Below are 111711 nucleotides of genomic sequence, written 5' to 3'. Positions count from 1 at the left end.
TTGGCGAGCTGATCGACATTGCGGGCATCGCCGAGCGTGCGGATTGCCTGCTCGCTGCCGCCCACCTGGCCACGGCCGGAGCCGAGGTCCATGTTCATGCGGCGAAGCTGGCTGTTAACATCGGCGGCGGTGATGCCGAGCGAATTCAGCTTGTCCTCGTTGAGTTCGACGCGAACCTCGCGGTCGGCGCCGCCATAGCGGTCGACGCGGCCGATGCCGCTCTTGCCCTGAATTTCGCGCTTGATGACGTCGTCGACGAACCAGGAGAGCTCCTCCAGCGACATGCCGGGGGCGGAGACGGAGAAGGTCTGGATCGCCTGGCCCTCGACGTCGACCTTGGAGACGATCGGCTCCTCGATCGAGGTGGGCAGGTCACCGCGGACACGGTCGATGGCGTCCTTGACGTCCTGGACGGCTTGCGTCGTCGGCACTTCCATGCGGAAGATCACGGCCGTGGTCGAAGTGCCGTCATTGATCGTCGACTGGATATGGTCGACGCCGGTGACGCTGGCGACGGCGTCCTCGATTTCCTTGGTGACCTGGGTTTCGAGCTCGGCCGGCGAGGCGCCGCTCTGCGCCACGCTGATCGAAACGATCGGCACGTCGATATTGGGGAAGCGGGTGATCGGCAGGCTATTGAACGACTGATAGCCGAGCACAAGCAAGACGAAAAAGGCGAGGATCGGAGCGATCGGATTGCGGATGGACCAGGCTGAGAAGTTCATGGTCACGGTTCCTGTCAGTTGGTCGCTGGTTGCGCTGATTTGACGGGGTTGATGTGGTCGCCGTCGCGCACATAGGCGCCGGCCCTGGCCACGACCTGTTCGCCGGCCTTCAACCCTTCGACCACCTCGACGAACTTGCCGTCGGAGATGCCGGTCTTCACCGGGATGATGTTCACCACGCCGTTCTCGACCTTGCGCACGATGGTCTTGCCGTCCTCGTTGGTAACTGCTGTTTGCGGCAGAACGACAGCGGTCTTCTCTTCGGCGGTGATGATGGCGCTGGCATACATGCCCGAGCGTGCTTTCGCGGTATCCTTGAGGCTGATGAAGACGGTGCCGAGGCGCGAAACGGGATCGACCGTCGGCGCGATCAGGCGAATAGCTCCCTCGACCTTGGTGTTCCCGCCGGCAAGCGTAATCGTCGCCGGCTGACCGACGACGAGCTTGATGATGTCGGCTTCGGCGACATCGGCCTTCATCTCGATCGCGCCATCGCGGATCATCGCAAACAGCGGTTCGCCGCTGCCGTTGGCGATCGCGCCGATCTTGGCGTTCTTGGCGGAAATGACGCCGGCGACCGGTGCCTTGACCTCGGTACGGGTCAGGCGAAGATCGATATCGTCGATCTGGGCCTGAGCCACCTTGATATCGGCATTGGAGACGGCAACGGCCTGCTCGGCGGAGCGAACGCGGGCGCGGGTGGCGGCCGCAAGGGCGCGGACACGATCGGCCTCTGCTGTCGAGACGGTGCCGTTCTTGGCGAGCTCCGCGTTGCGATCGCTGACGCGTGTCGCTTCCTCGGAATTTGCCTTGGCTTCGCTGAGCTGGGCGTTGAGTTGCGCAAGCCCGGCTTCAGCCTTGGCGAGCGAAGCCTCGAGCTGGCTCTTTTCAAGCCGCAGCGCGTCATCGTTGAGAACGACCAGCACGCTGCCTTCTTCGACCTTGTCGCCGATGTCGACATTCAGTGAGCGGATCGACAAACCCTCGACCAGCGGCGCGACATAGACCTGCTCCACCGCCTGTATCGTCCCGGTTGCAACGACCCGATCGCTGATCGACTGATCGACGGCTTCAGTCACGACGATTGATGGCAGGCTTTGCGCCGGCTGGGCCTTGGCTGCGTCCTCGGCGAATGCACTTGAAAAAGGGGCAATGATCATCGCAGCGCAAACGCTGAGAGCAGGTATTACTTTGTGAGCCATCGGCTTTACAATCCCGGCAACGGAAACGACATAAAGAGGATCTGTGCCTTTCAAGGCCGGATCCCTGCACAATCAAGCGATTATCAGTTTCGCCGACACCTGTTTTCGCCGACCAGCGAAACAAGGCATAGGCGCACGGCCATTGTATTCATGCGCCGCTCACACGGTATCAGACCGTGAGCGCAGGCAGAACTGGGACCTAATCCCGTAGGCAAGACATTCGGAAAATGAACTCCTCCGTGTTGCTTGCCTCCAACAAACATCCGCGCCTATGTAATCTTGACATCATGTGCTTACAAGTGCGGTGAAGTGATGGTTCCTCAATATTTCTCGCGTTCTGCAGTCTTGGTTGCAATCTCGACACGATCTTGACAATTGAGGCGCATCAACCGCCCGTTGGCCTCGAATTGCCACCCCCACGCCCGGACATTCGAGGCAACCCTGGCGGGCCATGAACGGCTTGCACGGAAACGGAAGAGGGCCGCGCGATTGCTGTCGCGCGACCCTCTTCTGCTGTTCGGTTCGTTTCTGCTTATTTCAGAGCCGCGTCGGTGATCTCGTGCGTCCAGGCGCCTTCCGGCTCCTTGGAGATAACTGGATCGGAGCCGCCCGAAAGCAGAGACTGCACGGTCCGCTTGTAGTCGGCTTCGTCCAGGGCGCCATTCGAGCCGGCGGTCAGCTTGGCCACTTCGCCCATCATGCGCTTCTGGTGTTTTTCCGTCTGGGCGCCGGTTGAGTCGTTTTCGAGAACGATGCCTGCTGCTTCATCCGGGTTCTCCTCGGCGTATTTCCAGCCCTTCATCGAGGCGCGCACGAACTTGACCATCTTCTCCTTGAAGGCCGCGTCCTTGAGCTTGTCTTCGAGCACGTAGAGGCCGTCCTCGAGCGTCGCAACGCCCTGGTCCTCGTACTGGAAGGTGACGAGATCGTCCGGCTTGATGCCGGCATCGATGACCTGCCAATACTCGTTGTAGGTCATGGTCGAGATGCAGGCCGCCTGTTTCTGGATCAGCGGATCGACGTTGAAGCCCTGCTTCAGAACGGTGACGCCTTCCGGCCCGCCATCCGTCGGGATCTTCAGGTGCGACATCCACGACAGGAACGGATATTCGTTGCCGAAGAACCAGACGCCGAGGGTATGGCCCTTGAACTTGTCCGGGCTGGTGACGCCGCTTTCCTTGAGGCAGGTCAGCATCATGCCCGACTTCTTGAACGGCTGAGCGATGTTGACAAGCGGTACGCCCTTTTCGCGAGTGGCAAGGGCCGAAGGCATCCAGTCGACGACGACATCGGCGCCGCCACCGGCAATCACCTGGGCAGGCGCGATGTCCGGACCGCCCGGCTTGATGTCGACGTCGAGGCCTTCCGCTTCGTAGAACCCCTTGTCCTTGGCGACGTAGTAGCCGGCGAACTGGGCCTGCGTGACCCATTTCAGCTGCAGCGTCACCTTGTCGGCGGCTTGGGCATGGAACGCTGTAAGCGAAAAGACGCCTGCGGCGAGAAGCGATGCAAGTCTCTTGTTCATGTCAGTTCCCTCTTGTTTTTGCTTCATTGTCTTTGAAGTGCTGCGTGTTCTCAGGCGCCCCCTCCGCGAATGGAAGGATGCCAGAAGGTGACGGCGCGCTCGATGAGCGCCACCACCCCGTAGAAAGCCGAACCTGCCACCGCCGCGACGGCGATTTCGGCCCAGACCATGTCGACGTTCATGCGGCCCACTTCCGTGGAGATCCGGAACCCCATGCCGACAATGGGTGTCCCGAAGAATTCGGCGACGATGGCGCCGATCAGCGCCAGGGTGGAGTTGATCTTGAGCGCGTTGAAGATGAACGGCCAGGCGGCCGGTAGCCGCAGCTTTATCAGCGTCTGCCACCAGGAGGCGGCATAGGTGCGCATCAGGTCGCGCTCCATGTGGCTGGACGCTGCCAGGCCGGCGATGGTGTTCACCAGCATCGGGAAGAACGTCATGATGACGACGACGGCGACCTTGGACTGCCAGTCGAAGCCGAACCACATGACCATGATCGGGGCGACGCCGATGACCGGCAGCGCCGAGACGAAGTTGCCGAGCGGCAACAACCCCTTTTGCAGGAACGGCGAGCGGTCGATGAGGATGGCAACGACGAAGCCGAGACCGCAGCCGAGTGCATAACCTGTCAGCACCGCTTTCAGGAACGTCTGGCGGAAATCGGCCATGAGCGTCGGCAGCGAGTTGATCAGGCGCTGCCAGATCATCGACGGCGCCGGTAGCAGGACGGAGGGCACGGCAAAGCCGCGAACGATGCCTTCCCAGAGTACGAGGAGCGTGATGCCGAAAAGGACTGGCACGGCGAAGTGCGCCACCCGATTGGCAATTTCGCTTTGAAAGCGCTGGCGCACCAGCCATTCGTTGAAAGCCCAGGCGAAAAGCCAGAAGACGATAGCAGCAACGAGGATCGGCAGGTTCATGGCTTGGCCCCCATGCGCTTCAGGACAGCGGTATGCGCAAAGCCGACAATCATCACGAGGACTGCGGCAAGTGCTGCCGCCATGAACAGGGCCGACCAGATCTGCACCGTCTGGCCATAATAGGAGCCGGCGAGCAGGCGGGCGCCGAGGCCGGCGACGGCACCGGTCGGCAACTCGCCGACGATGGCGCCGACGAGCGAGATCGCCACGGCAACCTTCAGCGAGGTGAAAAGATAGGGCATCGACGACGGCCAGCGCAGCTTCCAGAAGGTCTGTGCCTGTGAGGCGTTGTAGGTGTGCATCAGATCGAGCTGGATCGCTTCGGGGCTGCGCAGGCCCTTCACCATGCCGACGACGACCGGAAAGAACGAGAGGTAGGTCGATATCAGCGCCTTCGGCAGCAGGCCTGAGATGCCGATGGCGTTGAGGACGACGATGATCATCGGCGCGACGGCAAGGATCGGGATCGTCTGGCTGGCGATGACCCAGGGCATCAGCGAGCGGTCCATCGCACGGTTGTGCACGATGCCGATGGCGAGGAGAATGCCAAGCACACCGCCGATGCCGAAACCGAGCAGGGTGGCCGAGAGTGTGATCCAGGCGTGATAAACCAGGCTGCGCTTCGAGGTGATCGGCTTGTTGACGGTCGTGTCCCAGATTTCGGCAATCACCTGGTGTGGTGCCGGCAGCACCGGCCGCTCCTGCGCCATGGTGTTGTGGACGATCTGCGAGAAACTGATCTCGGTGCCGGCGCGGGCAGCGGTGTCGCGCTCGAAAGGCGCGTTCAGGAACACAACCGCGATGTACCAGACGACGATCAGAAGCGCCACGACGGTGCCGACGGGCAGGAGTTTGTCTCGAACGAAGCTTTCCTCGCGCATCGTCACGCCTTTCCGCTTGTCGGCAGCAACATCAGGCCCATGGCGGCGATGCCGAGCATGACGCCGGCCGCCTGGGTGAGGCTCAGCCTTTCGCCGAAGACGGCAAAGGCGATGATGTTGACGAGGACCAGTTGCACGATGGCCGAGAGCGAGATCGCAAGGCCGAGGCCGCCATCGCGCATCAGCTTCACCATGATGATGTTGCCGACCATGTAGAGCCCGAGCGCCAGAACCAGCACGCCGATATGGCTGTTGGAGACATAGGCGCGCGAAGCGGTCGCGCCACCGAGAAAGATGGTCGTGGCCAGCAGCAGCCAGAGGACGTAGGCAAGGTTCATTGCCGGCCCTCCGCTCCACGCCAGTGATAGAGAATGTCGGGCAGACTTTCCTCGTTGTCGCCATCGGTCCGGCGAACCGCAGAAAAGCCTTGTCGCTCATAGAAGCGCTGAGCTTTGTCGTTTTCTACGAAAGTCCAGAGACTCAATTCCTGCTGCGAAAGCGTCTTGGCTGTGTCGAGCAGATCTCTGCCGACGCCCATACCGCGATCAGGTGCGTCTATGTAAAGCGCCGTCACATAGTGATCGCTGGAGAGCGCCATGAAACCGGCAATGCGGTCGTCCCGCTCCGCGACGATCACGGTGCGTTCGGGAAAAACCGTCTCGCGATAATAGCGCTCGACGTCGGCATGGTCGTGGATGCGCGGCATCCAGGCGGTCGCGTCGATCCAGCGGTTGAGAATATCGGCGCAGGCGCTCATGTCGCCTCGTGTTGCGGGCCGGCAGACGGTCAAGGACGCCGCGCTATTCCTCATAGCTGTGTCCCGCTCTGAGGCCCTCGCGCACGCGGTGGGCGACTTCGAGAAACTCCGGCGTTTCGCGAATGCCGAGCGGGCGTTCGCGCGGCAGCGGTGATTCGATGATGTCGGTGACGCGGCCGGGGCGGGGGCTCATCACCACGATCTTGGTGGAGAGATAGACGGCTTCCGGGATGGAGTGCGTCACGAAACAGATGGTCTTGTTCGTCCGTGCCCAGAGCTTCAGAAGCTGCTCGTTCAGGTGGTCGCGAACGATCTCGTCGAGCGCGCCGAAGGGCTCGTCCATCAACAGGAGATCGGCGTCGAAGGCGAGCGCGCGGGCGATCGATGCGCGCTGCTGCATGCCGCCGGAAAGCTGCCAGGGATACTTCTTACCGAAGCCCTTGAGATTGACGAGATCGAGCGTGCGCTCGACGCGCGCCTGCTTTTCCTGCCGCGAATAGCCCATGATCTCCAGCGGCAGGGCGATGTTGTTCTCGATGGTGCGCCAGCGGTAGAGCGCGGCCGCCTGGAAGACATAGCCATATGCGCGCTGGCGCCGGGCTTCTTCGGGCGTCATGCCGTTGACGGTAATGGTGCCGGAGGTCGCCCTTTCCAGATCGGCGATGACGCGCAGGAACGTGGTCTTGCCGCAGCCGGAGGGGCCGATGAAGGAAACGAAATCTCCCTTGGCGACATCAAGATTGACGCCGGTCAGCGCGTTGACCGGGCCATCGGCGGTCTCGAAGGTCAGGCAGAGGTCCCGGGCCGAAACCACGGATGCGGTATTGGACGTCATCGGCGAATACTCATTCTGGCTTGGCTGTGTCAGACTGCTATCCGGACCGGCAACATGCAATCGCGGATTTGCAAGCGGAGCGGTTTGCTGCTGGTTTTTCAGGGAATTCTGGAGAACAGTCATGTCTCGATCATCCAATCCTGGCTGTCGCGTGGTTCGCCCCGGCAGCGGACATGCCGGAAAGCAGGGGCTCAACTATTTCGAGGGCATCGCGGCGGAAACCGTCGGCGCGACCGGCATCTGCATGCATCTCTTGACGATCCCGCCCGGCGCCCGCGCCAAGGCCCATTTGCACGAGGGTCATGAGACGGCGATCTATGTGCTGTCGGGCGAGGCGCACACCTGGTTCGGCGAGCGGTTGGAGGAGCATGTCATCGTTCGTGCCGGCGAAATGTTCTACATTCCGGCCGGCGTGCCGCACCTGCCGGCAAATTTCTCCGACTCGCCCTGTTCGGCCGTCATCGCCCGCACCGATCCCAAGGAGCAGGAGAGCGTCGTCCTGCTGCCGGAACTCGACGCTCTCGTGCCCGGTTGACGCGACCGGCAACCGCGCCGAAGCGTCCCGCGGGTTTGGCGGGACATGTCCGGTGGGACAGAGTGGTGTGAAGACGTGCAGGCCGCGAAACACCAGGATCAAACCCCGGTCGCCGGGATACCGCTGCGCTGTACGGCGCGGGGAGCTGTGACTTCCTTCCAGGTGGTGAGCGCGGTGCTGACGGCCGGGAACGGATCGCGACGCACGAATTCGCCGTGGCCTTCGCGGGTCTTGATGGTGCTTTCCTCGATGGCAACGACGCCGCGCGTCAGCGTGTAGCGCGGCAGGCCCCTTACTTCCTTGCCCTCGAACACGTTGTAATCGATCGCCGACTGCTGGCTCTTGGCCGAGATCGTCTTCGTGCGCTTCGGATCCCAGACGACGAGGTCGGCATCTGCCCCGACGAGGACCGCGCCCTTCGTCGGGTAGACGTTGAGGATCTTGGCGATGTTGGTCGAGGTCACGGCCACGAACTCGTTCATGGTGATGCGGCCGGTGTTGACGCCGTGGGTCCACAGCATCGGCATGCGGTCTTCAAGACCGCCTGTGCCGTTGGGGATCTTGGTGAAATCGCCGACGCCGAAGCGCTTCTGCTCAGATGTAAAGGCGCAGTGATCGGTCGCGACCACCTGCAGCGAACCGGACGCAAGGCCTGCCCAGAGACTGTCCTGATGCAGCTTATTGCGGAACGGTGGCGACATCACGCGGCGGGCGGCGTGGTCCCAATCCTTGTTGAAGTATTCTGTCTCGTCGAGCGTCAGGTGCTGGATCAGCGGCTCGCCGAAGACGCGCATGCCCTTGGCGCGGGCACGACGGATGGCTTCATGCGCCTGTTCGCAGGACGTGTGGACGATGTAGACAGGGCTTCCGGCCATGTCGGCGATCATGATGGCTCGGTTGGTGGCCTCGCCTTCGACCTCGGCCGGCCGCGAATAGGCGTGCGCCTCCGGGCCGTTGTTGCCTTCCGAAAGCAGCTTTGCCTGCAGTTGCGCGACCACGTCGCCGTTTTCCGCGTGCACGAGCGGCAGTGCGCCCAAGGCGGCGCAGCGCTGGAAGGACGAGAACATCTCGTCGTCGTCGACCATCAACGCGCCCTTGTAGGCCATGAAGTGCTTGAAGGTGTTGATGCCCTTGTCCTTGACGATGGTCTCCATCTCGTTGAAGACCTGCTCGCCCCACCAGGTGATCGCCATGTGGAAGGAATAGTCGCAATTGGCGCGGGTCGACTTGTTGTCCCACATGGTCAGCGCTTCGAGCAGCGACTGATTGGGCGAGGGCAGGGCGAAATCCACGACCATGGTCGTGCCGCCGGCAAGCGCTGCCCTGGTGCCGCTTTCGAAGTCATCGGAGGAATAGGTGCCCATGAACGGCATTTCGAGGTGGGTGTGCGGGTCGATGCCGCCCGGCATGACGAAGCAGCCGCTGGCGTCGAGCGTTTCGTCGCCCTGAAGGTTCGGGCCGATCTCGACGATCCTGCCGCCCTCGATCTTCACGTCCGCCTTGTAGGTCAGGTCGGCGGTGACGATGGTTCCACCCTTGATGACAGTGCTCATTGATTTTCATCCTCGCGATTGTGCTTCCGGTGGCCTTTCGGCCGCCACGAAAAAGGGCGGAACTTTCGTCCCGCCCGCAAACTCATTCGACGATTTCGGCCGTTTCGACGACGGCGTGGAAGAGGACGTCGGCGCCTGCGCCCGCCCACTCCCTGGAGATGTCCTCTGCCTCGTTGTGGCTCAAGCCCCCGACGCAGGGGCACATGACCATGGTCGCCGGCGCCACCTTGGCGGCCCAGCAGGCATCGTGCCCGGCACCGGAGATGAGGTTCATGTGGCTGTAGCCGAGCCTTTCGGCGGCATTGCGCACGGCGGTGACGAGCTTCGGGTCGAAGGTCACCGGCTCGAAATGGCCGATGGCCTCGACGGAACAGCCGACACCGAGCGCATCGGCAATCTTCGGCGCTTCGGCCTCGATCTTCGCGCGCATGCGGTCGAGCTTGGCCTTGTCGGGCGAGCGGATATCGACGGTGAAGACCACCTTGCCGGGCAGCACGTTGCGGGAATTGGGCGAGAACACCACCTGGCCGACGCCGCCGACGGCGCCCGGCTGGTTTTCCATGGCCACTGCCTGGACCATCTCGATGATGCGCGACATGGCAAGGCCGGCGTTGACGCGCATGTTCATCGGCGTCGAGCCGGTATGCGCCTCGCGCCCGGTCAGCGTGAACTCCAGCCACCACAGGCCCTGACAGTGGGTGACGACGCCGATGTCCTTGTTTTCAGCCTCGAGAATCGGTCCTTGCTCGATGTGGTATTCGAAATAGGCGTGCATCTTGCGGGCGCCGACCTCTTCGTCGCCAACCCAGCCGATGCGCTTCAGTTCGTCGCCGAAGGTCTTGCCTTCCGGGTCCTTGCGGCCATAGGCAAAGTCCTGGCTGTGCACGCCCGCAAAGACGCCGGAGGCGAGCATGGCGGGCGCGAAACGCGCGCCTTCCTCGTTCGTCCAGTTGGTGACGACGATGGGGTGTTTGGTCTTGATGCCGAGATCGTTCATCGAGCGAACGACCTCAAGGCCCGAGAGCACGCCGAGCACGCCGTCGAATTTTCCGCCGGTCGGCTGCGTGTCGAGATGGGAACCGACATAGACGGGAAGGGCATCCGGATCGGTGCCGGGGCGGGTGAAGAACATGTTGCCCATGGTGTCGACGCCCATAGTGAGGCCCGCCTGGTCGCACCAGGACTGGAAAAGCTTGCGGCCTTCGCCATCCTCGTCCGTAAGCGTCTGGCGGTTGTTGCCGCCGGCGATACCAGGGCCGATCTTGGCCATGTCCATTAACGTATCCCACAGGCGGTCGGCATTGACGCGCATGTTCTCGCCAGGTGCTGCCACGGCGGTCTCCTCATTCTTTCGGGCCGCACCTTGGGTGGCGCATGCCCCTTATGTTCCCTTGGTCAAATCCAGGCTTGGTTTTTTCTGGTGCCCTTCGATCAGTCGTTGCCTTTGCTGGCGAACTGGCTGATAATTTGACCGGTTGGTAAACATTACAACTTCCGTTGCGGCACTCAAGCCGGAAAAACAAAAAAACGAAGTTGTTGCCCAAAAAGATGGCGGCGCCGAAATTTGGGCAGAGACCGCCTGTGCGGATCAGCGCGCAGGCACCGGCAGGGGGCGAAATGGTACTTCCGAGAGCGGCCAGGACCCAGAGGCGTACACGCATCCAGGAGGAGAAGGAAGAGCGCATTCTGGAGGCGGCGCTGGAGGTGTTTTCCGCCCATGGCTTTCGCGGCGCAACGGTCGACCAGATCGCCGATGTCGCCGGCATGTCGAAGCCGAACCTGCTTTATTATTTCCGTACCAAGGACGCGATGCATCGGGCGCTGATCGATCGCGTGCTCGACACCTGGCTCGACCCGTTGCGCGCCTTTGACGCCGAGGGAAACCCGGTCACCGAGATCCGCAGCTACATCCGGCGCAAGCTGGAGATGGCGCGCGATTTCCCGCGCGAAAGCCGGCTCTTCGCCAACGAAGTGCTGCAGGGCGCCCCGCATATCGAGGACGAACTGAAAGGGCCGCTGAAGGAACTGGTCGACGAGAAGGCGGAGGTCATCCGCGCCTGGGCCAAGGCCGGCAAGATCGCCAAGTGCGACCCCTACCACCTGATCTTCGCGATCTGGTCGACGACGCAGCACTATGCCGACTTCGACGTGCAGGTGCGCGCGGTGCTCGGGCAGGGCAATTCCGGCGAAGGCCGGTTCGAGGATGCCGCACGCTTTCTCGAGCGCCTGTTCGTCGACGGGTTACAGGTCAGCGAGCAGCCAATCTCCTGAATTCCCTTGGGATTAATCCGGCAAAAGCGCCATCAACGCCAGCCCGCAGGCGGTCGTCAGGGCCCCGGCGAGGACAGGCAGGCTGACCCAGCCATGGCCGAGAATGCCTTCAAGCAGAATGATGAAGCTCGGCGTCAGATAACCGTAGCCAAGCACCTTCGACGATGGCAGTCGCATCGATGCGAACTGCAGCAACAGGAAGGTAATCGCTGTCGTTACGACCGCGAGATAGACGACGGCGATCCAGACGATGGCTGGGAGACTGGCGAAGTCAGTGGTGGCAAGACCGGCGGCGCCGGGCACCAGGAGCCACGGCACGGTGCAGGCGGCAACCCAGAAACCGAAGGCAAAGGGGTTTTCCTTACGGTCGAACTTGCGGATCAGCGGCACGTAGATCGCGTGGCAGATCACGCCGACGAAGAAGATCAACTCACCCTGGCCGATGTCGAAGGCGAGGATCGCCTGGATGTTGGCGCGAAAGATCACCCAGACGGCGCCGAGTGCGGCGATGATGAGGCCGGCGAGCACGCCGGGGCGGGTGTGCTGGCCGAGCAGCAGGAAGGCAAAGCCCGCACTTAGCAGCGGCATCAGCGTGAACACTGCGCCCGTCGAAACAGGATCGGTAAACTCCAGCGCCTTGAACATCGTCAGCATGTAGACGGCGATCAGCCCACCGAGGATGAGGAAGCGCCATAATTGTTTTGGGATCTGAAACGGCACCCGGGCATAACCGAAGGTGAGCGCGCCAAGCACGACGACGGTCAGGAGGTAGCGCCAGAGCGTCAGCGGACCTGCGCCCATATGCTGAGCCGCCAGGCCGCCGAAAGAGAAGGAGCCGGCAATCAGCGCCGAAAAGGTCAGCATCGCCAGATGCGCCTTGAGTTTTTCGACGCCCTTGGCGTGGCTCTGGTGCGCGGTTTTCGGCGAGACGTCCTGTTTCATGCTGGCTTCCAAACTGCAGGTGGTAGGCGCATATGCGCCCACCACCTAAGCCGGAGCGGGTGACGGTTGCAAGGCCCTGGCGATATCGCCGGCGTCCTCGACGATCCAGGTTTCGAGTGTCGCCTGGCGTCCGCGAAGGCTGATGTCAAGCCGCTTGTGCGCCTCCATCACCACGCCGGCGCGGTTGACGAGTTCGGCCGAGACGGCAAGCTGAGCGTCGTGCTCCTTGGCAAGGCCCTCGAGCCGGCTCGCGGTGTTGATGGTATCGCCGACGGCGGTCAGCGACGTTGCCTGGCCATAGCCGATCTCGCCGATGATGGCGGGGCCGGCATGCATACCGATCGCGATCCTGAGCGGCTCGTCCAGTTCTCCCTCGAAGGTCTGGTTGAGCGCATCGATACCCTTGGAGATGCGTACGGCAGCGGCAAGCGATTGCTGGCACGCCTCGGCGAAGGAATTCTTCAGGCCGAAGATCGCGAGCGCGCCATCGCCGATGAACTTGTCGATGACGCCGCCGGAATCCTCCACCGCCTCGCCGACCATCTCGAAATAGCGGTTCAAGAGGAAGACGGTATCGAAGGGCAGCTTGTGCTCGGCGATGCTGGTAAAGCCGCGCAGGTCGCAGAAGAGCACGGCGATTCGCCGCTCGCGGCCCTCGCCATCCTGGCGCACCAGCTGCTTCTTGATGCCGATGCTGTCGGTATCGAGAATGGGCACGACGGTGACGTTGTGAACGGGGCGGAACTGGCAGGCCAGGCGCACATTGTCGGGCGCGCCGATCCGCATCAGCGTCGCAAGCTCGGCGTCTTCTGGCCCGGGGTTGCCTTCGAGGCCCTGGATCACCCGCACGCGGCAGGTCGAGCAGCGGCCGCGTCCACCACAGACCGAGACATGCGGAATGCCGGCGGCGCGGCTCGCCTCCAGCACGCTGAAGCCGAGATTGACCGTGGCAACGCGGCCGTCGGGATAGCGCACGCGGATGCGCCCGCCTTTGGGCAGGATGCGCAAGATGAAGGTGCCGGCGATCAGTCCGGCAAAGCCGAGATAGAGGCCGAACCGGATATTTTCCAGCAGATCGACGTCGTAGGCTGGCCTGATTTCCGCACGGTCGCCATAGCCGCCATGCTCTTCATAGACGCGCTCCAGCGAGCGGGCGCCACTGAAGAATCCGAGAAGCGCGAAGATCGGCACGAGGATTGCGACCGTATAGAGCAGGATCTCGTAGCGCGGAAACCAGGTCCGCCCGCGCATCCAGAACCAGGCGCCGAGACAGCCGTGGCTCCAGGCGAGCAGCAGGGCGAGCGACTGGCGGGTGGTGTTGGTCCAGTTCGACCAGAGCACACGCAACATGCCAGGATAGTCGGCTTCCACGCCGGTTAAAAGCGGCTCGACCCGCGTCGCGGTGACGTGACCGATCAGCAGGAACGGCAGGCTGAGGCCAAAGATGATCTTCAGCGCCTCGCCCATCGGCATGCGCAGCGTCTGGCGGCGATAGAGGCTATCGAGCGCCATGATGAAATGTGCCAGCAGCGCCCCATAAAGCAGGATCGTGCCTGGCACGCTGTGCCAGACGACGTTGAAAACCTTGCGGCCGGCTTCCATGGCCTCGACGGAGATCAGGCCGAGCGAATGATTCAGGAAATGCGCAAGGATGAACGTACCAAGCACTGCCCCGGAGACGAGGTGTATGCGCTTGCGTCTATTAGCGGAAATGATCGTCAAATAGCGAGCCCGGCTCTGCCGGCGAAACACCGGCTTCGGTTATTTCTCCCTTTATTATCCAGATCGCATACGCCGACAACTTACCTTTTCTACACAATCTGTTTCGTTATCGTGTCTTGCGCGTCATTGCCGGACAGCGCTATTCGGCGGGGTTTGGCTGCCAGAGCTCGATGGGCTAACGAAGGGGTGGCCGCAACAGCAATGCCCGCTGATCTTTGATCCGCGCTTGTGCCTCTGGTGGCCACTCTGACATGCCGGTTCATTCCATCATCGGCGGCAGGCGCGCCGCAAGCGTATCGATGAGCAGGCGCAGCTTTGACGGCATGTATTGGGTTTTCGGCCAGACGACATAGGTGTCGTAGGAGAGAGCGGGCGCATCCGCCAGGATTTGCACGAGCGAGCCGGAGGCGATGCGGTTGCCGACGAGCCAGCATGGCAGCCAGGCGATGCCGAAGCCGTCGGCGGCCGCATCGGCGATCGACGTCAGGTCGTCGAGCCGCAATCGCGCGGGCGGGGTTACGGTTTGGGTCTGGCCGGCTTTTATCGGAAATGACCAGGCGAGGGGTTGTCCGCTGCGTCGGTAGAGAATCGCCTGATGCGCCAACAGATCTTCGATCGCCTTCGGCGCGCCGTTCGCTTGGATGTAGGCGGGGGAGGCGCAGACGATCATGCGCTGATCGGCGACCTTGCGCATCATCAGGTCGGGCTCACCTCGTTGTGGGCCGGTCCGGATGGCGAGGTCGAAACCGTCCTCGACCAGATCGACGTTGCGGTCGCTGAAGTTCAGGTCGAACTCCAGGCGCGGATGCTGCCGTAACAGTTCCGACAGAAGCGGCATAATGCATTGGCGGCCGAAATGCACCGGCATCGACAGACGCAGGCGCCCCTGAATTTCCTGTTTTCCTGATTCCAGCAGCGCCTCACCGGCCCTAATTTCAGTGAGCGCCCTCAGACAATTCTCATAGAACAACTGGCCTTCGTCGGTCAGGCTCTGGGTGCGGGTGGTGCGATGAAACAGGCGAACGCCGAGCCTTCGTTCCAGCTTGGCCACCGTCTTGCCGACGGCCGAACGCGACAGGTTGAGCCTTTCGGCGGCAGCCGAAAAACCGCCGGCGTCTGCCGCTTCCACAAACACCGAAACGCCACTGAGATAGCTCATGTTTGTATCCCTTAGGGAACCAATATGACGAAATCATATCGCAACTGGAGAGATAACTTCAACGCTATGCTTTTTCCATCAGATCAATCCGATGAAAGGAAAGACCATGGCAAGGCTGATGAAACAGTGGACGATCGATGCGCTGGGCGCTCAGAACCTCAAGCTCGCGGAACGTCCGGTTCCGGAGGCGAAACCGGGCGAAGTGCTCGTTCGAACCACGGCCATATCGCTCAATTTTCGCGACAAGCTGGTGCTCGAAAACGGCATGGGCATGCGGCTTGCCTTCCCCTTCGTGCCTGGCTCCGACATGGCCGGCGTCGTCGAGGCGGTTGGCAGCGGCGTGACGCGCTTTCGAGCCGGCGATCGCGTCATTTCCGTCTTCGATCCCACCTGGATCGACGGGCAAAAACCGGGGACTGCGCGTCACCCGACCTCGTTTGCGCTTGGCGGGCTCAATCCGGGCGTTGCTTCGGAATATGTCGCCTTTCCTGAGGACTGGTTCGTGCATGCGCCAAAGAGCGTTGACGAAGGCGAGGCGAGCACCTTGCCCTGCGCCGGTGTGACGGCCTGGTACGCGCTGGTCGAGAAGGGGCGCCCGAAGGCCGGCGACCGCGTCGTCGTGCAGGGAACGGGCGGTGTTTCCCTGTTCGGTTTGCAGATCGCCAAGGCGCATGGCGCCGAAGTCATCGTCACGTCGGCAAGCCGGGACAAGCTCGATCGCGCGCTTGCCCTCGGCGCCGATCACGGCATCGATCGTGTGAATGAAGACTGGGTCGAGCGTGTGCTTGAGATCACCGACGATCACGGTGCCGATCATATCCTGGAGCTTGCGGGCGGCGCAAATCTCGGCAGGTCGCTGCAGGCGGTGGCGGTGCAGGGTCGGATCTCGGTTATCGGTGTATTGGAGGGTGCGGAGATTTCTGCGCCTGCACCTTTGGTGCTGCTGAAGTCACCTGTCATTCAGGGCATCGGTGTCGCCCATCGCCGGGCGCTGGAGGATCTGGTGGCTGCCGTCGATCAGACGGGGCTGAAGCCTGTGGTCGATGCGCGCTACCGCTTCGAAGACTTTCGCGACGCGCTGGCGCATCTCGATCGCGGCGCCTTCGGCAAGGTGGTGGTCGAGGTCTGATCGGTCACGATTTCAAAACGACGCCGCCGGACAAAAAGCCGGCGGCATCGTCGTTGCTTACTCCGCGGCCTGGCGGGCCATCGGGTTGTTCGGGTGCGTTGTCCAGTTGGCATAGTTCGGATCGACGGGTTTGCCGGTGCGCTGATCCATGGTGCCTGCCGGCAGCTCTTCCATGGTGATGCAGTTCTCGACGGGACAGACGTTGACGCAGAGATTGCAGCCGACGCACTCGTCTTCCATCACCTCGAAATGGCGCACGCCGTTGACGAACTGGGTGATCGCCTGGTGCGAGGTGTCCTCGCAGGCGATGTGACAGCGGCCGCACTTGATGCAGGAATCCTGATCGATCTTGGCCTTGGCGATGTAGTTGAGGTTGAGGTACTGCCAGTCGGTGACATTCTGCACGGCGCGGCCGGTGATGTCATCGAGGTTGCGGTGACCCTTGGCGTCCATCCAGTCCGAGAGGCCCGAGATCATTTCCTCGACGATCTTGAAGCCGTAGGTCATCGCCGCGGTGCAGACCTGGACGTTGCCGGCGCCAAGCACAAGGAACTCTGCCGCGTCGCGCCAGGTGGTGATGCCGCCGATGCCCGAGATCGGCAGGCCGTAGGTCTCGGGATCGCGGGCGATCTCGGCGACCATGTTGAGCGCGATCGGCTTGACCGCCGGGCCGCAATAGCCGCCATGGGTGCCCTTGCCGCCGACCGTCGGGTTCGGAGCGAAGTTGTCGAGGTCAACGGAGACGATCGAGTTGATCGTGTTGATCAGCGACACGGCATCGGTGCCGCCGGCCTTGGCGGCGCGCGCCGGCTTGCGCACATCGGTGATATTCGGCGTCAGCTTGGTTATGACGGGCATGCGCGTGTACTGCTTGCACCAGCGTACGACCATTTCGATATATTCCGGCACCTGTCCGACCGCAGCACCCATGCCGCGCTCGGACATGCCGTGCGGACAGCCGAAGTTGAGTTCGATGCCGTCAGCGCCGGTCTCTTCCACCAGCGGAAGGATCGATTTCCACGCCTGTTCCTCGCAGGGCACCATGATCGAGGCGATCAGGGCCCGGTCCGGCCAGTTCATCTTGACCTGCTTCATTTCCCGCAGGTTCACATAGAGGTCGCGGTCGGTGATGAGTTCGATGTTGTTGAGACCCAGCAGCCGGCGGTCGGCGCCCCAGATCGCGCCGTAGCGCGGGCCGTTGACGTTGACGACGGGCGGGCCTTCCTCGCCGAGCGTCTTCCAGACCACGCCACCCCAGCCCGCCTTGAAGGCGCGCTCGACGTTATAGGCCTTGTCCGTTGGCGGCGCGGACGCCAGCCAGAACGGGTTCGGGGATTTGATGCCGACAAAATTGTTGCGAAGATCAGCCATTGTTCCGTTCTCCCGATCCGTTATGCAACGGCGCTCGCCTGCGGCATGGCCGCGGCGAAAGCCCGGTTGATCGCTTCGGCGGCATCGCGCCCATTGGCGACGGCCGACACCGTCAGGTCTTCGCCACCCACGACGCAGTCGCCGCCGGCCCAGACATTGGCAAGCGACGTCTTGCCTTCGTCGTCGACGACGATGCGGCCACCTTCGAACTCAAGCGATCCGAGGCCCGAAGCCTCGAAGGTCTGACCGATCGCCTTGAAGATCTGGTCGGCGGCAATGATACCCGTTTCTCCTGTCGAGGTCAGCTTTCCATCAACGAGCGTGGTGTATTCGAGCTCGATGCCGGCAACCTTGTCGTCCTTGAGCGCAATGCGCTTGGGCTGCAGCCAATGGCGGATGGTCACGCCCTTCGAAGCCGCCAGATCCTGCTCGAATTCGGACGCGTTCATATGCTCCTTGCCGCGGCGGTAACAGATCGTCACCTCCTCGGCGCCAAGCAGCTTGGCCTGTACGGCGGCGTCGATCGCGGTCATGCCGCCGCCGAGAACGACGACCCGTCGACCGACGGCGATGTCGGCCTTTGTCTTCGACTGGCGAAGGGCGGCGATGAAATCGACGGCGTCATCGACGCCTTCGGCATTTTCGCCTTCGATGCGCAGCGCGTTGACACCGGCAAGGCCGAGGCCGAGGAAGACGGCGTCATACTGCTCGCTAAGATCGGCAAGCGAGAAATCGCGGCCGAGCGCCTGGCCGTGGCGGACTTCGATGCCGCCGATCGACAGCACGTAGTCGACCTCGCTCTGGGCAAAATCGTCGACGGACTTGTAGGCGGCGATGCCATATTCGTTGAGGCCGCCCGATTTTTCCCGCGCGTCATAGATGACGACTTCGTGGCCCTTCACCGCGAGGCGATGGGCGCAGGCAAGCCCTGCCGGGCCGGCGCCGACGACGGCAACCCTTTGGCCGGAGGAGGCCGCACGGGTGTAGAACTGCTTGTTCTCCTTCATCGCGATGTCGGTCGCGTACCGTTGCAGGCGGCCGATTTCGACCGGACGCTCCTCGGCGGTGTTGCGCACGCAGGCCTGCTCGCAGAGCGTTTCGGTGGGACAGACGCGAGCGCACATGCCGCCCAGAATGTTCTGGTCGAAAATGGTCTTGGCCGAGCCGATCGGGTTGCCCGTCGATATCTGCCGAATGAACAGCGGGATATCGATGGAGGTGGGACAGGCCGTCATGCATGGCGCATCATGACAGAAGTAACAGCGGTCGGAGGCGACCAAAGCCTCGTGTCTGTCGAGGGCTGGATGGAGGTCGGAGAAATTGGTTTCGTAGTCCGCGAGCGGCAGGCGGCCGCCGAGGATCCCAGATTGTGTCGTTCCCATTTTTGGCTCCCAATGTCTTCTCAGGATGATGGAACGGTAACACGCTTTATTTTTTTATCAAACGGTAAAAGTTTGACGCAGATAAGACCGGAAAGCCTTGCGATCCGGGCTTTTCGGCGAGCCTGCCAAGTCCTTGTTCTTGACGGCTGTTTGACAGGGCGGGGCAAATAGTGGCAGCAAATTAGAGCGGGATGAGGAAAAGTGTGTGGGTAGCGATCGCAATGTTTTTGGGTTGATTCGACCCAAAGACATTGCGGTCGCCGGGGAAACGGAGAATTGGCATGGCGCGCAGGGCCGAGGCGAACAACAGGCTTGACGATGCTGCCCGCGCGGGCTGGCTCTACTATGTCGCCGGTCGCACCCAGGACGAGATCGCCACGGTCATGGGCATCTCGCGCCAATCGGCTCAGCGGTTGGTGTCGCTCGCCATGGCAGAACGTCTGATCAAGGTCCGGCTCGATCATCCGATTGCCGCATGCCTGGAGGCTGCCGAAAGGCTTCGCGAAAGATACGATCTCAGGCATGTGGACGTGGTGCCGAGCGATCCTGGCTCGAGTTCGACGACGGTCGGCATCGCTGAAGCCGGCGCTGCCGAGATCGAGCGCTGGCTCAAATTGCCCGAACCCCAGGTGCTTGCGATCGGCACCGGCCGCACCCTGAAGGCGGCGATCGACCAGCTGCCGGCGATGGAATGTCCCCAGCACCGGATCGTGTCACTGACCGGCAATATCGGTCTCGACGGCTCGGCCGCCTATTACAACGTCATCTTCAGCATGGCCGATGCGGTCAAGGCGCGGCATTTCCCGATGCCGTTGCCGGTGCTTGCCTCATCGCCCGAGGAGCGCGCTGTGCTGCACAGCCAGAGCCTGGTTCAGGTGGCGCTGCAACTCGGGGCGCAGGCCAACGTCGCCTTTGTCGGTGTCGGTGAACTCGGCCCGGAAGCGCCACTATGCCAGGATGGATTTCTGTCGCAGGAAGAAATGGGGCAGCTGACGAAATCGGGCGCGGCCGGGGAGATTTGCGGCTGGATGTTCGACCACGACGGCGCCTTGATGACCGGCAGCTTCAACGATCGCGTCGCTTCCGTGCCGCTCCCATCCCGCGACAATGCGTCGGTGATCGGGCTTGCAAAGGGACGGCGCAAATACGAGGCGCTCAAGGCAGCGCTCAAGGGCCGGATCATCAACGGCATCATCACCGATGAGGCGACCGCCGCCTACCTGCTCAACGCCTGATCGCAGTGACCCCACTTGACTAAGGCCGGCCATGCGCCGGCCTTTTGGCGTTCATATGAACGTTTTCTGATAAAAAATCGGCAATCAAAACAGCTTCGTAACGTCTCCGTTTGCAGCGCAGCAACGAAAGCGGATTGACATTTTTTTGCGTTAAGTGAGTAATTGCCCATGAGCGAGGCAAATGCTCAATTTCTTCTGGGAGGAAGTCGATGAATTTGAGAACTTTCCTGCTGGGCACATGCTCGGCAGTCGCACTGGCAGGTCTGGCCCAAGCAGAAACCCTGACCATTGCGACCGTGAACAACGGCGACATGATCCGGATGCAGAAGCTGACGGATGATTTCACGTCCAAGAATCCGGACATTACGCTCGAGTGGGTGACGCTCGAGGAAAACGTGCTGCGCCAGCGCGTGACGACGGATATCGCCACCAAGGGCGGCCAGTACGACATCATGACCATCGGCACCTATGAAGTGCCGATCTGGGCCAAGCAGGGCTGGCTGTTGCCGCTCGACAATCTTGGCGCCGACTACGACGTCGACGACCTGTTGCCGGCGATCCGCTCGGGCCTGACCATCGACGGCAAGCTCTATGCCGCGCCGTTTTACGGCGAAAGCTCGATGGTGATGTACCGCAAGGACCTGTTCGAGAAGGCCGGGCTGACGATGCCCGACGCGCCGACATGGGACTTCATCGCCGACGCTGCACGCAAGATCACCGACAAAAGCAACGAAGTCTACGGCATCTGCCTGCGCGGCAAGGCGGGCTGGGGCGAGAACATGGCCTTCCTGACGGCAACCGCGAACGCCTTCGGCGCGCGCTGGTTCGACGAGAACTGGAAGCCCCAGTTCGACCAGCCGGAATGGAAGTACGCGCTCGACTTCTACGTCAAGCTGATGAACGACGCCGGACCGCCCGGGGCATCCTCGAACGGCTTCAACGAAAACCTGTCGCTGTTCCAGACCGGCAAGTGCGGCATGTGGATCGATGCGACGGTTGCAGCCTCGTTCGTCACCAACCCGAAGGAATCGACGGTGGCCGACAAGGTGGGCTTTGCGCTCGCGCCGGACACGGGCCTCGGCAAGCGCGGCAACTGGCTGTGGGCCTGGAACCTCGCCATCCCCGCCGGTTCGCAGAAAGTGGCAGCGGCCGAGAAGTTCATCGCCTGGGCAACCGGCAAGGACTATCTGAAGCTGGTTGCCGACAAGGAAGGCTGGGCCAACGTTCCCCCGGGCACACGCACCTCGCTTTACGCAAACCCTGAGTACCAGAAGGCGGCGCCGTTTGCGAAGATGACGCTCGACTCGATCAATGCTGCCGATCCGAAGAACCCGTCGGTCAAGCCGGTGCCTTATGTCGGCGTGCAGTTCGTGGCGATCCCTGAGTTCCAGGGCCTCGGCACGGCGGTCGGCCAGCAATTCTCGGCCGCCCTTGCCGGCCAGATGAGCGTCGACGATGCGCTTGCCAGCGCCCAGAAGCTGACCGAACGCGAAATGACCAAGGCCGGCTACATCAAATAGCGCTCCCAAGGGCCCGGGGTGCCGGCCGCAAATGGCTGGCGCCCCGGTAAATCCCGGAGGCAGCCACAGGGCTCGCGCGCACAAACGCGCCGGCCCGACCCGATCTCGAAACAGCGTTGAATTCCGTCATTTGGGGGGACGCCATGGCGACCTTGCACACCCGCTCCGCCGCGCGTCTGATGATCGCGCCCTCGGTGCTTCTGCTTCTGGCTTGGATGATCGTTCCGCTGGCCATGACGATCTACTTCTCGTTCCTGCGCTACAATCTCCTGATGCCGGGGATGGAGGAGTTCGCGGGCTTTTCCAACTACACGTACTTCCTCACCGATCCCGCCTTCTTCCAGGCGCTCTTCAACACGCTTGCCATCGTGCTCGGGGTGCTCTTCATCACCGTCGTCGGCGGCATTGCGCTGGCGCTTCTGCTGGACCAGCCGATGTTCGGGCAGGGGATCGTGCGCATCCTGGTGATCGCGCCGTTCCTGATCATGCCGACGGTCGCCGCACTCGTCTGGAAGAACATGTTCATGAACCCGGTCAACGGGCTGTTTGCCTGGCTGGCCAAGCTCTTCGGGCTGCAGCCCTTCGACTTTCTCGCCAATGCGCCGCTGATGTCGGTGATCCTCATCGTCGCCTGGCAATGGCTGCCGTTTGCGACGCTGATCCTGTTGACGGCACTGCAATCGCTTGACGAAGAGCAGAAGGAAGCAGCCCAGATGGACGGCGCCAGCGCCTGGAGCCGCTTCATCTATCTCGTGCTGCCGCATCTTTCCCGCGCCATCACCGTAGTCATCCTGATCCAGACGATCTTCCTGCTCTCGGTCTTTGCGGAAATCCTGGTGACGACCAATGGCGGGCCGGGCACGCAGAGCACCAACCTCACCTTCCTCGTCTATGCGCAGGCCCTGCTGCAGTTCGACGTGGGCGGCGCATCCGCCGGCGGCATTATTGCCGTCATCCTCGCCAACATCGTCGCATTCTTCCTGATGCGGATGATCGGCAAGACGCTGGAGGCTTGAGATCCATGGCACGCAATGTCTCCACCCGGAGAAAGATCGTGGTCACCGTCGTCGCCTGGACGATCGGCATCCTGATTTTCTTCCCGATCCTCTGGACGTTCCTGACGAGCTTCAAGACAGAGGCCGAGGCGATCGCCTCGCCGCCGTCCTTGTTCTTCTTCGACTGGACGACGGAGAACTATCACGAGGTGCAGAGCCGATCGAACTACTTCCTGCACTTCATGAACTCGGTCGTCGTCTCCTTCGGCTCGACGCTGATCGGCCTGATCATCGCCATTCCGTCCGCCTGGGCAATGGCGTTCTCGCCGACCAAGCGCACCAAGGACGTGTTGATGTGGATGCTCTCCACCAAGATGATGCCGTCGGTCGGGGTGCTGGTGCCGATGTACCTGTTGTTCCGCAACACCGGACTGCTCGATACCCGCACCGGTCTCGTGATCGTGCTGACGCTCATTAACCTGCCGATCATCATCTGGATGCTCTACACCTACTTCAAGGAGATCCCCGGCGAGATCCTCGAGGCGGCGCGCATGGACGGCGCGTCGCTGTCCAATGAGATCATCTATGTCCTGACGCCGATGGCGATCCCCGGAATCGCCTCGACGCTTCTGCTCAACATCATCCTTGCCTGGAACGAGGCGTTCTGGACGCTGAATCTCAGCGCCGCGAAGGCGGCGCCGCTGACGGCCTTCATCGCCTCCTATTCCAGCCCCGAAGGCCTGTTTTACGCCAAGCTTTCTGCGGCCTCGACCATGGCAATCGCCCCCATCCTCATACTCGGCTGGTTCTCGCAGAAGCAGCTCGTGCGCGGCCTCACCTTCGGCGCGGTCAAATAAGGGATACGACAATGGGAAACATAACGCTCAGAAACGTCTCGAAGGTCTTTGGCGCCCATGCCGTCATCCCGTCGATCGACCTCAACATCAACGATGGCGAGTTCGTCGTCTTCGTCGGCCCGTCGGGCTGCGGGAAGTCCACGCTCTTGCGGCTGATCGCCGGGCTTGAAGATGTGAGCGACGGCGAGATCGTCATCGACGGTAAGAACGCCACCGAGCTGCCGCCCGCACAACGCGGCCTGTCGATGGTGTTCCAGTCTTACGCGCTCTACCCGCATATGAGCGTGCGCTCGAACATCGGTTTTCCGTTGAAGATGGCGAACGAGGACAAGGCGGTCATCGACAAGAAAGTGGCCGATGCAGCGCGCGTGCTCAACCTGACCGACTATCTGGACCGCAAGCCGCGCCAGCTCTCCGGCGGCCAGCGCCAGCGCGTCGCCATCGGCCGCGCAATCGTGCGCCAGCCGAAGGCGTTCCTGTTCGACGAGCCGCTGTCGAACCTCGATGCGGCGCTGCGCGTCAACATGCGGCTGGAAATCAGCCAGCTGCACCAGGATCTGAAGACGACGATGGTCTATGTCACCCATGACCAGGTGGAGGCCATGACCATGGCCGACAAGATCGTGGTGCTCAATCGCGGCCGTATCGAACAGGTCGGCTCGCCGCTCGACCTCTACCACAAGCCGGACAATCTCTTCGTCGCCGGCTTCATCGGTTCGCCACGCATGAACTTCGTGTCCGGTGCCCCGGCCGCCGCCTACCAGGCGCATACCATGGGCATCCGGCCGGAGCATCTGGTGCTGTCGAAGGAAAACGGCACCTGGGCCGGCACGGTCGGTGTCGCAGAACACCTCGGCTCCGACACGTTCCTGCACGTCAATGTCGACAACATCGGAACGATGACGGCGCGTGTCGGCGGCGATTTCCCGGTCACCCATGGTGACCGGGTGTTCCTGACGCCCGACGCCCACCGCGTCCACAGGTTCGACGACAAGGGACTGGCAGTACGATGAAACGTCTTGAAGGAAAAAGCGCGCTGATCACCGGATCGGCGCGCGGTATTGGTCGCGCCTTTGCCGAAGCCTACGTGCGCGAAGGCGCCCGGGTGGCAATTGCCGACATCAATCTGGCGCGGGCGCGTGAGACGGCTGCCGAGATCGGACCCAGCGCCTATGCCGTCGAAATGGACGTGACGCAGCAAGGGTCGATCGATGCGGCGATCGCATCGGTCGTTACCGAGGCCGGCGGTCTCGACATTCTCGTCAACAATGCCGCGCTCTTCGATCTCGCGCCGATCGTCGAAATCACCCGCGAAAGTTATGAGCGGCTGTTTTCGATCAATGTTTCGGGAACGCTGTTCACGATGCAGGCGGCGGCGCGACAGATGATCGCCCAGGGCAGGGGCGGCAAGATCATCAATATGGCAAGTCAGGCCGGTCGGCGCGGCGAGGCGCTGGTCGCCGTTTACTGCGCCACCAAGGCCGCGGTCATCAGCCTGACCCAGTCGGCGGGGCTCGACCTGATCAAGCACCGCATCAACGTCAACGCGATTGCGCCCGGCGTGGTCGACGGCGAACACTGGGACGGCGTCGACGCGCTGTTTGCCAGATACGAGAACCGTCCGCGCGGCGAGAAGAAGCGGCTGGTCGGCGCGGAAGTACCCTATGGGCGCATGGGAACGGCCGAGGACCTCACCGGCATGGCGATTTTCCTCGCCTCGGCCGAGAGCGATTACGTCGTTTCTCAAACCTACAACGTCGATGGCGGCAACTGGATGAGCTGAGGCCCGTCTCTCACAGACGATGCCTTCAAAAGGAACGGGACCATGACGACCAAACTCTCACTTGCCGCGCTCGATGCGGTCAAGGCCAAGGCCGGCGTGCCGAGCTACGATCGTACCGCTCTGAAAGCGGGCATCGTGCATTTCGGTGTCGGCAATTTTCACCGTGCCCATCAGGCCGTCTATCTCGACGATCTCTTCAATGCGGGACACGACCATGACTGGGCGATCGTCGGCGCCGGTGTCTTGCCGTCCGACGAACAGATGCGGGCGAAGCTTGCGGCGCAGGATTTCCTGACGACGGTGGTCGAGCAGGACAACAACCGCACCGGTGCGCATGTGACCGGCGCGATGATCGATTACCTGAAACCCGGGGATGTCGCAGGCATCGTCGCCACCCTTGCCGATCCGGCGATCCGCATCGTCTCGATGACGATCACCGAGGGCGGCTACTTCATCGACCCAGCCTCGGGCGTCTTCAATCCGACCCATCCGGCCATTGTCGAGGACGCGCAGAATCCGACTTCTCCGAAGACGGTCTTCGGCCTTGTTGTCGCCGGCCTGAAGGCCCGCCGGGGCAGGCACATCCCGCCATTCACCGTCATGTCCTGCGACAACATTCCGGGAAATGGAGAAGTAACGCATGCGGCGGTCTCGGGCCTCGCACGGTTGTTCGATCCCGCCTTTGCCGACTGGATCGACGCGAATGTCGCCTTCCCGAACGGCATGGTGGATCGGATCACACCGGCGACCGGCGCACGCGAAATCGGCATCGTGGCGACCGATTACGAGATCGACGACGCCTGGCCGGTGTTTTGCGAAGAGTTCAAGCAATGGGTGCTGGAGGATCATTTCCCGCAGGGGCGTCCGGCGCTCGAAAAGGTCGGGGTGCAATTCGTTCCCGATGTCGCGCCCTACGAGCACATGAAGATCCGCATTCTCAATGGCGGCCACGCGGCCATCGCCTATCCGGCGGCGTTGCTCGACATCCATTTCGTCCACGAGGCGATGGAGGAGCCGCTGATCCGCGCCTTCCTCGCCAAACTCGAGCACGACGAGATCATCCCCGTCATTCCGCCGGTGCCGAACACCGATCTTGGCGATTACTACAAGCTGATCGAGACGCGCTTCTCCAACCCGAAGATCGGCGACACGATCCCGCGGCTGGCGCAGGACGGGTCCAACCGGCAGCCGAAGTTCATCCTGCCGTCGACGGCCGACCGGTTGGCACGCGGTGAAGATGTCGTCGGGCTGGCGCTGGTGTCGGCGCTCTGGTGCCGTTACTTCGCCGGCACCACCGACAGCGGCAAAAGCATCGCCTTCAACGACCAGAACGCCGATCGGCTTCAGGCGGCGGCATTGGCCGCCAAAGAAGATCCCATGGCTTTCCTGGCATTGTCCGACATTTTCGGCGAGGTTGCGCAATCCGATCTTTTCCGCAAGCGCTTCGCCAAGGCATTGAAAACCCTTTGGGAAAAGGGTACCCGCGCTACGCTCCAGCTTTATCTGGAGGGCAAGCTTACTGCATAATTCCTTGGAGGCAGAGCCGACCAAAGGTGAAATCATGCAGCAACTCAAAGCGTTACAGCGACCTTGGCGCGTCGTGGAAGACGCGCGGCGCTGTAAGGAGTAGCGTATTATGGCGGACGGTGCGTCCAGGCTGGTGATCTTCGATTGCGACGGCGTGCTGGTCGACAGCGAACCGATCTCGCTTGAAGTCCTGGTCGATGTCCTTGCTGCCGCCGGTGTGTCGATGACAACGGAGCAGGCGACCGAACGGTTTCTCGGTCGTAGCCTCAAAAGCATGTCGGCCATTCTTCACGACGAGTATGGTCTGGCGACCGACGACGCCTTTCTCGATGAGATTCGCACGCGGCTCTACCAGCGGTTCCGCTCCGAGCTGCAGCCGATCGCCGGCATCCGCCGGGCGGTCGAAGAGCTTGGCGTTGCCTGTTGCGTCGCCTCGTCCAGCCAGCCGGAGCGCATCCGGCTGTCGCTGACCGTCACCGGGCTGATCGATCTTTTCGAGCCGAACATCTTCTCTGCGACGATGGTCAAACATGGCAAGCCGGCGCCGGATCTTTTTCTGCTGGCGAGCCGGCAGATGGGCTATGCGCCAAAGGACTGTATCGTCGTCGAGGACAGTCCGGCCGGCATCGAAGCGGCACATGCCGCCGGCATGCGCGCCTTTGCCTTCGCCGGCGGCGGGCATGCGCGCAGCGATCGTCATCGACAGACACTGTCCGAGCTCGACCCAGACGTGCTGTTTGACGACATGGGCGAATTGTTACAGTTTGTCCGCCAATACCGCATAACGCCTTAAGTCGAACTCGATCTAAGGATAAGAATTATGCAGCAATTTCAGGATTTTACTGCGGACTTGGCGCGCCATGGAGGACGCTCAAAGCTCGCGGTTACGGGGACGGGGACTTCCTTTGATGCGTGAATTCGTCGTTGCGGTCGATGTCGGTACCGGCAGTGCCCGCGCCGGTATCTTCGACCGGAATGGCAGGCTGCTGGCACGTGCCGACCTGCCGATCGCCATGAACCGGCCGGAGGAAAATCATGCCGAACATGATTCGGACGATATCTGGAAAGCCGTCTGCGGCTCGGTGAGGGCGGCCCGAAACAAGGCCGGCGTCGCGGCGCAGGATATCGCTGCAATCGGTTTCGACGCGACGTGCTCGCTCGTCGTTCGCGACCGGGACGGGGCGCCGCTTTCCGTCAACCGGAAAGGCGAGGCCCGGTGGGATACCATCGTCTGGCTCGATCATCGGGCGCTCAAGGAAGCCGATCTCTGCACCGCAACCGGACACCCGGTTCTCGATTTCTCCGGCCGCGTCATCTCGCCGGAGATGGAGATGCCGAAGCTGATGTGGCTCAAGCGAAACCTGCCGGCCCAGTGGGAGAAGGCGGGTTACTTCTTCGATCTTGCCGATTATCTCTCCTGGCGGGCGACCGGCAGTGCGGCACGCTCGCGCTGCACATTGACGGCGAAATGGAACTATCTCGCCCATGAGAAGCGCGGCTGGCAGGCGGACTATCTTGAACGCATCGGCCTTGAGGACCTGCTGACGCGAGGCGGATTGCCGGAAGAAACGCTGCCGGTCGGACGCTCCGTCGGTGGCCTGTCGGCGGAAGCTGCAGCAGACCTTGGCCTTGATACCGGCTGCCAGGTGGCGCCGGGATTGATCGATGCCTATGCCGGCGCGCTCGGCGTTCTCGGCGGTTTTGTCGGAGAGCCGGAAAAACTCGAGCGGCAGTTGGCGCTGATCGCCGGCACATCGAGTTGCATCGTCGCCTTCTCCAAGAACATGAAGCCCGGCTTCGGCATGTGGGGACCCTATTTCGAGGCGGTGTTGCCGGAAGCCTGGCTGATCGAGGCTGGTCAATCGGCAACCGGAGCGCTGCTCGATCACATCGTGCGCATCCACGGCGGCGGGCTGGAGCCGACGACCGAGACCCACGGCCGCATCATTGCGCGCGTCCAGGAATTGCGGACGCTGCACGGGAGCCAATTTGCCGAGCGGCTTCACGTTCTGCCCGACTTTCACGGCAACCGCTCGCCGCTTGCCGACCCGCACGGTCTCGGCGTCATCAGCGGCTTGCCGTTCGATTCGTCATTCGACGCGCTCTGCCGGCTCTACTGGCGCACCTGTGTGGCCATCGCGCTCGGCATCCGCCATATCCTCGAAACGATGCGTGAGGTTGGCTACGACCTCGATACGCTTCACGTCACCGGCGGCCATGTTCGCAACGCCCTCCTGATGGAGCTCTATTGCGACGTCACGGGGTGCCGGGTCGTGGCACCGGACGCACCTGACGCCGTGCTTCTCGGCACGGCGATGGCGGCGGCCGTCGCCGGTCAGGTTCACGCTGATCTCGCGGCATCCGGCGTTGCCATGGCATCGGGCAGGCAGGAGCGACTGCCGAACGCTCAGATGCGCGGCATCTACGACCGCGATTACCGCCGCTTCCTTGCGCTCTACCGCCATCGGGACGAACTCGACGCGCTTCAATAAAAAAATGATCGGCATACGCGAAACGCCGGGAACCTTTGCCTGCGTCAGGCATTTTATTTGCAGGCCGGACGGTGGCGCGCATCGCCCCCAATGTGGCGCCGGAGGTAATCCGCCGGTTTACCAACTCACACTCCCCCGGTGAGTTGAACAATGTCAGCCAGTGCCTTCCCTCGGCACTGGCTGTTTTGTTTTCGGTGCCGGGTTGTGCTGATCAAGACAAGCGTTGAGCAGACAAACGAAAGCCGGCGACCGTAGCCGCCGGCATATGGAATGCTTTTGCGGCGGTTACGCCGCAGCCTTGGTGGACTCGTTGAAGAACAGCGCCTGGCTGATCAGCGCCTTCACCATGTCGGGGTTGAAAGGCTTGGTGACCAGGAAGGTTGGCTCGGGACGCTCGCCGGTCAACAGGCGCTCGGGGAACGCGGTGATGAAGATCACCGGAATGGCGCTGGTCTTGAGGATGTCGTTGACCGCGTCGATGCCCGAGCTGCCGTCGGCAAGCTGGATATCGGCAAGCACCATGCTTGGCCGGGTCTTTTTGTAAAGGGCGATTGCTTCGTCGCGGGTGCGTGCGATGCCGGTTACGCGGTGGCCGAGGCTCTCGACCATGTTTTCGATATCGATGGCGATCAGCGGTTCGTCCTCGATGATCATGATATCGGTTGCGACCTGTCGCGAGATTTCCTGCGAGGCGCGGTCGAGAAGCGCGCCTATCTTGTCGTCGCTGACGTCAAGGATTTCGCTCGCTTCTTCGGGGCGGAAACCCTCGACCGAGACGAGAAGGAACGCCTGGCGGGCAAGCGGCGATACGTTTGCCAGGTTGACCGAGGCGCGTTGCTCCCAGGCAAAGGGAGAAATCGGTTCGGGAACCAGCACCGACGAGGAGCCGAAGAGCGACGTATAGAGACGGAACAGCGAGACCCGGTCGTTGCTAGCCTCCGGAAAAATGGAGGTGTCTGCGATCAAGGCTTCGAGTACGGCGGCCACATAGGCGTCGCCGGATGTCTGCGAGCCGGTCAATGCGCGCGAGTAGCGGCGCAGATAGGGCAGCAGCGGCGCGATCCGTGTGGACAATGTCATGGGGAACTCCCTCGAGATATTATTTGCGGTGACGTCGGAAAACGTTCCACGCAAAAAAAAGTTCCGCGAGGGAACATTTCATTTTTCAGACGCGTTAAGGCGGTAATGAACACCACAAGGCGACAGATTGACAATGAAGTATAAAACAGGGGCGGGGCGCACTTCCGGTACGACCTCATGGACCGAAGACCCAAACGCGCAGATCGCAGCCAAGCTGAAGGCGCTCTATCAGTCCGTTCAGGAAGAAGCGATACCTTCGCGTTTTCTCGATCTTCTGGAGAAACTCGATGCGGCCGAGCAGCAATCGGTTCTGCAGGGTAGGGAGTGAGCGCCGGAATGTCGTCCGAAAAGAATGATTTCAAGCGAGAGATGCTCGCCGCCTTGCCGAGCCTTCGCGCCTTTGCCATGTCCCTCATCGGTCGCCATGACCGGGCGGATGACCTTGTCCAGGACACGATCATGAAAGCCTGGGCCAAGCAGGACCATTTTCAGATGGGCACCAATATGAAGGCCTGGCTGTTCACCATCCTGCGCAACGAACTCTATAGCCAGATGCGCAAGCGCGGACGCGAGGTCCAGGACAGCGACGGCCATTTCACCGAGTCGCTCGCCCACCATCCGGAACAGTATGGTTCGCTGGACCTGCAGGACTTCCGTCGAGCGCTGGAAACCCTTCCGCCGGATCAGCGCGAGGCGATCATTCTGGTCGGAGCGTCGGGCTTCTCCTACGAGGAAGCGGCGACGATCTGCGGTTGCGCGCTCGGCACCATCAAGAGCCGGGTCAATCGCGCCCGCCAGCGCCTTCAGGATATCCTCCAGGTTCAGGGTGAAAACGACTACGGTCCGGACGAAACGTCCGCTCCCATCACCTCTCGGGCATTCGTTTCCTGATTCGAAAGCTTTTTTGGCCGCCAGAGCGTTGCAAATCGAGAGCAGCCCTGCTTTCACTGGCGGCCTGAATGCCTCCGCATAGGAGCGCCGCGCGTCAATGGCAATTGGCGCTGGTGGCCGAGGCGACAGTTTGGAGTTGAGGCCGGATGCGCGAAAAAAGAGAAGAAAACACCGCCTCGCCGGAGATGTCGCTGCTCGATGCGCCCGAGCGCCTGCGTGTCCTGCATGCGACAGTGCCGGATATGGCCGTCCCTGATACGGATTTCGATGGCATTACCGAAATCGCTGCCCGCCTCTTCGATGCGCCGATCGCACTCGTCAGCCTGCTTGACCGCGAGTGGCAATGGTTCAAATCGGCTGTCGGCACATCGGAACCGCGGGCGTCATCGGAAGATTCGTTCTGCGTACACGCGGCAGCCGATGCCGCAGGTGCCGGCCTCGTCGTTCTCGACGCTTCAGCCGATCTGCGGTTCCGCAGTCGACCGCTCGTCGCCGGCGCGCCTTTCCTGCGCTTTTACGCCGGCGCGCCGATCGTCCTCGATGGCCAGCCGGTCGGCACGGTCTGCGTGCTGGACGTTGCCGCGCGCAGCGAGGTTGCACCGCATCTTATGGAACAGTTGCGCCGGCTTGCCGGCCTTGCCGCTGCCCTGTTCAAGCTTAAGGACGAAGCGCGTCGTCGGGCCATCAAGGAGGCCGCACTTTCGCGCGAGGAGCAGCGTCACGCCATGGCGCTGGAGGCTGCCAATATCGGCAGCTGGCTCTGGGACGTCCGCTCCGGCTTGATCGGCGGCAACAGCGCCTTGACGCGCATGTTCGGATTGCCTGCCGATCGTTCTTTCGGCGCCAGAGAAGTGTTCGGGGCCATCCATCCCGACGACCGTGGCGCGACCTTCGCCAAGCTTCGCCAGGCGATGAAGGCGGATGAGGAATATGACGGCATGTTCCGGGTCGGCGACACCGGCCGGTGGCTGCTCGGCCGCGGGCGGGTGCATGACCGGGACGCCAAGGGAAATCCGCTGACCTTCATCGGCGTCACCATCGATGTCACCGACCAGCAGATGTCGGTCCAGCGGACGCGGCTCTTGCTCAAGGAACTCAATCATCGGGTCAAGAATACCCTGGCGATGCTGCAGTCTCTCGCCCGCCAGACGCTGCGCCAGACCAGCGACCCGGCCGAATTCATGACCGCCTTTGCCGGTCGGCTTCAAGCCATCTCCGAAGCGCATGGACTTCTGTCGGATCACGAGTGGGGCACGATCCGCCTTGCGGACCTGATTTCCAAGCAGTTGATGCCGCATGTCACCGTCTACGCCGACCAGATCGAGTTGCACAAAGACGAGGTGCTGCTCGGTCCCGACCAGGCCGTCGGCCTCGGGCTGGTGCTGCACGAACTGGCGACGAACGCGGTGAAGTACGGCTCACTGTCGGTGCCGAACGGCAAGGTGGTGTTGACGGCGCGCAATGTCGTGGAAGAAGGCGAGGCGGTGCTGCATCTGACCTGGACGGAGGTCGGCGGCCCGCCAGTTCGCGAACCGAAACGTCGAGGCTTCGGTTCGATCCTGATCGAACGCAGCCTCGACAAGGTTCTCGGCAGTTCGGTGAAAGTCGAGTACATGGCGGCGGGCGTCACCGCCCTAATCCGCCTGCCGCTTTAGCCGGTTCCCGTTCAAGTATCCCGGTTGGGCCGACGCTTCTTGCCCGTGCCAAGCAAGGCACCAATGGCCAGGGCCGTGCCGACAGCGATGAGTGGCTGCTTGCGCAGAATGCTGGTTGCGGCCAGCATCGTCAGATTGGTTCGCATCATCGATCGGCGGCGGCGCTCCTCGGCAAGCTGCCTGTCCCGCCCTTGCAGGGCGATCATCACGATGATGAGGATGAGGGCCGTCAGGATCAGGGCTGCGGCGATCGACGCGGCGGCGATCACGGGCGAATAGGTGGCGCTGAGATAGAGTGCGATTGCAATCAGCGCGAAAATGTAAGCTGTGACAAGCAGCACGGCTACGACGGCGCAGAGCGCGGCGTTGCGCTTGAAACGGGATGCGGTGGCGCCGATGTCGGCGGCCAGCAAGGCGGACAGGGCAGCCCCAAGTGGACCCATGCGCTTCTACTCCTGAAAGACGTCAAAACGGGTGGGACGCGTGTGGCGTTCCCACCCTGTTCCGTGTTGGCCTGGCGCTCGCCTAGCGCCGCAGCAGGGCGGCGGCGATGAGGCCGATCAGCGCTGCAGTGCCGAGCGTTGCGAAGGGATGCTCGCGGACCGCATTGCGCAGCTGCTTTTCCGTGCCGGCGTATCGGCTACGCAGATCGCCCAGCAATTCCTCGCCAGTTGCAAGCAGATCCTGAAGGCCGGCTTCGGCCTGTTCGCGCGCATCGTGGGCCTTGCTGCGTGCCTGTTTCGACGCATCGGCGCCGCGATCGGCAAGCAGTGCCACCAGCGCTGCCATATCGCCTCGCAGTTCGCTGAGCTGATCTTCGATGGAGATGTCCGAGAGCGCACCGTTGCGCTTGCTCGACCGTGAACTGGAACCTGAGAAGAGGCCTGAAGCCATGATTGGTCTCCTTTTCGCTGCAACGCCGGCCGAGGTCGACCGGCGTGATCTTCTTGAGCGGGCATGGCAAATTCATTGCCACGACCGGCACTTCAGGGAGAACAACGCACGAGTGCGCAAATTGTTTCGATAAATCTTGAAGTTGGCGCGATTTCCGCCATGCGGTCAGAGCGTGGCCGTCTGCGGCAACACGAAGGGCACGCCGGCTGCCGGCATGGCGCTGACCTGCATCCGGCAGCCAAACACTGCCTCCATCGTCTCGTCCGTCAGCACATCGCTTGGCGCGCCGCTCGCCCGGATCATTCCAGCTTTCATCATGATCATCCGGTCGGCGAACATCGCCGTCAGGTTGAGGTCATGCATGACGGCGATGACGCCGCCGCCTTGCTCACAGAACCGGCGCGCCAGCTGCATGATCGTCAGCTGGTGACGGATGTCGAGGCTCGAGACCGGCTCGTCGAGCAGGAGGTAACGTGGCTCACCATCGGCGACCGGGTTGGAAATCTGGCAAAGGACGCGCGCCAGCTGCACGCGCTGTTGTTCGCCGCCCGAGAGCTCCTGATAGAAGCGGCCGGCAAAGCCGCCGAGATCGACAGCTTCGAGCGCATCGGCGGCGATGCGATCATTGGCCTTTGCATCGGCGGTCGCGCCCGCAGTCAGACCCAACCGCACCACTTCGCGCACCGTGAAGGGAAATGAAATCACGGTCGATTGCGGCAGCACTCCGCGCTTCAGCGCAAGTTCCCAGGGTTTCAGGCCCTTGAGATTGCGGCCGTTGATGCTGACCGAACCGCTTTCCGGCGGCAATTCTCCGGAGATCGCCTTCAGCGTCGTCGTCTTGCCGCAGCCGTTCGGCCCGACAATTGCGGTCAGCGCACCCGGCGCTGCCTCAAGCGAAATGCCATGGATGACTTGGCGGCCGCCCAAGCGGACGGAAAGGTTCGATACGGTGATCATGGTTTCGTCTCACAGCCCCATGGTCGTGCGACCGCGCAGCAGGATCCACAGGAAGAACGGTGCACCGATGAAGGCGGTGACGATGCCGATCGGCAGCTCGGCGGGTGACGCGATGGTGCGGGCGATCATGTCGGCCAGGATCAGCAAGGTTCCGCCCAGGAGCGCCGATGCCGGCACGAGATAGCGGTGATCCGGGCCGATGACCAGGCGCAGGAGATGCGGCACGACGATGCCGACGAAGCCGATGCCGCCGCTGACCGCAACCGACGCACCCGTTGCCGCGGCGACGCTGACGATGGCGATGTTCTTCATGCGCTGCACCGGGATGCCCATATGGAAAGCGGCAGCTTCTCCGAGCGTGATGGCGTTGAGGCCGCGCGCCAGGAAGGGCGTGACGGCGAGCGACAGGAGAATGATCGGGGCTGCGGCGGCGATCTTTGTCCAATTGGCGCCGGCAAGCGAGCCGAGACCCCAGAATGTGACATCGCGCAGTTGCTTGTCGTCTGCCATGAAGATCAGGACGCCGGTGAAGGCGCCGGTGAGCGCACCGAGCGCGATGCCGGCGAGAAGCAGCGTCGCAACCGATGTCTGCCCGCCACGCGTGGCAATCCGGTAGAGCAGGAGCGTGGTGACGAGGCCGCCGACGAAGGCAGCGATCGGCAAGGCGTAAAAGCCAAAGAGCGCAAACAGCGGGCCGAACACCGCCGAACCGAGCACGATCAGGAGGACGGCGCCGAGGCTCGCGCCGGAGGAAACGCCGACGAGGCCGGGATCGGCCAGCGGGTTGCGGAACAGCCCCTGCATGACGACGCCGGAGACGGCGAGCGACGCGCCGACGAGCATGCCGAGCACGGCGCGCGGCAGCCGGATGTCGAGAATGATGATGCGATCGCGAACGCTCAGGACCTGGTCGGCATCGTTTGCACCCACGAGCCAGCGCACGACATTGGATAGCGACGCATCGGCAGCGCCGGTCATGATCGAGCTGACAAAGGTTGCGGCTGCAAAGACGACGAGCAGCACAATGACGACGCGCGCCAGTCGCGCGCGATTGCCGGACTGCCATTCGGCCCGGATATCAGCAGCAAGGGCGGTCAGGCGCATGCCGCGGTCCAATGCCTCACTGCGAGGCATTGGCCTTCTTCCCGTAAATTGCGGCATTGAGTTCGCGGATGGCGCCTGCCGTGCGCGGGCCGAAGCCGAGTAGATGCAGGCCGTCCATGCGGATCAGCGCCTTTGTCGTGGCGGCCGGCGTCAGGCTCAGCGACGGCAAGGCGAAGAGTTCGTCCGCCTTGGCGCTGTGCTCGCCGCCGCGATCCATCATCAGGATGACGTCGGGCTTGGCTTCGATGATCGCCTCGTCGGTCAGGGCCTTGTAGCCGGGGAATTTTCCGGCGGCATTGACGGCGCCGGAAAGCTCGATGATGCCGTTGGCAGCCGTGCCGCTGCCCGAAGCCATGATCTTGCCGCCCTGGGTGCTGAGCACGAAGAGAACGCGCTTGCGCTCGCCTTCCGGGCGCTTGGCACCATCGGCAATCGCCGCAGCAAGGTCGGCTTCCACCGACTTTGCGAGCGCTTCGGCCTTGTCGGGCACATTGAGGAAGGTACCGACCGAGCGGATCTTTGCGGAGATGCTGTCCTTGTCGAAAGTTTCCGGCACGCTGGTAAAGGCGATATTGGCTTCCTTCAGGATGGCAAGCGCCTCCGGGGGGCCGCTGCCTTCGACGGCGACGATGGCGGTCGGGTTGACCGCGATGATGCCTTCGGGGGCGAGTTGACGCATGTAGCCGACGTCGGGCAGCTTGTTTGCGGCTTCGGGATAGGTGCTCGTCGAGTCCCGGCCGACAAGGCGACTCTCCTCGCCGAGCGCGTAGATGATCTCGGTGATCGCGCCGCCGACCGAAACGACGCGCGAGACGTCCGGCTTCTCGATGCTTTCTGCCATTGCCGGACGGATGAACGACGGCGCGCCCGGCGCCACGGCGGGCAGCAGGAAAGGAGCGGATACTGCAAAGGCGGCCAAAGCCAGCTCCCAGCGGCGAAGGCGGCGGAAGTCGAGACCCTTGATCATCACGCTTTCCTTAAGCTGCGACGGTGGTGTCGAGGCGCGCCAGGCCCTCGGCGATGTCGCGCCACTCGGGACGCTCGGCAAAACCTTCCTTACGCTTGCCGAAGAACTGGATGATCATCTCGCCCTTGGCGTCGAGCGCCTCGATCGAGGTGACGTGCCCATCGGCGGTCGGTTTGCGCACGGCCCAAAGCTCGGCGATGTGGTCGGTGCGCAGGTGAAGGTGGAAGGTCGGGTCCATGACGTTGAGCCAAGGGCCCATCGGGGCAATCTTGGCGACCGGGCCAGAATGGATCTGGATCATGCCGCGGTTGCCGACGAAGCACATGATCGGCAGTTCGATCACGGCGCTTTCGCGCATCATGGTCTCGACGCTCGAAGGGTCAAGGCGCCAGGCGAAGTCGTCGCCGATATGCTGAAGCGCTTGGCGGCGGCCGATCTTCAGCTTGCGCAGCAGGCCGTGGAACTGGTGCGTGTCGGTCATCTTGGCCCAGCGGTCGCGCAGCTCGGTGACGTCGACGACGTTTTCCGGCTTGTCGTCGCCAGCTGGCGTGCTGGCGTCGGCAACAAAGGTTTGTGCCTGGTCGTCGAGGCGGAAGTCTTCGACGATCTTGTCGTAGGCGGCGACATTCGACGCCGGGCGCAGATGCAGCTTGTGCACGGCATTGCCCCACTTGTCGAAGAACTGCAGGCTCTTGCGCGCTTCGCCGCTGTCGTCGGTCTTGGTCACCGCGAAGGCATGCGCCCAGGCGCTCGGGAAGACGCGCAGGTCGATCTGCTCACCGAGCACGATGCTGGCCATCTCGCCGGTCGTGATCTTTTCGTAGACGCCGATCTTTTCGTGCACGGCGCTCTCGTTGCGGGTGAGGGCCATGACTTCGCCCAGTTCCTCGGCGCGCAGCAGGAAGCGATTGGCGTCCGCATCGATGCGCACGGCGGTCAAACCACATTCGGCGGCCACGAGGGCCGCTTCCGAAACGCCGAGCTGAGCCGCAATGTCGCGCTCGCGCATTTTCGGGTTCTCGGCGCGGTAGGCACGGATTTCGGACGGGGTGGGACGGAGGCTCTCGGTCATTGTCATTCGCCTATTTGTTCAGGATCAGTTTGCCTTGGCGGGTGATCTTCATGCGGTAGATCGCGCCGTCGTGGGAAATGAGGATCTCGTTTTCACCGCGAAACAGGTCGCGGCTTTCGACGACCCGCTGGACACGCTGCGCGGATGCCGCAGGTTGCGAAAGTCGCGCATAATCGGTGTCGTCAGCTGTCACGGTTCGGTCGTCTCTAGATGGCGGGCGGCGGCTTTTTTCCCGCATTTCCTGCCGCGCAATTCGTTTACTATCTTGACTTCATTACTCATATTTCTTTATGGACGCAATACCGGATCGCCACACTCAACTTAAATGCTCCGCGCTTGTGGACAGATGGCGACGACTTCAACGCTCCCTAAGGTTCGGAGCGCCGATCGCGAGTGGTATTAGAATGATGCACCTTTCACGTATGGTTGTTCCCGTTGCTTTTGCCCTGACACTTTCGGCAGGCGCTGCCGTGGCTCAGGACGCTGCGTCCGCCGGCGCGCTCAACATCGAACTCAACGAAGTCGCGCCGTCGCAGAAGGGCTGCAAACTCACCTTAGTTGCCGGCAATGCGTTCGTGCAGAATCTCAGCAAGGTGTCGTTCGAGTTCGTGATCTTCGACCAGAAGGGCCTGGTCGAGCGCATGGTAGTGCTCGACTTCCGCGACCTGCCTGCCGGTAAGACCAAGGTTCGCCAGTTCGATCTGCCGGGTACGAATTGCGAGGCGGTGAAGAGCCTGCTGATCAATGACGCGCCCGCCTGTGTCGGCGATGGTGTTGAGGGCGATGCCTGCATGAAGGCACTCAAGACCGGTTCGAAATCGGCGGTCGAACTCAAGGGCTGAGGTCGGGTTTTCGCATTGAGTACTGCGTTTGCGTCGCGGTTCGCGGCGAAGGTTGGGCTAAGATGAAGCATACCATCAAATGGATCGGCGCAATCGCCTTCTCGCTCGTGGCGCATGCCAGCGGCGCGATGTACCTTGCCTCGTCCGCGCCGGAGCAGCCACTGGACCTGATCGCTGGTGGTGCCGAGTTTGAGGTCGCCATTCTCGGAGACGCCTTCGAGGAGACTTTGCAGTCCGGAGATCCGGCGGAAGTCGTTGAGCCAACTGAAGATGTTCCCGACGAAGTCAAGCCGGAGGAGATCACCCCGGTTGAAGATGTTACGTCGACAACGCCGGAGATTACCGCTGAGCAGCCGCATGATCTGATCGCCACCGAGGCCGACGTCATCCTGCCCGCAGAACAGGTTCCCACCCTGCAGGTCGCCGAAGCTGTTGTCACCGCCAGCGTCGCGCCGGTCGAGACAATCGTCCCGGAGGAGAAGCCTGAGATCCAGGAGCCGAAAAAGGAGAAGGTTGAAAAACCCGAACCCAAGAAGGAGCCGGTCAAGAAGAAGAAGGTCACCAGGAAGAAGACGGGCGACAAAGGGGAGCAGGCCCAGAGTCAGGTCAAGGGTAAGCTGGATGGCGACGTCAACGGCAATTCGGCAGCGGCAACGGGCAAGAACCGTTCGTCCGCCGTCGGAAACGCAGACATGTCGAATTACAACGGTAAAGTGCGCGCGAAGATTAACCGTCGATACAAGCTTCCCTCCGAGGCGCGTCGCCAGGGATTGTCGGGAACGACGACGGTGAGCTTTACTGTGCTCGCGGACGGCGGTGTTTCGCGCGTCAGCATCGCCGGGAGCTCAGGGTCGCCGGTTCTGGACACCGCCGCTCTTGAGGCAGTCCGTCGCGCTGCGCCATTTCCAGCCATTCCCGAGGGGGCCGGGAAAAATGCGATACCGTTCACCCTGCCGATTCAGGCAAGTGTCCGCTAACTAAGGCGGGTCGGCGGCAGCGCTGCCGGTTGGGCGCGAGAGCTATCAAATTTTGCTGCGCAAATATGATTATAAAACTCATGTTTATACTTTACTCCGAATATCAAGTTTTATAAGTTGCCGCCGTGACGCAACCGAACGGTGTGTGTCGATCCCGATGCGATCGGTTGCCATGAGGGTAGCCGACGCAGCAATGAGGCGGAGAAGATTGCATGCGCGGCAAGCGTCACCACAATGCGGCCAAGAACGGCAAGGGTCGTTCCGGCTCCGAACGGACAGAGGTCCGCGAAGAGGCAGAGGTTAGCAAGACGACACTCGAAGGCCGCAGCTTTCTCTATGTCGGCGGGCGCGACTGCCAGGTGGCGCATCTGCGTGAAATCGCCAGCTCCTTCGGCGCCGAACTGCTTCATCACGACGGCGGCTTGCGCGAGGCGGTATCGCGCATCGACCGCGTTCTTCCCTCCGTCGACTGTGTCTTCTGCCCGATCGATTGCATCAGTCACGATGCATGTCTTCGCGTGAAGACCGGCTGCAAGAAGTGGGGCAAGGCCTTCGTGCCCTTACGCAACGGCTCGAAGTCGAGCCTTGAGCGGGCGCTGCAGGACCTCACCAATAGCCGCAACGATTAGAACCACCCAAAAATACGACGCGCGGCGACGGCAAGCGGCCGCCTGCGCGCCTGGAGATTTTTCGACATGATTGAAGACAGTCCGGACAAGTGCATGATGATCGGCCTGCACAAATTGGCAGCGCAAAATGGCGACGGGTTCGTGCCCGAACTCTACGAAGTGCTGACGCGGCGTTCGCGCATGCTCGAAGAAAACCCCAACGTCACCGAGTTCCCGTCCTGGGAAACGCGCCGACCGGGCCGCGATCCTTTCGGGCTTGCAGAGCCGCAGGAGGCCACTATTGTTGCCTTCCCGCGAGCGGCCAACGAGCCTGCTCGCAAGAAAGACAGCGCATAAGAGGCAGGCCATGTTCTACGCAATGAACCGTTTCCGTATCGCTATTGGCCAGGAAGAGGCATTCGAAGCCATCTGGAAGGGCCGCGATTCAAGCCTTGCGGACATGCCGGGCTTCCTCTCGTTTCATCTTCTGAGGGGCGAAAGCGTGCCGGAGGAGGGCTATACGCTCTTCGTGTCGAATTCGACCTGGAAGGACAAGGATGCCTTCTCCGCCTGGACGAAATCGGAGAACTTCCGCGCAGCCCACAAGAATGCCGGCGACAACCGCGCGATGTATCTCGGCCCGCCGAAGTTCGAGGGATTTTCCGTCGTCGAAGGCGCCTGATCGCAGGCGCCGCGAGCGGCCTTTAAGCGTTACGGCGCCTTCTTTGGAAGGAAGGCGCCGAGCGAAATGGCAAGCCAGCCGGCCATGATCGTCGTGCCGCCGAGCGGCGCCGACATCGGAAACAGGCCCTGTCCGCTCATGTGGCGCATGGCGAGGTCGGCTGAAAACAGCGCCGTTCCAAAAGAGATCAGCAAGGCTGCGACTGGTGCCGTGCGAAAGCTCGGCCAGGCCGCATAAAGTGCGACGAGCGCCGGGGCGTGAGCCAGGCACATGGCCGAGATCCCGGCAAGCAGCCTGGGGTCGGGGCCATGGGAAGCGCCGGCGGCGCTGACCACTCCGGCAAGTCCCATCAAGCCGGCGACAAAGAGTGTCGTTGCGCGCAATCCACTGGTCGACATGTCAGGTTATTCCTTGTTCTGCATGTGCAAGGCGAGGCGGGTGATCGGGTCGAGGATGATCTGCCGCAGCTTCGGGTGCTCTACCGTTTCTTCGAGCGCGCGGGTAAAGCAGAGCAGCCATTCGTCGCGCGCCTGCGGTCCGATCTCGGCTACGAAATGCCGGCGCCGCAGCATCGGATGGCCGCGCTTTTCCACATAGATCGGCGGACCGCCGAGCCAGCCGGTCAGGTATTCGTAGAATTTTTCCTCGCTGCCCGAAAGATCCGGCGGATGAACCGCACGGCAGCGCGCTGCTTCCGGCAACGTATCCATCAGCTCGTAAAAGCGATGGGTCAGCGCGCGCACCGTCGGGTCGCCGCCGATCGCTTCGTAGAGGGTCGTCGTTTCCTGTTCTGCCATCGCCGCTTCCTTCGTGCCTTTGTCCTAGCCCGCGGTGGCTTTGCGGACAACGGCTTTCCCCAATCGAATTTGCGGCGTTTCGGCGCGGTGAAGCGCTTCAGTCTTGACAAACCGTCCAGACGGTATCTTTATAGCGACATGACAGAAGCCCATCGCCGCAAGAAGCAACCCGAGCAGGTCCGCCAGCAATTGCTGGAGGTGGCCGCGCGCCTGTCGCATGAGCAGGGGGTGGCAGGCATAACGCTGGATGCTGTGTCGCATGCGGCCGGCGTCAGCAAGGGTGGGCTGCTGCATCATTTCCCCAACAAGTCGGCGCTGCTCGATGGGTTGTTCGACGATCTCGTCGCGCGTTTCGATGCGGCGATCGAGGCGGCGATGGCAGGGGATCCGGTCGCGCAGGGGCGCTTTACCCGCGCCTATGTCGACGTGTGCTCGAAGCTCGATCCTGAGACAGACGTGCCCGGCTGGCGGATGCTGACGATCGCGCTGATTGCGGAGCCGAACCTGAAGATCCGCTGGCGTGCATGGGTCAACCGTCGGACTCAGGAGTTTGCGGAAACGGATGCGTCGCCCAACTGCGTGCTCGCCAGGTTTGCCGCGGACGGTCTTTGGCTCGCCGACCTGATGCAGAGCCATGACCTCGATGCTGCGGCCCGCATCGCGCTGGCCGAAAATCTCAAAGCGCTTTTGGCCACATAGGTCGGATGGAGACGAAAATGAACCCCACCATGCTCTATGCCGTCCTGGTCGTCGCGATCGTCTTCGAGGTGCTCGGCACCTCGGCGATGCAGGCGGCACAGCATTTTACCCGGCTGGTGCCGACAGTGACGATGGTCGTGTGCTATGCCATCGCCTTCTTCTTCCTGTCCTATACGTTGCGCTACATCCCTGTCGGCATCGCCTATGCGGTGTGGAGCGGTCTCGGCATCGTCTTGATTTCTCTCGTCGGATACTTCGCTTTTGGCCAGAAGCTGGACCTTGCGGCCATACTCGGCCTCGGGCTCATCATCGCCGGCGTGGTCGTGCTCAACGTCTTCTCCAAGTCCACATTCCACTGACAATTTCGCCGCCGACATCCGGCCACCGACGTCCGCCAGGCCAAAAAGCACTTGCAAAGGCGTTTGCGCATGACTAGTTCTATAAATTGAAACCGCTTTCAATTTTAACAGCTGCGCATAAACGGGAGTTTGCCGATGCCAATCGGGACAGTCGTGTGGGGCGAGAACATCCATGAGCAGACCAACGAGGTCGTGCGGAACATCTATCCCAATGGGATGCACAACACGATTGCGGCGGCGCTGAACACCGACGTTTCGATCGAGGCGACGACGGCGACGCTGCAGGAGCCCGAACATGGCCTGACCGAGGAGCGTCTGGCCAGGACCGATGTGCTTCTGTGGTGGGGGCACAAGGATCATGGTGCGGTCAGCGACGAGGTGGTCGAGCGCGTCGCCAAGCGCGTCTGGGAAGGCATGGGCCTGATCGTTCTGCATTCCGGTCACTTCTCGAAAATCTTCAAGCGGCTGATGGGCACGCCCTGTGCGCTCAAGTGGCGCGAGGCAGGCGAGCGCGAACGGCTCTGGGCCATCAATCCGCGCCACCCGATTGCCGAGGGGATCGGGGAGAACTTCGTACTCGAAAACGAAGAGATGTACGGCGAGCAGTTCTCCGTGCCGGAGCCACTGGAGACGGTATTCATCTCCTGGTTTGCCGGCGGCGAAGTCTTCCGTTCGGGCCTGACCTGGCGTCGGGGCGCTGGAAACATCTTCTATTTCCGCCCGGGCCACGAGACCTATCCGACCTATCATGACGGCAATGTCCAGAAGGTGCTGCGCAATTCTGTGAAGTGGGCCTACAACGCCGACAACCGCTACACCGCGATCCACGACGCACCGAATGTGCCGGTGGAAAATGCTCTGGAGCCGATCGTCGAGCGCGGCCCCAAGCTGCATGAGGCCGGCGAAGCCGGGTACAGGTGATCGGCATGCGTCTTCTTGTTGTTGGAACAGGCGGCATGGCCAACAGCCATGCCGAAGCCTTCGCGGGGATCGAGGGCGTAGACATGGTTGGGGCGGTCGATGTCGACCCGACACGCGCCAAGGACTTTGCCGAGAGACACGGCATCGCCAATACCTTCACCTCGCTTGACGAGGCGATCGCCTGGGGTGAGTTCGATGCGGCGACGAACGTGACGCCGGACAAGGCGCATCACCCGACGACGCTGGCATTGCTTGCTGCCGGCAAGCATGTGCTGTGCGAAAAGCCGCTCGCGGAAAACTACGCCAAGGCCGCGGAAATGGCCGATGCGGCGGAGCGATCCGGCCTCGTCACCATGGTCAACCTGACCTATCGCAACGTCGCGCCGCTGCAGAAGGCGAGGGCGATGGTGCTTGCCGGTGACGTCGGCCAACTGCGTCACCTCGAAGCGTCCTATCTGCAAAGCTGGCTCGTCTCCAAGGCCTGGGGCGACTGGGCGACGGAATCGCAGTGGCTCTGGCGCTTGTCCACCAAACACGGTTCGAACGGCGTTCTCGGGGACGTCGGCATCCATATCCTCGATTTTGCCGGTTATGGCGCCGGCACCGATGCCGAGCGGATCTTCGCGCGGCTGAAGACCTTCGACAAGGCGCCGGGAAACCGCATCGGAGAATATGACCTCGATGCCAATGACAGCTTCGTCATGACGGCCGAATTCGGCAATGGCGCCATGGGCGTGATCCATGCCAGCCGCTGGGCGACCGGCCATCTCAACGAGCTGCGCCTACGGCTGCACGGCGACAAGGGCGCGCTCGAAGTGGTCCATACGCCCGATGGCTCGACGCTTCGCGCCTGCCTGGGCTCCGATGTCGAGACGGCAACCTGGCGGGATGTCGATGCCGGCACGGTGCCGACCAACTATCAGCGTTTTGCCGCCGCGGTTCAGGACGCCAAGACGGTCGAGCCGGGCTTCCGCCATGCCGCGAACCTGCAGAAGGTGCTGGACCTGGCGCTGGAGACCGAAGCCGAAAGGCGCGAACTCTCGGTCTGACAACGCTTCAATTCGGAGGCGGCGCGGTGGAGCTGCGCATGACCAGTTCCACCTGCCAGACCTGGCGCAGATCGGCCGCTGGCGTGCCCTGAAGAAGATCCAGAGCCATCTCGGCGATCCGCGTTCCCGCAGCGCGGATCGATGATCGCGTGGTGGTGAGCGTCGGGATCAGGTTCTCGGGGCTCAGATACGGAAAGACGTCGTCATGGGCGATCAGGGAGATGTGTTCGCCGACCGTCATTCCGGCGCTGCGGATGGCCCGCATGGCACCGAGCGCCGACATCATCGAGCCGGCCAGCACCGCCGTCGGCCGGTCTTCCTGTGCCAAGAACCCCTGCATCAGGCGAAAGCCCATCTCGTCGGTGAAGTCGCCATTGCCGAGCAGGTTGGGATCGATATCGATGCCGCGCGAACCTAGCGCCGCCGCATAACCATCCTGCCGGTGTTCGGTAAAGGTGTAGCCGCGATGGCCGTTGACGAGCGCGATGCGGCGGTGGCCGAGTGCGGTCAACAGCTCGGTTGCCTGGCGGATCGCGCCGAAATTGTCGATGTCGAGAAAGGCGAAATCGCCTGCAGTCCCGGTTCGCCCATGCAGGACGAAAGGCAGCCGCAGCTCGGCAAGCAGGGCGATGCGCGGATCGTCGACCGCGGGCGAATGCAGGATGACCGCATCGACGCGCTTGCTGGCGGCAAGCCGGCGGTAGGTCGAAAGCTCCGCTTCGCGCGTGTCGACGGTCGAGAGCAGGATATCGACATCAGCCTGTTGCAGCCGGCTGCCGAGTCCGCCCATGAACTCGCTGGTGTGCGGGCCGAAATCGCCGCCGCCGCGAAAGACGATGCCGATGGTGCCGACGCGTCCAGTCGCCAGCCCGAGCGCGCTGGTATTCGGTCGGTAGCCGAGTTCGGCTGCCGCCTTCAGCACCCGTTCGCGCGTGGTCTTCTTGACTTCCGGATAACCGCTGAGCGCGCGGCTGACCGTCGTTTGAGACAGCCCCAGCTGGCCTGCGAACTCCTTGAGATTCATTTCATTTTCCCGTTGCCCCAGGGTCAATCCTGACCCGATAAAGCATAGCCTAGCGGGCCTTGCCGACGCAACAAGGAGTGGTCTCAGGGGGCAACGGTCGAGCCGACGGTGTTTTCCACCGATTGCCCAAGACGGCGGACCTGATTGCCGTAGTTGGCGCGGGTGCGCGGATCGAAGATCATGATCGGCGTGGACACCGCGACGCTTGCGGCGCTGCCGACGGTCTGGGCGGTGCCGAGCGCCACTGCGCCGACGCGCTCACCGAGGCCGACGTCGGAATCGGTCACGGTCTGTCCTGCGATCAATCGGTTGCCAAGCAACTGCACCACCTCGGGGCTTTCGGCGAATTTGCCGTGGTTCAGCTTGTCGCCGCCTTTGAGCGCCGTCAGGTCGAGGACGGTGATGCCGGCTGTTTCCAGCTGGGTGCGATAGGGCTCGACCGTCGGGTCGATCTGCCCGAGGCGGTCGATGTTCCCGGAAATCCGGCGCGAAAGGTTGAGCGCGCGGTCGTCGCGCGAAACGAACAGCGTGAACTTCGGCCGCGCCTTGCCCATCGCCTGGATCTGCTTGCCGAAAACGTCGACATCGAGATCGGGGGATGCGAGGATGACGTCTGTAATCTTCGGCGCGATCCGGCCATCGCGGATTGCCATCTGTCTGAGCGCCTCGACCGTCACCCAGGATCCCATCGAGTGGGCCATGACGGTGATTTCGCCGACCTTCGGATCGCGTGACGCCCGGCGCAGCAGGTCTTCCAGCGCGTCACGGGAGTAGTTGGTGCTTTCCTTGTCGTAATTGTAGTCGAAGACGCTGGCACGGGACGGCCAGGTGAAAATCACCGGCGCGACATCCGTTCCTGAATCGTGGACGATCTGGGCGTAGCGATAGACCGCGTCTTCGTAGCGGTTGTTGAAGCCGTGAACGAAGATCAGCACGCGCCGGCTCTTCGGTAGATTGCCCTTCAGCCAGGACTGGGCATCCTCTTTGCCCTTCAGCGGCGTTACGCTGACGGTAGAGAACTCGCGTTCGGGATTGGCCGGCAGCTTCTTCGGCCATTGCACCTGACCAACCGTGCGGCTCTTTTCGGGTGGAATGGAAACGACGATTTCCGTGAGGGAGAGTTCATCTGCACGTTCACCGCTGAAAAGTACGCCGGGCTCGGTCGAGGGCGCGCGTGTGGTGGCGACCAGCAGATCGACTTCCGAGGCGCCGCCGGCCGTTCCCGATGGAACGAGTACGCCGACGGGGCGGCTGGCGCAGGCTGTAAGAACGGATGCCAGGACCAGCATGGTAGCAACGCGGCCCACTTGGCCCGGTCGGCCTGCCCAAGAAAACAAACGCAGCAACAAAACCCCCAATGCCGCATCATGCGGCGTGCCGATCCATAACCCCGGACCCGGCCAGTCTCATGCCCTACAAATGGCAGAAATTCTGCCCCCGGCATAGCTTTTCAGCCTGTTCACGCCCTCTCTGACGGCACACATGCGGCAAACATGCAACATTTCGCGACAGCGGGCATTGGGTAAAACCCCTCAATATCAATTGAAAAGGGATCTGCGTTTCAATAGCATCCGATCTTTCCTCCTTCGGTGCGGCATTCGATGCTTCATCCGATCTCCCTGAAAACATAAGGAAATCCGGAATGCAGGCGGTTTTCGATGGCCATAATGACGTGCTTCTGCGGCTATGGCAGAATGCGCGCAAGGGAGGCGACCCGGTTGGCGAGTTCGTCGCCGGCACCGACAAGGGGCACATCGATGCGCCGCGGGCGAAAACCGGCGCCCTGATCGGCGGCCTCTGCGCGATTTACGTGCCATCAGGCGATCTCGTGCTGGCGGGGCCGGACGCGAATGGCCACTACGCCACGCCGCTCTCCGCGCCGCTCGAGCATCTGCCGTCGCTGGCCGTCGCCGTCGAGATGGCCGATATCGCCGTCCGTCTCGATCGGGCCGGTGCCTGGAAGCTTTGCCGTTCGACCGCCGAGATCCGCGATGCGGCCGGGCAGGGCACCTTTGCTTCCGTCCTGCACATGGAGGGCTGCGAGGCGATCGGTGCCGATCTGTCGTCACTCGAAACGTTCTACGCCGCCGGCCTGCGTTCGCTCGGACCGGTCTGGAGCCGCCACAACGCATTTGCCCACGGCGTGCCCTTCGCCTTCCCGATGTCGCCCGATACCGCACCGGGCCTGACCGAGGCCGGCTTCGAGCTGGTGAAGGCGTGCAACCGCCTGGGCATCCTCATCGATCTCGCACATATCACCGAAAAAGGGTTCTGGGACGTCGCCAAAGCGAGCGACCAGCCGCTGGTTGTCAGCCACTCGAACGCCCATGCACTGACTGCCGTTGCGCGCAACCTCACCGACAAGCAGCTCGATGCTGTCAGCGAAAGCAAGGGCCTCGTCGGCCTCAACTACGCAACCACGATGCTGCGCGCCGACGCACAGGAAAACGCCGCGACGCCGCTTTCCGACATGGTTCGCCATATCGACTACATGGTCGAGCGCATGGGGATCGACTGCGTCGGCCTCGGCTCTGACTTCGACGGCGCGACGATCCCCGAAGATATCGGCGATGCGGCGGGCAATCAGAAGCTCGTTGCGGCACTTAAGAGCGCCGGATATGGTGACGCCGAACTGGCAAAGATATGCCGGGAGAACTGGCTGAGAGTTCTGGGGCAGGCTTGGCACGAGGCCGCCTGAACCCATGAAGAAGGGCCCCGAAAGGGGCGCAAACGAGGGAACTGCAAAAAATGATGCACAAGCTCAATGGACGTCTTCGTCTTCTGACCGCTTCGGCGGCGCTCGCCATGGTGATGGCCGCGACCGCGCCGGCCTTTGCCGAAACGCCGAAGGACACGCTGGTCGAAGCCTTTGCGATCGACGACGTCATTTCCATGGATCCGGGCGAAGCCTTCGAGCTGACCGCGGCCGAAATCACCGGCAACACCTACAGCATGCTGGTGCGCCTCGACATCAACGACACCACCAAGGTTGTCGGTGACCTCGCCGACAGCTGGACCGTTTCCGACGACGGCCTGACCTATACGTTCAAGCTGAAGTCCGGCCTGAAGTTCGCCTCCGGCAACCCGGTGACGGCTGCTGATGTCGCCTGGTCGTTCGAACGCGCCGTCAAGCTCGACAAGAGCCCCGCCTTCATCCTCACCCAGTTCGGCCTTACCGGCGACAATGTGACGGAAAAGGCCAAGGCCACCGACGACACGACCTTCGTCTTCACCGTCGACCAGCCCTACGCGCCGAGCTTCGTCTTGAACTGCCTGACCGCGACCGTCGGCGCCGTGCTCGACAAGAAGCTGGTGCTTGAAAACGTCAAGCCGGTCACGCCGAGTGACGAGTACAAGTACGACAACGACTTCGGCAATGAATGGCTGAAGACCGGCTACGCCGGCTCCGGCCCGTTCAAGCTGCGCGAATGGCGCGCCAACGAAGTCATCGTTCTCGAGCGCAACGACAACTACTATGGCGAGCAGGCCAAGCTTGCCCGCGTCATCTATCGCCACATGAAGGAAAGCTCGGGCCAGCGCCTGGCGCTGGAAGCCGGCGACATCGACGTCGCGCGCAACCTGGAGCCGGGCGATTTCGACGCCGTCGCAAAGAATGGCGACCTTGCCACGACGAATGCACCGAAGGGCACCGTCTACTACATCAGTCTCAACCAGAAGAACGCCAACCTTGCCAAGCCTGAGGTGCGCGAAGCCTTCAAGTATCTGGTCGACTATGATGCGATCGGCTCGACCCTCATCAAGGGCATCGGCGAGATCCACCAGAGCTTCCTGCCCAAGGGCGTTCTGGGTGCGCTCGACGAGAACCCCTACAAGTTCGACGTTGCCAAGGCGAAGGAACTGCTGGCCAAGGCCGGTCTTGCCGACGGCTTCACCGTCACCATGGACGTGCGCAACGGCCAGCCGGTCACCGGCATTGCCGAATCCTTCCAGCAGACGCTTGGCCAGGCCGGCGTGAAGCTGGAGATCATCCCCGGCGACGGCAAGCAGACGCTGACGAAGTATCGTGCCCGTAACCACGACATGTATATCGGTCAGTGGGGCATGGACTATTTCGACCCGAACTCGAATGCCGAAACCTTCACCGCCAACCCGGACAACTCCGACGAAGGCAAGAACAAGACGCTTGCCTGGCGCAATGCCTGGGACGTTCCGGAACTGACGAAGAAGACCAAGGCTGCCCTGCTTGAGCGTGACAGCGCCAAGCGTGCGGAAACCTACAAGGAACTGCAGAAGACGGTGCTGGGCGAAAGCCCGTTCGTCATCATCTTCCAGCAGACCGAAGTCGCCGGCTACCGCGGCAACGTCAAGGGCCTGAAGCTCGGCCCGAGCTTCGACACCAACTTCGTTGCAGGCATCTCGAAGGAATAACCCGAAAGGATAGTTCCCTTGAGCATGAGCGGAACAGAACGGATGGGCGGGCGCCGACGCGCCCGTCCGGCGAAGATCATGGGCGCCGTGTTGCGGTTCCTCGTGATCGTCGTCACCACCTATCTCGGCCTTCTGGCCGTGACCTTCTTCATCGGCCGGGTGATCCCGATCGACCCGGTGCTCGCCGTCCTCGGCGACCGGGCGCCGACGCATGTCGTCGAAAGGACGCGCGAGGCGATGGGGCTGAACCTGCCCCTCTATCAACAATTCTTCATCTATGTCCGTCAGGCGTTGACCGGCGATTTCGGCATCTCGGTGCTGACGACCAATCCCGTCATGACCGATATCCGCCGCGTCTTCCCGGCGACCATGGAGCTTGCAACGCTCGGCACCCTGATCGGCGCCATCTTCGGCGTGCCGCTCGGCGTTCTCGCCGCCGTCAAGCGCGGCAGCATCGCCGACCAGATCGTGCGCGTCATCGGCCTCGTCGGCTATTCCGTGCCGATCTTCTGGCTGGCGCTTCTGTCGCTCCTGGTGTTCTACGCCCGGCTGAAGTGGGTCGCCTATCCCGGCCGCATCGACATCGTCTTCGAATACACGTTTACGCCGATCACCGGCTTCTACCTGTTCGACGCGCTCTGGCAGCGGCAGTGGGACGTGCTGTGGGATGTCTTCCGCCACATCATCCTGCCGGCGTCGCTGCTCGGTTATTTCTCGCTCGCCTATATCAGCCGCATGACGCGCAGCTTCATGCTGAATGAGTTGCAGCAGGAATATATCGTTGCCGCCCGCGCCAAAGGGCTTTCGGAGACCCGCATCATCTGGGGCCATGCGCTGCGCAATGCCGCCGTGCCACTCGTCACCGTGATTGCGCTTTCCTATGCCGGCCTGCTCGAGGGGTCGGTCCTGACCGAAACCGTCTTCGCCTGGCCGGGCCTCGGCCTCTACATCACCAATTCGCTGCAGAATGCCGACATGAATGCTGTTCTCGGTGGCACCATCGTCATCGGTTCGGTCTTCATCGGCATCAATCTCCTGTCCGATCTTCTCTACCGGACGCTTGACCCGAGGACGCGCCAGCGATGAGCACCGTCACAGAAACTCGCCCGATGACACGCCGCGAATGGCTGTTGTCCGACCGGCCGCAATCGCGCACGCAGGCGCGCCTCGGCCGTGCCTACATGACCTGGCAGCGCTTCTCCGCCAACAAGCTGGCCGTTCTCGGCCTGCTCATCCTGCTGGCGCTGGTGTTCGTCGCCGCCTTTGCCAACGTGCTGGCGCCGCATTCGCCCTATATCGGCGACCTCGCCAATGCCCGCCTGTTGCCGCCGGGCACCGAGGGCTACCTGCTCGGCACCGACGATCTCGGCCGCGATATTCTTTCCCGGCTGATCCACGGCTCGCGGTTGACGCTTGCCGTCGTGCTGCTTGTCGCGATCATCGCGGCACCGGTCGGCCTTATCGTCGGTGCGATCGCGGGCTATGCCGGCGGATGGGTCGATGCGGTGCTGATGCGCATCACCGACATCTTCCTCGCCTTCCCGAAGCTGGTTCTGGCCCTTGCCTTTGTGGCGGCGCTCGGCCCCGGCATTGAGAATGCCGTCATCGCCATCGCCATCACCTCCTGGCCGCCCTATGCGCGCATCGCGCGCGCCGAAACGCTGACGGTGCGCAACTCCGACTATATCGCCGCCGTGCAGCTGATGGGCGCGTCGCCGACGCGTATCGTCTTCCGGCATGTGATGCCGATGTGCATGTCGTCGCTGATCGTTCGCGTCACGCTCGACATGGCCGGCATCATCTTGACGGCTGCGGGCCTTGGCTTCCTTGGCCTTGGCGCACAGCCGCCGCTTCCGGAATGGGGCGCGATGATCGCATCCGGTCGCCGCTTCATCCTCGACCAGTGGTGGGTTGCCACAATGCCCGGCATCGCGATCCTGATTGTCAGCCTCGGCTTCAACCTGCTCGGCGACGGCCTGCGCGATGCGCTCGACCCACGGGAGAGCGGACAATGAACCCGCTTCTGACCGTTGACGACCTCAAGGTCTCGTTTCCGACCCGCACGGGCGTAATCGAAGCCGTGCGCGGGGTCTCCTTCACGCTCGGCCGCGAACGCCTCGGCATTGTTGGCGAGAGCGGTTCCGGCAAGTCGCAGACGGGCCGTGCGATCATGGGACTGACACCGGCGCATGCGCGGGTGACTGCCAAGACGCTTTCCTTCGAAGGCATCGACCTGCTTTCGGCCGCGCCGAAGGTGCGGCGGGATCTCAGAGGCAAGCGCATCGCCATGATCCTGCAGGACCCGAAGTATTCGCTGAACCCGGTGATGAGCATCGGCCGGCAGATCGTCGAGACATTGACGCGACACGAGAAGGTCGGCCGTGCGGAAGCGCGCGAGCGGGCGCTCGACATGCTGGAGGCGGTGCAGATCCGCGATCCCGGCCGCGTCTTCGACCTCTATCCGCACGAGGTCTCGGGCGGCATGGGTCAGCGCGCAATGATCGCGATGATGCTGGTGGCAGGGCCTGAGCTTCTGATCGCCGACGAACCGACGTCGGCGCTCGACGTGACAGTCCAGCTCGAAGTGCTTGGTATCCTCGACAAGCTGGTTTCCGAGCGCGGCATGGGCCTGATCTTCGTATCGCACGACTTGAGGCTGGTGTCGTCGTTCTGCGACCGCGTCATCGTCATGTATGCCGGCAAGATCGTCGAGGAACTTGCCGCGTCGGATCTCGCAAATGCCAAGCATCCCTACACCCAGGGCCTGTTGAACTGCATGCCGGCGATCGGCTCCGATCGCCATCCCCTGCCGGTTCTCGATCGCAAACCGGAGTGGGCCCTATGACGACCGCCACCGTATCCACTGAAAATCTTGTCGTCACCTATGACGAGTTCAAGGCGCTGGACGACGTCAGCATCGATGTCGCGCCCGGCGAATCCTTCGGGCTCGTCGGCGAGTCCGGCTCGGGAAAATCGACCCTGCTTCGTGCGGTCGCCGGCCTTGCGCCGGTGACGTCAGGCAAGATCCGCGTGCATGATCGCGTGCTTGTCGGGAACCGCCGCGACAAGGCGTTCTATCGCGATGTGCAGATGGTGTTCCAGGACCCTTACGGTTCGTTGCATCCACGCCAGACGATCGACCGGCAGCTGCTCGAACCCCTGGCTATCCACGGCGTTGCCGATGGCGAACGCCGCATTCTGAAGGCGCTCGACGAAGTCGGCCTCGGCTCGGGCTTTCGTTTTCGCTACCCGCACCAGCTGTCCGGCGGCCAGCGCCAGCGCATTGCCATTGCCCGGGCACTGATCCTTGAGCCGGCGATCCTGCTGCTCGACGAGCCGACCTCGGCACTTGACGCCTCGGTTCAGGCAGAGGTCTTGAACCTGCTCGAACAGGTCCGGCGGGACCGCAAGCTCACCTTCATCATGGTCAGCCATGACCTTGGCGTTGTTACCCACATGTGCGACCGCCTCGCCGTGATGCAGAACGGCCGGGTGGTCGAGCGATTGTCATCGGCCGACCTGGTCGCCGGACGGATCGGCGAGGACTACACCCGCAACCTGATGGTTGCGAGCAAGGGCTTCCAGCGCAAGGGCGCTGCCGCCTGACATTGAGCCACCCGTCGCGCCGAAACGGAGCGACGGGTGGTCAACGCGTGTTTCGTGAGAGAAACGTGGGCAACGCCCGGCAACGGCGCACTGGCATTTTAAGCCTTCTTATCTGCGTTCGATGATGCCACTTGAAAACGGAATGCTCCCGATTTAGCTGCCGTTTTCCCAGGTCGAGGTGGAGTTGGTGATCACCTTGCGAATGTTGCGCTGATCGCGCCATTCGCGTCCCATGTCGCGAATGACCGGCTTTGCTTCCGGCGAGAAGATGTAGTTGCGGGATCCGGCGACATAGGCCTCCATGGCCGGGTTGACGCCCGAGTAGAACTGCTTTTCCGGATCGCGGGTGAGGTCCATCAGGCCGGCGCAATGGCGCGCAAAGCCGCCGCGCAGGATCGACGGCGAGGTCGTGAACTTCGGAAAGGTCCGAAACAGCGGGATCTTGATGCCGAGCAGCCGCGTATACTCGTTGCGCTGATGGAAGTGGCCTTTGCGGGCAATGTCCCAGTTCTGGTCGGCGGTGTGAAACGACACCTGCATGATCGACGGATCGGCAAAGGGTGCGAGCAGTTCCACGCCCATGTCCCTGAGCGCAATCCAGTCGTCTTCCAGATGGAACACATACTCCGACGTGCTTGCCGACCATATTCTTGCGACGGCGGCGCAAAAGCCCGGTTGTTCCGGCTCGAAAATCACCGCATCTGGAAAGTGGCCGCGCACGATCTCAATGCAGGCGGCGTGGTCATCGGCGGAGCCGAAGGCAGCATCGAGATTGAGGTAGGCCGACCCCATGTCGAGATGACGCAGCACTTTGTCGCAAAAGCTCGCAAGGGTCTGGGCAAGCAGTTCGGGCCGCCGTGTGGCGACGATGCAAAGGTCAATTCGAGACATTGCTCTTCCTGGTTGATGCGGGGGACCGCGGCCACCGTTCCGACGCCGATCCGCGGGTCCTAGATAAAGCGAATTTCCGGGATCGCGACGACGAACCGTCCGCCCCACGCCCGGATCGCCGCATTGTCGGCGACGATCTCGTCGGTCAGATTCCAGGGCAGGATGACCAGATAGTCGGGCTTGGCCGTCTGTAGGTGCAATGGCGCGTGCACGGGGATGTGGGTGCCAGGCAGGAGCTTTCCCTGCTTGAGGTCGTTGCGATCGACCGCAAAGGCAATCTCGCCGGGCTTGACCCCACAGACATTCAGGAAGGTATTGCCTTTCGCGGCGGCGCCGTAAGCGGCCACGCTCTTGCCCTCGGATCTGGCGTTCGCAAGAAAGTCACGGAAGCCCTGGCAGACGGCGGCAATGCGCGTGTCGAACTTCGCGTAGGTGTCCATGGTCATGAGGCCGGCCGCCTCTTCATTTGCTCGTACCGAAACGAGACGCTCTGTCGCCGGCCGCGTGCCGCTCTCAAGCTGGGCGAACACCCGCAGTGACCCACCATGGGTCGGCAGTTCTTCGACGTCGAAGACCTTCAGACCCGACGCCTTGAAGATACGCTCGACGGCGGCCAGCGAGAGATAGGAGTAGTGCTCGTGGTAGATCGTATCGAACTGCAGGCCTTCCATCATCCGCAGCAGGTGGGGGAATTCGAACGTCGCGACGCCTTCGGGCTTCAGGAGAATGGCAAATCCGGCGACGAAATCGGCGATGTCGGGCACATGCGCGAGCACGTTGTTGGCAGCTGTCAGGTCCGCGCGGATGCCGCGGGCGACCAGCTCCGTCGCCGTCTTGCGGCCGAAGAAGGCGACCTCGCTGGGCACGCCACGGTCCATCGCAATCTTCGCAGCATTGGCTGCAGGCTCGATACCGAGGACCGGAACATTCTTGGCGACGAAATACTGCAGCAGGTAGCCGTCATTGGACGCGATCTCGACAACCTGCGTGGCGCTGTCGAGCTTAAACCGTTCGGTCATGGCGTCGGCATAGCGACGCGCGTGATCGAGCCAGCTGCTGGAAAAGGAGGAGAGATAGGCATAACCGTCGGTGAAGATTTCGTCGGCCGGCACGGTTTCCGTCGTCTGTACGAGCAGGCACTCGGAGCAGACCATCGCCTTCAGCGGAAACGCGCGTTCACGCGCGATCGCTTCTTCCGTCGGCTCCAGAAAGGAGTTGGACCAGGGCGTCGATCCCAGATCGGCAACGACGGTCTGAAGAGGGGTCGAACAGAAGCGGCAATTGTAGGACATATGGTCATCAGCCTTTCATGAATGCGTCGATCTGGCCAAGCGTCAAAGCGCGGGCATCGCTGCCCTTGCGCCAGCCGTCATACCAGTTTGCTGTCCAGGCGATCGCTTCGTCCTGCGACAGCCGGGAGCTCCACGCGAGCGTTTTTGCGGCGAGGGCCGGATCGATCCCGAGCGTCTGCATTTCCCGCGGCTGGTCGACGGACGAAGCATCCCGCCATTGCGAAGGGAGGCCCATCGCCGTCTGGATTGCCGATGCCACGTCGCGCACCGGGATCTGGCGCTCAGCAGGCGAGGGGCCGAAGTTCAGCGCGTCGACGGTCGTCTCATCGCCATGGAGCGCTTCGGCATAGACGAAATAGCCGTTGAGGCAGTCAAGCACGTGCTGCCAGGGCCTCGTCGCCAAGGGGCTGCGAATGTCGAGCGCCTGGCCGGACAGCGCAGCGCGCACGATGTCGGGAACCAGCCGGTCGGCCGAAAAGTCGCCACCGCCAAGCACGTTGCCGCCACGCGCGGTCGCGGCCCGAATGCCGCGCTCGCGCAGGAACGCATCGCGCCATGTCGAGACAACAAGTTCGCAAGCCGCCTTGGAGCCGGAATAGGGGTCGTGGCCGCCCAGCGTCGCGTCCTCGGGAAAGTGTCGGCCGCTTTCGTCGTTGCGGTAGACCTTGTCGGTCGTGACCACGACGATCGCCTTCAATGCCTGGGCTCGGCGCGCGGCCTCAAGCAGGCGCACCGTACCCATGACATTGACCTCGAATGTCTCGGCAGGCGTTTTGTAGCTTTCGCGCACCAGCGGCTGCGCCGCCATGTGCAGGATGATCTCCGGATCGTGCGCCTGAACGGCGGTCGCAAGCGCATCCGCATCGCGGATATCGCCGAGATGCCCGTCGGTCGTGGGCGTTCCAAGCAGCGTGTGCAGCGACGGCTCGCCCAGCGGCGGCAGTGCATAGCCGGCGACGTCGGCGCCCATCTGCTGCAGCCATAGCTGCGCCCAGCTTCCCTTGAACCCGGTGTGCCCGGTCAGAAAGACGCGCCTGCCGGCCCAGAATTCCGGGTTTGCAATGCTGCTCATGCCCAGACTTTCCAAGGCGCCGATCCCCGTACCCACAGCTCTTCGAGCTGGTTCTTGTCGCGCAACGTGTCCATCGGCCGCCAGAAGCCGTCATGGGGGAAGGCCATCAACTGGCGGTCGCGTGCAAGCCCTTCCAGCGGCTGGCCCTCGAACGACGTGCTGTCGCCCTCGATGCGGTCGAGAACGCTGCGGTTCAGAACGAAGAACCCGCCATTGATGCGGCCATTGTCGCCGGCCGGCTTCTCCGTGAAGCTGCGCACTTCACCGCCCTCGGTCGCCAGGGCACCGTAGCGCCCGGGCGGCATGACGCTGGTCACTGTCGCCTCCTTGCCATGACGAAGGTGAAAGTCGGTCAGGGCCTTGATGTCGACATCGGCGACGCCGTCGCCATAGGTCAGGCAGAACTTGTCGCCCAGGTGATCGGCCACACGCTTCAACCGGCCACCGGTCATCGATTCCGAGCCGGTGTCGACGAGCGTCACGCGCCACGGTTCGGCCTTGTTCGAATGAAACAGCGTCTCGCCCGTCGCCATGTCGTAGGTTACGTCGGACGAATGGAGGACATAGTTGGAGAAGTATTCCTTGATCATGTAGCCGCGATAGCCGAGGCAGATGACGAAGTCCGAGAAGCCATAATGGCTGTAGATCTTCATGATATGCCAGAGGATCGGCCGCCCGCCGATCTCGATCATCGGCTTCGGCCGCAGATGGCTTTCTTCCGAGATGCGGGTTCCGTAACCACCAGCAAGGATGACGACTTTCATGCGACTGCCTCTAACTGCCCGCGCCTCAACGCGAGGTGTTTCTCCGCACCGATGCCCTTGGCACCGTGTCCGTGGATGGCTTCCAGCACATTGACAACACAGGCGCCTGAACTAGAACGGTGCACCGTTGTTCGTCGGCGCGACGGACTGCGTGGAAGCGTACGGTTCTTCGCACGAATTGGCACTTCAATGCAATTGCCAGGAGAGGCTAGATGGCTCGCGTTAGCATAGGACTGCCAACCTATAACGGCGTGGAATTTATCGCCGAGTGCCTCGATAGCCTGCGCAGCCAGACCTTCGAGGATTTCGAGGTCCTCATTTGCGACAATGGGTCGACCGACGGGACGAGCGATATCTGTGCGGATGTTGCCAGGGCCGACGCACGGTTTCGGCATGTGCGCTACCCCGATACGGTCTCGGCGATGGAGAACTTCTTCCGGGTTGAGGCCATGACCGACGCGCCCTATTTTTGCTGGAGGGCAGACGACGATTTGGCCGACCGCAACCACCTTGCGGGCCTCGTCGGCGCTCTGGACGAGGCGCCGGATGCGGCGCTGGCTGTTGCGCCTGTGCTGCGGATCATCGACAGCACGGAACGGCTGTTTGAACTTCCCGCTCTTTCGACCGACGAGCGGGCGCAGCGGATCCACGATGTTCTTCTTGGATGCCACCCGAGCTGGGTCTATGGCTTGTGGAGGAGAGATGCCGTCGGTCTGGCCCTCAAGCGATTGGCGAATTACGACTTTGCGTGGGCTGCCGATCATCTGATGATGCTGCCGGCGATATTCGACAACGCGGTGGTCATGTCGCCGGACGGACGGTTCATCCAGCGCATCAAGCGGCAAGCCAACTATCATCTGCCGCCAGACAAATTGCTGGCGGCGCGAAAGCAGTACAAGCAGATCGCGCTTGAGATCATCGCCGAACGGGAGTGGTCTGCGCCCGAGCTGACAAAGGTAAAACGGGCACTGGACCTGCACCTCGATCGCCGGGTCGCGCCGTTGTTCAAGACCTACAAGCGGGCTTTCAAACAGAAGCTGCGGTCGGCTCTGCCCTTCGGGTGAGCCGTTTCCTCAGGCCGCCATGCAGTCGCGCAGAACCTGCACGACGCGATCAATCTCATCATTCGTCATTTCGTGGTAGCTCGGCAGGTTCATTGCCCGGCCGGGAAGATCGTAGGCCACCGTGTTGCCCGGCTGGTCGTTGAACGGGGGAAGCGAGCTCAAAGGCCAGAAGAAGACGCGCGCGTCGATGTTTTCGGCCGCAAAGGCGCCTTGCAGCTTCTCGCGCGTCACCCCGGTTTCCGGGGCGAAGACGACCGTCGGCATCCAGAAACCGTTCTTCGTTCCGTCCGGCTCAGGGTTCATGGCAACGGAGTTCATGCCCGAAAGCTGCGCCTTGTAGGCGTAGAAGATCTCCCGCTTGCGATCGACGAGTTCGTTCACACGTTCGATCTGGGCGAGCCCGATTGCCGCCTGCAGGTTAGACATCTTGTATTTGAAGCCGATCTCGTCCGGCCAGAACTGCTTCTTCTGGCCGCGCGCGCGTCCATGGTTGGAGAGCGTCAGGACTCTCTCGTAAAGCTTGTCGTCGCTGGTGACGAACATGCCGCCTTCGCCAGTCGTCACGGTCTTGGTGCCGTGGAAGGAGAAGGCCCCGAAGGCGCCAAGCGAGCCGGCCTTTCGGCCTTTCCATTCAGATCCGAGCGCTTCAGCGGCATCCTCGACAATCGGTATGTTGTGGCGCGCGCCGATGGCCAACAGCGCGTCCATGTCGCAGAGGTTGCCGTAGATATGCACCGCCATGATCGCCTTGGTCCGCGGCGTGATCGCAGCCTCCGCCTTTTCGGGGTCGATGCACCAGCTGTCGGCGAGCACGTCGACGAAGACGGGTTTGGCGCCGAGATGGACGATGGGTGCCGCAGACGCCGTCCAGTTCGTGTCGGCCAGGATCACTTCGTCGCCGGGCCCGACGCCGAGTGCGGCCAGGCCCATATGCAGGGCGCCGGTGCAGCTTGACGTGGAAATGGCATGGGCGACATCCAGATGGCTCGCAAACGCCGTCTCGAAGCGGTTGACGTAGTCATAGCAGCGGTCGCCCCAGCCGTTCGCGGCGGCATCGGTCGCATAGGCGACTTCGCGCTCGGTGATCGAGGGTTTGGTGTAGAGGATACGGGATTTCATAGCCTGGGCTGCCTGTCCTATGATCATCAGTCGCTTGCTGCGTCCGCCGCAACGATCTTGTCGATGCGTCCGCCGATCTGCGCGCCAATATAGAGATTTTCGGAGAATCGGGACGGAAATCCGGCCCGTTGCATATGGCGGGCCGTCCGGTCGATATCGTATTCGATCCGATGCAGTTCGATGCCGTTTGCCGACAGCGTCGCAAAGGCGGCGCGCGGGTCGCCGTCACGCGGCTGTCCGACGGAGCCGGGGTTGCAAAACACCTTGCCATCGATCTCGAGGCGCACTTGCACATGGGTGTGCCCGGCGAAAAGCCGTTCGGCCCCCTGCGGGAAGTGCGCCGGCGATATCTTGTAGAGATATTCGTCGATCGGATCCTGCCAGCTTCCGTGAACGAAATAATTTGAGCCGTCGACGAGATAGGATTTCGACTTGCCGAGCCAGGCGCGTTGTTCGGGGGAGATGATGCCCCTCTGGTACTCGATGATGTCGTTCACCATCCTCGAGCGCGGGCAGCCTTCGCCACTGACGATGTAGTAATCGTGATTTCCCATGATGTTGGGGATGCCGCGTGCTTTCAGCACCTCGATGCAATCTCCCGGCTGGGCGTAATACCCGACGACGTCGCCGAGCGAAATGATCGTGCTGCAAGCCAGCTCGTCGATACGGGCAAGCACGGCCTCCAGGGCGGGGAGATTGCCATGGATATCGGAAATAACAGCGATCATAGCACCACCAGGTCTTCGGCGTATCGCCAGCCTCGGCCGCGCTTGATCTCCGGTGCGGCGGGCTCTCTCCCGTACAGATAAAAATCGAGCGCCATGCCGGCCTCGTTGTATCCGAAGGCGGCGCGCAAAGAGGTGCTGCTGGAGAACCGCGGATTGATCTCGAGCAGATAGGGCGTCGTACCGTCCAGTCGAAACTGATAATTGGTGGGGCCGAGCGGCTTGAAGCGCCGGGCGAGCTGACGCACCGCGTCTTCGACGACAGGTGCATCGACCACTTCGGCATATTGCGTGTTGCCGGCGACCGACAATTTTCGCCGGAAGACGATCGGGGGCAGCATCGTTCCGTCACCGAGGCCAAAGGCACCGACCGTGTATTCCTGCTCATCCGTGCCGACGAGTTTCTGGATGAGGAAGTCGTCCCGGCTCTTGCGTGTCCAGTAATCGAAATCGGCTTCATCCCGAAGAAGGGCGATCCCGCGCGAACCGTTGCCACGACGCGGTTTCAGCAACAGCGGCAAGGCACCCAGTTCGCTAATACATTCTTCAAGGTTGCGGCTGAGCGTGCTTGGTATTACCGCCAGTCCGGCCTCAAGCAAGGCGGCGTTCATGTCCCATTTGTCTTCGGCGAGCGTGATCAAGGACGATGTGTTCAGGGCAACCCGGGTCGGCGTCGCCTCAAACGACGCGCGATGCTCGTTGAAGAAACGGACGTCGAGCTCAAGGCCGGGCAGCACCAGGCTGACAGCCTCGCGCTGAAGCAATGCCAGCCAGAACTCCAGATATTCTTGTGTCGCTTCGTCACATGACGGCTTGGCGACGAACGCGTCGCACCAGTGCCGGCCGATGCCGTTCGCATCGCGATCGACGCCAATGATCCGGATCGGTGCATCCAGTCTTCGCAGAGACGCCACGATGCCCTGGCCGATGATGGCCCCAACGGCAGTCACGACCACTGTGATCGCTTGCTTCGATTGTGTTCCCTCGGCGCCCATCAGTTTACGTCCATTGGTCCGAATGCGGGCGCGCTGCCGGCATCCCTGATCATCTTTATGCCGTCCTGCATGGCAATAAGCGGCTTCATGCCGAGCAGCGACATCGCTGGCGCGCCATCGGGAAAATTCACTTTGCGAAAGGGGGCTTTCTCCGCTGCGATGGCGACGGTGCCGCCGAGCCCAAACACGCGATAGGCGACCTCTGCAATCTCGTCGCTGGTCATCGCCTCCGTGTGGACGGCATTCAAGATGCCTGAAGCTTTGGCGTTGGCAGCGTGGATCATCATGTCCGCGGCGTCCTGGACATGGAGGAAATTACGCGCGCCAAGGGAGGCTGGCATTCGGATGTCGAGTCCTCGGGATGTGTAGGCAATGATGCGCCCGAACCATGGTTGGTGGGAGCAGCATTGGCCATCGACATCGTACAGCTGCGAGAACCGCAGGCTGCAGAACCGGAAGCCGTGCCGTTGCGAATGCCAGCGCAATATCTGCTCGGCCAGGCCCTTGGTAAACCCGTAGGATGTCATCGCTGCACCATCCAAAGTCTCGTCGGATGAAACAGACCCGGCGTAGACAATCGCCCCGGTTTGCAGTTGCTGCGCAAGCTCGGCGACGGCGAGAGCACTCGTGGCATTTGCCGTATAATTCAGGCGCACGCCTTTCGGGCTGTCGTCGGCGAAGCTTGCGGCGCAATGGAACAGAACGTCGGCCGACATGCCACCAGGCATGTCCCGCAGACCGCCCTCAAGATCGAAAAAGACCTCGTCGGTGTCCGATCGGCCGACACTGATCGTCTCCACTCCCATGTGATGCAGGCGAGCAATGAGCTGGCGACCCAGCATCGACCGTGCGCCGATGACGGCCGCCGTCTTCATGTGGGCTCAGCCTCCATCAACAGGCCGACGCAGAGGTCTGGAAACTCGATGCCGACTTGCAGCATGGCGTGCAGATTGGCTTCGAAATCGGGAAGGGTCTGCAGAACGGGCAACGGCAACGGCTTCAAGTAAATCCCCTCTTCGTGCACCACCCGGAAACCATGCGCCTGCAGTTCGGCACGAAACGTGTCCCGGCAGTATTGGCGCTTGTGGCCAAGGGCCAGATCGTTGGCATTGAGGCTGTAAATGTCATCGATCTTGCCAAGTTCTACCCCGAGCCTTCTGTTCAGCGACTTGGCGTTGGGTACGGCAGCGAAAAGACGGCCATTTGGCTTCAGGAAACGTTTGAACCTGTCGAGAACCAGGCCCGGATCGTCAACGTGCTCCAGAACAAAACCCATGACAATCACGTCAAAGCGCTCTTCCGTATCGAAGTCCTCAAAATAGGAAAAGACGATCTCTCCGGAAAAGTCCGGGCTGTTCTGCTTGAAAAGGTCGATAACGAACTGCGAGCCCTCGACGATCACGTGCCTGTCGCAAACCGTGTTGAACAGGTGCGGCGTGTAGCCGTGGCCGATCCCGAGATCGAGCAATGAGGTGCATTTTCCAAAGCGGGAAACGACACGCTGCGGATACCAGTTGAGAATGAGGTTGTTCTCAATCGATGTTGTTGCGTTGGGAAGATACTCCGACGCGACTTTGTCCAGGTTTTCGGATGTCACCGGGTAAACTCCCTCCAATCGACGGTTCCAGAGTGTATTACTTTCGCACCGTCGACACCGCAATTGGCAACGAGGTCCAACGCCGTCACATACGGCGTAAATTCTCCGTGCAGCTGGGGATAAGGGGTGCACTCGTAGGCCATGTACAGAACCGATATGCCGGATTTCTCGAAGAGCCCGTGATCCAGGTAGTTCCGCGCTCCATGGCCGGTGATGTAGGCAGACCCCTCGAGATGCGCGGTAATGTCGTACACCCGCTCGCTGCTCGTTCCGCCGATTGTCAGCACGTCCGACGAGACATATTTCGGCCTGTCGAGATTGAAGTAGGACGCAAGCGCCAGCATCGAATTGCGGGCCACATCCGCAACGGTCGATGCATCTTTCTCGAACACGCTGTCAACGAGCTGCAGCATCTCATTGACGAACGGCGCCTTCATATAGGCCTGGCGCAGAATGTCGCGATGGCGGCTTCGCCAGTCCGTCCGATCATCGAGCCGGACCTCGTCGATCCTTTGTCCCAGATGATAATCCTGGAGTGGCAACGTCAGCCACCGTATGCCGTTCTGCGTCTTGATCTGCACCCGGTTGGTGAAACTGCCGCGCGAGAACTGCACATCGTCGTAGTGTACGAATATGTCCGCCAACCGAATTTGCTCAAGCATTCCCACCCAGGGAAAGTACATGGATTGCGAGATGACAATGTTTCTGGCCAACAGGTACTCGCTCGAGATCAGTGTTTATTGCGGTATCGCTTCGACGGTTTCGGTGCGGGCAACGTGCGCGAACGCTCACCTTGTTGTGCTGCGCGGATAGCCTCCCGGCGCCCCGGAGAACACCACGGATTTGTCGAAAACGTGTCCGTATGGTGGAGAGCTTCTAACAATCGCAGGTGCTGCGCGCAACCAGCGTGTCGAGCCATTCCGTGACCGACACGCAATCTGCGTTCAGAGCGAACGCCAACGCGTTCTTGTGAGCCTCAAACACTTTGCGGTCGTCTCGTGGCGCCATTATTTCCAAGCCGCTTGATGCGTTTCCTGTGAATGCTATCCCGCCGACGATTGCAAATGGGACCAAGGCCGGTTTGTTAAGGAACGTGACCGAAGCTTAGCGCCCCGAAGGGAAGACCGATGTCGCGTTTCAATCGTATCGCCACCCCGATCCCCGATCTCGTGGTCATCGAACGCCAGCGTTTCGGCGACGAGCGCGGGTTCTTCTCGCGCTTCTTCTGCCGCGAGGAGCTTGCCGATTTCGGTCACGACGGCACGATTGCCCAGATCAACCATACGATGACGCAGCTGAAGGGCACGATCCGTGGCCTGCATTTCCAGCGTGCGCCCCATGACGAGACGAAGTTCGTCTCTTGTCTCGCCGGCGCCGTCTTCGACGTTGCCGTGGACCTGCGCCCGGGCTCGCCCACCTATCTCAAATGGCATGGCGAAGTGCTGAGTGCCGAGAACGGGCGGTCGATGATGATCCCCGGCGGGTTTGCACATGGCTTTCAGACGCTGAGCGAGGATTGCGAACTGATCTACCTGCACGACAAGCCCCACGCGCCGGCGGCGGAGGGTGGACTTAACCCGCTCGATCCGAAGCTTGCGATCGGCTGGCCGCTGACTGTCGCCCAGATGTCGGCGCGCGACGAAGCATTTCCGTTCTTATGAATGTAATCTAAAATAGCGGTTGCTGTCTGACCCGTCATCTTGTGCTATCCTCCCGTACTGGTGGCCCGTGTGCCGGCGAGGCGATGGAGATGCAGCGCAAGCTGGTAGCGATCATGGTGGCGGATTTCGTCGGGTCGACGGCGGCGATGGAAACGCATGAGGAAGAGGCTGTCGAATGCGTCTCCGCCTGCCTCAGGGCGGTGGGCGACACGGTTGTGCGCCACGATGGCCGCGTCTTCAACACCGCCGGCGACGCGGTTCTTGCGGAGTTTATCAGTCCGGTCAACGCCCTTCGCGCGGCCATGGAGGCGCGCAGTTCGCTTGCGGCAATTCCGGATGCCACGCCGAACCATATGCGCTTCGGGCTGCATCTGGCCGACGTGCTCGCCGTCGGCGATGATCTAAGGGGCAATGGCGTCAACCTCGCCGCAAGGCTGCAATCAAGCGCTGCCGCCGGCGAGATCGAGGTGTCAGAAGCGCTCTACCAGCAGGTGCGCCGTGCCTCGCCCTGCGCTTTCGAGGAGATCGGCGAGCGTCGGTTCAAGGGCGTCGCCGATCCGATCCGCGTCTATCGAGTGGGCACAAACATCGATAGGCATCGGTTTCTCTCGGCACCGACTCGAGAGGCGCCGCCGGCGTCAATGAGGCCGAATTCGGTCATCGTCACGCCTTTCGTCGCCTTCGCGGCCAGCCAGGACGACCAGTCTTTCCTGACGGAAGGATTGACCGACGACCTTACCCTGGAGCTCGGCCGGCTGAAGAGCCTGTTCGTCAGTTCGCGGTCGGCCTCCGTCGCGCTTTCCACCCGCGACCCCGTCGAGGTCGGACGGGCGCTCGGGGTGCGCTACGTCGTCTCGGGCTCTGTGCGCAAGCTCGGCGGTCTCGTGCGCCTCAACGTATCTTTGTCTGAGACCGCCCATGGACATCTCGTCTGGTCGGACCGGATCGAGCGGCCATTCGAGGAGCTGCTTGCCGTCATCGACGAGGTGACGGCCCGCATCGCTGCGACGGTGGCCGGGCGGATAGAACAGGCGGAACTGATCTCCGCCCGGTTGAAGCGGCCGGAGAATATGTCGGCTTACGAATACTACCTGCTGGGGCTCGACCACCACCGCCTGATCGGGGTGGCCGATCGGCACATCGGCGAAGCCATGCGCTGGTTCGAGCGTTCGATGGATGCGGACCCGTCCTTTGGCCGGCCCGTCGCCATGCATGTCTGCGCCTGGAGCAATCTGCCGGATTTCGACCTTTCCGCTGGCGAGCGCCAGGTCGCACACGCGCTCGATCTCGATCCGACCGACCCGGATTCCCATCGCATCATGGGTGCGATCAAATGCATGGAGGGCGACTTTGTCGCCTCGCGGCATCATCATGAGCGGGCAATAGAGCTGGCGCCCAACGATGCCTATATCGCCGGACGATGTGCGGCTTTCTACACCTATGCGAACGAGGCGGAGCGGGCGTTGGAACTGCTCGACCGGGCCGAGGCACTGGATCCGTTCCTGCCGGTCTGGATCGTCGAGGAGCGGGTCGCCTCGCTCTATGCGCTCGGTCGGCACGATGAGCTTTTTGCCGTGGCGCGGGCACTGCCCTACCAGACGCGGCGTACGCTGATCTACCGCATCGCCGCACGGATGGCGCGCGGCGATACCGAGCGGGCGCGCCAGCTGGTCGCGCAGGTTCAGGCGCTCGATCCAAAACTGTCGGCCGGCTACATCCGCACCCAGGAGTTCTTCCGGGACCGGGCAGTCACGGAGGCGCTCGTCAACACCGTGCATGCTGCGGGCCTGCCGCTCGGCTGACGGTTGCCGCCGGGTGACGCGGCGGCCGCCGGGGATGTCAGCTTGCGCGGGCCAGCGCCAAGGCGTCTGCCCCCGCCGGGAAATGCAGCCGTTCCGACATGTCGTTGGCAGCGCACCAGACCACGTCGGCCACGTCGCTCTCCGTGGTGATGAGCGCCGGGTTGGCGAAGGCGGCAAAGATCGGTTCTGCAAACGGGGCATAAGTCTCCGGGATCAGATCTTCGATGCGCACGCCCGTATTGTGCGAAAACCGCGTGCTCGGCGCGTAACCGGGCTCCACCAGCTTGGCGCGCACGCCGAAGGCGGCAAGCTCGTGGGCGAGCGATCCTGTAAACCCTTCGACCGCCGTCTTGCTGGCGGTGTAAGCGGCGGCGAGCGGCATGGCGGCGAGCGTGACGCTGGACGTGACGTTGACCACGACACCCGATCGCCTGCTGCGAAACTGCGGGATTACCGCCTGCGTCATCGCCATGACGCCGAAGGTGTTGGTCTCGAAGATTTTGCGCACGTGCGGCATCGGCGTCGCCTCGAAGGCGCCGACCACGCCGATGCCGGCATTGTTGACAAGTGCATCAATCGGCCCGCTGGCATCGAGTGCCGAGGAGATACTTTCAGGGTCGGTCACATCCAGCTGAACGACGCGCATGCGCTCCGAGCGCGGCAGAATGTCCTCGCGTGGTGTGCGCATGGTTGCGATCACGTTCCAGCCCTTGGCGTGGAAGAGGCGGGCGGTTTCGAGGCCGTAGCCGGACGAGCAGCCTGTGATCAACACGGTTTTCATGTCGTTTCCTTTGGTCGTTTCTGATGATGTCATCATAGCGATTGCGTTCCGGACGATATATAATTGAAAGTCCATTTCTGATTTGCAATAGTCCTGAAATGATCGATCCGCTCTCTGAAATCATCACCCTGCTCAGGCCACGCGCGGTGTTTACCAAAAGCATCAGTGGTGCCGGTCGCTGGGGGGTGCGCTATTCCGATTTCGGTTACCCCGGTTTTTGCACCGTGCTGGAAGGCGCCTGCCGTCTGGCCGTTGACGGTCAGGATCCGTTGGTGCTGGAGGCGGGCGATTTCGTCCTCTTGCCGACGACGCCCGGTTTCACGATGTCGGGCTTCGAGCCCGTGACGCCGACACTCATCGATCCGAAGGCAACGCCCGCTTCAGTCGACGAGGTGCGCCACGGCGACCCCGATGGGCCGCCAAGCGTGCGGCTGCTCGGCGGCTACTTCGTCTTTGCAACTGAGGATGCCGGGTTGCTGGTGTCGCTGCTGCCGGCACAGGTGCATGTGCGCGGCGGCGAGCGGCTTTCGATCCTGGTCCGGCTGTTGACGGAGGAGGCGGCCGAACAGCGCGCCGGCCGCGATCTGGTTCTTGCCCGTCTTGTCGAAGTGCTGCTGATCGAGGCGCTGCGGCTGACCCAGCGGCCGGACGCTTCGCCGGGCTTGTTGCGCGGGCTTGCCGACCAGCGGCTGGCGGAAGCGATAAGGGCGATGCACGGCGCTCCGGCGCGATCATGGACGGTGGCCGAGCTGGCGAAGCTGGCCGGCCTCTCCCGCTCGGCGTTCTTCGAGCGCTTCACGCGCCATGTCGGCGTCGCGCCGATGGAATATCTGCTCAACTGGCGCATGGCGATGGCCAAGAATCTGCTGTGCAACCATAAGGCCGAAATCTCCGATGTCGCCGAGCGCGTCGGCTACGGTTCGGCAAGCACTTTCAGCACCGCTTTCAGCCGGCACGTCGGGCAGGCGCCGGGACGGTATGCCCGCATGGGCACAGTAGGGTAGTCAGGCCTTACGCCGTACAGAACGACTGCGTGTTGCGATCTTTCAGATTCGCATATGCGCGTTAAGTCCCGGTTTTCTCACCTCTCGCGCAAAGCCGCGGAACACTCTTGCGCGAGATGTTTTAATGCTGCTCAATCGCCAGCAAACGGGGCCTTGTCCTGGGTGCAGGTTGCACCTGTCGGCGGCATCGCTCCGTCGATGAAATAGGCCGCAATGTAGTCCTGGGCGCAAGTGCTTGGATTGATGAGCACGGTGTGCCCGAAACCGTTCACGATCAGCAGTCGCGCGTTCCCCAAAGCCTGTGCCATGCGAACCGAACTGGCCAAAGGCGTCGCTGGGTCGTTGGTGTTGCCGATGACGAGCACCGGCGCGGTCGCCTTGTTCCACGGGCCGAGATAGGTCGTCTTGGCCCTGGCGCTCCAGCCGACGCAATACGCCACAAACGGCCATGCGGAGATGCCAGCGCGCTGATAACTCGCCAGTGCCTGTTGAACGGCGGCGTCTTCGGTCGTCGGGTTGGGGCTTTCGCCACAGATCACCGAAAGCTGGCGGCCGGCGCTGGTGACGTATGTGGCTGCTGCCGGCTTCGCCGGTGTGGCAGCGGCAACCGGTGTGGCAGCGGCAGCCGGCGAGCCGGCATCGCCCGAACCGCTGGCAGCGACCTGTTTTCCGCTGCCTTCGCTCGCCACCCAGGCCTGCTGCAGGAACTGAGCTACCGCCGCCCAACCGGGAAAGCGGCCAAAGCCCGGCAGGGGTTCGACAACATAGATCGAGCTGCCGACGTAGGCGAGGATGCTTGGGGCGTCGATCATGTCGCCTTCGAGTGTGAAGCCCTTTTGCGCGCGCTGGAGCAGTTCTGACCATTTCTTCCTTGTCGCCTCGGGCGATCCGGCCGAGAAGGCGCAGCCCGAAGCATCGACCGCCCCACACTGGCTCATGAATGCCTCTATGGTCGAGGCTGCGCCGAAGTCGGAGCCGATCCGGATGAAGGTGCTGAGCGCCAGGTTTTCGCCGGTGTTTCCGGCCCATGCCGGCACTGCCACCGCTCCATCGAGGACGGCGGCGCGCACGCGGTCGGGATACATGTTCATGTACGTGGCGCCGAGAAACGTGCCGTAGGACGTGCCGTAGTAGTTCATCGTCTCCTCGCCGACCGCCTGGCGCAGGAGATCGAGGTCGCGGGCGTTGTCCGCCGTCGAGACGTGGGCGAGGAGTTCGCCGTTCCGTTTGATGCAAGCCTCATTGAATTCGGTGCGCCCGGCTGCGTCTTTGGCGAGTTGCTTCGCCGTCACGGGGAAACCGTCGCGGGTGGCCCGGGCGAAGAATGCTGCTTCGTCGTCGGCACTGTCAAAGCATTGGACGACCGGCGTCGTGCGCCCACCCATGCCGCGCGGATCCCAGCTGATGATGTCGAAGCGGTCGCGCACCTTGTCGGGAAAGCCGCGGATTGCTGCCGGGAGGTACTCTGTTCCCGCGTCGCTGGGGCCGCCAGGATTCCAGAACAGCGTGCCGAGCCGCCGTGCCGCATCGCGCGCCGGAGCCTTGATGAGCGCTAGGTTGAAGCGGCCCAAAGATGGATCCGCGTAGTCCATCGGCACTTCGGCCGCGGCGCACTGGAAGCTGTCGGTGCTCGCCGCGCCCTGCTCGGGTGCCGGGCAAGCGGTCCAGGTGAGGGTGGGCACGGGAACCGTGTCGGCGGCGAATGCCGGGATGGTGATCAAGAGCGCGGACGTTGCGGCCGCGGCAGCGACGAGGTTTCTCATGGTGTCTCCTTGCAATGCCGAGCTGTGCGCAACTCGGGGCGGGTGGAGTTCCATTTCTCAGGCGTGCGTCATTTCCAGTGTGCTGTGGCGAGATACGGTCGCGGGTGCAATTGTCCGCTCGAACCTCTGGGTTGCCTGACGCCACATTAGCAGGTGGCGAGGACAGGTCAAAGCGGGGTAACCGCTGGGATTGACCCGGCTTCGGCTATACCCGCTTCACGACAACGCCGTCACCGCATGAGGTGCGGCGGCAGGGGTTTTGAGCGCCAGACGATCAAGCTCAGCCACCGTATTGCGGAACCGTTCGAAAACCCGTTCGGGTCAAAAGTTGCTTATGTGTCGAGAATAAACTGCAATCTATTGGCCGGCGAGGACCTGTGAAAAATGGCGCACCCGACAGGATTCGAACCTGTGACCTTTGGAATCGGAATCCAACACTCTATCCAGCTGAGCTACGGGTGCATCCGTTTGCAGCGAGGCCGCCGAAGCGGGCTGTGAGCGGTTCATAGCTTAGCTTGCGCGTCGCTTCAATGGTGAAATGACGGAGTTCGCAGGGGAATTTGCGAAGGACTGCAAATTGCTGCCAATGCAATCGGTCGAATGGGGCCTTCGAACAGGTCTCTGCGGATGACGGGAGAACGTACGAGCGTCGGCTTGCGACATACATCGACGGGCTGCGGGGGCGAGGGGCGTTTCGCGAACCAGGTAGATCGGCAAGGGCCTTCCAGCATCCTGCCTTCGCGTCCTCACGCGGCGCTTGCTTGCCGCGAGGCGGATCGTTTGGGCATCAAAAGAATGGCCCGGCGTTTGCCGGGCCATTCGGTATCCTTGATCAGGCGGTCTGCATGGCGCCGGGGCCGGGGATCGCCTTGGGCGGGACCTTGCCCATGATGATCATGCCGAGCACCTCGTCCTTGGTCACATCCTCGGTGCGGGCCTGGCCGACGACCTGGCCGTTCTTCATCACCGAGACGCGGTCGGCAAGGTCGAAGACGTCGTGGATGTCGTGGCTGATCAGGAAGATGCCGATGCCTTCGCGCTTCAGCTGCTTGATCAACTCGCCGACCTGGGCGGTTTCCTGAGGGCCGAGGGCTGCCGTCGGCTCGTCCATGATCAGGATGCGGGCGTCGAACAGGATGGCGCGGGCGATTGCCACCGACTGCCGCTGGCCGCCCGAAAGCGCTTTCACCGGCTCCTTGAAGCGCTGGAAGTTGGGGTTGAGGCGCCCCATGACTTCGCGGGCCTTGGCCTCCATCGCCACGTCGTCGAGCGTGCCCCAGGGGGTCCTGAGCTCGCGGCCGAGATAGAGGTTGGCGGCCGCATCGACGTTGTCGGCGACGGCGAGCGTCTGGTAGATCGTCTCGATGCCGTATTTCTTGGCGTCGCGCGGATTGCTGATGTCGGCTGCCTCGCCATTGATCAGGATCTCGCCGCCATCGCGCTTGTAGGCGCCCGACAGGATCTTGATCAGCGTCGACTTGCCGGCGCCGTTGTGGCCGAGAAGTGCCACCACTTCGCCGGGGTAGAGGTCGACGGAGGCGTTGTCGACCGCATGGATGCCGCCGAAGGAGATGGAAATGTTCTTCATTTCCACGAGCGGAGTGCGTTGGTCTTTCATTGGTCGGACCCCTTCTTACTTGGCACGGGCGCGGTAGATGGTGTCGAGCCAGACGGCCACGACAAGAACCACGCCGACGACGATGCGCTGGAACGGACTATCGATCCCGAGCAGCACCATGCCCGACTGCAGCGATTGCATGACGAGGGCGCCGATCATCGCGCCGGCGATCGTGCCGACGCCGCCGGCAAGCGACGTGCCGCCGATAACCGCGGCTGCGATCGTGTAGAGCTCGTCGAGTTCGCCTTGCGCATTGGTCGCGGCGTTGAGGCGGGCGGTCGAGATCGCAGCGGCGATGGCGCAGAGCACGCCCATCAGCATGAAGATCTTGACGGTGACCCAGCGGGTCTTGATCCCTGCCAGTTCGGCGGCCTCAGGGTTGCCGCCGAGCGCAAAGACGTAGCGGCCGAAGCGCAGGCGGGTGGCGATGAAGGTCATGACGATGCCGACGGCGATGGCGACCAGCACGGGGATGGCGATGCCGTGCGAGATCAGCAAGCCACCGTCCGGCCAGGCGATGCCGTTGGCATCGGCGTATTTGCGGGCGATGTTGACCGGCCAGTAATAGTGATTGGCGATCGCGACGGCACCCATCACCAGGATACAGCCGAGGATGCCGAGGAAATACTCGGCCCAGACCGGGCGCAGCGGAAAGCCGAAGCGCTTGCGCTGCTTGCGCGAGTTGAGGATGGCCCCGACGATGGCGATACAGGCGATGATGCCGACGATCCAGCTGGCTGTTGCCCCGATCGAGCCTTCGGTGCCGCCGCCCATCAGGCGGAAGGTGGAATTCATCGGTGCGACGGTCTGGCCGCTGGTGACGAACCATGTGGCACCGCGCCAGACAAGCAGGCCGCCGAGCGTGACGATGAAGGCCGGCACGTTGAGGAAGGCGATGATCGATCCCTGGAGTGCGCCGATCGCAGCACCGACAGCAATGCCGCAGGCAAGCGTGATGATCCAGATGGCGGGGTGCTCGAGCCCGAGATATTGCGGCAGGACCTTGACCTGCATGACAGCCATGATCATGCCGCAGAAGCCGAGCACCGAGCCGACCGACAGATCAATGTTGCGGGTGACGATGATGAGCACCATACCGGTCGCCATCACGGCGACGGACGAAGTCTGAACCGTCAGGTTCCAAAGGTTGCGCGGCGTCAGGAAGAGGCCGCCGGTCATGATCTCGAAGCCGAGCCAGATGATGGCCAGCGCGCCGACCATGCCGAGCAAGCGGGTGTCGATCTCGGTGGCGCGGAAAAAGCGCTTCACCGGGTTCTCGTCTGCATTGCGGGCCCGATTGGCCTGGGTTCTTTGTGTCTGGTTGCCCTGTGTGATGTCGGCCATGGACGTGCCTTCCCCCCACTCTTTCGTTGATGTCACCGCGTCTGCCGGCACGAAACGGCCGGATGGGACGCGACAAGTCTGATGATGAAGACATCTGTCGAGCGCTGCTCTCGTTTGTGCCAATGCGTGCCCGAAGGTCCCTCCGCATTGTCCGCCCCGGTCGCACCTTGCGCAAGCGCCGCAACGGGGTGCGTTGCGGCGCTTGTCTTGAGGTCAGAGCTCAATCCTGTCCGGGCGGCTTATTTGCACGCAGCGACGTCGCCCTTGACGCCCTGGCAGGCTTCGTCCTTGGAGATCCAGCCGGCGTCGATGACGACGTTGAGGTTCTCCTTGGTGATCGGAAGCGGTGCGAGGAAGACCGACTGCATGGATACGCCCTTCGGGCCGCCGTTGAAGGCGGTCACGCCGGCGATTTCTTCCATCTTCTTGCCGCTTGCGAGTTCCGCTGCGATTTCGGCGGCGCGCTTGCCGAGTTCTCGGCTGTCCTTCCAGACCGAAACGGTCTGGGTGCCGAGCGCTACGCGGTTCAGCGCTGCCTTGTCGGCGTCCTGGCCGGAGACCGGAACGGAACCGGCCAACCCTTGCGCGTCGAGGGCTGCGATCGCGCCGCCGGCGGTGCCGTCATTGGAGGCGACGACCGCATCGACCTTGTTGTCGTTGGCAGTCAGGAACTGCTCCATGTTCTTCTGGGCATTTTCCGGCTTCCAGCCGTCGGTATAGGCTTCGCCGACATTCTTGATCTTGCCGGCGTCGACGGCTTCCTTCAGCACTTCCATCTGCCCGGAGAACAGGAAGTCGGCGTTCGGATCGGCAGACGAGCCCTTGATGAAGACATAGTTGCCTTCCGGCTTGACCTTGAACACTTCGCGAGCCTGCATGCGGCCCACTTCCTTGTTGTCGAAGGTGATGTAAAAGGCGGCCGGGTTTTCGATCAGGCGGTCGTAGCCGACGACCGGAATGCCTTCGGCGGCAGCCTTTTCAATGGCCGGGCCGATGGCGTCGCTGTCCTGCGCCAGCACGATCAAAGCGTTGGCGCCCTGGGCGATCAGCGATTCGACGTCGGTCAGCTGCTTGGCAGCGGAAGACTGCGCGTCTGCGGAAATGTACTTGTCGCCGGATGCCTCAAGCGCTGCCTTGATGGCGGCTTCGTCGGTTTTCCAACGCTCTTCCTGGAAGTTCGACCAGGAAACGCCGACCACCAGATCCTTGGCGATTGCGGCGGAATGCATCGACGCGATGATGGCAGCCCCTGCCATCAGCTTCAAAACGATTTTCATATTATCCTCCCGAGTGGCGGCCGGCTGAGCGTGCGAACCTCCCGCACCATCCTCGGCCAGCCTTGCAACGCTGTCGAAACGCCACCGCAACATCGTTCGGCTTTATTTTCTCGACAGTCGAGAAAATGAATGTCATGGAATCCGGGACCTGTCAACACGGCCAACCCGGTTGCATTCGACGCCTGGATGCACCGGTTCGCAACCCACACAACTTCCGCGCCACACGGGAAGGAGCGATGCCGCAGCCGGTCAGGAAAGGATTGTTGTGTTATTTCAAGCGATCCCCGCGATGATCAGCATGTCGGTGCCAGGTGGCTTGTCCGTTTGCTCGGTAGAGTTTGGTCGGCGCTCGTGCAATGCAACTCCCGGCAAAGCCTCACAGGCCGCGGCCGAACACGGCCTTTGCGGTTGCGTGGCGTGCGAAATGGCCTGTGGATTATTTCTCGACAGTCGAGAAAATCAGTGGCAGAGATTGGCAAGGCTGTCGACAAGGCCGTCAGCGCCTTGCTTCGCCGAACGGCAGATGCTTTGGGAGGGCATGTGTTCGAAGGACCCGCCACCGGCAAGGACGTATGATGCTGACCAAGTCCAGCACTGAACTCGTGCGTCAGCAAAACAGCGCCCTTGTTCTTGCTGCGCTCAGGCGCGCCCGCAATCTTTCCCATACCGAAATTTCCGCGGCGACCGGGCTTGCGTCTGCGACCGTGTCGGCGATCACGGCCGAGCTCGAGCGGGCAGGCGTCATCGCCAAGGCGGAGCAGCAGGTGCAGGGCGGGCGCGGGCGGCCGCGTGTTCTGTTCACGCCGCGCCGCGATTGCGGCTATGTCATCGTCGTGCGCATCTCCTCCGACGTGGTGCAATATTCACTGACTGACTATGGCGGCACGCTGCTCGACCGCTTCGAGGAGAGCCGCAATCACGACCAGCGCGGCACGACCGCCTTCGCGCAGATCTTCGTCGAAGCGCTGGAGCGCTTGCTGCAGCGTTCGCGCCTGACGCGTGACCGTGTGCTCGCCGTCTCCATCAGCAGCAAGGGGCTGGTCGATGTCGACAACGATGCCGCGCGTCTGCTCTGGTCGCCGGTGTTCGGCAGCGAACAGCTCGATTTTGCAGCACTGCTTGCCCCGCAGTGGCGGGCGAAGGTGATGCTCAACAATGAGACCTTGCTGGTGGCGCAGGCGCTGGCGGCGGAAGCGGAGCGCGCGCCGGCGGCGGGTTTCCGATCGCTTGCCGCCATCTCGCTCGGCCACAGCATCGGCCTCGGCGTTGCCCGCAAGGGCAGGTTCGGCGAGATCGACGTGACGGCGCCAAACTTCGGGCACATGCTGCATGCGCCATCGGCCGGATTGTGCCGGTGCGGAGCCTATGGCTGCATCGAAGCGGCCGCCGGGTTCTACGGCATCCTGCGGGCAGCTTTCGAAGTGCCGCCCGATACGATCCCGGCAAAGTTCGTGCCGATCGCCGAGATGGACAAGATCGCTGCGAGTGCGCGCCAGGGGCATCGCATGGCGGGCTATGCCTTTCGGCAGGCCGGTCTTGCTCTTGGCAACGGCATATCGCGCATGCTCAGTCTTTATGAGCGCATGCCGATCTACGTCACCGGCCCCGGCACACGCTACTTCGACCTCTTGCACGGCGGGCTGGTGGAGGGTGTGTCCCAGTCTCTCCAGCTCCGGCTTCAGGGGCCGCCCGAAATATCCGTTGTTCTCGACGAACAACGGCTCGTTTTCGACGGACATCTCGAGCGCGCCTTGGGCGTGATCGATAGCGAGATCGCCACGGCCTGACTGCCACGCGTGTGGCGCGCTATGACGCAACCATTTTTGGGGTTGTATCAAGGGCGAGCAAACGGGCCAATACAATTTACAGTTATTTAGCGACTCCTTGTCAAGCTATCGTTGACGCGGGAGACGATCATGTTTTCAGTGATTGCATGCATACGCGATGACCACGATTGGCGCCTGGTGCTGGTGGCCGCCGTGGTTTGCCTGGCGGGTTGTGTCGCAACCATGCTGCTGCTGTTGCGGGCCCAGCGAAGCGAAGGCAACCAGCGCGCTCTGTGGGTCGCTGCCAGTGGTTTTGCCTGCGGCATCGGCGTCTGGTCCACCCATTTCATCGCGATGCTTGCCTATGATGGCGGGATGACGGTTTCCTACGGCGCATCGGGAACAGCGCTCTCCATTGCGGTGGCCGTCGCGGCTGCCTGGGTCGCGTTCACGATCGGTCTCGGTGCGCGCTCGCATTACGCTCTCGCGTCAAGCGGGGTCATCCTGGGTGTGGGTATCGCCGCCATGCACTTTACCGGCATGCAGGCGCTCGAGATGCCCGGCCACATCGTTTACGATGCCAGGTTCACGGCCTTCGCCATCGCTGCCGGTACCGTGCTGGCGTCAGCAGCGCTTCATGCCTTTCATGTGTTGCGTAACATCCGCCGGCTGGCGGTTTCGACCTTGTTGCTCGTCATTTCCATCTGCGTCCTGCATTTTACGTCGATGAGCGGCGTGACGCTGGTGCCGGCGCCGGATATTCCGGCAGCCGATGTCATTCATCCCGCCTGGCTTGCCGGCGGGGTCATTGCTGCCTCGACCATGCTGATCATCCTGGCTTTCGGAGCGGTGTTCGTCGACCGCCATCTGACCGACCTGCGCGGACTTGCCAATGCATCGCTGGAAGGCATGGCCATCGTGCATGAAGGCCGCATCATCGACGCCAATGAGCGCTTCGCACGTTTGGCGGGCTGCAAGGTTCCCGAGCTTGTCGCTAGAGATCCCACCGACATTTTTGCCTTCGGCAAGGAGGGGTTGGAGGGCCATCATCGCGGCGACGGTCCGAGGGAAATCGATCTGGTCAATGTTGCCGGGCAGTCCGTTCCTGTCGAGTTCACGTGCCGGATGATCGAATACCGCGGACGCGAATGCGAGGTGATCTTCGTGCGTGATCTGAGCGCGCGCAAGGAAGCCGAGCGCACCATCGAACATCTGGCGCACCACGATGCCTTGACCGACCTTCCCAACCGCGGTTTCTTCGACCTCCGCCTTGCCCAGGTCATGGCGGCCGCGGCCGCGAAGGACGAGCGCCTTGCCATCCTCTGCCTCGATCTCGATCGGTTCAAGGCGGTCAACGACATCTTTGGCCACGGCGAGGGCGATCGCATCCTGAAGAAGGTTGCCGACATCCTGCGCAAGGCGGTCGGCGAGGGGGATACCGTCGCCCGGCTGGGCGGTGACGAGTTTGCCATCCTTCAGGTCGGGGGCGAGCAACCCGAGGCAGCCCGTCATCTGACAGACCGCATCCTGACGTTTTTTGCCGCCGAGATGGATACGAACCGCGATCCGACCGCCGTTGGCGTCAGCATCGGTGCCGCGATCTACCCGATCGACGGCGACACCGCCGACCGGCTGCGCAACAACGCCGATACCGCGCTCTACCGCGCCAAACAATCCGGCAAGGGGATTGCCTGCTTCTTCGACACGGAGATGGACGAAGCCGTGCGCACCCGCCGGCAGATTGAAAACGACTTGCGTCACGCCGTGCTTCGCCGGCAGCTCTTCCTTGAATATCAACCCCTTGTCGATCTGCGCGGCGACCGGGTTCTGGGCTATGAAGCGCTCTTGCGCTGGATGCATCCCGAGCGCGGCCTGATCAGTCCCGATGTCTTCATCCCCATTGCCGAGCAAAGCGGTTCGATCATCCAGATCGGCGAGTGGGTGCTGGAACAGGCCTGCAGGGAGGCGGCCAAATGGAACGAGCCCTTGCCGGTGTCGGTCAATATCTCGCCGGTGCAATTCCTGCTTCCCAATCTGTTCGACCAGATCTTCGGCATCCTGCGGCGCACGGGGTTGGAGCCGCGCAGGCTGGAGCTGGAGATCACCGAGGCTGCGCTTCTGCACAATCGCGAAGATGTCCTTGCCACCCTCGGGCGGCTGCGCATCCACGGGGTGCACATCGTGATGGACGATTTCGGCACCGGCCATTCCTCGCTCAGCAACTTGCAGACCTTTCCGTTCGACAAGCTGAAGATCGATTGCAGCTTCACCGCTCTGATCGACAAGGACCCTTCGGCGCACGCGATCGTCCGGGCGATCATTGCGCTCGGCAACAGCCTCAACCTGCCTGTCGTGACAGAGGGCGTGGAAACGGAGCGGCAAAGACAGATCCTGGTCGACGAAGGCTGCCTGCAGGTCCAGGGGTTTCTCACCGGCAGGCCCGGGGTTGCGCCCAGCATCGGGCAAGAGGAACAGGCAAGCGAATGGGCGCCCGAGGCGCTGCGTGCCGACGGCTGAATCGGTAGCCGGGAAATGCAAACGGCCGAGCGCACTGCGCCCGGCCATCCGATCTTACGCTTGCCTGCGTATCAACCGACGCTGATCTGGCGCTTTTCCACGACCGACTTTACCGCCGCGTCGGCAAGCGCCAGCGCTGCCAGGCCGTCCTTGCCCGAAGGGGTAATTTCCGTGCCCTTTTCGATCGCGGAGATGAAGCTCTCGATCTCGTTGGCATAGGCTTCGGTGTAGCGGGTCATGAAGAAGTCGTGCAGCGGCGGGCGGGTGTAGCCGTCGCCATTGGCGATTTCGATCGAGACCGGGCGCTGGTTCTCGGCCGAGACGACGCCCTTGGAGCCATGAACCTCGATGCGCTGGTCATAACCGTAGGTGGCGCGACGCGAGTTGGAGATGATCGCCTGCTTGCCGGATGCGGTCTGCAAGATGACGGACACGCTGTCGTAGTCGCCGGCTTCGCCGATCGCCTTGTCGACGAGCACGGCTGCGGTCGCGGTGACCGACTCCGGCTCTTCGCCGAGCAGAAAGCGCGCCATGTCGAAGTCGTGGATCGTCATGTCGCGGAAGATGCCGCCCGAACGCTTGATGTAGTCGACCGGCGGCGCGCCGGGGTCGCGGGACGTGATCGTCACCATCTCGACATCGCCGATCTTGCCGGCGTCGATGGCCTTGCGAACGGCCATGAAATGCGGGTCGAAGCGACGGTTGAAGCCAACCATCAGCTTGCCCTTGGTCTCGGCAACCACCTTCATGCAGGCCCGGACGCGATCGACATCGAGATCGATGGGTTTTTCGCAGAATATCGCCTTGCCGGCGCGGGCGAAACGCTCGATCAGGTCGGCATGGGTGTCGGTCGGCGTGCAGATGACGACAGCGTCGATATCGGCCGACTTTTCGATTGCCTCGATGGTGCGGACCTCGCAGCCATAGGCCTTGGCGATGGCATCGGCTGCGGCCGGGAAGGCATCGGCCACGGCGACGAGCACGGCATCGGGATTGCCGCTGACGGCTTTTGCGTGAACCTTGCCGATGCGTCCAGCGCCCAGAAGACCAAATCTCACTGTCATCTCTGTCTCTCTCGAAATCCGGTCTCTGACCGGGAAGGTGCGTGATGATCGGCGCTCATCGCGCAAAGGCGCCGCGGAAGGGCAATTCCGCGAATCGATTGCAAGGTGTCTGTCGGTCCTGTTGCGCAAGCGGATGCCGCGCGCTTTCCTCTCCCTCGCTCGACCCTTCCCCCCGCGCGGCGACCTATATCGCTCGTTCGGAATGAAATGGCCGATGAAATTATTTTCGGAATTTTTATTCTATTTTTGTGGCGTTCGTCAAGGGCGTGACGCGCTCGCGGGCTTGCGGCGGGAGGTGAATTTCTCCTACAAGACATCCTTTGCCGATCTCGAGCGCAAGCAGCCAGAGGACAGGATGATCAAACTCATCGACCCGGACCACGCCTTTTACCGTCCCTTGTGGCGCCGGATCTTGATTTTCCTGGTCTGCGCCGGATGGGCGGCGCTAGAATTCTATCACGACCAGCCATTCTTCAGCATCATTGCGCTTGCGATTGCCGCCTACGTCGGCTCTTCGCTGCTGCTTTTCTACAAGCCGACCGACAAGGTTGCAGGTGCCGAGAGTTCTGCGGCAAAGGACGAGGCGCCCAAGGCCGACAACGACGCGTGAGTGGCGCTCATGCGGCCTGCAACTGACGTGACGCCTCGTCGATCAGCATGTTGGCGAGTTTCATCCGCGCCGTGGCATTGGCGCGATAGTCTTGCGGCAGGCGGTCTGGATGATTGGCCGCGGCAAAGCTTCGCCGCTTGGCGGCTAGTGTTGCGAGCGTTTCCCGGTCGTCGAGGTCAAGTTCTTCGGCAACCTCTTCAAGACTGGTGCGATTGAGAAACTCCGGCATCGGCTCGACAGGCGGAGGCTCGACGAAAGACGCATCGAAATAGGCGCGCTCTACGGCGGTTCGCGCAGCCGATGCGCTGTCGCTGCCGCCGGCGACAAACGGGGTTGCGTAAGACGGTGCGCGCGGCGTCGCGGCAGTCTCTTCTTCGTCTTCTTCCGTCTTCAGCCGTTCAAGCACGGACTGAAACACCGACATTCCAAACATACAGCCCTCCGCTAGCCCGGCGCAAAATGCCGGATGGAGATTATCCCAGGCTGATCAACCACGTTGATCATGCCGGGCTGATCAACCATGTTGATCATGCTCGCCCCTGCTTGAGAATGAGATCGTAAAGCAGCTTGGCGCTCGGCGGCAGCGCGCGTCCCTCGGCGGTGATCAACCCGTATGGCTTGATGCGGATCGGGATCTCGGTCTTCAGGATGCGGATCTCGCCGGCCGGCGTGCCGTTGTCGGCGATCAGATTGGCAACGTCGAGCGCCACCGGGGCAATCGCGTTGGTATTGCGCACGATCGACAGCGTCAGGATGATCGAGGACGTGTTGATCACGGTGGCCGGCAGCCTTACGCCGGCGGACATGAAACTGTCCTCGACCGCGCGTCGCAGCAGCGTTCCCGGCGGCTGGAACACCCAGTCGTAGGCGGGGAGATCCTCTGCATCGACGACAGGCTTTTCGAGCAGCGGATGGCCGTCGCGCACGATCAGGCAGACCTCCTCGTAGCCGATCTCGACCATGTTGAAGAGGCGCGGGTTGAGATCGTCCGGGACGCGCCCGACGACGAAGTCGTGGCGGGCGGCGAGCAGCTCGCGCGTCAGCACATTGCTGTTTTCGATCTGGATGTTGATTTCGATACCGGGATAAGCGGTGATGACCTGGCGGATGGCGGGAACCGCGAGGTTGAGCGCCGGCCCGGTCACCGATCCGATCGACACGGAGCCGCCGCTGCCGGTCTTCAATTCATTGATTTCGCGTGAGGCCTCGCGCAGTTCCAGAAAGATCGTGCGCGCCCGTCGCGCCAGCGCCTGGCCGTAGCGGGTCAGTTCCACGCCGCGCGCGACTCGCTCGCAGATCGGCGCTTTCAGGATCGTCTCGATCTCGGCCAGCATGCGCGATGCGGCCGGCTGGGAGATGCCGAGGGTCTCCGCAGCCGCACTGATGCGACGATGATCGTCGATCGCCAGGATCAGCCGGAGGTGATTGATCTTGAGGCCCGAGCGAAACAGCCCGCTGTCGAACTGTTCGGCGGCAATGCCTGTCGCGCCGGGCTTTCCGTCTTTGATCATCTCAGACAATCCAGTTTTCAGGATGTTTCAAAAATCACACTGTTTTTGAGTATTATATCAATTATGGTATGCATGCAAAGCGATATTGTATTTGACAGTTATGGCTTTTGATTCCAGTTTTTCCACATGTGCCAGTGCATGTGGGAGCATGCGGGCGGGGAGGTTTTCCTTCACCTTGATCCACCGCCGGAGACTAAGATCTCCGGGTCGGTGGATCGCTGCGCATAGGACGGGGAGGCTGCGGGCCTGCCGGCTTCAACATTTTTGGGAGAGACCAGATGAAATTGATTACCTCGCTTCTCGCAGCGGCCGCGATCTCCGTCGCGTCGTTTGCTGCACCCGCCTTCGCGCAGGACAAGGGCGCCGTTGGCATTTCCATGCCGACGAAGACCTCGACCCGCTGGATCTCCGATGGCGAGACCATGGAGAAGCTGTTCAAGGAAGCCGGTTACACGCCGGACCTGCAGTTTGCTGACGACGATATCCCGAACCAGCTTGCCCAGATCGAAAACATGGTCACCAAGGGTGCCAAGGTTCTCATCATCGGCGCCATCGACGGCACGACCCTTTCCGATATCTTGCAGAAGGCCCATGACGCCGGCGTCAAGGTCATCGCCTATGACCGTCTGATCCGCGATTCGGGCAATGTCGACTACTACGCTACCTTCGACAACTTCCAGGTTGGCGTGCAGCAGGCAACTTCGCTGGTGCAGGGCCTGAAGCTCGACGGCGCGACCGAGCCGAAGAACATCGAACTGTTCGGTGGTTCGCCTGACGATAACAACGCCTTCTTCTTCTACGATGGCGCGATGTCGGTCCTGCAGCCGCTGATCGACAGTGGCAAGCTCGTCGTCAAGTCCGGCCAGAAGGGCATGGATCAGGTCGGCACGCTGCGCTGGGAGGGTGCCGTCGCCCAGGCCCGCATGGAAAACCTGCTGTCCGCCCACTACACCGATGCCAAGGTCGATGGCGTTCTTTCGCCTTATGACGGTCTGTCCATCGGTATCATCTCGGCTCTGAAGGGCGTCGGTTACGGCTCGGGCGACATGCCTATGCCTGTTGTCACCGGCCAGGACGCGGAACTGCCGTCGGTCAAGTCGATCCTTGCTGGCGAACAGTATTCGTCGATCTTCAAGGATACGCGCGAACTCGCCAAGGTCACGGTCGGCATGGTCAACGCGATCATGGAAGGCAAGGAGCCTGAAGTGAACGACACCAAGACCTACGACAACGGTGTCAAGGTCGTTCCGTCCTACCTCCTGAAGCCGGTTGCCGTCGACAAGTCCAACATCAAGGACGTGATGGTCTCCTCCGGTTACTACACCGAAGATCAGATCAACAACTGATCGGATGACGCATGCGGGGTCCGCGATCCGTCGCGGGCCCTTTTATCCGGGTGAGGGAGCCTGTACTCTCTTGCCCACTGCCGCTGGAATGACTGAACATGGACAATATCATTCTCGAAATGCGTGGCATCACCAAGACGTTTCCCGGCGTCAAGGCGCTGGACAATGTCAGCTTCAAGGTTCGCGAAGGTGAGATCCACGCGCTGGTCGGTGAAAACGGCGCCGGCAAATCGACGCTGATGAAGGTCCTGAGCGGTGTTTATCCCGCCGGCACCTATGAGGGCGAGATCTATTATGACGGCGAGCCACGTCGCTTCTCGACCATCTCCGACAGCGAAGACCTCGGCATCATCATCATCCATCAGGAACTGGCGCTGGTCCCGCTGCTGTCGATCGCCGAGAACATCTTTCTGGGCAACGAGATCGCCAGCAATGGCGTCATCCATTGGCCGCAGACCTTCGCCCGCACGCAGGAACTCCTGAAGAAGGTGGGCCTCAGCGAGCCGCCGGCGACGCTGATCACCGACATCGGTGTCGGCAAGCAGCAGCTGGTCGAGATCGCCAAGGCGTTGTCGAAGAAGGTTCGGCTGCTAATCCTCGACGAGCCGACCGCCTCGCTGAACGAAACCGATTCAGATGCGCTGTTGAAGCTCCTGATGGAGTTTCGCACGCAGGGCATGACCTCGATCATCATCTCGCACAAGCTGAACGAGATCCGCAAGGTTGCCGACCAGATCACCATCCTGCGCGACGGCGGCACGGTGGAAACGCTCGACTGTCAGACCGAAGATGTCGGTGAAGACCGGATCATCAGGGGCATGGTCGGCCGTGCGATGGAAGATCGTTACCCGCCGCGCGAGCCGAAGATTGGCGAAACGCTCTTGGAAGTGAAGAACTGGAACGTCTTCCACCAGCATCACCGCGACCGGCAGTTCCTGCACGACGTCAATTTCACCGTGCGCGCCGGCGAAGTGGTCGGCATTGCCGGGCTGATGGGCGCCGGGCGAACCGAAACGGCGATGAGCATCTTCGGCAAGTCCTGGGGCCACAAGATCACCGGCGACGTGTTGATGCGCGGCAAGCCGGTCGACGTCAGCACCATCCCGCGCGCCATTAACGCCGGCCTTGCCTATGTCACCGAGGACCGCAAGCAGTTGGGCCTCGTGCTGATCAACAACATCAAGGAGAACACTACTCTCTCCAACCTGAAGGCGGTGGCGTCCAACGGCGTCATTGACGATCGCAAGGAGGTCAAGGTCGCCTCCGACTATCGTTCGAAGCTGCGCATCCGTTCGCATTCGATCTATCAGGAAACGGTCAATCTTTCCGGCGGCAACCAGCAGAAGGTGGTGCTGTCGAAGTGGCTGTTCACCAATCCCGAGGTCCTCATCCTCGATGAGCCGACACGCGGTATCGATATCGGCGCGAAGTATGAGATCTACACCATCATCAACCAGCTTGCAGCCGAGGGCAAAGGCATCCTGATGATTTCATCGGAGATGCCGGAACTGCTTGGAACCTGCGACCGCATCTACGTCATGAACGAGGGCCGCATTGTCGCCGAGCTTTCGAAGGCGGAAGCGAGCCAGGAATCCATCATGCGTGCCATCATGCGTTCAGGGGAGAAACACTAATGGTCGCCGATACGAGCAACCAACCAAACAAACCCTCGATCGGGGACTATCTCAAGAACAACATCCGCGAATACGGCCTTTTGGTCGCGCTCGTGGTCATCATGCTGTTCTTCCAGTTCGTCACCAATGGCGTGCTGTTCCGCCCGGTCAACATCACCAACCTTGTGCTGCAGAACTCGTTCATCGTCATTATGGCGCTGGGCATGCTCCTGATCATCGTTGCCGGCCATATCGACCTTTCAGTCGGCTCGATCGTCGCCTTCATCGGTGCGATCTCGGCGATCATGCTGGTGAAATGGGGCCTGCCGGCCATCGTGGTCATACCTGCCTGTCTGATCGTTGGCGGCATCATGGGGGCGGCGCAGGGATACTGGGTCGCCTACCAGAAGATCCCGTCCTTCATCGTTACGCTCGCCGGCATGCTCGTCTTTCGCGGGCTGACCTATGTGGTGCTCGGCGGCAGGCCGATCGGACCGTTCCCGAAGGAATTCCAGCTGCTTTCGACCGGCTTCGTTCCGGATTTCCTCTACTTCCTCAATCCCAGGCCCGACCTCATCCAGAACATGGTGGCGCTGGTGGCGGTACTCGCGCTCGTCGGCTACGCCATCTATGCGGGCGTACGCAATCGCCGGGTCAACGAGCAGCACGGCAGCGAAAACGAGCCTTTCGTCTTCTTCGCCATCCAGATGGCGGTCATTGCCGTCGTGGCGCTTTTCATCGGTTACCAGCTTTCGACCTATCGCGGTTTGCCGAACGTGCTGATTGCCATGGGCGTCCTAATCGCGCTCTATACCTTCATCACCACGCGCTCGACGATCGGCCGTCGCATCTATGCCATGGGCGGCAACGTCAAGGCGGCGAAGCTCTCCGGCATCAACACCGAACGGCTGACGTTCTATACCTTCATCAACATGGGGGTTCTGGCCGCGCTTGCCGGCATGATCATCACCGCACGGCTCAATTCGGCAACGCCGAAGGCCGGTGTCGGCTTCGAGCTCGACGTCATTGCGGCCTGCTTCATCGGCGGCGCGTCGGCCTCGGGCGGTGTCGGCAAGATCACCGGCGCTGTCATCGGCGCCTTCATCATGGGCGTGATGAACAACGGCATGTCGATCATGGGTATCGGCATCGATTATCAGCAGCTGATCAAGGGTCTGGTGCTGCTCGCTGCCGTGTTCTTCGACGTCTACAACAAGAACAAGGGCTGACGAGCGACCGAACAGCCCGGATCGAACCAGTAACAAGGAACCGGCGGCCTCGGCTGCCAAGGTTGACAGCGAAGCTGTCGGATTGGGCGGTGCGAGCCACCCGAAGGGCGGCGTTTTCCCTGAAATCAGGTGAGCGCAACGGCCGAACGATGCAAGGAAGGACAGGATCGTGCTGATTTCTCAGATCAGAAACGAAGACGGATCGATAACGGTCGCCGTGCGTGCTGCGGGTGAAACGGCCCGTGCCGTCAACGGTGCAACGAGCGTCTATGCGCTGGCGATGGAAGCGGCCAATGCCGGGCGCAGCCTGAAGGAGACGATCGAGGCCAAGGGCCTTGGCGCTTCGATCGATCTCGAAAGGGCCTATGCCGATGGACGTTTCCTGCCGCCGATCACCCACCCCGATCCGGCGCATCTGCATCTGACCGGCACGGGGCTGACGCATCTGGGTTCGGCTGCTACCCGCGACGCCATGCACAAGAAGGCCACCGAGACGGCGGAAGAGACGCTGACCGACTCCATGAAGATGTTCCGCATGGGCCTTGAGGGCGGCAAGCCGAAACAGGGTGAGATCGGTGCGCAGCCGGAATGGTTCTACAAGGGTAACGGCACCTCTGCCGTCGCGCCCGGCTCGGCGCTCGTGTCGCCCGCCTTTGCCGAAGACGGCGGCGAAGAGCCGGAAATGGCCGGCATTTATGTGATCTCGGAGACGGGCACGCCGTTCCGCATCGGCTTTGCCGTCGCCAACGAGTTTTCCGACCACAAGACCGAGCGGGTCAACTACCTCTGGCTCGCCCACTCGAAGCTGCGCCAGGCGAGCTTCGGCCCCGAAATTCGCGTCGGTGCGGCGCCTGAGGATGTCAGGGGCACATCGCGCATCCTGCGCGGCGGCAAGGTGCTGTGGGAAAAGCCGTTCCTTTCGGGCGAGGCCAACATGTCGCACAGCTTTGCCAACCTCGAACACCACCACTTCAAGTACGGCCTGTTCCGTCAGCCGGGCGACGTCCATGTGCACATGTTCGGCACGGCGACGCTGTCCTTCGGTGACGGCATCCGCACCGAGGAGGGGGATGTCTTCGAGATCGAGGCCGCCGAGTTCGGCCTTGCCCTGCGCAACCCGCTGGCGATCGCCGCCGACGAGCAGGTCGCCATACATCAGCTCTGATATATCTGGTATGCCAGCGGCAGGCCGCCACAAGCGGCTGCCCGCGAAAACAAGATGAAGGAGGCTGAGGCCCATGACATTGCACCAGAACCTGATTGCCGGCGAGTGGGTTGGCGGGGATGGCGTTGCCAACATCAATCCGTCCGACACCAACGACGTGATCGGGGAGTATGCCCGCGCCTCGGCCGAAGATGCCAAGGCTGCGATTGCGGCGGCGAAAGCTGCGTTTCCGGCCTGGTCGCGCTCCGGCATTCTCGAGCGCCACGCCATCCTTCGCAAGACCGCCGACGAGATCCTGGCGCGCAAGGACGAACTCGGGCGGCTTTTGTCGCGCGAAGAGGGCAAGACGCTGGCCGAAGGCATCGGCGAGACCGTGCGTGCGGGCCAGATCTTCGACTTCTTCGCCGGCGAGGCGCTGAGGCTGGCTGGCGAGGTCATCCCTTCGGTGCGCCCGAACATCGGCGTCGAGATCACCCGCGAGCCGGTCGGCGTCGTCGGCATCATCACGCCCTGGAACTTTCCGATCGCCATTCCCGCCTGGAAGATCGCGCCGGCGCTCTGCTACGGCAACACCATCGTCTTCAAGCCGGCCGAACTGGTGCCCGGCTGCGCTCACGCGATCGTCGATATTCTCGTACGCGCCGGCCTGCCGAAGGGCGTGTTGAACCTGGTCATGGGCAAGGGCTCGGTCGTCGGCCAGGCGATGCTCGACAGCCCCGACGTCCAGGCGATCACTTTCACCGGTTCGACCGGCACAGGGAAACGCGTGGCGCTCGCCTCGGTCGAGCACAATCGCAAGTACCAGCTGGAAATGGGCGGCAAGAACCCGTTCGTGGTGCTCGACGATGCCGATCTCGGGGTTGCCGTCGAAGCGGCCGTCAACTCCGCCTTCTTCTCCACCGGCCAGCGCTGCACCGCATCGTCGCGGGTGATCGTGACCGAAGGCATTCATGACCGCTTCGTTCAGGCGATGGGCGAGCGCATGAAGGGTCTGGTCATCGACGATGCCTTGAAGGCCGGCACTCACATTGGCCCCGTGGTCGACCAGAGCCAGCTCAACCAGGACACAGACTACATCGCCATCGGCAAACAGGAAGGCGCAAAGCTCGCCTTCGGCGGCGAGTTGCTGAAGCGCGACACGCCCGGCTTCTACCTGCAGCCGGCGCTGTTTACCGAGGCGACCAACCAGATGCGCATCAGCCAAGAAGAGATCTTCGGACCGGTCGCATCGGTGATCCGGGTGAAGGACTATGACGAGGCGCTCAGCGTTGCCAACGACACGCCATTCGGCCTGTCGTCGGGCATTGCCACCACCAGCCTGAAACACGCGACGCATTTCAAGCGCAACGCGGAGGCCGGCATGGTGATGGTCAACCTGCCGACCGCCGGCGTCGATTTCCACGTGCCCTTCGGCGGCCGCAAGGGCTCCTCCCATGGCTCGCGCGAGCAGGGGCGCTATGCCGCCGAATTCTACACAACCGTCAAGACGGCATACACCCTGGCTTAAGGGCGCCGTCCAGGGCCCGCGTTTCGGCGCGGGCCGCTCAAGGAAGGACAACATGAAGAAGAAAGCTGAGTGGCCGCGCAAGTTGCGTTCGCAGGAATGGTTCGGCGGCACGGGCAAGAATGCCATCATGCACCGCTCCTGGATGAAGAACCAGGGTCTGCCTGCCGACACCTTCGACGGCCGGCCGATCATCGGCATCTGCAACACTTGGTCGGAGTTGACGCCGTGCAACGCGCACTTGCGTGATCTCGCCGAGCGGGTGAAGCGCGGCGTCTACGAGGCTGGCGGCTTTCCGGTCGAGTTCCCGGTGTTTTCCGTCGGCGAAAGCACGCTGAGGCCAACGGCGATGATGTTCCGCAACCTGGCGGCCATGGATGTCGAAGAGGCGATCCGCGGCAATCCGGTCGACGGCGTCGTGCTGCTCGGCGGCTGCGACAAGACCACGCCGAGCCTCTTGATGGGGGCTGCCAGCGTCGACATCCCGGTCATTCTCGTTTCCGGCGGCCCGATGCTGAACGGCAAGTGGCGCGGTAATGACGTCGGCTCCGGCACCGCCATCTGGCAGTTTTCGGAAATGGTGAAGTCCGGCGAGATGTCGCTCGACGAGTTCATGGATGCGGAGCAGGGCATGGCGCGTTCGGCCGGCAGCTGCATGACCATGGGCACCGCCTCGACCATGGCCTCCATGGCCGAAGCGCTCGGCATGACGCTTCCCGGCAATGCGGCGATCCCCGCCGTCGATGCCCGCAGGCGTGTGATCTCCCAACTTTCCGGCCGCCGCATCGTCGACATGGTCAAGGAAGACTTGAAGCCGTCCGACATCCTGACGCGAGAAGCGTTCGAGAATGCCATTCGCGTCAACGGCGCCGTCGGCGGCTCGACCAATGCCGTCTTGCATCTTCTGGCGCTTGCCGGTCGCATCGGCGTGGATCTGACGCTCGACGACTGGGACAAGCTTGGCCGCGACGTGCCGACGATCGTCAATCTGCAGCCGTCGGGCAAGCACCTGATGGAAGAGTTCTACTACGCGGGCGGCCTGCCGGTGGTGATCAAGGCCGTCGGTGAAATGGGCCTCCTGCACAAGGACGCTTTGACCGTCACCGGTGACACGATCTGGAACGGCGTCAAGGACGTCACCAATTACAACGACGACGTCATCGTCCCGCGTGAAAAGGCGCTGACGCAGTCGGGTGGCATCGCGGTGCTGCGCGGCAATCTGGCGCCCAAGGGCTGCGTCTTGAAGCCATCGGCCGCATCGCCGCACCTGATGCAGCACAAGGGTCGCGCTGTGGTCTTTGAAAGCATCGAGGATTACCACGCCCGCATCAACCGCGACGATCTCGATATCGACGAGACCTGCGTGATGGTGCTGAAATACTGCGGCCCCAAGGGCTATCCCGGCATGGCCGAGGTCGGCAACATGGGCCTGCCGCCGAAGGTCTTGAAGAAGGGCATCACCGACATGATCCGCATTTCCGATGCGCGCATGTCGGGCACCGCCTATGGCACCGTCATCCTGCACACCGCGCCGGAAGCAGCTGCCGGCGGGCCGCTCGCGCTGGTCGAAAACGGCGATATGATTGCCGTCGACGTTCCCGCCCGCACCATCCGCCTTGAGGTTTCCGACGAAGAACTGGCCCGCCGCCGCGCAGCCTGGGTCTCGCCCGTGAAGCCGCAAAAGGGCGGCTATGGCGGCCTCTACGTCAACACGGTCATGCAGGCCGATACTGGCGCCGATCTCGATTTCCTGGTCGGGGCGCGCGGTTCCGTCGTCGAACGCGACAGCCACTAGGCAGGCTGAGCACGAGCGAAATCGTCGCTCGTGCTCCTCTAATCATCACCCTGGAGCTGCCGCCTTGTTTCGGCCGACAAGCACCAGGAAAACCAGCTTCGGCATGATTATTTGATTCTGCCCTGCCTGTCGTTTCAAAAGGAAACGTCGAAGTGGGGCCGGCGTTGTTTCGCCAGGCGCTTCCTTTGCAGCGTTCGACGACATGCCCGCGGTGGAGCGGCGAAAGGTGCTGAAGCGCTGTCGCGATGTGCTCGATGGCGGTTATGACAGCGGGCTGGCTTCGCTCTGTCGGCTGTTGCAGTCGAGCGCCTCGCGCTAGATCGCTCATTTCTGCTCGCGCACAGACGTTCACAAGCATCCGCTGAAGCCGCGCGAAGGTGGTTCAATGGGACGCACCGTTGTGCGTCCCATCGGAGGTCTCACTGGCTTTGCGTCTGGCTCTGGCTTTGCGTCTGCTGCTCGACGGTCACCGAAACCTTCAGCGTTTCGTTGGCCTCACCATGGATCAAGCCGGATATCGGGGCGGCATCGCGGTAGCACAGGCCCGAGGCGATGCGCACGTAGCGGTCATCAGGGCAGATCTTGTTGGCCGCATCAAACCCGACCCAACCGAGGCCGGGCAGATGCACCTCGGCCCAGGCGTGGCTTGCGGTCTGCGCCGTTTGTCCCTCCATCATCAGGTAGCCCGAAATATAGCGCGCCGGCATGTCGAGCGAGCGGGCCGCCGAGATCATGATATGGGCGTGATCCTGGCAGACGCCGCGACCGGCCTCGAGCGCGTCTTCGGCCGAAGTCTCCGCATGGGTTTCGCCCGCCTTGTACGCCACCGCCTCATGGATCATCGCCATCAGCGCATGCATGCGGGCAAGGTCGGTCTCGCCCTCGGCCGATTTCGCGAGATCGCGGATCAGCTTGCCGGCCTTGGTCAGCGGCGTTTCGCGGGCATAGAGCCAGAGAGGGACGTAGGATTGGTGCGGCCCGAAGACACCGGCACGATCCTCTGTGTGGACCTCGCCGCTCGCTGTGATGTGGATCGCCTCCCGGTCGCCGTCGACGCTGACGAGATGGACGCGGTTGCCGAAGTGATCGTCGTAGCTCACCTCCATCACGGCGCCATCGACGAGCGTCTGCCAGCCGAGCACGGTCTGACCCACACCTGTTGTCGGCGTCAGGCGCAGCCGCTGCAACGCATACTGCACCGGTTCGTCGTAGTGGTATTCGGTCGTGTGGCTGATTTTCAGGTGCATGCTGTCCTCCCGAAACTCAGTTGAAACGATAGCCGTCGGAGATTTCCTGGCCCAGAAGGTTGTTCTGGCTGATGAAATCCTCGAGATATTCGTGCAGGCCCTGGTCCATGATGTCGGTGATCGAGCGGCTGCGCAGGGCGGCCAGCGTACGGTCCGCCGTCTCGTGTGCCGCGTGACGCTCGCCATATTCCCGCTCGAGATAACCGAGGTTGCTGGCGATCTTTTCGTAGCAATAGGCGAGCGACCGTGGCATCCGGCCGTTGGAGATCAGGAAGTCGGCGATGTTCGCCGGTTTCAGTTCGGCGTCATAGACCCAACCATAGGCGCGGTGGGCCGAGACCGAGCGCAGGATCGATTCCCATTGCACATTGTCCATCGACGAGCCGACGGCGGCGACCGCCGGCAGCAGCACATAGTACTTGACGTCGAGGATGCGCGCGGTGTTATCGGCCCGCTCGATGAAGGTGCCGATGCGCGAGAAGTTGAAGATCTCGTTCCTGAGCATGGTGCCGTGAAAGGCGCCACGGATAAGGCCGGCGCGCCGCTTGATCGCGTCGATGATCTCCGGCATGTCGGTCGGGCGCGCTTTTCTGGAGAGCATCGCCTTCATTTCGAGGTAGCATTCGTTGGTGGCTTCCCAGGTCTCGCGCGTCAGCGCCGTGCGCACCATGCGGGCGTTGTGGCGCCCCGCCTCGATGCAGGACATCACGCTCGATGGATTGGCCCGGTCGCGCAAAAGGAAATCGATGGCATCGATGCTGGTCAGCGTTTCGTGCACCTCGTCATAGAGTTCGCGTACACCCGCACTTTGCAGCACGCCGTCCCAATCACCCTCCGTCGCGCCGCTGCGTGTCAGCGCCATGCGCAGGCCGGCATCGATCAGCCGGGCGCTGTTTTCGGCGCGTTCGATGTAGCGGAACATCCAGTAGAGACCGTTTGCAGTTCTTCCCAACATGGTCTCAGTCCTCCAGCACCCAGGTGTCCTTCGTCCCGCCGCCCTGGCTGGAGTTCACGACGAGCGAACCGGCCTTGAGGGCGACGCGCGTCAGGCCGCCGGGAATGATCTGCACCTTGTCGGAGACAAGGACATAGGGACGAAGATCCACATGCCGGGGCGCGATGCCCTTGTTGACGAGGATGGGCACGGTCGACAGCGACAGCGTCGGCTGGGCGATGTAGTTGGTCGGGCGGGCCTTGAGCTTTTCGGCAAACATGGCGCGCTCCTTCTTGCTGGCGGTCGGGCCGACCAGCATGCCGTAGCCGCCGGAGCCGTGCACTTCCTTGACCACCAGTTCTTCCAGGTGTTCGAGCACGTATTTGAGGCTCTGCGGCTCGGAACAGCGCCAGGTCGGCACGTTTTCCAAGAGCGGCTTTCGGCCGGTATAGAATTCGACGATCTCGGGCATGTAGGAATAGATCGCCTTGTCGTCGGAAATGCCGGTGCCGGGCGCGTTGGCGATGGTGATGTTGCCGGCGCGGTAGACATCCATGATGCCGGGAACGCCGAGCGCAGACTCCGGCCGGAAGGTGAGGGGATCGAGGAAATCGTCGTCGACGCGGCGGTAGAGCACGTCGATCGCCTCGTAGCCGCGGGTGGTGCGCATCTTCACCTTGCCGTCGATGACGCGCAGGTCCGACCCTTCGACAAGCTCGACGCCCATCATATCGGCGAGGAAGGCATGTTCGTAATAGGCGGAGTTGTAGATGCCGGGGGTGAGCACGGCAACGCGCGGCTTGCCGCTGCAGCCGGGAGGCGCCAGCGACGCCAGGCTCTGGCGCAGCAGGTTCGGGTAGTTTTCGACCGGGCGCACGCGGTTCTGATGGAAGAGTTCGGGGAACATCTGCATCATCGTTTCGCGGTTTTCCAGCATGTAGCTGACACCTGATGGCGTGCGGGCATTGTCCTCCAGCACGTAGAACTGATCCTCGCCGGTGCGCACGATATCGGTGCCGACGATATGCGTGTAGACGCCGCCCGGTGGACGGAAGCCGATCATTTGCGGCAGGAAGGCCACGTTCTTCTCGATCAGCTCGCGCGGCACACGGCCGGCGCGGATGATTTCTTGCTTGTGGTAGATGTCGTCGAGGAAAGCGTTGAGCGCGATGACCCGCTGTTCTATCCCTTGAGCGAGCTTGCGCCATTCTCGGCCGGAAATGATGCGGGGGATGAGGTCGAAGGGGATGAGCTTTTCGGACGAGTCTGCGTGTCCGTAGACCGCGAAGGTGATGCCGGTTTTCCGGAAGATGTTCTCGGCGTCCTTTGATTTCGTTATGAGCCGATTTCTGTCCTGGCTGGCATACCATTCATGATAGGTCGAATATGGCTGGCGCGGACTGCTGTCCGCATTCATCATTTCGTCAAATGCCAAAGGCGTGGTCCCCTTATTTTTGACCATTTGAGTACAACGCTGGATGCAATGCAAGAAGCGTGCACAGTCGGGGGACAAGAAAGTTCGGACGCGTTATTCCAGCTCTTCCGGGCAATGGGATGCTCAACAATGGGGCGAGAGCGGCTTCGGCCCGATCCCGTTCGATCCGGGCATCTTAGAAAATAAGCAAATGCTTGAAATTTAGGCGCGCTTGGGAGGCTAACCCAGGCCGAAGACAAAGATGGCCGCAACTGCCAGGCTGGCCAGAACCAAGAGCGACAACATGGCGGCAGCACTTGCGCGCGGTCCGGCATCGGCGAGCTTGCGGATGTCGACCTCCAGACCGAGGGCCGCCATGGCGATGACGGTAAGCCATGTGGCGAGATGTGCTGCGCCGGTTGCGGCGACATCGGGGACCACTCCGCTGTTGCGGGCGATTGCGACGACGAGGAAGCCCAGAATGAACCAGGGAACGAAATGCGCGAATGTGGCAAGACGGGCCGGCTGCTTGCCTTCGGGCCGGCTTTGCGCCAGGGGATGCGCTTCGCCCCCACGGTTGATGAGCGAGAAGCAAAGGACAACGGGGCCAAGCATCAGCACCCGCACGAGCTTGACCAGGGTCCCGACCTGTACGGACAGTGCGCTGAACGGGGAGGCCGCCGCCAGCACCTGGGGCACGGCATAGACGGTCATGCCAGCCAGAACGCCGAAGCCATAGGGCGACATGCCGAACCAGCCGCCGATCAGCGGCAGGCAGAGAACGACGGCGATGCCGAGGATTGCGGTAAAGGAGATGGCTGCAGCGACCTCATCGCCCTCGGCACCGATGGCCGGCGCGACGGCGGCGATCGCCGAATTGCCGCAGATCGCATTGCCGCAGGCGATCAGCGTCGCCATGCGCTTGGGCAGGCCGAGCAGCCGCGCGATAAGATAGCCGGAGGCGATCGAGAGAAAAACGATGCCGACGATGGTGGCGAGCAGCACCGGGCCGCTGGCCAGGATCGCCTTAAAACTGAGGCTCGCGCCGATCAGCACGATTGCCGCTTCCAAAAGGAGCTTGGAGGAAAACCGGATACCCGCCAACCACCGATCTCCCGGTGTCCAGAACATGCGCAGCAGCGCACCGAGAAGGATGGCGATGACAAGCGCTTCCAGCCAGGGCCGGCCGGTCCAGCTTGCCTCGAACCGTTCAAGGACGAAGGCGGCGAGTGCGACCAGGCAACAGAGGATCAGGCCCGGCGCGATGCGCGTCATGCGGGAAATGACTGTGGGTGACGAGATGGTGGATATGGAATGCGATCTGGACATGGCCGCACCCTAGTCCGATTGATAAATCAGTCTAACGGATTGTTCTTGTCAATCTGATCGCTTTTTGCGATTGATTTTCCATGACACTCGACCAACTTCGCATATTTGTCGCTGTCGCGGAGCGCCTGCATATGACGCGCGCGGCCGAGGCCATGAACGTCACGCAGTCTGCCGCCAGTGCGGCGATCGCAGCGCTTGAAACGCAACACGACGTCAGGTTGTTCGATCGTATCGGCCGCGGACTGGCGTTGACGGAGGCGGGAAAAGCCTTTCTGCCGGAGGCGAAGGCCGTGCTGGCGCGGGCGACGGCTGCGACCGCCTGCCTCAACGATCTCTCCGCTCTGCGCCGCGGTACACTGGCGATTGCCGCAAGCCAGACGGTGGCAAGCTACTGGCTGCCGGCTCGTCTCGCCCGCTTCACCCATGACTATCCGCATATCGATGTGAAGCTGACCGTGCGCAACACGGCCGTGGTCGCCGAGGCGGTCGAGGAAGGAACGGCGCAACTCGGTTTCGTCGAGGGCAGGGTCGAGGCGGAGAAGCTCGACCATCGCAGCGTCGCAGTCGACCGCATCGCCATCTACGCGCCGCCCCACCATTCGCTTGCCTTCAGGCCGGTTGACCTTGAAGCATTGCTTGCCGCGCGTTGGGTGCTGCGCGAAGAGGGATCGGGTACGCGCGCAATGTTCCTGCAATCGATGCAGGCGCAAGGTGCGGATGTCAGTCAGCTGAAGGTGGAGCTTGAATTGCCATCGAACGAGGCAGTGCTGACGGCCGTCGAGAGCGGCCCGTTCATTACCGCCGTGTCCAGGCTCGCCGCCCGGCCCTTCGCCGACAGCGGCCGGCTGGTCGAGTTGCCGTTCGAGCTTGCCGAGCGCAGTTTCGAGCTGTTGACCCATCGCGACCGCCAGTTCAGCCGCGCGGCGCGCGCCTTCGTCGATCTGCTCTGACAGCTTGTTGGCAGTAACGATTGCCATCCGACGCGGCTGGATTATCAATAGTCGCGGCCGCTTGAGGCGGCGGCCAGTCCCTGCTTTGGCAAGAGGTGCATCGTGTTCGAAATCGTCGAAAGGCCGGCGCAGCGGATTGCGGGTTCGTTCTGGGAGGGAACGTTCGTCGAGGCGGCTGACGGTGCCGTGCGTCGGTTGATCGCGGAGATGCAGGAGCATCATTTGCGGCTGCATCCGAAGGATCATCCGATGCTCGTCGGTCTCTCCTGGAACGATCGGCCGGATGGTTTCCGCTACCTCGTCGGCTTCGTCTCGAAGACGGCGGAAACGACCCGCCACCCTGGCCATGTCGACCTGCCGGCCATGCGCTTCGTCAGCGCCATGCATCACCCTGAAACTGGCGACGTCATTGCGCATTACCAACACATGTTCGACTGGATCGCGTCCGAAGGTCTGGTCGTCGATACCAGCAGGCTGCACTTTCGTGAGGAATACGAACCGGGCTTCGTTTCGCTGTCGCTGTCGTCGTTGCGGTTGATGGTTCCAGTTACAGCGCCGCGCGTCACGGATGACGCGCAAAGCGCGCCGTAACATTATAAAAGCGCTGCCTAATTTTATCCGTAAATCGATCCCGATCTACGGAATGATGCAAGCGGCTGATCGCCACCATCAGAAAAATTGCTTTGACCATCAACGCTGCCGCGTCTATCGCGGCTGAGCTCCCTTTGCCCGTTCGGATAGGTCAATGACACTCGCCCGCCTGGCCCCGGCCATCTTCGTACTGCTCTGGTCGACCGGATGGGTCGTTGCCAAATATGCGGCTGTCTATGCCGATCCGCTGACGTTTCTGGTGCTGCGCTATACGCTGGCGATCCTGCTCTTCATCGGCTTCTGTCTCGTGACCCGGGCGAAATGGCCGACATCATGGCGCGCGGCGGCCCATGCGGTGATCTCGGGCATGTTGCTGCACGGGCTTTATCTCGGTGCCGTCTGGTGGGCGATCGGGCAGGGCGTGCCGGCGGCGATCTCCGGCATCATCGCTGGGCTGCAGCCGTTGATGACGGCCGTTGCAGCCTCCGTCGTCATCGACGAGCAGCTCAGCATTCAGCAGAAACTCGGGCTTGTGCTCGGCTTCTTCGGCATCGCCCTTGCCGTGCTGCCGAAGGTGCTTGTCATCGATACCGGCGCCACGCCGATCCATCTGCTGCCGGTTCTCATCAACGTCCTTGGCATGGCCGCCGTCACCTATGGCACGCTCTACCAGAAGCGGCATCTGCAAAGCGGCGACATCCGCACCATTGCGGCGCTTCAGTATCTCGGCGCGCTGATCGTCACCATTCCGCTCGCCTTGATGCTCGAAGATCTTCACGTCACCTGGAACCTGCAGATCTTCGCAGCGCTTGCCTGGTCGGTGCTGGGGCTATCCATGGGCGCAATTGCGCTCCTGCTCTATCTTATCCGCCGCGGCCAGGTTTCGCGCGCGGCCTCGCTCATCTATCTCGTGCCGCCCCTTGCGGCCGTGCAGGCGTGGCTGTTCTTCGGCGAGGCGCTAACGCTGCCGATGATCATCGGCACGGTCATTGCCGTTGCCGGCGTCTACCTCACCAACCGCAAGCAGCAGGCATAAAAAACGGCGGGCCGAGGCGACCCGCCGTTCTCAATTCTGTGTTCTCAGGCATTTCCGGACGAAGCCGCTTTACACGGCTCGCGTGAAATGCGCGTGGAGATCAGCCCTGCTGGCCGCGATTGCCGCCGCCGGCGCCGGCGCCACGGCGCATGCCGCCCTGGCCGCCTTCGCGGCGGTCGGCGCCCTGGCCTTCGGGACGCGGGGCCTTGTTGCGCCATTCGCCCGGCTTCTGGCCGGGACGGCCGTGGTGCTTCTTGGGCTCGTGGTTGCGGTTGCCTTCCGAACGGCCTTCGGCATGGGCCTGACCGGCCGGGCGCTGGCCACGGTGTTCCGTCTTCTGCGGACGGTCGTCGCGCAGCAGGTCGTCACCGGCAAAGCTGCTCGGCGCGAGTGCCGACTGGCGGGCCGGGCGCTCGCGGCGCGGGCGGGCGTCCTGGCGCTGACCGCCGCCGCCATTGCCGCGGTGCTGGCCGTTGCCATTGCCGTTGCCGCGACCGCCGCGTGCCTTGGACGGGCGAGCCTGGTCGGCAGGCGCTTCGCCGCTGGCGACAGCGATGTTGATGCCCATCAGCTTTTCGATGTCGCGGAGCAGGCGGATTTCGTCCGGTGCACAGAACGCAATCGCGATGCCGTCGCGGCCGGCGCGGGCGGTACGGCCGATGCGGTGAACATAGGCGTCCGGAACTTCCGGCAGGTCGTAGTTGTAGACATGGGTGACGCCGGGGATGTCGATGCCGCGGGCAGCGACGTCGGTGGCCACGAGTACGCGAATCTCACCGTCACGGAACGCCTTCAGTGCGCGCTCGCGCTGGCCCTGGCTCTTGTTGCCATGGATCGAGGCGGCCTTGAAGCCGACGTGGTCGAGGTGCTTCATCAGCTTCTCGGCGCCATGCTTGGTGCGGCTGAAGATCAGCGACAGGCCATCCGGATTGTCGGTCAGCGTCTTCTTGAGGATGGTCGTCTTCAGGTCCTTGCCGGGGACGAAGTGAACATACTGTTCGACCTTGTCGGCGGCCTTGCCCGGAGGCGTAACCTGAACCTTGACCGGGTCGGTCAGGTACTCACCGGCAAGTTCCGCGATCAGCTTCGGCATGGTGGCGGAAAACAGCAGCGTCTGGCGGTTCTTCGGGACGAGCTTGGAAATCTTGCGCAGGTCATGGATAAAGCCGAGATCGAGCATCTGGTCGGCTTCGTCGAGCACGAGGTAGCGACCTTGGGTCAGCGTCACGGCCTTGCGGTTGATGAGGTCGAGCAGGCGGCCGGGCGTGGCAACCAGGATGTCGACGCCGCGGGCGAGCTGTTCGGTCTGCTTGTTGATCGAGACGCCGCCGACGACAACGCCGATCTTCAGCGGGGACTTCTTGACGAACAGCTTGAGGTTGGCAGCGATCTGGTTGACCAGTTCGCGGGTCGGCGCCAGCACCAGGGCGCGGATGTTGCGCGGGTCGGGGCGCTTGCCGTCGGCAACGAGCTTTTCGATCATCGGCAGGCCGAAGGCGGCCGTCTTGCCGGTTCCGGTCTGGGCGAGACCGATCAGGTCGTGGCCCTTCAACACCAGCGGAATGGCCTGCGCCTGGATCGGCGTCGGCTTTTCGAAGCCGTTGGCTGTCAGGGTTTCCAGAATGTGTTCGGAAAGACCAAGATCTTTAAAGGTGGACAAATGCATATACCTTTTGGGGGCGCCAAACGCATTCGCCGGAACCGCAATCTGCTGTTCCGGTGTCGTTCGGCGTCAAGAACCCCGCGTGAATTGGGAACTTGTGGGTTAAGAAAAAGTCGTCAAGCGCCTGTGCTGTCGCCGCTTACGGCGTATGGGTGCGCTTTTCCTTCTTCACGGCTTTCTGTGTTGCCGAGGGCGCGCTCACGCGGCGGCCTGAAGGTGACGCTGCGTCCATGTCGTCGTTTTGCGCCGAAAAGTCAAGGTCCATCTTTTCGCAGGTGCGAAATGAGGTGGGGTCATTCGCCGAGCGACAGCTCGAAATCGGCGTCGGCAGCCTCCTGGCCGTTGACGAGGATCACCACGCGGTGAGCGCCGGGATAGTAACGCCGGGTTGTGATCGGCCGGATCGCGTGGCGCTTTTCGATGTTGATCGTCGCACCCGGCTCCAGCGTTGCGGATGTCCATTTGAACACCTTGGGAGAGGTCGTGCCATTGGCTTTGCGGTGGTGAACGGCGTAGTCGATCATGATCTTTTGGGCGGTCTTTGCGGTGTGCCTGACGGCCAGCTTGAAGACGAGGCTCTCGCCGAGCGTGATTTCCGGCCGGTCGAGAGAGAACGCTGCGTCGATGCCTGCGGGTGCGGCAAAGCCGAAGTTTGAAAGGGCTGCTCCATGGCCCTGTTTCAGCAGCGTACGCGAAGCGTGGCGCAGCAGTTGCTGCCGCTCAAAGGAAGCGCCTGCGATGTGCTCAGCGACGAAGCCTGCCACCAGATCGGGATGATCCTTGGCGATGTCGTTGAGGCTGTTGGCAACCGAGCGGCGCACATAGTCTTCGGGATCGTCGATAAGGGCTTTGAGAATCGGCAGGATCGGCAGGGGATCGCGGATGAGTTTCGGCAATCGCATGGCCCAGGGCAGGCGCGGGCGGGTGCCCTCGCTCGCCAGACGCCTGACGTGGTGGTTGGCGTCTGTTACCCAAGAGCCGATGATCGCGAGCGCCCGTTCCTGGTGCTGGTCGATGAACACGCGGATACCGAACTCGGAGGTGAAGTGCGGCGTCAGCGCGCGCAGCAGTGTCAGCGAGAGTTCGAAGTCATCGAGCCCGCGGGCCGCGACATATTGACTGACGGGCAGCAGGGCCCAGCCGCTGAGTCCGGCCCTTTCATCGCTTGGCAGGCAATCGCCAAGGACGGCCGCTGCTTGCGGGAAGGGCTGCGGCAGGGTTTCGATCAGCGCGTCGCGGATCTGTAGCGATCGCTGCATCAGTTCCAGCGCTTCGAGATTGGCACCGGCAAGCGCTTCGAACTGGGTGCGCTCGAAGGTCGGGCAGACCGCGCTCAGGCGGTCTGCGATGGCGGTGACGACACCCGGATGCAGCAGGTTCTTCAGTGGTTCAGCCATTGCTGGATCGTCTTTCTGCTCAGATCTGTTGCTCGACCGCAAAATGCTGCATCAGCATTACCGCGCTGATTGCCGCCATGTAAGGGGCGAAATCCGGGTCTCGGCGCACGCGCTCGCCCGCCGATTTGGCCGCGTCGAGCGTTTCCCACTCGACCAGATCCGCGAGCATGTCTGCCTTTTCGCAGGAGCCGACGGCACGCCAGGAAATGAATCCCGGATATTGCGAGACGGCCTGCATCGCCCTTTGACGGGCGGCCGCGGCGGCTGGCCTGTCCGCGACGATGCAGACGGCGAGTTCGAGGATGCTTTCGGTGGTCATATCATGCTCCCTGTTGATTGCTGCTTGACTTAATCACAGGGCAACTGACAGCCTTATGGCCATAACCGCACACGGACCTGTGATTGGATTGCGCCAATGAGACCTGCCGACCGGCTGTTTCGAATCATCCAGCTCATGCGGGCAACGGGGCGGGCGATGACGGCGCAGGAGATCGCCGAGAGGATGGAGGTGGCACGCCGTACCATCTATCGCGACATGGAGCACCTGATGGCTTCGGGTGCGCCGATCGACGGCGAGCGCGGTGTCGGCTATCTGCTGCGCGAAAGTTTTGACGCACCGCCTCTCGCCTTCACCTTCGAGCAACTCGAGGCGCTGGCCTTCGGCGCGCGGGCCGTGCAGATGCTCGGGGACACCAGGCTGGCGCAGGCCGCTCGTGAGGCGATGGACAAGATCGAGCACGGACTTCCACCCGAACATGCGGCGCGATTGCGCAGCGCCCCGATCCGCGCCTTCCGTTCGGCACTGCAGCCTCAGACGCCGCCGGTGCTCGGTGACCTGCGCAGGGCGATCACCGAAGAGCGCAAGGTAACCATCGCCTATGAAAGCCTGGCGGATCACAGTTCAAAGCGCACGGTCTGGCCGCTGGGCCTCAGCGTTTTCGGCCACCACTGGCTGCTGACGAGCTGGTGCGAGCTGCGCCGGGATTTCCGCGATTTTCGTGTGGATCGTATCCGGGAGATGAAGCTTGAGCGCGATCATTTCCAACCGTCACCCGAACGCAGCTTCGACGCCTATCTCGCGCGCATGTGAGGTGGTGAGTACACCAAAAAAGTGCATGGATCTGTCGAAATGGATGGAACCGGATCGGCCTTCATCCGTTTCTATTACAGGCCCATTCTGGCCTGCCCACGAGCAACATCATTTCATGGGAGACAATCGTGCAAAACCGGACTTGGATACTGGCCGCGGATGGCAACACGGCGCGCTTCGTCAAGGGCGTCAACCTGCGGAAGGACGAACGTCAGCACCCGGAGGAGGAGGTCATCCATACGGACCCCAAACGCGCCCAGGATATCATGGCCGACAAGCCCGGACGCAGCCATTCGTCGGTCGGTCATGGGCGTTCCGCGATGGAATACAGCAGCGATCCGGTGCGCGAGGAGAAACACCGCTTTGCGGCCGATGTGGCCAGCAGACTTGAAGGTTATCTCAACGACAATGCCTTCGATAGTCTGGTGATCTGCGCGGCTCCAAGGACGCTCGGGGACCTGCGCAAGCTGCTTTCTGCCAGCGTGAAGCAGAAGACGGTTGCCGAAATCGATCGCAATTGCGTCACCGTCCCGATCGAGCAGCTGATCGCAACCGCCCGCTCGGCGGTCTATCCCTGAGATTTTCCGGGCATTCTGCAACGCTGCGTCCCGTCAAAAATCCGTCGGGACGCCGCCTTCCTCCTTGCGCTTGGCGACGAAGGCATCGAGCTCGTCTTCGATCGCCGGATCCAGCGGCGGCCGTTCGTACTCGTTGAGCTTTTGCTTGAAGACGCGGTTGGCGTGGTCATAGGTCGTCGGCCGGCCGGCTTCCGTCCAGGTCTCGAAGTTGCGCCAGTCGGACAGGATCGGCGAATAGAAAGCCGTCTCGTAGCGCTGCAGCGTGTGCAGGGTTCCGAAATAGTGCCCGCCGGGGCCGACATCGCGCACCGCGTCGAGGCCGAGTGCGTCCTCGCTGACATCGAGCGGCGTCAGGAATTCCGCCACCATCTGCAGCATGTCGACGTCGAGGATGAATTTTTCGAAGGAGGCCGTCAGTCCGCCCTCGGTCCAGCCGGCCGCGTGCATGATGAAGTTGCCGCCCCCTTGCGTCAGCGCCCAGAGCGATAGTGCCGATTCATAGGCCGCCTGCGCATCGAGTGTGTTGGCGGCATTGGTGTTGGAGGTTCGATAGGGGATGTTGTAGCGGCGGGCGAGCTGGCCGCCCGCGATCACCGCCTTCATGTATTCGGGCGTGCCAAAGGCGGGCGCGCCCGTTTTCATGTCGACGTTGGAGGTGAAGCCGCCATACATGACTGGCGCTCCCCGTCGCACCATCTGGGTGAAGGCGATGCCGCAGAGCGCCTCGGCATTCTGCTGCACCAGCGCTCCGGCGATCGTCACCGGCGCCATGGCGCCTGCGAGCGTAAACGGCGTGATGACGACGACCTGGTTGCGTGACGACATTTCGATGATGCCCTGCAGCATCGGCCCGTCCAGGCGCAGTGGCGAGGAGGTGTTGATGATGGTGAACAGCGATGGTTCGCGTTCCATCTGCTCCATCGATACGCCTCGGCCGATGCGGGCGATCTCGATGCCGTCGGTGTTGCGCTGGCGGCCGAGCGAATAGACGTGAAAAACCTTGTCGGTGAGCTTCACCATGTCCGAGAGGCAGTCGAGGTGGCGCACGGAGGCGTGCAGGTCGACCGGCTCGACCGGATAGCCGCCCGTCGTGTGGATGATGTCGTAGGACTGTGCAAGCTTCACCAGCTTGCGGAAATCCTCCTGGTTGCCGGTGCGCCGACCGCCTTCGCGGTCCGCCACGAACGGTGCGCTGGCGATCTGGGCGAACACCAGGTTGTTACCGCCGATCGCGACATTGCGGGCCGGGTTGCGCGCATGCATGGTGAAGGAGGAGGGGGCCGAGGCGATCATGTCCATGATCAGCCCGCGGTCGAAGCGCACGCGGTCGGTACCGGGGGTGATGTCGGCGCCGGCTGCCTTCATGCGCTCTCGCGCCTCGGGCAGGATCACATCCATGCCGATCTCTTCCAGGATCGTCAGCGACGCCTCATGGATCGCCTCGAGCGCATCGTCTGATAGCACCGAGGATTTGCTCTGGGTGTTGACGAGGTTGAGATATTTGCCGCCCGAGGATTTTCGTGTGCGCTCGCCACCGCGGCCGCCAGGCCTGCGCCGCCGCTCGAGCGGGGAGGAGTTTTCGCCTGTCGCAGCATCCAGAAACTGATCGTTGTTCATGAAAAACCCACCGCGTTGCCGATGGATTTCTGTCGCAGATTTTTTGCAGGCATGCCCCCGCCATTTGCGACAGTTCAGTTCTCTGGTGGAGTAAAGGCCATGAAAACGCCTCGCTCAGGGCTTGTCGCCGCGCAGCATCTCGCGTTTGCCGGCAAAGCCCTTGCGCCTCTCGACGGCAAAGCCGGCTGCCTGCAGATTGCGGCGAACGAAGCCGGCGGCGGCATAGGTGGCAAAGCTGCCGCCGGGCGCGGTCCGGTCGAACACCAGTTGCATCAGCTCTTCCGACCACATGTCTGGATTGCGCGATGGCGCAAAGCCATCGAGGAACCAGGCATCGAAGCGTTCGGTCGGCTGGGCGAGACCGTCGAGAGCGGGGCAGCAGACGACGGACAGGCGAACACCTCCGCCGAAATCGATCTCGATCCCGCCCTCTTTCGTCACGGGCCATCGCTCGACAAGAGCCAGCCGCTCGGCATCGATCTCCGGCCAATGGGCAAGCGCTCGGGAGATTTCCTCCGGCTGCATCGGAAACCGTTCGAAACTGACGAAGTGCAGCGTGCCGCCTGTTGCAGCCGCTTTCCACTGCCGCCAGGTTTCGCAGAAATTGAGGCCGGTGCCGAAACCCAACTCGCCAACGGTGAACGCACCGCCGGCGGCCCAGCGTTCGGGCAGGCCGTTGCCGGCAAGGAACACGTGCCCGCATTCGAGCCGGCCATCGGTGCGGCAATAAAAGTGATCGCCAAATTCCCGGGAATAGGGCATATCGCCCTCGTGCCAATCGAGGCTTTGATGGGCCGGGGGCTGGTTCGGTTCTGCGGCTGATCCTGTCATTAGATGGCGATAATCCCGCCACCGGAGAAGGTCAATCGATGAGCGAAGTTTTGATCGTCGGCGGCGGCATCATGGGGCTGTGGGCAGCCCTTATGGCAGCGCGTGCCGGCATGGACGTTTGCCTGGTTGACGAGCGCTGCATCGGCGCCGGCGCCAGCGGCGGCATTCTCGGCGCGCTGATGCCGCATATGCCCGACAAGTGGAACGCCAAGAAACAATTCCAGTTCGACGCTCTCGTGTCGCTCGAAAGCGAGATCGAGGCGCTCGAGGCGGAAACCGGGCGCTCTGCGGGCTACCGCCGCAGCGGCCGGATCATGCCGCTCGCCAAGCCGCATCTGCGCGACATCGCCCTTCGCCATGAGCAGGATGCGCTGCAGAACTGGCAGGCAGGCGACAGACATTTTTTTTGGCATGTGCGCGATGAACTGCCGTCCGGCTGGCTCGGTGCGGAGGCGGCGCCGAGCGGGCTGGTGTTCGATACGCTCGGCGGCCGGCTCGCCCCGCGCCAGATGCTGGCTGTCCTGCGCGCAGCCTTGGGGCAACTGCCGAAGGTGAGGATTATCGAAGGAGCCGGCGTTCGAGGCATCCATCCCGGCCAAGGCCGGGCCGAACTCGACGACGGTACGGACATCGCCTTCGGCCATTGTATTCTTGCCGCCGGCGTCGGCAGCTTTCCGCTGGTTGACACGCTGTGCGGACCTATCCGTGAACCGAGCGGCACGGGGGTCAAAGGCCAGGCGGCACTGCTTCTGGCCGACGTCGATCCGCAATTGCCCGTCATCTTCACCGATGGTGTCTACATCGTCGCCCATGACGACGGGCATGTCGCCGTCGGCAGCACCAGCGAGAACAAATATGCCGATCCGTTGTCGACGGATGAACTGTTGAATGAACTTCTCCGGCGTGCCGAGGCGCTGGTGCCGGCCCTGCGCGGGGCAGAGGTGGTCGAGCGCTGGGCCGGCCTACGGCCGAAATCGGCCGGACGGGAGCCGATGGTCGGGCGGCATCCGGATCACGAAAACCTGTCGTTGCTAACCGGCGGGTTCAAGGTGAGCTTCGGCATCGCCCATCGTCTCGCGCACTTCGTCGTCAACGAGAGTATGGGACAGCCTTCCATCGAGATTCCGGACACCTTCCTGTGCCGGACGCACATAGCGTCACTTCGCGAGAAACATCTCTAAGACGTCGGCATGCGAAGGGCTCCGCCGCAGGCGGAGCCCCGTATATCGCATCAACAAAACCCGGCCCTTACATCCAGTAGGGCGGCACGCCGTAGTAGTCGTAGACGCGACGTCCGTTCTCGGCGTTCCAGTCGTATTCATCGCTGCCGTTGTATTTCGGCGCGCGCTCGACCTGCTCGCGGGTAATATCCGTGCGATAGCCGCCGAGGCTCTCGTCATAGGTCAGCTTCGCCCAGGGGAGCGGATAGTGATCTTCGCCGATGCCGAGAAAGCCGCCGAAACCCAGCACGGCATAGGCCACGCGACCGCTGCGCTTTTCGATAATCACCCGCTCGATCGAGCCAATGTGCTTGCTGTCGGCGCCATAAACCTTCGTGCCTTCAACCTTGTCGCTCGCGATCAGGTCATGGGTTTCCTTGATGTTGGCGTCCTGAAGGTTCGCATTGTGATAGGTCACGCTTCTTCTCCATCGTTGTTTGCTACCTCAAGGAAACGGCTGTTGGCCGGGATGGTTCCGAAATAGTTCAGCTCAGAACCTTGGGCGCGATCCCCAGCCATGCCCGGACCAATTCGTCAATCTGTCACGCAAATCACCTAAGACGCAGGCGGTAGAGCGTCGCGTTTCCTCGGGGAAGGCATTGTTGAAGCTCTCAAGGTTTTGAACCTGCGCCGGCCCTGGCGACGATCGAGATCGGTTGTAGCGGGCAAGTGCCAGAACGGATTTCCGGAGCATGCGCATGCGTTACGCCATTTGTTTCACGCCGCCGATGGCCGATCCGCTCTCAACGGTTGCCGCGAGCTGGCTCGGCCGCAACGTTTACTCAGGCGAGCCTACCGAACTGCCGTCGATCTGCGGATTGACGGCATCCGAGATTGCTTTCCACACGGCCGTTCCGCGCCGCTTCGGCTTTCACGCGGTGGTGATGTCGCCCTTCAGGCTCCACCCCGATATGGACGAGGCACAGCTGCTCAAGGCGCTGATGCACTTTGCCGGCGCCCAGACGCCGTTCGAAATCGAAAAGTTGGAAGTGGCCCGGCTTGGCCAGTGCTGGGGGCTGATGCCGCAGATCCCGAGCACGGCGATGCATCTGCTTGCCGCCAGCATCGTCCAGGAGTTCGACGCGTTCCGCGCGCCGCTCAGCGAAGACGAGATCGAGCGCTCCGACCCGGATCGGCTGACGGCGCCGCAATTCTCAAACCTGCATCGTTGGGGCGATCCACATGTGATGGACGAATATCGCTTTCACATGATGCTGACCGGGCCGCTCAATCAGGACGCGATGCGCCGCATCGAGGCGCCGCTGCGCGATCTGTTCGAACCGTGTCTGGCGCCGCCACTGACGATCGGCAGCCTGGCGCTGTTCGTCGAGCAGGAATCCGGCGCGCCGATGCGGGTTCACTCGCAGCACCCGCTCGGCAAGATTTCCGCGACCAAACGCGCCGACCGGATCAAGCGGGCAGCCACTGAGGCGACGCTTGCGCCAAGCCCGGTTCCTCCCTTGTCGCGGATGGTTGCCGCGTTGATGGCCAGTCGCTAACCGAACCGCTAACCGTCTGCACTGACGTCATTTTGTCTCGACAATCCGGGCGGCAATGATACCGTTCCGGAAAATTCGAAGGGTGATTTGATGTCTGAGACTACCTATCCACGCGATCTCGTCGGCTATGGCCGCAACCCGCCCAAGGCGAACTGGCCGGGCGATGCGCGTATCGCCGTGCAGTTCGTGCTCAATTACGAAGAGGGCGGCGAAAGCTGCATTCTCGATGGCGACCCGGCGTCGGAAAGCCTGCTGTCGGAGATTGTCGGCGCGCAGCCCTGGCAGGGCCAGCGCAACCTCAACATGGAATCGATCTACGAATACGGTTCCCGCGCCGGTTTCTGGCGGCTTTGGCGCATGTTCACCAGCCGCAACGTGCCGCTGACGGTCTATGGCGTGACGCAGGCGATGGCGCGCAATCCCGAAGCGGTTGCCGCCATGAAGGAAGCCGGTTGGGAGATTGCCAGCCACGGACTGCGCTGGCTTGAATACAAGGATTTCCCCGAAGAGGTGGAGCGCGAGCATATCCGCGAAGTCGTGCGCCTGCACACCGAACTGACCGGCGAGCGTCCGCTCGGCCTTTACCAGGGCAAGCCTTCGAACAACACGCTGAAGCTCGTTCTCGAAGAGGGCGGTTTCCTCTATTCCAGCGACAGCTATGCGGACGAACTGCCTTATTGGGTTTCAGGTTTGACGGCCGACAAGCCGCATCTGATCATCCCCTACACACTCGACGCCAACGACATGCGCTTTGCGACGAACCAGGGTTTCAACTCCGGCGACCAGTTCTTCACCTATCTCAAGGACACGTTCGACGTGCTCTACGAGGAGGGCAGGGAAGGCGATGCCAAGATGATGAATATCGGCCTGCATTGCCGTCTGGTCGGTCGTCCTGGCCGTGCTGCGGCTCTCGCGCGTTTCATCGATTACGTCATGTCGCACGATAAGGTCTGGGTGCCCAGGCGCATCGATATCGCCCGCCACTGGTATGAACACCACAAGCCGGAAGGGGCTCTCTGATGTCCGATCGCGACGCCTTCGTCAGCCGCTTCGGCGGCGTGTTCGAGCATTCTCCCTGGGTTGCCGAACGGGCTTACGACCGGGCGACGGCCACGGGACTTTCAGCCGGCAATGTGCACTCGGCCCTTTGCCAGGCCTTTCGAGCCGGATTGCCGCGCGAGAGGCTGGCGGTGTTGCGGGCGCATCCGGACCTTGCCGGCAAGCTGGCGATTGCCGGCAAGCTGACGGCGGATTCGACCGCGGAGCAGGCGTCCGCCGGGCTTGACCGGCTTTCAGCCGAGGAGCATGCCCGCTTCACGGCGTTAAATGAAGCCTATACGCAGAAATTCGGCTTTCCCTTCATCATCGCCGTCAAGGGACTGACAAAGAACGATATTCTCACCGCGTTCGAAAGACGCATTGACAATTCGACCGAAGAGGAATTTGAGACCGCCTGCGCGCAGGTGGAGAAAATCGCTCGTCTGCGGCTGCAATCCATGCTTCCAGGAGACGAAAATGCCTGACTTGCCCGTTCGCACTCTGCTCTCCTCGCCATGGAGGGTAGTCGAACCGGACCACGCCAATACCGCCGGCAACAACCGCCGCGGGGTCATTGCCTGATGTCGCGTTTTCTTTCGATCGAACCCCTGACGCAGGACGCTTTCGCCCCGTTCGGCACGGTCATCGAGGCCGACCCTGCATCGATGCGTTACATCAACGGTGGCAACACCGAACGCTTCCATGGCCTGGCGCGCGCCGATGTTACCGGCGATGGCGCCAATGTCATCGTCAACATCTTTCGCGGCCAGCCGCGGGTTTTCCCCTACACGGTCGCGATGATGGAGCGGCATCCTTTCGGCAGCCAGAGCTTCTCTCCGCTCGACGATCGGCCCTGGCTGGTCGTCGTTGCCGAGGACGAGGGCGGCAAGCCGGGTGAGCCGCGGGTCTTCCGGGCTCATGGTCGGCAGGGTGTCAATTACGGCCGGAATGTCTGGCATCACCCGCTGATGACGGTGGGCACCGTCAGCGACTTCATCGTCGTCGACCGGGAGGGACCGGGCAACAATCTCGAAGAATATTTCTACGAAGAGCCCTTCGTCATCGAAAGCGCAATCTAGCGGGGCGAGGAAAAGTGCGTGCGGTTTTCCGTCCGCATCCCGCGCAACTTACGTGAAGGAAGAGACGCGATGAGCAGCACCGGCCGTCTGACCACCCATGTCCTCGACACCGCGCTCGGCAAGCCGGCCGAAGGCCTGCGCATCGATCTCTTCTGGCTTGAGGGCGAGGAGCGGCAGCTGATCCGCACCGTCCACACCAACAGCGACGGGCGGGTCGATGGCCCGATGGTGGAGGGCGCCGGGTTCATGGCCGGCAATTACGAGCTGATCTTTCACGCGGGCGACTATCTGCGCCGCATCGGCACGGCGCTACCGGAGCCGGCCTTTCTCGACCTGATCCCCTTGCGCTTCGGCATCGCCGATCCCGCCAGCCACTACCATGTGCCGTTGCTGCTTTCGCCCTACGGCTATTCGACCTATCGCGGCAGTTGAAATAGAAACATGAGAGCCTTCGTGGCGACGCGAAGGTTAATATTTAAAATATATTATTTTCAATAACTTAATTGCTACTTTATTTGGGTCCAAGCGATATGTTTTCCAGATTGCTGTGCGCTCTGTGCCTCGTCCTTCTCTTCAGTGCCGCTGCCAGTGCCGGCCCTGTCGAAGGCGTTGGCGTCAGGAAACTCGAAGCTGTCGATCCGGTCGAACGAAAGCCGATGGATGCGGTGGTGTTCTTTCCAAGTCCCGACCGGACGGACGTCACCAGCATTGGACCCTATCAGGTCGATGCGTCCCGATCGGCACCGATTGGCGACGGCCGCTACCCTTTGATCATGGTCTCGCATGGCAGCATGGGAAGCATGTGGGGCCACCACGACCTTGCCTCGTCCCTCGCGCGCCAGGGATATGTGGTCGTCAGTGTCACGCATGTCGGCGATAATTTTCAAGATACCAGTCGGATCGGCACGGCCGGCGCAATCTACGGACGCGCCACGCAGATTTCGGCGGCCCTTTCCGCCACGCTTGATGATCCCGCGCTCGAGCCGCACATCGACCGCGAGCGGATCGGCTTTGTCGGGTATTCGGCCGGCGGGACCACCGGGTTGATCCTGGCGGGAGGCAACCCAGACCTTGCCCGTCTCGAAGGCTATTGCGCGAAGCGTTCCGATGATCGGCATGTCTGCGAAGCGCGCGGGCGCATCGGGATGGAGGGTGCCGAACTTGGGGCTTCAGCCGACGCGCGCATCCGATCCTTCGTTTTGCTGGCACCGCTCAGCGTCATCTTCCCCACGGAAGGGCTAAAATCCGTGGCGGCGCCGATGTCGGTCTATGTCGGGGAAAAGGATGAGGAACTGTCGCCAGAAGACAACGCCCTGGCACTTGCGCGCGACATGCCGTCTAAAGTCAGCGTGGAGGTCCTGCCGAACGCCGGGCATTTCACGTTCCTTGCCCCGTGCTCACCGCAAATGCGCGAAGCC

Annotated in this window: 110 protein-coding genes and 1 tRNA gene (2 of these 111 cut by a window edge); 55 read left to right on the top strand and 56 right to left on the bottom strand. The window is 62.4% G+C overall.

What is annotated here, in order from left to right:
- From HT585_RS12290 to HT585_RS12255, 8 genes are all read right to left on the bottom strand, one after another.
- Positions 1–725, bottom strand: partial view of an efflux RND transporter permease subunit gene (locus HT585_RS12290; protein WP_176353141.1) — the beginning only. The gene continues 2590 nt to the left of window position 1, outside the view; 725 of the gene's 3315 nt are visible here — the first part of the coding sequence; the start codon lies at positions 723–725; its stop codon lies beyond the left edge, outside the window.
- A gap of 14 nt (positions 726–739) precedes the next feature.
- A complete protein-coding gene (locus tag HT585_RS12285) occupies positions 740–1927 on the bottom strand; it encodes an efflux RND transporter periplasmic adaptor subunit (RefSeq protein ID WP_176353140.1) in 1188 nt (395 codons plus the stop codon).
- Positions 1928–2459: 532 nt separating this feature from the next.
- Positions 2460–3452, bottom strand: coding sequence for an ABC transporter substrate-binding protein (locus HT585_RS12280; protein ID WP_115419483.1), 993 nt, complete (start codon positions 3450–3452; stop codon positions 2460–2462).
- Between the two features lie 50 nt (positions 3453–3502).
- The gene (locus HT585_RS12275) at positions 3503–4372 is read right to left on the bottom strand and encodes an ABC transporter permease (RefSeq protein WP_176353139.1); all 870 of its coding nucleotides are present in this window, start codon (positions 4370–4372) and stop codon (positions 3503–3505) included.
- The gene (locus tag HT585_RS12270) at positions 4369–5253 is read right to left on the bottom strand and encodes an ABC transporter permease (protein WP_176353138.1); all 885 of its coding nucleotides are present in this window, start codon (positions 5251–5253) and stop codon (positions 4369–4371) included. Before HT585_RS12270 ends, HT585_RS12275 begins: the two co-directional genes overlap by 4 nt.
- Before the next feature lie 2 nt (positions 5254–5255).
- On the bottom strand, positions 5256–5591 hold the full coding sequence (locus HT585_RS12265) for a hypothetical protein (protein WP_176353137.1): 336 nt from the start codon (positions 5589–5591) through the stop codon (positions 5256–5258).
- A complete protein-coding gene (locus HT585_RS12260; RefSeq protein ID WP_246707632.1) occupies positions 5588–6010 on the bottom strand; it encodes a GNAT family N-acetyltransferase in 423 nt (140 codons plus the stop codon). The genes HT585_RS12265 and HT585_RS12260 overlap by 4 nt, the downstream gene beginning before the upstream one ends.
- Positions 6011–6053: 43 nt before the next feature.
- Positions 6054–6845: an ABC transporter ATP-binding protein gene (locus HT585_RS12255; RefSeq protein ID WP_176353135.1), complete on the bottom strand. Its 792-nt coding sequence runs from the start codon at positions 6843–6845 to the stop codon at positions 6054–6056.
- 121 nt (positions 6846–6966) lie between these two features.
- Here HT585_RS12255 and HT585_RS12250 point away from each other — a divergent pair, with 121 nt between their 5' ends.
- The gene (locus HT585_RS12250) at positions 6967–7380 is read left to right on the top strand and encodes a cupin domain-containing protein (RefSeq protein ID WP_176353134.1); all 414 of its coding nucleotides are present in this window, start codon (positions 6967–6969) and stop codon (positions 7378–7380) included.
- A 98-nt stretch (positions 7381–7478) separates the two neighbouring features.
- On the opposite strand, the gene hydA is transcribed toward HT585_RS12250, so the two are convergent.
- Both hydA and HT585_RS12240 read right to left on the bottom strand, forming a co-directional pair.
- On the bottom strand, positions 7479–8933 hold the full coding sequence (gene hydA, locus HT585_RS12245) for a dihydropyrimidinase (RefSeq protein WP_176353133.1): 1455 nt from the start codon (positions 8931–8933) through the stop codon (positions 7479–7481).
- 82 nt (positions 8934–9015) lie between these two features.
- Positions 9016–10266 (bottom strand): Zn-dependent hydrolase, encoded by a 1251-nt coding sequence (locus tag HT585_RS12240; RefSeq protein ID WP_343213961.1) that lies wholly within the window; start codon positions 10264–10266, stop codon positions 9016–9018.
- 284 nt (positions 10267–10550) lie between these two features.
- Here HT585_RS12240 and HT585_RS12235 point away from each other — a divergent pair, with 284 nt between their 5' ends.
- Positions 10551–11204, top strand: coding sequence for a TetR family transcriptional regulator C-terminal domain-containing protein (locus tag HT585_RS12235; RefSeq protein WP_176353132.1), 654 nt, complete (start codon positions 10551–10553; stop codon positions 11202–11204).
- A gap of 12 nt (positions 11205–11216) precedes the next feature.
- On the opposite strand, the gene HT585_RS12230 is transcribed toward HT585_RS12235, so the two are convergent.
- From HT585_RS12230 to HT585_RS12220, 3 genes are all read right to left on the bottom strand, one after another.
- Positions 11217–12146, bottom strand: a complete 930-nt coding sequence (locus HT585_RS12230) for a DMT family transporter (protein WP_246707631.1) — start codon at positions 12144–12146, stop codon at positions 11217–11219.
- A gap of 45 nt (positions 12147–12191) precedes the next feature.
- The gene (locus HT585_RS12225; protein WP_176353131.1) at positions 12192–13868 is read right to left on the bottom strand and encodes an adenylate/guanylate cyclase domain-containing protein; all 1677 of its coding nucleotides are present in this window, start codon (positions 13866–13868) and stop codon (positions 12192–12194) included.
- Positions 13869–14127: 259 nt separating this feature from the next.
- Entirely contained in the window at positions 14128–15027 is a 900-nt protein-coding gene (locus tag HT585_RS12220; protein ID WP_176353130.1) for a LysR family transcriptional regulator, read from the bottom strand.
- 106 nt (positions 15028–15133) lie between these two features.
- Between HT585_RS12220 and HT585_RS12215 the strand changes: the two genes are divergently transcribed.
- Positions 15134–16156, top strand: a complete 1023-nt coding sequence (locus HT585_RS12215) for a zinc-dependent alcohol dehydrogenase family protein (protein WP_176353129.1) — start codon at positions 15134–15136, stop codon at positions 16154–16156.
- Between the two features lie 57 nt (positions 16157–16213).
- On the opposite strand, the gene preA is transcribed toward HT585_RS12215, so the two are convergent.
- Both preA and HT585_RS12205 read right to left on the bottom strand, forming a co-directional pair.
- Positions 16214–17527, bottom strand: a complete 1314-nt coding sequence (gene preA / locus HT585_RS12210) for an NAD-dependent dihydropyrimidine dehydrogenase subunit PreA (RefSeq protein WP_176353128.1) — start codon at positions 17525–17527, stop codon at positions 16214–16216.
- Between the two features lie 20 nt (positions 17528–17547).
- On the bottom strand, positions 17548–18909 hold the full coding sequence (locus tag HT585_RS12205) for an NAD(P)-dependent oxidoreductase (protein ID WP_176353127.1): 1362 nt from the start codon (positions 18907–18909) through the stop codon (positions 17548–17550).
- A 281-nt stretch (positions 18910–19190) separates the two neighbouring features.
- On the opposite strand from HT585_RS12205, the gene HT585_RS12200 reads away from it, so the two are divergent.
- From HT585_RS12200 to HT585_RS12160, 9 genes are all read left to right on the top strand, one after another.
- Positions 19191–20144 (top strand): sugar-binding transcriptional regulator, encoded by a 954-nt coding sequence (locus HT585_RS12200; protein ID WP_176353126.1) that lies wholly within the window; start codon positions 19191–19193, stop codon positions 20142–20144.
- 209 nt (positions 20145–20353) lie between these two features.
- A complete protein-coding gene (locus HT585_RS12195; RefSeq protein ID WP_176353125.1) occupies positions 20354–21664 on the top strand; it encodes an ABC transporter substrate-binding protein in 1311 nt (436 codons plus the stop codon).
- A 143-nt stretch (positions 21665–21807) separates the two neighbouring features.
- Positions 21808–22680, top strand: coding sequence for a carbohydrate ABC transporter permease (locus tag HT585_RS12190; RefSeq protein WP_176353124.1), 873 nt, complete (start codon positions 21808–21810; stop codon positions 22678–22680).
- A gap of 5 nt (positions 22681–22685) precedes the next feature.
- A complete protein-coding gene (locus HT585_RS12185; RefSeq protein WP_176353123.1) occupies positions 22686–23516 on the top strand; it encodes a carbohydrate ABC transporter permease in 831 nt (276 codons plus the stop codon).
- 11 nt (positions 23517–23527) lie between these two features.
- The gene (locus HT585_RS12180) at positions 23528–24529 is read left to right on the top strand and encodes an ABC transporter ATP-binding protein (protein WP_176353122.1); all 1002 of its coding nucleotides are present in this window, start codon (positions 23528–23530) and stop codon (positions 24527–24529) included.
- The gene (locus HT585_RS12175; RefSeq protein ID WP_176353121.1) at positions 24526–25299 is read left to right on the top strand and encodes an L-iditol 2-dehydrogenase; all 774 of its coding nucleotides are present in this window, start codon (positions 24526–24528) and stop codon (positions 25297–25299) included. Before HT585_RS12180 ends, HT585_RS12175 begins: the two co-directional genes overlap by 4 nt.
- 42 nt (positions 25300–25341) lie before the next feature.
- Positions 25342–26826 carry a mannitol dehydrogenase family protein gene (locus tag HT585_RS12170; protein WP_176353120.1) on the top strand — a complete coding sequence of 495 codons (1485 nt, stop codon included), beginning with the start codon at positions 25342–25344 and terminating at the stop codon, positions 26824–26826.
- A 109-nt stretch (positions 26827–26935) separates the two neighbouring features.
- Entirely contained in the window at positions 26936–27619 is a 684-nt protein-coding gene (locus HT585_RS12165; RefSeq protein WP_176353119.1) for an HAD family hydrolase, read from the top strand.
- A gap of 115 nt (positions 27620–27734) precedes the next feature.
- Positions 27735–29318, top strand: coding sequence for an FGGY-family carbohydrate kinase (locus HT585_RS12160; protein WP_176353118.1), 1584 nt, complete (start codon positions 27735–27737; stop codon positions 29316–29318).
- A gap of 285 nt (positions 29319–29603) precedes the next feature.
- Here HT585_RS12160 and HT585_RS12155 read toward each other — a convergent pair whose 3' ends face one another.
- On the bottom strand, positions 29604–30398 hold the full coding sequence (locus HT585_RS12155) for a response regulator (RefSeq protein WP_173423928.1): 795 nt from the start codon (positions 30396–30398) through the stop codon (positions 29604–29606).
- Between the two features lie 133 nt (positions 30399–30531).
- Here HT585_RS12155 and HT585_RS12150 point away from each other — a divergent pair, with 133 nt between their 5' ends.
- The 3 genes from HT585_RS12150 to HT585_RS12140 all read left to right on the top strand — a co-directional run bounded on the left by HT585_RS12150 (position 30532) and on the right by HT585_RS12140 (position 32944).
- Entirely contained in the window at positions 30532–30726 is a 195-nt protein-coding gene (locus tag HT585_RS12150; RefSeq protein WP_077503294.1) for a NepR family anti-sigma factor, read from the top strand.
- A gap of 8 nt (positions 30727–30734) precedes the next feature.
- Positions 30735–31289, top strand: a complete 555-nt coding sequence (locus tag HT585_RS12145; RefSeq protein WP_077503295.1) for an RNA polymerase sigma factor — start codon at positions 30735–30737, stop codon at positions 31287–31289.
- 146 nt (positions 31290–31435) lie between these two features.
- The gene (locus tag HT585_RS12140; protein WP_176353117.1) at positions 31436–32944 is read left to right on the top strand and encodes a sensor histidine kinase; all 1509 of its coding nucleotides are present in this window, start codon (positions 31436–31438) and stop codon (positions 32942–32944) included.
- An 11-nt stretch (positions 32945–32955) separates the two neighbouring features.
- On the opposite strand, the gene HT585_RS12135 is transcribed toward HT585_RS12140, so the two are convergent.
- The 7 genes from HT585_RS12135 to hemP form a co-directional block, all read right to left on the bottom strand.
- The gene (locus tag HT585_RS12135) at positions 32956–33387 is read right to left on the bottom strand and encodes a hypothetical protein (RefSeq protein WP_176353116.1); all 432 of its coding nucleotides are present in this window, start codon (positions 33385–33387) and stop codon (positions 32956–32958) included.
- 82 nt (positions 33388–33469) lie between these two features.
- Positions 33470–33838 (bottom strand): DUF883 family protein, encoded by a 369-nt coding sequence (locus HT585_RS12130; RefSeq protein WP_176353115.1) that lies wholly within the window; start codon positions 33836–33838, stop codon positions 33470–33472.
- 165 nt (positions 33839–34003) lie between these two features.
- Positions 34004–34795: a heme ABC transporter ATP-binding protein gene (locus tag HT585_RS12125; RefSeq protein WP_176353114.1), complete on the bottom strand. Its 792-nt coding sequence runs from the start codon at positions 34793–34795 to the stop codon at positions 34004–34006.
- A gap of 9 nt (positions 34796–34804) precedes the next feature.
- Positions 34805–35929 (bottom strand): FecCD family ABC transporter permease, encoded by a 1125-nt coding sequence (locus tag HT585_RS12120; protein ID WP_176353113.1) that lies wholly within the window; start codon positions 35927–35929, stop codon positions 34805–34807.
- Positions 35916–36866, bottom strand: a complete 951-nt coding sequence (locus HT585_RS12115) for a heme/hemin ABC transporter substrate-binding protein (RefSeq protein ID WP_176353112.1) — start codon at positions 36864–36866, stop codon at positions 35916–35918. The genes HT585_RS12120 and HT585_RS12115 overlap by 14 nt, the downstream gene beginning before the upstream one ends.
- A 10-nt stretch (positions 36867–36876) precedes the next feature.
- Complete coding sequence (locus HT585_RS12110) at positions 36877–37938, bottom strand: hemin-degrading factor (protein WP_176353111.1); 1062 nt, start codon at positions 37936–37938, stop codon at positions 36877–36879.
- Positions 37939–37948: 10 nt separating this feature from the next.
- Positions 37949–38176: a hemin uptake protein HemP gene (gene hemP, locus HT585_RS32075; RefSeq protein ID WP_210270374.1), complete on the bottom strand. Its 228-nt coding sequence runs from the start codon at positions 38174–38176 to the stop codon at positions 37949–37951.
- Between the two features lie 169 nt (positions 38177–38345).
- On the opposite strand from hemP, the gene HT585_RS12100 reads away from it, so the two are divergent.
- From HT585_RS12100 to hmuQ, 5 genes are all read left to right on the top strand, one after another.
- Positions 38346–38780 (top strand): hypothetical protein, encoded by a 435-nt coding sequence (locus tag HT585_RS12100; RefSeq protein ID WP_246707668.1) that lies wholly within the window; start codon positions 38346–38348, stop codon positions 38778–38780.
- Positions 38781–38842: 62 nt separating this feature from the next.
- The gene (locus HT585_RS12095) at positions 38843–39757 is read left to right on the top strand and encodes an energy transducer TonB family protein (protein WP_176353109.1); all 915 of its coding nucleotides are present in this window, start codon (positions 38843–38845) and stop codon (positions 39755–39757) included.
- A gap of 212 nt (positions 39758–39969) precedes the next feature.
- Complete coding sequence (locus HT585_RS12090) at positions 39970–40386, top strand: DUF2325 domain-containing protein (RefSeq protein ID WP_176353108.1); 417 nt, start codon at positions 39970–39972, stop codon at positions 40384–40386.
- A gap of 66 nt (positions 40387–40452) precedes the next feature.
- Entirely contained in the window at positions 40453–40722 is a 270-nt protein-coding gene (locus tag HT585_RS12085; RefSeq protein ID WP_176353107.1) for a hypothetical protein, read from the top strand.
- A gap of 10 nt (positions 40723–40732) precedes the next feature.
- Positions 40733–41047, top strand: coding sequence for a heme-degrading protein HmuQ (gene hmuQ, locus HT585_RS12080; RefSeq protein ID WP_176353106.1), 315 nt, complete (start codon positions 40733–40735; stop codon positions 41045–41047).
- Positions 41048–41076: 29 nt separating this feature from the next.
- Here hmuQ and HT585_RS12075 read toward each other — a convergent pair whose 3' ends face one another.
- Together HT585_RS12075 and HT585_RS12070 are read right to left on the bottom strand one after the other, a co-directional pair.
- The gene (locus tag HT585_RS12075; protein WP_176353105.1) at positions 41077–41445 is read right to left on the bottom strand and encodes a DUF423 domain-containing protein; all 369 of its coding nucleotides are present in this window, start codon (positions 41443–41445) and stop codon (positions 41077–41079) included.
- Positions 41446–41451: 6 nt separating this feature from the next.
- The gene (locus HT585_RS12070) at positions 41452–41844 is read right to left on the bottom strand and encodes a globin domain-containing protein (RefSeq protein ID WP_176353104.1); all 393 of its coding nucleotides are present in this window, start codon (positions 41842–41844) and stop codon (positions 41452–41454) included.
- Between the two features lie 138 nt (positions 41845–41982).
- On the opposite strand from HT585_RS12070, the gene HT585_RS12065 reads away from it, so the two are divergent.
- The 4 genes from HT585_RS12065 (at position 41983) to HT585_RS12050 (ending at position 44872) form a co-directional block, all read left to right on the top strand.
- Positions 41983–42543, top strand: coding sequence for a TetR/AcrR family transcriptional regulator (locus HT585_RS12065; RefSeq protein WP_176353103.1), 561 nt, complete (start codon positions 41983–41985; stop codon positions 42541–42543).
- A 17-nt stretch (positions 42544–42560) separates the two neighbouring features.
- On the top strand, positions 42561–42902 hold the full coding sequence (locus tag HT585_RS12060; RefSeq protein ID WP_176353102.1) for a DMT family transporter: 342 nt from the start codon (positions 42561–42563) through the stop codon (positions 42900–42902).
- Positions 42903–43037: 135 nt separating this feature from the next.
- Positions 43038–43823 carry a ThuA domain-containing protein gene (locus HT585_RS12055; protein ID WP_176353101.1) on the top strand — a complete coding sequence of 262 codons (786 nt, stop codon included), beginning with the start codon at positions 43038–43040 and terminating at the stop codon, positions 43821–43823.
- Positions 43824–43828: 5 nt separating this feature from the next.
- On the top strand, positions 43829–44872 hold the full coding sequence (locus HT585_RS12050; protein ID WP_176353100.1) for a Gfo/Idh/MocA family protein: 1044 nt from the start codon (positions 43829–43831) through the stop codon (positions 44870–44872).
- A gap of 7 nt (positions 44873–44879) precedes the next feature.
- Here HT585_RS12050 and HT585_RS12045 read toward each other — a convergent pair whose 3' ends face one another.
- Entirely contained in the window at positions 44880–45896 is a 1017-nt protein-coding gene (locus tag HT585_RS12045) for a substrate-binding domain-containing protein (RefSeq protein ID WP_176353099.1), read from the bottom strand.
- An 83-nt stretch (positions 45897–45979) separates the two neighbouring features.
- On the bottom strand, positions 45980–47185 hold the full coding sequence (locus HT585_RS12040) for an alpha/beta hydrolase (RefSeq protein ID WP_176353098.1): 1206 nt from the start codon (positions 47183–47185) through the stop codon (positions 45980–45982).
- Between the two features lie 353 nt (positions 47186–47538).
- On the opposite strand from HT585_RS12040, the gene HT585_RS12035 reads away from it, so the two are divergent.
- Genes HT585_RS12035 through HT585_RS12010 form a run of 6 tightly spaced genes read left to right on the top strand, consistent with a single transcriptional unit; the run spans position 47539 to position 53891 of the window.
- Positions 47539–48594, top strand: coding sequence for a dipeptidase (locus HT585_RS12035; protein WP_176353097.1), 1056 nt, complete (start codon positions 47539–47541; stop codon positions 48592–48594).
- Between the two features lie 50 nt (positions 48595–48644).
- Positions 48645–50285, top strand: a complete 1641-nt coding sequence (locus HT585_RS12030) for an ABC transporter substrate-binding protein (RefSeq protein WP_176353096.1) — start codon at positions 48645–48647, stop codon at positions 50283–50285.
- 42 nt (positions 50286–50327) lie between these two features.
- A complete protein-coding gene (locus HT585_RS12025) occupies positions 50328–51371 on the top strand; it encodes an ABC transporter permease (protein ID WP_112810653.1) in 1044 nt (347 codons plus the stop codon).
- Entirely contained in the window at positions 51368–52300 is a 933-nt protein-coding gene (gene nikC / locus HT585_RS12020) for a nickel transporter permease (RefSeq protein WP_176353095.1), read from the top strand. Before HT585_RS12025 ends, nikC begins: the two co-directional genes overlap by 4 nt.
- A complete protein-coding gene (locus HT585_RS12015; protein ID WP_176353094.1) occupies positions 52297–53130 on the top strand; it encodes an ABC transporter ATP-binding protein in 834 nt (277 codons plus the stop codon). The genes nikC and HT585_RS12015 overlap by 4 nt, the downstream gene beginning before the upstream one ends.
- Positions 53127–53891 carry an ABC transporter ATP-binding protein gene (locus HT585_RS12010; protein WP_176353093.1) on the top strand — a complete coding sequence of 255 codons (765 nt, stop codon included), beginning with the start codon at positions 53127–53129 and terminating at the stop codon, positions 53889–53891. Before HT585_RS12015 ends, HT585_RS12010 begins: the two co-directional genes overlap by 4 nt.
- 153 nt (positions 53892–54044) lie before the next feature.
- Here the strand turns inward: HT585_RS12010 and HT585_RS12005 are convergent, their stop codons facing one another.
- Genes HT585_RS12005 through rfbF form a run of 4 tightly spaced genes read right to left on the bottom strand, consistent with a single transcriptional unit; the run spans position 54045 to position 57910 of the window.
- A complete protein-coding gene (locus HT585_RS12005; protein ID WP_246707630.1) occupies positions 54045–54782 on the bottom strand; it encodes a glycosyltransferase family 2 protein in 738 nt (245 codons plus the stop codon).
- 59 nt (positions 54783–54841) lie between these two features.
- Positions 54842–56074, bottom strand: coding sequence for a class I SAM-dependent methyltransferase (locus HT585_RS12000; RefSeq protein WP_176353092.1), 1233 nt, complete (start codon positions 56072–56074; stop codon positions 54842–54844).
- A 7-nt stretch (positions 56075–56081) separates the two neighbouring features.
- Positions 56082–57146, bottom strand: a complete 1065-nt coding sequence (gene rfbG, locus HT585_RS11995) for a CDP-glucose 4,6-dehydratase (protein WP_176353091.1) — start codon at positions 57144–57146, stop codon at positions 56082–56084.
- A complete protein-coding gene (gene rfbF / locus HT585_RS11990; RefSeq protein ID WP_176353090.1) occupies positions 57143–57910 on the bottom strand; it encodes a glucose-1-phosphate cytidylyltransferase in 768 nt (255 codons plus the stop codon). The genes rfbG and rfbF overlap by 4 nt, the downstream gene beginning before the upstream one ends.
- Positions 57911–58122: 212 nt before the next feature.
- Here rfbF and HT585_RS11985 point away from each other — a divergent pair, with 212 nt between their 5' ends.
- Positions 58123–58974, top strand: a complete 852-nt coding sequence (locus HT585_RS11985) for a glycosyltransferase family 2 protein (RefSeq protein WP_176353089.1) — start codon at positions 58123–58125, stop codon at positions 58972–58974.
- Between the two features lie 9 nt (positions 58975–58983).
- Here HT585_RS11985 and HT585_RS11980 read toward each other — a convergent pair whose 3' ends face one another.
- From HT585_RS11980 to HT585_RS11955, 6 genes are read right to left on the bottom strand one after another with little or no spacing between them, the layout of a single operon-like run.
- Complete coding sequence (locus HT585_RS11980) at positions 58984–60093, bottom strand: DegT/DnrJ/EryC1/StrS family aminotransferase (RefSeq protein ID WP_176353088.1); 1110 nt, start codon at positions 60091–60093, stop codon at positions 58984–58986.
- A gap of 26 nt (positions 60094–60119) precedes the next feature.
- A complete protein-coding gene (locus HT585_RS11975) occupies positions 60120–60821 on the bottom strand; it encodes a metallophosphoesterase family protein (RefSeq protein ID WP_176353087.1) in 702 nt (233 codons plus the stop codon).
- Positions 60818–61813 (bottom strand): ATP-grasp domain-containing protein, encoded by a 996-nt coding sequence (locus tag HT585_RS11970; protein ID WP_176353086.1) that lies wholly within the window; start codon positions 61811–61813, stop codon positions 60818–60820. The genes HT585_RS11975 and HT585_RS11970 overlap by 4 nt, the downstream gene beginning before the upstream one ends.
- Complete coding sequence (locus tag HT585_RS11965) at positions 61813–62688, bottom strand: NAD-dependent epimerase/dehydratase family protein (protein ID WP_176353085.1); 876 nt, start codon at positions 62686–62688, stop codon at positions 61813–61815. The genes HT585_RS11970 and HT585_RS11965 overlap by 1 nt, the downstream gene beginning before the upstream one ends.
- The gene (locus HT585_RS11960; protein WP_176353084.1) at positions 62685–63410 is read right to left on the bottom strand and encodes a methyltransferase domain-containing protein; all 726 of its coding nucleotides are present in this window, start codon (positions 63408–63410) and stop codon (positions 62685–62687) included. Before HT585_RS11960 ends, HT585_RS11965 begins: the two co-directional genes overlap by 4 nt.
- A complete protein-coding gene (locus HT585_RS11955; protein ID WP_281410672.1) occupies positions 63407–64123 on the bottom strand; it encodes a WbqC family protein in 717 nt (238 codons plus the stop codon). The genes HT585_RS11960 and HT585_RS11955 overlap by 4 nt, the downstream gene beginning before the upstream one ends.
- A 414-nt stretch (positions 64124–64537) precedes the next feature.
- Here HT585_RS11955 and rfbC point away from each other — a divergent pair, with 414 nt between their 5' ends.
- Both rfbC and HT585_RS11945 read left to right on the top strand, forming a co-directional pair.
- Positions 64538–65071, top strand: coding sequence for a dTDP-4-dehydrorhamnose 3,5-epimerase (gene rfbC / locus HT585_RS11950; protein WP_176353083.1), 534 nt, complete (start codon positions 64538–64540; stop codon positions 65069–65071).
- Positions 65072–65160: 89 nt separating this feature from the next.
- A complete protein-coding gene (locus tag HT585_RS11945; protein WP_176353082.1) occupies positions 65161–66873 on the top strand; it encodes an adenylate/guanylate cyclase domain-containing protein in 1713 nt (570 codons plus the stop codon).
- Between the two features lie 37 nt (positions 66874–66910).
- On the opposite strand, the gene HT585_RS11940 is transcribed toward HT585_RS11945, so the two are convergent.
- Positions 66911–67729, bottom strand: coding sequence for an SDR family NAD(P)-dependent oxidoreductase (locus HT585_RS11940; protein WP_176353081.1), 819 nt, complete (start codon positions 67727–67729; stop codon positions 66911–66913).
- A gap of 23 nt (positions 67730–67752) precedes the next feature.
- On the opposite strand from HT585_RS11940, the gene HT585_RS11935 reads away from it, so the two are divergent.
- Positions 67753–68658, top strand: coding sequence for an AraC family transcriptional regulator (locus HT585_RS11935; RefSeq protein WP_176353080.1), 906 nt, complete (start codon positions 67753–67755; stop codon positions 68656–68658).
- A gap of 131 nt (positions 68659–68789) precedes the next feature.
- On the opposite strand, the gene HT585_RS11930 is transcribed toward HT585_RS11935, so the two are convergent.
- The 5 genes from HT585_RS11930 to xylF form a co-directional block, all read right to left on the bottom strand.
- Entirely contained in the window at positions 68790–70421 is a 1632-nt protein-coding gene (locus HT585_RS11930) for an alpha/beta hydrolase (protein WP_176353079.1), read from the bottom strand.
- A gap of 385 nt (positions 70422–70806) precedes the next feature.
- Positions 70807–70883: transfer RNA gene (locus tag HT585_RS11925), tRNA-Arg, on the bottom strand.
- Between the two features lie 370 nt (positions 70884–71253).
- On the bottom strand, positions 71254–72039 hold the full coding sequence (locus HT585_RS11920; RefSeq protein ID WP_025428054.1) for an ATP-binding cassette domain-containing protein: 786 nt from the start codon (positions 72037–72039) through the stop codon (positions 71254–71256).
- Positions 72040–72054: 15 nt separating this feature from the next.
- The gene (locus HT585_RS11915; protein WP_176353078.1) at positions 72055–73383 is read right to left on the bottom strand and encodes a sugar ABC transporter permease; all 1329 of its coding nucleotides are present in this window, start codon (positions 73381–73383) and stop codon (positions 72055–72057) included.
- A 239-nt stretch (positions 73384–73622) separates the two neighbouring features.
- Entirely contained in the window at positions 73623–74660 is a 1038-nt protein-coding gene (gene xylF, locus HT585_RS11910) for a D-xylose ABC transporter substrate-binding protein (protein ID WP_176353077.1), read from the bottom strand.
- A gap of 575 nt (positions 74661–75235) precedes the next feature.
- Here xylF and HT585_RS11905 point away from each other — a divergent pair.
- Together HT585_RS11905 and HT585_RS11900 are read left to right on the top strand one after the other, a co-directional pair.
- Positions 75236–76447: an ROK family transcriptional regulator gene (locus tag HT585_RS11905; RefSeq protein WP_176353076.1), complete on the top strand. Its 1212-nt coding sequence runs from the start codon at positions 75236–75238 to the stop codon at positions 76445–76447.
- Positions 76448–76576: 129 nt separating this feature from the next.
- Positions 76577–78943, top strand: coding sequence for a bifunctional diguanylate cyclase/phosphodiesterase (locus HT585_RS11900; protein ID WP_176353075.1), 2367 nt, complete (start codon positions 76577–76579; stop codon positions 78941–78943).
- A 71-nt stretch (positions 78944–79014) separates the two neighbouring features.
- Here the strand turns inward: HT585_RS11900 and iolG are convergent, their stop codons facing one another.
- On the bottom strand, positions 79015–80007 hold the full coding sequence (iolG, locus tag HT585_RS11895; RefSeq protein WP_176353074.1) for an inositol 2-dehydrogenase: 993 nt from the start codon (positions 80005–80007) through the stop codon (positions 79015–79017).
- A gap of 37 nt (positions 80008–80044) precedes the next feature.
- On the opposite strand from iolG, the gene HT585_RS31690 reads away from it, so the two are divergent.
- Positions 80045–80617, top strand: coding sequence for a hypothetical protein (locus HT585_RS31690; RefSeq protein WP_246707627.1), 573 nt, complete (start codon positions 80045–80047; stop codon positions 80615–80617).
- A gap of 7 nt (positions 80618–80624) precedes the next feature.
- Here the strand turns inward: HT585_RS31690 and HT585_RS11885 are convergent, their stop codons facing one another.
- Positions 80625–81050 carry a hypothetical protein gene (locus tag HT585_RS11885; protein WP_176353073.1) on the bottom strand — a complete coding sequence of 142 codons (426 nt, stop codon included), beginning with the start codon at positions 81048–81050 and terminating at the stop codon, positions 80625–80627.
- Between the two features lie 94 nt (positions 81051–81144).
- Positions 81145–82128: a LysR family transcriptional regulator gene (locus HT585_RS11880; protein ID WP_176353072.1), complete on the bottom strand. Its 984-nt coding sequence runs from the start codon at positions 82126–82128 to the stop codon at positions 81145–81147.
- A gap of 278 nt (positions 82129–82406) precedes the next feature.
- On the opposite strand from HT585_RS11880, the gene chvE reads away from it, so the two are divergent.
- From chvE to araD, 6 genes are all read left to right on the top strand, one after another.
- On the top strand, positions 82407–83474 hold the full coding sequence (gene chvE / locus HT585_RS11875) for a multiple monosaccharide ABC transporter substrate-binding protein (RefSeq protein WP_176353071.1): 1068 nt from the start codon (positions 82407–82409) through the stop codon (positions 83472–83474).
- 98 nt (positions 83475–83572) lie between these two features.
- On the top strand, positions 83573–85108 hold the full coding sequence (gene mmsA, locus HT585_RS11870; protein ID WP_176353070.1) for a multiple monosaccharide ABC transporter ATP-binding protein: 1536 nt from the start codon (positions 83573–83575) through the stop codon (positions 85106–85108).
- Entirely contained in the window at positions 85108–86316 is a 1209-nt protein-coding gene (gene mmsB / locus HT585_RS11865; protein ID WP_176353069.1) for a multiple monosaccharide ABC transporter permease, read from the top strand. Before mmsA ends, mmsB begins: the two co-directional genes overlap by 1 nt.
- Positions 86317–86485: 169 nt before the next feature.
- Positions 86486–87481, top strand: coding sequence for an AraD1 family protein (gene araD1 / locus HT585_RS11860; protein ID WP_176353068.1), 996 nt, complete (start codon positions 86486–86488; stop codon positions 87479–87481).
- Positions 87482–87554: 73 nt separating this feature from the next.
- Positions 87555–88988 (top strand): aldehyde dehydrogenase family protein, encoded by a 1434-nt coding sequence (locus tag HT585_RS11855; protein ID WP_176353067.1) that lies wholly within the window; start codon positions 87555–87557, stop codon positions 88986–88988.
- A gap of 52 nt (positions 88989–89040) precedes the next feature.
- Positions 89041–90780: an L-arabinonate dehydratase gene (araD, locus tag HT585_RS11850; protein WP_176353066.1), complete on the top strand. Its 1740-nt coding sequence runs from the start codon at positions 89041–89043 to the stop codon at positions 90778–90780.
- A 419-nt stretch (positions 90781–91199) separates the two neighbouring features.
- Here the strand turns inward: araD and HT585_RS11845 are convergent, their stop codons facing one another.
- The 4 genes from HT585_RS11845 to HT585_RS11830 all read right to left on the bottom strand — a co-directional run bounded on the left by HT585_RS11845 (position 91200) and on the right by HT585_RS11830 (position 95704).
- On the bottom strand, positions 91200–92027 hold the full coding sequence (locus tag HT585_RS11845) for a transglutaminase family protein (RefSeq protein WP_176353065.1): 828 nt from the start codon (positions 92025–92027) through the stop codon (positions 91200–91202).
- Positions 92028–92043: 16 nt separating this feature from the next.
- Complete coding sequence (locus tag HT585_RS11840; protein ID WP_176353064.1) at positions 92044–92982, bottom strand: alpha-E domain-containing protein; 939 nt, start codon at positions 92980–92982, stop codon at positions 92044–92046.
- Between the two features lie 4 nt (positions 92983–92986).
- Positions 92987–94381, bottom strand: a complete 1395-nt coding sequence (locus tag HT585_RS11835; protein ID WP_176353286.1) for a circularly permuted type 2 ATP-grasp protein — start codon at positions 94379–94381, stop codon at positions 92987–92989.
- A 234-nt stretch (positions 94382–94615) separates the two neighbouring features.
- Complete coding sequence (locus HT585_RS11830) at positions 94616–95704, bottom strand: YeiH family protein (protein ID WP_176353063.1); 1089 nt, start codon at positions 95702–95704, stop codon at positions 94616–94618.
- 80 nt (positions 95705–95784) lie between these two features.
- Between HT585_RS11830 and HT585_RS11825 the strand changes: the two genes are divergently transcribed.
- From HT585_RS11825 to HT585_RS11815, 3 genes are all read left to right on the top strand, one after another.
- Positions 95785–96654 carry a LysR family transcriptional regulator gene (locus HT585_RS11825; protein ID WP_176353062.1) on the top strand — a complete coding sequence of 290 codons (870 nt, stop codon included), beginning with the start codon at positions 95785–95787 and terminating at the stop codon, positions 96652–96654.
- Between the two features lie 102 nt (positions 96655–96756).
- The gene (locus tag HT585_RS11820; RefSeq protein WP_343213959.1) at positions 96757–97245 is read left to right on the top strand and encodes a GyrI-like domain-containing protein; all 489 of its coding nucleotides are present in this window, start codon (positions 96757–96759) and stop codon (positions 97243–97245) included.
- Between the two features lie 154 nt (positions 97246–97399).
- Positions 97400–98281, top strand: coding sequence for a DMT family transporter (locus tag HT585_RS11815; protein ID WP_176353061.1), 882 nt, complete (start codon positions 97400–97402; stop codon positions 98279–98281).
- A gap of 100 nt (positions 98282–98381) precedes the next feature.
- Here HT585_RS11815 and HT585_RS11810 read toward each other — a convergent pair whose 3' ends face one another.
- The 3 genes from HT585_RS11810 to HT585_RS11800 all read right to left on the bottom strand — a co-directional run bounded on the left by HT585_RS11810 (position 98382) and on the right by HT585_RS11800 (position 101660).
- Positions 98382–99941, bottom strand: a complete 1560-nt coding sequence (locus HT585_RS11810) for a DEAD/DEAH box helicase (protein WP_176353060.1) — start codon at positions 99939–99941, stop codon at positions 98382–98384.
- A gap of 296 nt (positions 99942–100237) precedes the next feature.
- Entirely contained in the window at positions 100238–101341 is a 1104-nt protein-coding gene (locus HT585_RS11805; protein WP_176353059.1) for a DNA alkylation repair protein, read from the bottom strand.
- Between the two features lie 19 nt (positions 101342–101360).
- Entirely contained in the window at positions 101361–101660 is a 300-nt protein-coding gene (locus tag HT585_RS11800; RefSeq protein WP_077503352.1) for a hypothetical protein, read from the bottom strand.
- Between the two features lie 96 nt (positions 101661–101756).
- Here HT585_RS11800 and HT585_RS11795 point away from each other — a divergent pair, with 96 nt between their 5' ends.
- Together HT585_RS11795 and HT585_RS11790 are read left to right on the top strand one after the other, a co-directional pair.
- Positions 101757–102431 carry a helix-turn-helix transcriptional regulator gene (locus HT585_RS11795; RefSeq protein ID WP_176353058.1) on the top strand — a complete coding sequence of 225 codons (675 nt, stop codon included), beginning with the start codon at positions 101757–101759 and terminating at the stop codon, positions 102429–102431.
- A gap of 128 nt (positions 102432–102559) precedes the next feature.
- A complete protein-coding gene (locus HT585_RS11790) occupies positions 102560–103009 on the top strand; it encodes a host attachment protein (protein ID WP_176353057.1) in 450 nt (149 codons plus the stop codon).
- 33 nt (positions 103010–103042) lie between these two features.
- Here HT585_RS11790 and HT585_RS11785 read toward each other — a convergent pair whose 3' ends face one another.
- Together HT585_RS11785 and mnmC2 are read right to left on the bottom strand one after the other, a co-directional pair.
- The gene (locus HT585_RS11785; RefSeq protein ID WP_176353056.1) at positions 103043–104626 is read right to left on the bottom strand and encodes a trimethylamine methyltransferase family protein; all 1584 of its coding nucleotides are present in this window, start codon (positions 104624–104626) and stop codon (positions 103043–103045) included.
- Between the two features lie 114 nt (positions 104627–104740).
- A complete protein-coding gene (gene mnmC2, locus HT585_RS11780; RefSeq protein ID WP_176353055.1) occupies positions 104741–105457 on the bottom strand; it encodes a tRNA (5-methylaminomethyl-2-thiouridine)(34)-methyltransferase MnmC2 in 717 nt (238 codons plus the stop codon).
- Positions 105458–105495: 38 nt separating this feature from the next.
- Between mnmC2 and HT585_RS11775 the strand changes: the two genes are divergently transcribed.
- Positions 105496–106638 (top strand): NAD(P)/FAD-dependent oxidoreductase, encoded by a 1143-nt coding sequence (locus HT585_RS11775; RefSeq protein WP_176353054.1) that lies wholly within the window; start codon positions 105496–105498, stop codon positions 106636–106638.
- A gap of 67 nt (positions 106639–106705) precedes the next feature.
- Here HT585_RS11775 and HT585_RS11770 read toward each other — a convergent pair whose 3' ends face one another.
- Positions 106706–107095 carry a PRC-barrel domain-containing protein gene (locus tag HT585_RS11770; RefSeq protein WP_176353053.1) on the bottom strand — a complete coding sequence of 130 codons (390 nt, stop codon included), beginning with the start codon at positions 107093–107095 and terminating at the stop codon, positions 106706–106708.
- Positions 107096–107375: 280 nt separating this feature from the next.
- Here HT585_RS11770 and HT585_RS11765 point away from each other — a divergent pair, with 280 nt between their 5' ends.
- From HT585_RS11765 to HT585_RS11740, 6 genes are all read left to right on the top strand, one after another.
- The gene (locus tag HT585_RS11765) at positions 107376–108176 is read left to right on the top strand and encodes a DUF1045 domain-containing protein (protein ID WP_176353052.1); all 801 of its coding nucleotides are present in this window, start codon (positions 107376–107378) and stop codon (positions 108174–108176) included.
- 90 nt (positions 108177–108266) lie between these two features.
- Positions 108267–109196: an allantoinase PuuE gene (gene puuE / locus HT585_RS11760; protein ID WP_176353051.1), complete on the top strand. Its 930-nt coding sequence runs from the start codon at positions 108267–108269 to the stop codon at positions 109194–109196.
- Positions 109196–109699, top strand: coding sequence for a 2-oxo-4-hydroxy-4-carboxy-5-ureidoimidazoline decarboxylase (gene uraD, locus HT585_RS11755; protein WP_176353050.1), 504 nt, complete (start codon positions 109196–109198; stop codon positions 109697–109699). The genes puuE and uraD overlap by 1 nt, the downstream gene beginning before the upstream one ends.
- A 96-nt stretch (positions 109700–109795) precedes the next feature.
- Positions 109796–110293, top strand: a complete 498-nt coding sequence (locus HT585_RS11750) for an ureidoglycolate lyase (protein ID WP_176353049.1) — start codon at positions 109796–109798, stop codon at positions 110291–110293.
- Between the two features lie 69 nt (positions 110294–110362).
- A complete protein-coding gene (gene uraH / locus HT585_RS11745; RefSeq protein WP_176353048.1) occupies positions 110363–110725 on the top strand; it encodes a hydroxyisourate hydrolase in 363 nt (120 codons plus the stop codon).
- Between the two features lie 98 nt (positions 110726–110823).
- Positions 110824–111711: the 5' portion of a dienelactone hydrolase family protein gene (locus tag HT585_RS11740; protein WP_176353047.1), read on the top strand. 114 nt of this gene lie beyond the right edge of the window; the window shows 888 of its 1002 coding nt (coding positions 1–888); the start codon lies at positions 110824–110826; the stop codon falls past the right edge of the window.

The sequence above is a fragment of the Ensifer oleiphilus genome (genome assembly GCF_013371465.1).
Lineage (GTDB): Bacteria > Pseudomonadota > Alphaproteobacteria > Rhizobiales > Rhizobiaceae > Ensifer > Ensifer oleiphilus.
This window is presented reverse-complemented; position numbering and strand designations above follow the sequence as displayed.

What these genes read in the sequence shown, in the direction of transcription:
- HT585_RS12285 (WP_176353140.1), bottom strand. Translation starts at nt 1,927, where the DNA reads ATGGCTCACAAAGTAATACCTGCTCTCAGCGTTTGCGCTGCGATGATC.
- HT585_RS12280 (WP_115419483.1), bottom strand. Translation starts at nt 3,452, where the DNA reads ATGAACAAGAGACTTGCATCGCTTCTCGCCGCAGGCGTCTTTTCGCTT.
- HT585_RS12275 (WP_176353139.1), bottom strand. Translation starts at nt 4,372, where the DNA reads ATGAACCTGCCGATCCTCGTTGCTGCTATCGTCTTCTGGCTTTTCGCC.
- HT585_RS12270 (WP_176353138.1), bottom strand. Translation starts at nt 5,253, where the DNA reads ATGCGCGAGGAAAGCTTCGTTCGAGACAAACTCCTGCCCGTCGGCACC.
- HT585_RS12265 (WP_176353137.1), bottom strand. Translation starts at nt 5,591, where the DNA reads ATGAACCTTGCCTACGTCCTCTGGCTGCTGCTGGCCACGACCATCTTT.
- HT585_RS12260 (WP_246707632.1), bottom strand. Translation starts at nt 6,010, where the DNA reads ATGAGCGCCTGCGCCGATATTCTCAACCGCTGGATCGACGCGACCGCC.
- HT585_RS12255 (WP_176353135.1), bottom strand. Translation starts at nt 6,845, where the DNA reads ATGACGTCCAATACCGCATCCGTGGTTTCGGCCCGGGACCTCTGCCTG.
- HT585_RS12250 (WP_176353134.1), top strand. Translation starts at nt 6,967, where the DNA reads ATGTCTCGATCATCCAATCCTGGCTGTCGCGTGGTTCGCCCCGGCAGC.
- hydA (WP_176353133.1), bottom strand. Translation starts at nt 8,933, where the DNA reads ATGAGCACTGTCATCAAGGGTGGAACCATCGTCACCGCCGACCTGACC.
- HT585_RS12235 (WP_176353132.1), top strand. Translation starts at nt 10,551, where the DNA reads ATGGTACTTCCGAGAGCGGCCAGGACCCAGAGGCGTACACGCATCCAG.
- HT585_RS12230 (WP_246707631.1), bottom strand. Translation starts at nt 12,146, where the DNA reads ATGAAACAGGACGTCTCGCCGAAAACCGCGCACCAGAGCCACGCCAAG.
- HT585_RS12220 (WP_176353130.1), bottom strand. Translation starts at nt 15,027, where the DNA reads ATGAGCTATCTCAGTGGCGTTTCGGTGTTTGTGGAAGCGGCAGACGCC.
- HT585_RS12215 (WP_176353129.1), top strand. Translation starts at nt 15,134, where the DNA reads ATGGCAAGGCTGATGAAACAGTGGACGATCGATGCGCTGGGCGCTCAG.
- preA (WP_176353128.1), bottom strand. Translation starts at nt 17,527, where the DNA reads ATGGCTGATCTTCGCAACAATTTTGTCGGCATCAAATCCCCGAACCCG.
- HT585_RS12205 (WP_176353127.1), bottom strand. Translation starts at nt 18,909, where the DNA reads ATGGGAACGACACAATCTGGGATCCTCGGCGGCCGCCTGCCGCTCGCG.
- HT585_RS12200 (WP_176353126.1), top strand. Translation starts at nt 19,191, where the DNA reads ATGGCGCGCAGGGCCGAGGCGAACAACAGGCTTGACGATGCTGCCCGC.
- HT585_RS12195 (WP_176353125.1), top strand. Translation starts at nt 20,354, where the DNA reads ATGAATTTGAGAACTTTCCTGCTGGGCACATGCTCGGCAGTCGCACTG.
- HT585_RS12190 (WP_176353124.1), top strand. Translation starts at nt 21,808, where the DNA reads ATGGCGACCTTGCACACCCGCTCCGCCGCGCGTCTGATGATCGCGCCC.
- HT585_RS12185 (WP_176353123.1), top strand. Translation starts at nt 22,686, where the DNA reads ATGGCACGCAATGTCTCCACCCGGAGAAAGATCGTGGTCACCGTCGTC.
- HT585_RS12180 (WP_176353122.1), top strand. Translation starts at nt 23,528, where the DNA reads ATGGGAAACATAACGCTCAGAAACGTCTCGAAGGTCTTTGGCGCCCAT.
- HT585_RS12175 (WP_176353121.1), top strand. Translation starts at nt 24,526, where the DNA reads ATGAAACGTCTTGAAGGAAAAAGCGCGCTGATCACCGGATCGGCGCGC.
- HT585_RS12170 (WP_176353120.1), top strand. Translation starts at nt 25,342, where the DNA reads ATGACGACCAAACTCTCACTTGCCGCGCTCGATGCGGTCAAGGCCAAG.
- HT585_RS12165 (WP_176353119.1), top strand. Translation starts at nt 26,936, where the DNA reads ATGGCGGACGGTGCGTCCAGGCTGGTGATCTTCGATTGCGACGGCGTG.
- HT585_RS12160 (WP_176353118.1), top strand. Translation starts at nt 27,735, where the DNA reads ATGCGTGAATTCGTCGTTGCGGTCGATGTCGGTACCGGCAGTGCCCGC.
- HT585_RS12155 (WP_173423928.1), bottom strand. Translation starts at nt 30,398, where the DNA reads ATGACATTGTCCACACGGATCGCGCCGCTGCTGCCCTATCTGCGCCGC.
- HT585_RS12150 (WP_077503294.1), top strand. Translation starts at nt 30,532, where the DNA reads ATGAAGTATAAAACAGGGGCGGGGCGCACTTCCGGTACGACCTCATGG.
- HT585_RS12145 (WP_077503295.1), top strand. Translation starts at nt 30,735, where the DNA reads ATGTCGTCCGAAAAGAATGATTTCAAGCGAGAGATGCTCGCCGCCTTG.
- HT585_RS12140 (WP_176353117.1), top strand. Translation starts at nt 31,436, where the DNA reads ATGCGCGAAAAAAGAGAAGAAAACACCGCCTCGCCGGAGATGTCGCTG.
- HT585_RS12135 (WP_176353116.1), bottom strand. Translation starts at nt 33,387, where the DNA reads ATGGGTCCACTTGGGGCTGCCCTGTCCGCCTTGCTGGCCGCCGACATC.
- HT585_RS12130 (WP_176353115.1), bottom strand. Translation starts at nt 33,838, where the DNA reads ATGGCTTCAGGCCTCTTCTCAGGTTCCAGTTCACGGTCGAGCAAGCGC.
- HT585_RS12125 (WP_176353114.1), bottom strand. Translation starts at nt 34,795, where the DNA reads ATGATCACCGTATCGAACCTTTCCGTCCGCTTGGGCGGCCGCCAAGTC.
- HT585_RS12120 (WP_176353113.1), bottom strand. Translation starts at nt 35,929, where the DNA reads ATGCCTCGCAGTGAGGCATTGGACCGCGGCATGCGCCTGACCGCCCTT.
- HT585_RS12115 (WP_176353112.1), bottom strand. Translation starts at nt 36,866, where the DNA reads ATGATCAAGGGTCTCGACTTCCGCCGCCTTCGCCGCTGGGAGCTGGCT.
- HT585_RS12110 (WP_176353111.1), bottom strand. Translation starts at nt 37,938, where the DNA reads ATGACCGAGAGCCTCCGTCCCACCCCGTCCGAAATCCGTGCCTACCGC.
- hemP (WP_210270374.1), bottom strand. Translation starts at nt 38,176, where the DNA reads ATGCGGGAAAAAAGCCGCCGCCCGCCATCTAGAGACGACCGAACCGTG.
- HT585_RS12100 (WP_246707668.1), top strand. Translation starts at nt 38,346, where the DNA reads ATGCACCTTTCACGTATGGTTGTTCCCGTTGCTTTTGCCCTGACACTT.
- HT585_RS12095 (WP_176353109.1), top strand. Translation starts at nt 38,843, where the DNA reads ATGAAGCATACCATCAAATGGATCGGCGCAATCGCCTTCTCGCTCGTG.
- HT585_RS12090 (WP_176353108.1), top strand. Translation starts at nt 39,970, where the DNA reads ATGCGCGGCAAGCGTCACCACAATGCGGCCAAGAACGGCAAGGGTCGT.
- HT585_RS12085 (WP_176353107.1), top strand. Translation starts at nt 40,453, where the DNA reads ATGATTGAAGACAGTCCGGACAAGTGCATGATGATCGGCCTGCACAAA.
- hmuQ (WP_176353106.1), top strand. Translation starts at nt 40,733, where the DNA reads ATGTTCTACGCAATGAACCGTTTCCGTATCGCTATTGGCCAGGAAGAG.
- HT585_RS12075 (WP_176353105.1), bottom strand. Translation starts at nt 41,445, where the DNA reads ATGTCGACCAGTGGATTGCGCGCAACGACACTCTTTGTCGCCGGCTTG.
- HT585_RS12070 (WP_176353104.1), bottom strand. Translation starts at nt 41,844, where the DNA reads ATGGCAGAACAGGAAACGACGACCCTCTACGAAGCGATCGGCGGCGAC.
- HT585_RS12065 (WP_176353103.1), top strand. Translation starts at nt 41,983, where the DNA reads ATGACAGAAGCCCATCGCCGCAAGAAGCAACCCGAGCAGGTCCGCCAG.
- HT585_RS12060 (WP_176353102.1), top strand. Translation starts at nt 42,561, where the DNA reads ATGAACCCCACCATGCTCTATGCCGTCCTGGTCGTCGCGATCGTCTTC.
- HT585_RS12055 (WP_176353101.1), top strand. Translation starts at nt 43,038, where the DNA reads ATGCCAATCGGGACAGTCGTGTGGGGCGAGAACATCCATGAGCAGACC.
- HT585_RS12050 (WP_176353100.1), top strand. Translation starts at nt 43,829, where the DNA reads ATGCGTCTTCTTGTTGTTGGAACAGGCGGCATGGCCAACAGCCATGCC.
- HT585_RS12045 (WP_176353099.1), bottom strand. Translation starts at nt 45,896, where the DNA reads ATGAATCTCAAGGAGTTCGCAGGCCAGCTGGGGCTGTCTCAAACGACG.
- HT585_RS12040 (WP_176353098.1), bottom strand. Translation starts at nt 47,185, where the DNA reads ATGCTGGTCCTGGCATCCGTTCTTACAGCCTGCGCCAGCCGCCCCGTC.
- HT585_RS12035 (WP_176353097.1), top strand. Translation starts at nt 47,539, where the DNA reads ATGCAGGCGGTTTTCGATGGCCATAATGACGTGCTTCTGCGGCTATGG.
- HT585_RS12030 (WP_176353096.1), top strand. Translation starts at nt 48,645, where the DNA reads ATGATGCACAAGCTCAATGGACGTCTTCGTCTTCTGACCGCTTCGGCG.
- HT585_RS12025 (WP_112810653.1), top strand. Translation starts at nt 50,328, where the DNA reads ATGGGCGGGCGCCGACGCGCCCGTCCGGCGAAGATCATGGGCGCCGTG.
- nikC (WP_176353095.1), top strand. Translation starts at nt 51,368, where the DNA reads ATGAGCACCGTCACAGAAACTCGCCCGATGACACGCCGCGAATGGCTG.
- HT585_RS12015 (WP_176353094.1), top strand. Translation starts at nt 52,297, where the DNA reads ATGAACCCGCTTCTGACCGTTGACGACCTCAAGGTCTCGTTTCCGACC.
- HT585_RS12010 (WP_176353093.1), top strand. Translation starts at nt 53,127, where the DNA reads ATGACGACCGCCACCGTATCCACTGAAAATCTTGTCGTCACCTATGAC.
- HT585_RS12005 (WP_246707630.1), bottom strand. Translation starts at nt 54,782, where the DNA reads ATGTCTCGAATTGACCTTTGCATCGTCGCCACACGGCGGCCCGAACTG.
- HT585_RS12000 (WP_176353092.1), bottom strand. Translation starts at nt 56,074, where the DNA reads ATGTCCTACAATTGCCGCTTCTGTTCGACCCCTCTTCAGACCGTCGTT.
- rfbG (WP_176353091.1), bottom strand. Translation starts at nt 57,146, where the DNA reads ATGAGCAGCATTGCAAACCCGGAATTCTGGGCCGGCAGGCGCGTCTTT.
- rfbF (WP_176353090.1), bottom strand. Translation starts at nt 57,910, where the DNA reads ATGAAAGTCGTCATCCTTGCTGGTGGTTACGGAACCCGCATCTCGGAA.
- HT585_RS11985 (WP_176353089.1), top strand. Translation starts at nt 58,123, where the DNA reads ATGGCTCGCGTTAGCATAGGACTGCCAACCTATAACGGCGTGGAATTT.
- HT585_RS11980 (WP_176353088.1), bottom strand. Translation starts at nt 60,093, where the DNA reads ATGAAATCCCGTATCCTCTACACCAAACCCTCGATCACCGAGCGCGAA.
- HT585_RS11975 (WP_176353087.1), bottom strand. Translation starts at nt 60,821, where the DNA reads ATGATCGCTGTTATTTCCGATATCCATGGCAATCTCCCCGCCCTGGAG.
- HT585_RS11970 (WP_176353086.1), bottom strand. Translation starts at nt 61,813, where the DNA reads ATGGGCGCCGAGGGAACACAATCGAAGCAAGCGATCACAGTGGTCGTG.
- HT585_RS11965 (WP_176353085.1), bottom strand. Translation starts at nt 62,688, where the DNA reads ATGAAGACGGCGGCCGTCATCGGCGCACGGTCGATGCTGGGTCGCCAG.
- rfbC (WP_176353083.1), top strand. Translation starts at nt 64,538, where the DNA reads ATGTCGCGTTTCAATCGTATCGCCACCCCGATCCCCGATCTCGTGGTC.
- HT585_RS11945 (WP_176353082.1), top strand. Translation starts at nt 65,161, where the DNA reads ATGCAGCGCAAGCTGGTAGCGATCATGGTGGCGGATTTCGTCGGGTCG.
- HT585_RS11940 (WP_176353081.1), bottom strand. Translation starts at nt 67,729, where the DNA reads ATGGACTTTCAATTATATATCGTCCGGAACGCAATCGCTATGATGACA.
- HT585_RS11935 (WP_176353080.1), top strand. Translation starts at nt 67,753, where the DNA reads ATGATCGATCCGCTCTCTGAAATCATCACCCTGCTCAGGCCACGCGCG.
- HT585_RS11930 (WP_176353079.1), bottom strand. Translation starts at nt 70,421, where the DNA reads ATGAGAAACCTCGTCGCTGCCGCGGCCGCAACGTCCGCGCTCTTGATC.
- HT585_RS11920 (WP_025428054.1), bottom strand. Translation starts at nt 72,039, where the DNA reads ATGAAAGACCAACGCACTCCGCTCGTGGAAATGAAGAACATTTCCATC.
- HT585_RS11915 (WP_176353078.1), bottom strand. Translation starts at nt 73,383, where the DNA reads ATGGCCGACATCACACAGGGCAACCAGACACAAAGAACCCAGGCCAAT.
- xylF (WP_176353077.1), bottom strand. Translation starts at nt 74,660, where the DNA reads ATGAAAATCGTTTTGAAGCTGATGGCAGGGGCTGCCATCATCGCGTCG.
- HT585_RS11905 (WP_176353076.1), top strand. Translation starts at nt 75,236, where the DNA reads ATGCTGACCAAGTCCAGCACTGAACTCGTGCGTCAGCAAAACAGCGCC.
- HT585_RS11900 (WP_176353075.1), top strand. Translation starts at nt 76,577, where the DNA reads ATGTTTTCAGTGATTGCATGCATACGCGATGACCACGATTGGCGCCTG.
- iolG (WP_176353074.1), bottom strand. Translation starts at nt 80,007, where the DNA reads ATGACAGTGAGATTTGGTCTTCTGGGCGCTGGACGCATCGGCAAGGTT.
- HT585_RS11885 (WP_176353073.1), bottom strand. Translation starts at nt 81,050, where the DNA reads ATGTTTGGAATGTCGGTGTTTCAGTCCGTGCTTGAACGGCTGAAGACG.
- HT585_RS11880 (WP_176353072.1), bottom strand. Translation starts at nt 82,128, where the DNA reads ATGATCAAAGACGGAAAGCCCGGCGCGACAGGCATTGCCGCCGAACAG.
- chvE (WP_176353071.1), top strand. Translation starts at nt 82,407, where the DNA reads ATGAAATTGATTACCTCGCTTCTCGCAGCGGCCGCGATCTCCGTCGCG.
- mmsA (WP_176353070.1), top strand. Translation starts at nt 83,573, where the DNA reads ATGGACAATATCATTCTCGAAATGCGTGGCATCACCAAGACGTTTCCC.
- mmsB (WP_176353069.1), top strand. Translation starts at nt 85,108, where the DNA reads ATGGTCGCCGATACGAGCAACCAACCAAACAAACCCTCGATCGGGGAC.
- HT585_RS11855 (WP_176353067.1), top strand. Translation starts at nt 87,555, where the DNA reads ATGACATTGCACCAGAACCTGATTGCCGGCGAGTGGGTTGGCGGGGAT.
- araD (WP_176353066.1), top strand. Translation starts at nt 89,041, where the DNA reads ATGAAGAAGAAAGCTGAGTGGCCGCGCAAGTTGCGTTCGCAGGAATGG.
- HT585_RS11845 (WP_176353065.1), bottom strand. Translation starts at nt 92,027, where the DNA reads ATGCACCTGAAAATCAGCCACACGACCGAATACCACTACGACGAACCG.
- HT585_RS11840 (WP_176353064.1), bottom strand. Translation starts at nt 92,982, where the DNA reads ATGTTGGGAAGAACTGCAAACGGTCTCTACTGGATGTTCCGCTACATC.
- HT585_RS11835 (WP_176353286.1), bottom strand. Translation starts at nt 94,381, where the DNA reads ATGATGAATGCGGACAGCAGTCCGCGCCAGCCATATTCGACCTATCAT.
- HT585_RS11830 (WP_176353063.1), bottom strand. Translation starts at nt 95,704, where the DNA reads ATGTCCAGATCGCATTCCATATCCACCATCTCGTCACCCACAGTCATT.
- HT585_RS11825 (WP_176353062.1), top strand. Translation starts at nt 95,785, where the DNA reads ATGACACTCGACCAACTTCGCATATTTGTCGCTGTCGCGGAGCGCCTG.
- HT585_RS11815 (WP_176353061.1), top strand. Translation starts at nt 97,400, where the DNA reads ATGACACTCGCCCGCCTGGCCCCGGCCATCTTCGTACTGCTCTGGTCG.
- HT585_RS11805 (WP_176353059.1), bottom strand. Translation starts at nt 101,341, where the DNA reads ATGGCTGAACCACTGAAGAACCTGCTGCATCCGGGTGTCGTCACCGCC.
- HT585_RS11800 (WP_077503352.1), bottom strand. Translation starts at nt 101,660, where the DNA reads ATGACCACCGAAAGCATCCTCGAACTCGCCGTCTGCATCGTCGCGGAC.
- HT585_RS11795 (WP_176353058.1), top strand. Translation starts at nt 101,757, where the DNA reads ATGAGACCTGCCGACCGGCTGTTTCGAATCATCCAGCTCATGCGGGCA.
- HT585_RS11785 (WP_176353056.1), bottom strand. Translation starts at nt 104,626, where the DNA reads ATGAACAACGATCAGTTTCTGGATGCTGCGACAGGCGAAAACTCCTCC.
- mnmC2 (WP_176353055.1), bottom strand. Translation starts at nt 105,457, where the DNA reads ATGACAGGATCAGCCGCAGAACCGAACCAGCCCCCGGCCCATCAAAGC.
- HT585_RS11775 (WP_176353054.1), top strand. Translation starts at nt 105,496, where the DNA reads ATGAGCGAAGTTTTGATCGTCGGCGGCGGCATCATGGGGCTGTGGGCA.
- HT585_RS11765 (WP_176353052.1), top strand. Translation starts at nt 107,376, where the DNA reads ATGCGTTACGCCATTTGTTTCACGCCGCCGATGGCCGATCCGCTCTCA.
- puuE (WP_176353051.1), top strand. Translation starts at nt 108,267, where the DNA reads ATGTCTGAGACTACCTATCCACGCGATCTCGTCGGCTATGGCCGCAAC.
- uraD (WP_176353050.1), top strand. Translation starts at nt 109,196, where the DNA reads ATGTCCGATCGCGACGCCTTCGTCAGCCGCTTCGGCGGCGTGTTCGAG.
- HT585_RS11750 (WP_176353049.1), top strand. Translation starts at nt 109,796, where the DNA reads ATGTCGCGTTTTCTTTCGATCGAACCCCTGACGCAGGACGCTTTCGCC.
- uraH (WP_176353048.1), top strand. Translation starts at nt 110,363, where the DNA reads ATGAGCAGCACCGGCCGTCTGACCACCCATGTCCTCGACACCGCGCTC.